Consider the following 115,110-nt stretch of genomic DNA (forward strand, 5'->3'; position numbering starts at 1 on the left):
CTTCCAGGCCAGCAACGCCATTCAAGGCAGAGGCGTAAATTACCGGGAAGTCCAGCTGTTCTTCGGTGGCACCCAGGCGGTCAAACAGGTCGAATACCTGGTCCAACACCCAGTCCGGGCGAGCGCCGGGGCGATCTACCTTGTTAATCACCACAATGGGGTTAAGGCCTTTTTCAAACGCCTTGGAGGTCACAAAACGAGTTTGCGGCATGGGGCCATCCACCGCGTCCACCAGCAGCAGCACACAATCCACCATGGACAGCACCCGCTCCACCTCACCGCCAAAGTCGGCGTGCCCCGGTGTGTCCACAATATTGATGTGGTAGCCGTTCCACTCAATGGCGGTGTTCTTCGCCAGAATGGTGATACCACGCTCTTTCTCCTGATCGTTGGAGTCCATAATGCGCTCGGCGCCCTGATCTTTGCGATCCAGGGTGCCGGACTGCTGCAGCAGCTTATCTACCAAGGTCGTTTTGCCGTGGTCAACGTGGGCGATGATGGCGATATTGCGCAGCTGTTCAATACTGGCGTGGCTCATGGGTGCTCCGGGGCAGAGTATGCAAAAGGCGCGGATTATACAGGGGAGTGAGAGACAGCGTTAGACTTGTTTGTCGATGAAGTGCGGTTACTTAGAGCACCCTGAGGTACCGTTTTCACACAACCATGATACGTTCAGAACCAATTGCTTTTTCAGCATAGGCGGTTAGTATGATTGAACATTGCATGAACATGGACGGTAGGCAGTATGAAAACCATAAAAAGGCATGAAGGATTTACGCTAACCGAGCTCATCGTTGTTATTGTGTTGCTGGGTATCCTTGCGGCAGTAGCTGTGCCACGTTTTATCAATTTGAGTTCTAGCGCCAATGCAGCGGTCATAGAAAACCTGGCCGGCACGTTACGCTCAGCAACCACGCTTCAGCACTCTCTAGCCCTCGTAAATGCCAGTAATGGCGGCCTGCAAAATGGATTCGTTTCAGCGGATGGGATTTTTTTTGACCAAGGCTATCCTATTGGCGTGTCTTTTGGTGATTCAGACAACATTCCTGAAATCCTTGAAGCGCTGGATAGCGATTTATCAGGGCTGACTTTTAGTACAGTTTTTGCAGGCACCAGTAGTACAGGAGGCCTGACCCGCGAGCTGTATGTTACTTCCACAGACGTATTGGCAAGTGGTGCAAATGCCGCACAAATCATTGCCACCAATTGCTATGTATCTTTTGAGTCATACGTCGTAGAAGCCACTCCTCCAGAAATCGCTACGGTTACCTCGGGCTGCTAATTTGTCCTGTCGATAACACAAGAAGGCGCTTCGTTTATGGACAGTAGACTTATCTACTCGTCCAATACAGCACGCAGTGCTTTTTCGACAATATACCTGGCCTGGTTCGTATAAGAATAAACACAGGCATGAACCGCTGCCTGTTTCCAGTTTTCAGCACCACAGGTTTGGCTGTATTCCTCGAACGCATTGAGCCGGCGAATTAAATCAACCAGGTGCGAGGGGCAGTCACAATTCAACTTGTTGGCCAATGCTTCGGCTTCCACCAGTGCGGCTTCATCAAATTGTCGCGGCTGGCTCCCGGGTAGGGAGATATCAAACTTTTGACCACTTTGATCCAAAGCCGAAAGATTCGAAGCGAGCCTGATCACTTTGTTGACCGCTTCATCGACACTGTCAGTGTCGATATTTCCTTTGATCAGAGTGATACCTTGGGCATTCAGCTGCTCAACAATGTCTTCGCGGGCGTACAGGTAGAACAAAATAATGTGCACTTTCTGCTCACTGACTCTTAGCAAGGCATCCAGATGCTTGTTGTTGAGTGACTGCTGCTGCAAGACCAACAGTTGTTGATCGCACCCTTGTGCACTATTCAGCCATACCTCCGCATCATAGTCAGAGAATTCAATAGACAGCCTCGGGTAGCGCTTGATATGGCGTTTAAAGTAACGGCCAAGTGCAGTGCCGACCACCAAAGCCGACACTGGCTCACCCTGTTGGCTCTGAACGGTTGGCTGCTCACCAGATTCAAGTAGCAGGCTGGTCAGGGTTTTTGTAGGTAGCTGAGCAATGTCTTTGATCCTCATGCCTTGATCAACTAACTTTTTAATCAAACGCAAATGATCAATATCGGTTGCGGTGTACGCCCTTTGCCCGCCAGCACTGCGCCTTTCTGGACCCAACTGATAACGACGTTCCCACATTCTCAGCGTATGGGGATTTATCCCTGTCATCCGCGCTGCAGCACCAATACTCATTGTTACCTGTTTCACAACAATACCTCCGCAACCTTTGTCTAATTATTGTAATGATTTATTTAGTCAAAAATCAACATAACTCAAAAAATGCATCTATATTTATCAACAAAACATATACATTATTGTTTTTGAACCTGTAGAAACCAATGAAAAGGAGCCTGAACGATGAGAAAGGTCATCTTGGGCGTCTGGGACGCCATTATGAATAGTCGCCGAAATCCGCTAAGACACCTGGATATGGCGTCACAACATTACTTTATGCATGTGCTGGGCTGGATGTGGAGCATGGTGTTTTCACTCTCCGCACTCTCGATACTTCAGTTCCACATGGTTTGGCTGGCTCATGTGCTGCTGATTGCCGGCGTATTTACCACCGTTATCGTTTTTAAACGAGCTGAGGAACACGCCTCTGCGCAGGCTGCCGAGCTGGAACTTGGCCATGGTTCCAGTTGTGTTTGGCAACTTGATCGCGAAGCATAAAACCCACAACAACCCATTGGAGTTTTCCACCATGAGCAAACCACTATTCATTGCTGCAGCCACGCTTGCCTCAGCATTAGCGCTGGCAGAAACGCCACCGCCAGCCAAAGAAGCCACGTGCAAAGCCTGCCATGGGCCTCAGGGTAACGCCCCCATAGTAGCGTCGTACCCAAAGCTGGGCGGCCAAAACAAGGAGTACTTGATCAGCGCTTTGAAAGCCTATCGGGCGGGTCAAAGAAAAGGTGGCCTGGCAGCAGCAATGACAGCACAGGCATCGCAGCTTAGCGACGCAGAAATAGATCAGCTCGCTGAATACTACTCGTTACAGAAACAGAAATAACAAAGGGCACTGCAAGGTGTCCTCATCGTCACAACAGCCTTTACTGTGATTTTTTACCCAGCACATTCAGCTTTTCAAGAAAGGCTATTTTTTCTTTGTTGTTGGTGTACTTGAATGAAAATTTATTGTGAAAGAATACAGTCAGGCTGACAAAATCATTTTGTATAGAAACTGTATAGCCATCAAAATCCGTATACGCAGTTAGCCCATTTAAATGGTACTTGTCATCGATCCGATCACCATCCGTGGTAATTTTATTAAACGCGCGAAGGGCGACTCTGATATCAATTTCACCGCTCATCTGAACACACCTGAACTGTTGAGAATATGTGGACTGGTACCATTTGGCTGTACTCCCGACTATATACTCAAAGGCCCACTGCCTGCGCGATCAAACTTGGACAACAATTAATTACAGGCAGGCTTGGGCTCTCTACTTAAACCGCCTCAGAATCGGCTTATTAATCCCATTGGACCAAATATAACGAAGTACACGTACAAACCAAGGTTTGCGCAAGCTGCGAATTTCATTATCAGTCAGGGGTTCGCCAGCGAGATCCGGCTTCATTTTCAACAAGCTCGCACGGTCGGTGCGTTGCAGATAATTCACCAACCAGGTTTTGACGAACAACAACCATTTTAAGGATTGGGGCTTACGTATCGCCGACGCAAAATCAAAGAAACGCATTTCACCGCCAGGCTGAACCAAAATATTAGCGCGGCGGAAGTCGTTGTGCGCGTAACCAGCCTCGTGAAACAACGCCAAAAACTGTTGAGTCTGTGAATAGGCTTGAGGCCAACGGCCGCGATTCTCCTTGCCGGGGTGCTCACCATCCAAAAACTCCATGGCGAACATATCGCGACCGATGGGTCCGTAGTACTGAGGCACAAAATCACTGTCGGCAAAACTGGCCAGCACACTCACTTCGCGTTTAATCAAACCTCGGCATACCAACACCCGGCTCCACCAGGGGCGCTGACTGAAATCCTTAACCACCGCCAGCTGGTCATCCACATTCACCAAATACACGTCTGCCTGGAACACCCCCCGACTGGGGCGCAATTCCTTGTAGAAGTTCTGTTGCAGCGCACTGGCGATGGCGCTTTGCAGATTGTTGTCCGTCATAGGCGTTTCGGTCGAAAAAACTGGCGCCATTGTAACGGAATCGTTACCAGATTGATTCCTCCGGGCCGCGCACCTAGACTGAACTGGTTATAGAAAACACACCGAAATCTATGGATCACTTCGACACCCTTGCGCGGCAGCTTGCCCCTCACTACTCAGCCTTCAAAGTCGACGAACGGCTACTGTTTACCGGCCATTCCCATCAAGCCTGGCCCGATGTGGCCGCCCAGGGGCAGCTCGAAGCCTTTGAATCCGCCGCACATTCAGTGGATGAAAAGTGGCACACCGCCTTTGCCAAAGCCGATATTCTGCGCAACTACCTGCGGCAGTGGTACGACGACCCAAATGGTCTCTACTGCTTGGCCGAAAACACCCATATCCTACTGGTCAGCTGGCTGTCGTCGCTGAACCTGAAGCGCAAAGCCAAAATCATCACCACCGACGGTGAGTTTCACTCCATGTATCGGCAGCTCAAGCGCCTTGGTGAAGAAGGCATAGAGGTGGTCATGCTGCCCACAGCACCGCTGCACAACTTTGCTGAGCGCCTGGCGGAAGTGGCGGATAGAGGCACTGCTGCAATTATGTTGTCGCGGGTATTTTTTGAGAGTGCCCTGATTCATCCCCAGCTCCGGGAGGTGGCTGACATTGGCCGACAACAAGGCATCCCTGTACTTATCGACGATTACCACGGCACCAACAACGCGCCTCTCTCAATCCGCGATGAAGACCTGGAGGACTGCTACCTGGTGACCGGTGGCTACAAGTACCTGCAATGGGGAGAGGGCAACTGCTTTTTGCGCTTCCCCGAAAGCTGTGAACTGCGTCCGATGATTACCGGCTGGTACGCGTCATTCTCGACTTTGGACAAGCCTCGCAACAATGGGGCCACCGTATTCGACGTTGGTGAACAGCGCTTTTCCACCGCCACTTACGACCCAACTTCTCAGTTTCGGGCCGCCAAAGTGGTGGAGTTTTTTCAGCAACAGCAGCTCACCAAAAGTGTGATCCGCCAGCAGTACCTGGGGCAATTGCAGTACATGCGCCAACTGTTTGAGGACGCTAATTTCAATAGCGATCGGATTCGCCTTGCCCATCAGCAGCCTATAGAAAGCAACGGGGGCTTTCTTGCCCTGAAAAGCCCCCACGCGGAACAGTTGCGTCAGCACTTATTGGACAACGGCGTGCTCACCGACTCCCGTGGAGACACACTGCGCTTTGGGGTAGCTCCCTACATCAACGCACAACAAATAGAACAGGCGGTTCACAAGCTGGCAGAAGCTGTGGCACAGTTGTAGCCATGCGCGCCATCCAACTTCTGTTACTGCTCTGTTCCACCACTCTGTTTGCTGAACAACTACCACTGGCGGACTCTGTTTTAGTGGACAAGTCCGAGCGCAAAATGTGGTTGATCCACAATGGCGAGCGCTATCGAGAGTACGAAATCTCACTGGGAGATAGCCCTGAAGGGCACAAGCAGCAAGAAGGAGACGAACGTACTCCGGAAGGCAATTATTTACTGGACTACCGCAACCCCAAAAGTCGCTACCACCTGTCTATTCATATCAGTTACCCCAACGCGGACGACGAGGCAAAAGCCAAGACCAAAGGCGTTAGCCCCGGCGGCGATATTTTTATTCACGGCACACCCAATGGTATGGACTGGGCAGCGAAATACTATTCAGGCATTGACTGGACCGATGGCTGCATCGCCGTCAGCAACAAGGAAATCGAAGAAATCTGGGCATTGGTAAAAAACGGCACACCCATTGAAATACGCCCATAGCGAAAAAGCACAGAAGACTGCGGCTCAATTTACCACCGGCCTTTAGCCTCTATTGTCTGGACTTGCAGCACCTGCTTTACCTCATCAAAAAATTCCTGCTGCTTGGAGGCCACCGGGTCATCACAAGCAATCACCTGCTCAACCAATTCAATGGCTGACCGCCTCTGTTCATCGGAAAACCTGGCCACACTGGGCTCAAGAAATTTGCTGAGCTGATCTTTCACTTTGTCTTCGTCGGGAATCAAAAAGCTGCAAGACGCCAATAACTCCGTAGATTCACGCTCCGACAGGTGAAATTCCTGCTGAAACAAAGTAAGCATGCAGGACTTCTGCTCCCTGGAAATATCTCCAGAGCACTTGGCTGCCACATACATCAGGCCGGCGGTGGCCTCCATAGGGCTTTCTATGCAAAACCCGGGATCGGCGTTGTATTGCTGCTGCCACTTGCGACGCCGGAAATACCAGAACGGATTGAGGCTATTCAAGCTAATTCCAGCGTCGTCCAAGCGGCGCACTAAAATCAGAATGGTGACAATCGCCCCCAGAATCGTCAGTACGATATGCATGCCATGCTCCCTGCTGTTTTTTATTAATACCCTATCTTAAAAGTCGCCAACACAAGTGGCAACTGACGCCTGCGATCTATAAAATCCGCGCCATGACAGCCCCCCTACCAGACAACTTACCCGACAGCTATCTGCAGCGCTTTGGTGGCATTGCGCGCCTCTATGGCATGGAGGGCCTACGGGCATTACACAGCGCCCATTTTGTAGTTGTCGGTGTCGGTGGCGTTGGCTCTTGGGCCGCCGAAGCATTGGTGCGCACGGGGGCTGGCACCATCACTCTGGTGGATCTGGACGATATGTGTATTACCAACAGCAACCGCCAGCTTCACACCACCGCCGATACTATTGGCCAACCGAAAACCGCGGTATTGGCACAACGGCTGGCTGCCATCAACCCGGACGCGACGGTGCATGTTGTCGATGATTTTGCCGAACCGGAAAATCTGGCCGAGGTTATTCCTGAAGATGCTCAGGTAGTGATCGATGCCATCGACTCTTCCTACGCCAAATCGGCCTTAATTGCCCATTGCCGCCGCCACAAACAAGAGATCATTACCGTGGGCTCCGCTGGTGGCCGCTGCGACCCCACTCGCATCGAAACAGCAGACTTGCGCCACAGCACCGGCGATGCCCTGTTATCGCGGGTGCGGCAGCGATTAAGAAATCATTATCACTTCCCCAAAAACCCAAAACGGAACATGCGGGTACAGGCTGTTTTTTCTGCGGAGCAGATGAAGTACCCCGCAGCCGATGGCCAGGTGTGCCAGAGCAAATCTCAAATGCAGGGCGGGGTTAAACTGGACTGCAGCGGTGGCTTTGGGTCTGTGACCATGGTGACTGCCAGCTTTGGCATGGCAGCCGCAGCAAAAGCCGTAGAGCGCTACTTAAAGAACGACTGAATTATGAAAAATCTCATTATCAAATTAGGCCGCCTCAACACAACGGCCATTTTTACCGTAGCCTGTATCGCCGTATCCGTATTGATTACCGCGATCATCATGGCGATGTTTGCCGGCGGCCTCAATAAAATTGGCCTGGCTATCGCCATTATTGCGCCGGCGATTATTGCCCCACTGGCCACATGGCAATCCACCGGGCTAATTATCAAAATCGCTCAACTGGAAACAGAAGCTCGCAAGCTGGCCACTTACGACCCGCTAACCGAACTGATGACACGAAGAGCGTTCATGGAAAGTGCGCTCAGTGTGATGAAAGTCAATCAGCGCAATCACGCGCCATTGTCACTGGCTTACATCGACATTGATAACTTCAAAAAAATCAACGACAGCCATGGTCATCAGGTAGGTGACAGCGTACTCGAGCAACTGGGTAGGCTGATTCGCAATCAAGTACGAGGCTGTGACCTGGTCGGCCGAATTGGTGGTGAAGAGTTTGCACTGGCGATGGCAGATACCAATTTGCTGGGGGCCATGCACCTGGCTGAAAAGCTGCGTTACAGTATTGCCGAATACCAAGTGCAACATCAGGATTTGCAACTGCAATGCACCGTCAGCATCGGCATTTCAACCATGGATTGGAACAACCCGATATCGTTTGAGCAGTTATGTAATCAGGCGGACAGCGCACTGTACCGGGCGAAAAAATCCGGCAAGAACCGGATCACCCATGCGGTAATGGGCACCCAAATGGCTGGGCCCGCTGCATTATTTTAACTTACACCGTAAGCTCTGCCTTACCGTTGGCCATTCGCTGTCGATGATCGAAAAAACCACAGTATCCCGATAACTGCCATCCGCAGAGCGCTGGTGATTGCGCAATACGCCATCCTGCTTTGCCCCCAGGCGAGCAATGGCGTTTCGCGATGCATGATTGTGCCAGTGGGTGCGAAACTCCACCGCAATTACCCCTAACGTGTCGAACGCGTGCCCCAACAACAACAGCTTGCACTCAGTATTCACTGCCGTACGCTGAAAAGATTTCGCATACCAGGTGTAGCCAATTTCAAGGCGGCGATGGGTCGTATCAATGTTACAATACCGGGTAGAGCCAATCACCTGGCCACTGGCTTTGTGACGCACGACAAAGGGCAACATGGCTCCAACCGCCTGATTATCCAGCGCACTTTTCACATACTTTTCTGTGGTTTCAGGCGTGGGAACACTGGTGTACCAGAGCTTCCATAGCTCACCGTCTGCGCAAGCCTGCTGCAATCCTGAAACATGATCGCTGCACATGGGCTCCAGAACCACATGCTCTCCGCTCAAGGTAATGGGGTTAATCCAATTTTCCATAGTAACCACCCTAGGTTTTATAACGCTGCCGGACACCATCATGGCATACGGGCGGAGTCAGCGATGCCTACCCTAAAAGGGAACCAGATAATTGCAGCACCCTCTCCACCAACGCCCGAAAACCATTGCTGCGGGAAAGGCTAAGGTGCTTTTCCAGGCCCAGTTCTGCAAACAGCCTATCCATATCCACAGCAGCGATTTCAGCCGCGGTTTTGTTGTTCACTAACAGTAACAGCAACGCAGCCAGCCCCTTCACGACCCGCGCATCACTGTCGATCAAAAACTGGTATCGACCTTCCACCACCCGGCAACTCACCCAGGTAGACGCTTCGCAGCCGTTTACCCGGTTGTTGTCAGTACGAATATCGGGCTTGGCGACAATGGCATCCGCCCACTTCAGCAACTGCCGATAGCGTTGTTGCCAACCGGGCTGTTGCCTCAACCGGTCAATAGAAAGCCCTTCAAGGCGATCACTCTCTGCAGCTGGCATCTGCACGGCACCATTCGGCTGGCTGGCCAGACAGCGGGCCAGCGCCTCGATCATCCGATCAATATCGTCACGACAGTTATAGGCGGCGATGGAGGCGCGTACGCTGGTGTCGTGGCCAGAACGCAACGCCATTAACGGCATGGCACAGTGACGACCGGTGCGCACTGCAATATCCTCACCGTCCAGCCAGTGAGCCATATCCATGGCCTGCAAGCCACTGCCAAACACTGGAGCAAAGGTAGCAATACCGACGTTGCTGTCGACACTGGACAGCAGTTCGATACCCGGCAATTGCTGTAGCTGTTGATGCAAGTAATCCGTAAGTTGTTGCTCGTGGGCCGCCATGGCATCTCGATCCAACTGCCGCCAAAACCGCAGACAAGCACCCAGCCCGGCAATGGCCGCCAGTGAGGAAGTACCGGTTTCAAAACGGTGTGGCGGTACCCCATAGGTGCTGCCCTGTAACTGCACCTGCTCAATCATCTCCCCACCGCCCTGCCAAGGGGGGAGCGCTGCCAGGCATTGCTGACGACCATAGAGCAAACCCATTCCAGTAGGGCCATAAAATTTGTGGGCCGAGCACACCAGAAAATCGCAACCGATAGCCTGCACATCGATTATCTGATGAGCAGCCAGTTGCGCCGCGTCGACTACCCAATGGATGTTGCGATCTGCCAATGTCTGCTTCAGCGGCGTTAAATCCGCCCTAAAACCCAACGCATTGGAGGCCGCAGTCACTGACACAACTCTGGTGCGCTCCGACAACACCTCACCAACCCGATGCAACTGCGGCAGGCCGTTGCTGTGGGGCACAAATTTCAGCACAAGGCCGTGGCGCTGCGCCGCCATCTGCCAGGGCACCAAATTGGCGTGGTGTTCTGCCGTGGTCAGCACAATTTCATCGCCGGGGCACAGACCTTCTGTCAGGCTATTGGCCAATAGGTTAAGTCCTTCAGTAGCGCCACGAGTAAATATCACCTCGGCAGGCTCTACAGCATTGAGAAACTGCCCTGCTGCAACGCGGGCCGCCTCCACCATTTCCGTGGCACGGCGCGCCAGGCGATGGCTGGAGCGATGAGTATTGGCATTGCTGGCGCGATAAAAATCCGCGACCGCATCGATCACAACTTGCGGGCGCTGAGTTGTAGCGGCGTTATCCAGATACACCAACTCGCGATTTTCCGGATGGGAGAAAAGTGGGAATTGCTGTTTGAATTGTTGGGGGCTAAACGGCATAGCAGGCGTCTGTGAAAGATAAATACATCAAATACCGAATAGCCGTTGGCTGTTTCGGGTTGTCTGGGCTGCAATCTCTTCTACACATTGCCCACGCAATTGCGCCAGGCAGCTGGCAATTTCCGGCAAATAGAGCGGGCTGTTGGACTGCCCCTGGTGACCCCAAAGTGGCATGTCGGGCGCATCAGTTTCCAACAGCAATGACTCCAGTGGCAACTTCGCCACCGCTTCACGGGTTTTACGGGCACGCTCGTAGGTAATGGTGCCGCCAATGCCCAGATAAAATCCCAGCTTCCAATAGCTGCGACCCAGTTCTGCACTTCCGGTAAAGGCATGGATCACTCCACCACGAGGCAGGTGGTACTTTTTCAGCAGCTCAATAACTCTGTTGTGGGCTTTGAGCACATGGATAATCACTGGCAGGTTGGCGTCACAGGCAAGTTGCAGCTGCTCTTCAAACCAGGGCAATTGCTGTTCGATGGGAATATCCAGATAGCTATCCAAACCACACTCACCCACAGCTACGCACCGTGGGTGCTGAAGGTATGCTTCCAGTACTGCGCCCAACTGCCGCGGGTTTTGCTGCTCGCTCCAACTGGCCACCCACCAGGGGTGCAAACCGACAGCGGCATAAACCCCGGGCAGAGATTCGGCACAGTCAAAAGGCACATCCAATTCAGCGGGATTGACGCCGGGAATGACCAGTTGCTCTACCCCCGCCTGTCGACAGTCGTGCCAACATTGTTCGCGATTGTCGTCAAACGCGCCAAAATCGAAATGGCAATGGCTGTCAATCAGTTTCATGGGCAACCGCAGTTAAAACGAGTGTTTTTTACGCATATCCACCAGCGAACGCGTCACCAGTTCCCGCAATACAGCAACATCCACATCGCTGAGCTTTTTGATGTACAAGCAGGATTTACCGGTTTTGTGCTTGCCAAGCTTGGCCATCAAATCCGGGTAGCGGGAAAACCCATTCATAATGTAGACGGTGAGATTTTGTTTGCGCGGCGAAAAACCAGTGAGCATCCACTCGCCGCCGCCCTGAGTATTGTCGTAGCGATAGCGGCCAAAGCCGACAATGCTAGCTCCCCACATTACCGGTGGTTCACCACTAACATCTTTGAGCAGGTTAAGGAGGCGGTCGCAATCGGTGCGGCGCTCACCGCTGGCAGCCGTATCGAGGAATGCTTTTACACTGGCCTTGCGGGGCTGAGTTTTTAACGTAGCCATGGCAACCTCCTTGGTTCAGAAGATTGCCACGTAGCTGCGCGACTCGCAATGACAAACAACCATTACTACGGGTAACGATAGCCCGGGTGGAGCAACGCGCAACCCGGGAAGGGATAATGATTTAAAAGAATATCGCCCAGAGAATCAGGCCAAACAGTGCCCACTTCACCAAATAGTAAAGCGGCTTGTTAAACGCCTTGAGCTTTTTACCGATAATACGAATCTGATACACACCGCCGAAAATGCGATTGAGCACCCCCACCTTGTCGCTGTCGGTATTTTTGGTGGCGGAAGCGGTCACCACAAAGCGGCCAAAGATTTTGTTAAACCATTTGGCGATGGGGTTGTTCATAGGGCGCTCGATATCGCAGAACAGAATCAGGCGGTCGGTATCGCTGTTATTGGCGGCGTAGTGAATGTAGGTTTCGTCGAACATCACCTCCTCGCCGTCGCGCCAGGAGTACTTTTCACCATCTACAGCGATATAACAGTCATCACTGTTGGGAGTTATCAGACCCAAGTGATAACGCAGAGATCCGGCATAAGGGTCGCGGTGACGCACCAAGGTACCTCCAGGAGGCAGCATGGTGAACATAGCCGCTTTTACCGACGGGCACTGACGCAATAATTCCAGGGTTTGTGGGCACAGCGCTTTGGCAGAGGGCAGGTAATCCTGATACCACTTCAGGTAAAAACGAGTCCAGCCGGTTTTGAAGAACGAGTTAAAGCCCAAGTCGTCCAGCTTTTCACTTTTCTTAATGTGACCACCACCAGAGAGCTGCTTGGCCTCCTCGCGGATGGTTTCCCAGTTGTCCTGCAACAGTTGCAATTCAGGAAATTGCTTTACGTCCAGGTAGGGTGTGTTGGGCACCTTGGAGAACAAGTACATCAAACAATTCACTGGCGCCATAATGGTGGAGTGATCGCTGAGCTGGCGGAAAAATTTATGACGCACCTTGCCGCGGTAGTGGACATAAATACCACAGCCAATAAAGGTGTAGAGGATCAGTAGTTTGGGGGCAAAGATTTGCGCTAGCATGTTGGCTTCCACTTAGATAGTTGTCATTGCGAAGAACGCAGTGGCGATGGTTAAAAATCCCGCGTCACTTTGGCCGAACTATTTAGGTCTATAAACGGCCACATTGCCATGACCTTGCTCAAATAAAATCTCCGCGTGCAGGCGGCTCATGATTCCCTTGGCGCAGTAGAGCATATAACGGGTATTTCCATCCAGTTGTGCAAACTTCTTGGCCAGCTGGTAAAAGGGAATCTTTTTCACCGCAACGCCATTAACCTGCAAAGGACTCAACTCTTCTTCATCCGGATGGCGAATATCCAGAATCACCGATTCCGCCAGTGGTACCGACAACACCTCCACATCAATGTCGGCATCTACAGCCTCCATCACCTCGTGGATCAGCTCTTCGCGACGATCGGTCACCGCCGCGTCAAGAATCGAAAAATCAAAGCGGGACTCTTCCCGCTCGATGCGCTCCATACGAGCCCGTGTAGTGGGTTTGACCGAAATCACACCGCAATACTCCGGCATACTGGCAGAAAATTCTTCAGTGCCAATCTCCCGGGCGGTTTTGATGATGTCGGACTTGTCGGTGGTAATCAGTGGCCGCAACACCAGTGTATCGGTGACTTTATCGATCACCGACAAATTGACCAATGTCTGACTGGAAACCTGTGCCACTGCTTCGCCAGTGACAACCGCGTCCACATTCAGGGCACTTGCGACCTGGCTGGCGGCGCGCAACATCATACGCTTGAGAGTCACCCCCATCTGGGAGTTATCTACCTTCTCCAGAATTTCAGCCACCACTCCCTCAAAGGGCACAGTAATAAATTTCACGGTGTGGGAAGCGCCGTATTTGCTCCACAAAAAGTGAGCCACTTCCTTTACACCCAGTTCGTGGGCACGGCCACCCAGGTTAAAAAACAAGAAGTGAGTACGCAAACCACGCTTCATACACAGATAACTGGCCACGTTGGAATCAAAGCCACCGGATATCAGTGAAATCACTGAATCCTGGGTACCCATGGGAAAGCCCCCCAGGCCCGGCTGGGTATTTTCAATAACGTAGAGGTTGTCTTCTTTAATTTCCAGGCGAACTGTTACATCGGGGTTCTTCAGTTTCACCCCAGCGGCTTCGGTATTCTGATTCAGGCCACCTCCCACATACTGCTCCACTTCATTGGAGGTAAACGGGTGTGTCCCATTACGCTTCACACGAACACAAAATGTTTTCCCCGCCAATGGCTCGCGCCAATGAGTCAGGGTTTGCTCATACATTTGCTGCATATCACCCAGGCTGTAACGATGCACGAGAGAAAAGTTGGCAATACCTGGGGTGTTCCCAAGAATCTCGCAGACCCGCTGCTGCAAAACTTCATTGCCTTGTGGGCCAACCACTTCGATTTTGTCCCAGTCGCGCACCACACGTAGCTCTTCAGAATGCGGCTTGAGCAGCTTGGCCAAATTATTGGTCAATTGCTTAATCATGCGCTTACGCACTGGCGGCGTCTTGACAATGATTTCGGGGAACAGCTTGACAATAAAGTGCATGAACACAACCGGTACGAGCAAAATTCAGGGGGCGAGATTATAGCGGTTGATACAGCTGCGGGCTACGAGCGACGCGCTGCGAGCAGCCTGTAGGTCGGCTTTTCTTGAAACAAAGAGTAGCCTGCCAAGGTTATACGCATATTGGTTTTCACAAAACATATACAAAAACCTCGCTCGATCTGCTCGCAGCCCGAAGCTAGTAGCCCGCAGCCGAACTGCACCAAAATAGAGCGCACGCCCTTATTTGGTGCAATATCTGTCACCTATTTGCCCCTGCACTTTGCTAAAATGCCGCCTTCTCGCCGCCAGCGCCGTAATTTTGAGTTGGCACATCAATTGCTAATGGCAAACCATCTATTTTGTTGAGCCGAACATTTTTACGGAGACCATCATGTCCAAGACCCTCGAACTCATCAACGAAAGCGGCGCCCGCTGGGTAGACCTGCGCTTTACCGACACCAAAGGCAAGGAGCAGCATGTCTCCATACCCACTTCCGAAGTGGACGAAGATTTTTTCGAAGACGGCAAGATGTTCGATGGCTCCTCCATCGCTGGCTGGAAAGGTATTAACGAGTCAGACATGATCTTGCTGCCACAAGACGACACCGCTCTGCTGGACCCATTCACCGACGAACCCACGGTGATCGTACGCTGTAACATCGTTGAGCCCACCACTGGCCAGGGTTACGAGCGCGACCCTCGCTCTGTAGCCGCTCGCGCCGAAGCTTACCTGAAGTCTACCGGCATCGGCGACACCGCCATCTTTGGCCCGGAGCCCGAGTTCTTCGTGTTCGACGACATCAAGTGGGGCGCAGACATGAGCGGCGCTTTCTACAAAATCAACTCTGAAGAAGCGGCCTGGGCCTCTTCCCACAGCTACGACGATGGCAACACCGGCCACCGCCCTGGCGTGAAGGGCGGCTACTTCCCCGTTCCTCCGGTTGACTCCCTGCACGACCTGCGCGCCGCCATGTGTGCCGCCATGGAGCAAATGGGCCTGGAAATTGAAGTTCACCACCACGAAGTGGGCACCGCTGGCCAGTGTGAAATCGGCGTTGGCGCCAACACCCTGACCAACAAAGCGGACGAAGTTCAGGTACTCAAGTACTGCGTTCACAACGTGGCTCACGCCTACGGCAAAACCGCCACCTTTATGCCCAAGCCTCTGGTGGGCGATAACGGCTCCGGCATGCACGTACACATGTCCATCTCCAAAGATGGCGTTAACCAATTTGCCGGCGACACCTACGCAGGTATGAGCGAAATGGCCCTGTACTACGTGGGCGGCATTATCAAGCACGCCCGCGCTCTGAACGCCTTTGCCAACGCGTCTACCAACTCCTACAAGCGTTTGGTTCCCGGCTTTGAAGCCCCGGTTATGCTGGCCTACTCTGCCCGCAACCGCTCCGCTTCTATTCGCATTCCTTACGTGACCAGCCCCAAAGGCAAGCGCATTGAAGTACGTTTCGGCGACCCCACCGCCAACCCGTACCTGATGTTCTCCGCCTACCTGATGGCGGGCCTGGACGGCATCATCAACAAGATTCACCCCGGCGATGCCGCCGATAAAGACTTGTACGACCTGCCACCGGAAGAAGCGGCGGAGATTCCTACCGTTTCCAGCAGCCTGGAACAGGCCTTGGAAGCGCTGGATCAAGACCGCGCCTTCCTCACCCAAGGCGGCGTATTTACTGACGACATGATCGACGCCTACATCGACCTCAAGCGTGAAGAGGTGGAGCGCGTTAACATGACTACCCACCCAGTGGAATTTGACCTGTACTACAGCTGCTAACAACAGCCGCCAAACAAGTACAGTAAGCACCAAAAAAGCAGCCCACCTGGGTTGCTTTTTTGCATTTTGGGGAATTGCGACCGGTGCAAGCAGTCCAATATGCGGTAGGATTAAGGCTCGCAATTGAGGTAAAAGCCATGAAACGCCCACTGGTTTATGTTTTTTCTCTGCTACTGACACTGCTCTGGAGCAGTGCATTCGCCCAGCAGCTTTACAAGGTGGTCGACGAAAACGGCAAAGTGACTTTTACGGACAAGAAGCCCAGCGACCATATCAAATACGAAACCATCACCGTCAACACCGCCGAACCCGACCCCCAGGCGGTAAAAAAATCCCGTGACAACAAAAAGCGTTGGCAAACCGATTCGGAAAACCCCGACCGCAAGAAGCGATTTCGTGGCTACAAGTCCGTCACCATTACCTCCCCAAGCAACGACGCTACTGTTCTCCACGACCAGTTCAGGGTCCCCGTAAAGCTGGCACTCACCCCTGGCTTACAACCTAAGCACAAGGCTCAGTTGATTTTTGATGGCAAAAAGCTGGACGAATCCGACAGCAATACCAACTTCGTACTCACCGACCTGGATCGCGGCAGCCATCGTATCCAAATAAAAATCATCAACGATGCAGGCAAAGTTGTCGCCAGTTCCAACACGGTGACCATTCACGTCAAACGCCCCCAAGTATTCAACGGCGGTCCTCTGGCAGCACCAAGGCTGTAAGAACCCCGGACGCACCAATTTGGTGCAAAAAGAACAATAAGCCGCTAGACTACCGGTTTTACACCGATGCCACCCTATGCCGAAAGCGGATTCACTCAGCCTTGACCATCTCAATACCGCGGTATTGCTGCTGAATGCGGACCTATCCATCGTTCAGGCCAACACCGCCACCGAAACCTTGTTGGGTATTGGCCGAAATCAACTTCAAGGGAAACTGTTCACCGACTTTCTGGCAAACCCGGACTTGCAACAAGAGCTGTTGCAAATACAACAGGGACAAGCGCCCTACACTTACCGGGCCGCAAAACTGACCATTCCCGGGAAAAGCGATATCAAGGCGGACATTACCGCATCACCCCAGCCTGCAGGACAATTACTGCTGGAGCTGCAATCCGTTGATCGCATCTTGCAAATCAATCGCGAAGACGCACTGCTTTCGATTCAAAGCGCCAGCCGCGAACTGGTGCTGGGCCTGGCTCACGAGGTAAAGAACCCCCTGGGAGGCATTAAGGGTGCTGCTCAGCTGCTGGCGTTAGAGCTACCCATTGAACAGCAAGAGTACACCGACCTGATTGTGGCCGAAGCCAACCGCCTCAGCCTTTTGGTAGACGAGCTTTTGGGGCCAGCTCGCCCCTTACAGCTATCGCCCACAAATATTCATGAACTCTGCGAGCACGTGGCCACCCTGATCACCGCAGAGCTCCACAGCGAGCACTCGAAGCCAGCCAATATTGCTATTGAAAGAGACTACGACCCCAGCCTCCCGGAGTTGGAACTGGACGGCCAGCAATTGATTCAGGCCCTGCTAAATATTGTTCGCAATGCCGTACAAGCCCTGCGACCTCAAGGCCGCGGCACCATCGTGATGCGCACCCGTATCCAGCGCCACTTTACTATTGGCAAAGCCTCCCATCGCACCATTTTGCGTGTGGATATTGAAGACAATGGCCCGGGTATTGCAGACGATATTGTCGAGCGCATTTTTTACCCGATGATCAGTGGGCGTGATGGCGGCTCAGGGCTGGGGTTGCACATAGCCCAGACAATTATCGGCCGCCACAACGGTTTGATCGAATGCAAAAGCCAGCCGGGCAATACACTGTTTTCACTGTTTCTGCCATTTCAACAAAGGTAATTTATGACTAACGAATCTGTATGGGTGGTAGACGATGACAATTCCATTCGCTGGGTGATGGAAAAAACCCTGGTTCGCAACCAGATCCCATGCCGCAGTTTCAACAGCGCAGAGAACTTGCTGACCGCTTTAGGGCAAGAAGCCCCCGACGTAATTATCAGCGATGTACACATGCCGGGCATGAGCGGTATGAAACTGTTGGAGAACATTCACCACAACCACCCCAAGGTGCCGGTGATCATCACCACCGCTCACTCCGACCTGGACAGTGCGGTTTCCGCTTACGAAGGCGGCGCCTTTGAGTACCTACCCAAGCCCTTTGACATCAACGAGTTGGTGGCAGTTACTCGGCGAGCCATAAACCACCATCACGAACAAATTGCCAACGAGCTACAAGCCAACCAAAACAACCCCGAGCAAACCACCAGCGGCTCAGAAATCATTGGCGAAGCACCCGCCATGCAAGAATTGTTTCGCGCTATTGGTCGGCTATCCAACTCCCACCTCACGGTACTTATTAATGGTGAATCCGGCACCGGCAAAGAGCTGGTAGCCCGAGCACTGCATCATCACAGTCCCAGGCGCGATCAATCTTTTGTTGCTATTAATATGGCCGCCATCCCCAGTGATTTGATTGAGTCGGAATTGTTTGGCCACGAAAAGGGAGCCTTTACCGGCGCCAACCAACGTCGCGTAGGCCGCTTTGAACAAGCGGATGGCGGCACTCTGTTTCTGGACGAAATCGGTGATATGCCCGCCGACGCTCAAACCCGTTTATTGCGGGTATTGGCGGACGGTAAATTTTACCGGGTTGGTGGCCATAGCCCGGTGAACGTAGACGTACGCATCATCACTGCCACCCACCAAAATCTGGAACAACGAGTGGCCAACAAGCAATTTCGAGAAGACCTGCTTCACCGCCTGAATGTGATTCGATTAAATCTACCAACTCTGGCTGAACGCCGTGAAGACATCATCAAACTGGCGGAACATTTTCTGCAAAAAACCGCCCGAGAACTGGAAATGGAAACCAAGGTGCTACTGCCGGAAAGCCAGCAGTTTTTGCAGCAGCATTCCTGGCCCGGCAACGTACGCCAATTGGAAAACTGCTGCCGCTGGTTAACCGTGATGGCGCCAGGCCGGGAAATCCACCTGGAAGACTTGCCAACAGAATTGTTGCAACAAGAAAATATCCACAACAAACCAACGCTCAACAACAGCGATTGGCAGGCAGCGCTTCAACATTGGTTTGAACAACAGCTGCAGAGCGGCAAAGATGCTGTCCTCTCCAGCACCCAACCGCACATTGAGCGTATCGCGATAGAAGCCGCGCTTACACACACCGGCGGCCGCAAAGAAGCGGCCGCCAAGCTATTGGGCTGGGGCAGGAATACCTTGACCCGAAAAATTAATGAACTTGAAATGGGTTAGCGCTTTACTTGGTTACCACCCAAAGTGCGTGAACCAGGCCGGGAATCCAAAACAAAAAACAGAGTACGATATTAATAATCAGGTCTTTGCCTGCGCCGTTTTTTAGAAAAACCGCCAAGGGCGGCAGCAGAATTGCGATAATAATTAGTACTAATTTATTGTCCATCATATATCCCCAGATTTTTTTGATGTTTATTAATAATATTGAAAGTCGCTTTGACCAATTAACACTCAACCAGCAACCGCATCCAGCGCCTGCTCTACGTCCGCAATAATATCATCGATATTTTCAATGCCGACAGATATGCGCACCAAATCAGCGCTGACACCAGCGGAAGCCAATTCCTCTTCATTCAATTGGCGGTGAGTGGTGGACGCCGGATGACAGGCCAAAGATTTGGCATCACCGATATTCACCAGTCGTAGGATCATCTGCAAAGCATCGATAAACTGGGCTCCCGCTTCCAGGCCACCTTTAATACCAAAGCTCAGAATGCCGGATGCACGGCCGCCAGAAATTTTTTGACAGCTCTCATAGTAGGGGCTGTCTTCCATGGCGCCATAGTTCACCCAGGACACTTTGTCGTGCTCTTTAAGGTATTGCGCCAACTTCAACGCATTTTCACAGTGGCGCTCCATACGCAGACCCAAAGTTTCCAACCCCTGCAGTATCTGGAAGGCATTCATGGGTGAGATGGCAGAACCGGTGTTACGCAGCGGCACTACCCGGCAGCGGCCGATAAAAGCGGCGGGCCCCAAGGCTTCGGTATACACCACACCGTGGTAAGACGGGTCGGGGGTGTTGAACACCGGGAAGCGCGCCTTATTGGCCACCCAGTCAAACTTGCCTGAATCGATAATAATGCCGCCAATGGAGGTGCCGTGGCCGCCGATGTATTTGGTGAGCGAGTGAATCACAATATCCGCCCCCAGCTCGATTGGCCGACACAGGTAAGGCGTGGCCACGGTATTATCAACAATCACCGGCACACCGTGGCGGTGGGCGATTTCTGCCAGCGCCTGAATATCGACAATATTGCCCGCCGGGTTACCGATGGATTCACAAAAAATTGCCTTGGTATTTTCGTCAATGGCGTTTTCAAAACCCTCCAAATCATCAAACGACACCATACGTACATCGATACCCTGATTGGGAAAAGTGTGGGCGAACAAATTGTAGGTGCCACCGTACAGTTGGCTGGTGCTGACAATATTAGAACCCACTTCACACAGGCACTGAATGGCGTAAGTAATGGCTGCCATACCAGAAGCCACCGCCAATCCGGCGATACCACCCTCCATAGCCGCCAGCCGCTGCTCCAGAACATCGGTGGTGGGGTTCATAATGCGGGTGTAAATATTCCCGGGCACTTTGAGATCAAACAGGTCTGCGCCGTGCTGGGTGTTATCAAAGGTATAAGACGTTGTCTGGTAAATGGGCACTGCCGCTGCTTTGGTGGTCTGTTCAGCAGTGTAGCCGTGGTGAAGTGCCAGGGATTCAAGCTTCATGGTGTTGTCTCTTAAAAATTTTTAAGGCAGAAAATAAGGTTACAGAGTACGTCTAAAAATCGTGCATTTTTAGACATGTCCTACAGCTGATCCATGGGTTTTGGCTGAGCCACCGCATACCCCTGCACATAATCCAGGCCGATTTCTCGCAACATAGCCAGCTGGTTTTCGTTTTCCACACACTCGGCCACGGTGCGAATGCCCATTATGTGGCCCAGGTGGTTGATGGTGCTGATCATGGAATAATCCACGTCGTTAAACTCCATATTGTGGATAAAGCTGCCATCAATTTTCAGGAAGTCCACCGGCAGCTGTTTAAGGTAAGCAAACGACGACAGACCACTGCCAAAATCATCCAGTGAAAAGTAACAGCCCTGTGCCTTCAGCGCGCGAATAAATTCCATGGCGCGATCGAAATTTCGCACCGCTGCGGTTTCGGTAATTTCAAACTGAATATGGCGCGGATCGACTTTGGTTTCGCGAAAACGACGCAGTACGTATTCGCGAAAATCTTCATCGCCGATGGTGCCGCCAGAAATATTGACAGAAAAACGCTGCTGATAGCCCTGATTACTGGCCAGCTGCCTTTGCAGATAGCTGATGGTACGTTCAAATGTCCAGCGATCCAGCTCATCAATAATGCCGTAATGTTCTGCGGCGGGAATAAATTCACCGGGAGACACCAGCTTGCCATCCCGCCCGACCATGCGCACCAGCACTTCGTAGTGACGTGCGGTGGGCTCCACTTTGCCCGTGGGCACAATGGGCTGCACATAAAGCACAAAACGATCCTCTTCCAAGGCTTCGGTAATGCGCGGAATCCACTCAGCCACACTTTGACGCCGGGTCACATCTTTGGCGAGGTAGTGAAAGTGAATGCGATTGCGGCCAGACTCTTTCGCGGCGGAGCAGGCGCTGCCCGCCTCAACCAGCACATCAATGGCGGAATGAATACTGCTGTCGATCACTTTGGCGCCGATGCTGGCGCCCACTTTCAGGCGTCGCTCACCCCAGGGGAAGCTGAAGGTTTTAATCTGCCACAACAACTGGTCAGCAATTTCCCGACACTCTTCCACAGATCGATTTTTCAACAACAACGCAAATTCATCGTTACCCAGGCGGGCCACGGTGTCGTCTTTGTCCCCCAGCCGAGTCAACAACCGGGCGAACTGGCGCAGCAGCTCATCACCCGCGTTGTGACCACAGGTGTCGTTAATCACAGAGAAGTTGTAGAGGTCGATGTACAGCAGGGTATGGGTGTCCATGCTGTTTTCGGTTTGTTCAATCAACTGAGCCAGATCCGCCACCAGCTGGCGTCGGTTGGCCAACTGAGTTAACGGGTCGTGCATGGATTGCCACGCCAGGCGGCTGGACATACGCCGGGATTCACTCACCGCCCGAAAAATCACCACCACACCCACCAGGTCGTTCTTGCGATTGCGCAGTGGCATTGCCGACGCCATAGCACTCACTGGCGGGTAATCTGCCACCTTCAACTGGGCACCTTCTGGCAGATTCACCAGAGTACCCCGGCGCAGTGCCTCGCTGGCCGGGCAAGCCAACGGTTCGCCACTGTCATCCACAAACGTCAGCCAGCGACTCACTTTGCCATGCAGAAGGTTGGTTTCACTACTGTGTAACAGTTCCAGACCCACTGGGTTAACGTGCTCCATCAGTCCTTGATCGTCTACCAGAATCAGGCCGTCTGCCACTTGTTCGTAGATAATGCTGATCAGCTCACGCTGTCGAAATAGGGTTTCCTGGGCGCTGCTCAAATTAGAAAGATCGCCACAACAGAGCACATAGTGCCCCGGCGTCTGTACCGCGCGAAACACTTGTATCTGCATTTGCATGGTACGACCATCCGCAGTAGCGGCCTCCAACAGGCCATCACTGCTTTGACGCATCTGCTTCTCAAAAAAACTCTTTAAGTCTGATTCCGGCAGCTCTTCAATCGCAGGAAACAAAATGCGTACTGGGGCGCCTTGCAGTTGCTCATCACGATAGCCAAACAACACCTGGGCAGCTTCGTTGGAGTCTTGGATAACACCATCGCCATCCAGAGTCAGCACCCCGAGCCAGTCGGTTTCCATATAGGCAGGCGCTTCCCCTTCCAGGGCACTGGGCTTTCGAGCTTTTACAAACAGGGGGTCGTAAGGGGCTTCGTCGATCTGCAACAAGCAAAGGCGTTGGCCATCTTGATTCAGGCAACTGATTTGCACCCGGTGCAGTGGCAGCTCTCGGTCACCACGGGTCATGGCCTGCTCAATGGCATCAAGACGTTCCGGATCAACCGTTTGCGTCCAGCATAGAGCACCGCCGCTGGCGAACACCGATTCCACAGCGGCGCACAACTCTCCGCCAGCCAGCGCCGGAAATAAATCATTTAAACCGTGGTGATGTATTTGCTCTGCTTCGATATTGCTCCACTGCTCCATCCAGCGGTTCCACAGTATCACCCGCTGGCGGCTGTCCAGCACAATCACACCCATCGGCTGAGCGGCCAGTACTTGCAGAGCCAACTCGCCAAGTTCGTTATCGCTTTCCAGTTGCACCTGATTCAGTCCGTCTTTAAGTGTGAACTAACCCTGATCCAGCAGGGCCCGCAAATCAATCAACGCCGCATTGGCACGGCTAATATAAGAGGCGACGACCAAAGAATGGTTTGCCATTAAACCGAAACCGTCGCCATTCAATACCATAGGGCTCCACAGGGTTTGCTGGGTTCCCTCCAGCTCGCGAATAATTTGCTGCAAGCTGATTCGGGCGTTTTTCTTTTCGAGAACATCGGCAAAGTCCACTTCCACCGCCCGCAAAAAATGGATCAGCGCCCAGCTAGCACCCCTAGCTTCGTAAAAGCGGTTATCTATTTCCAGCCAAGGTGTTTTATCTTCTACTTCGTCCGCAGTAGGTGTCGATTGGCGGGCAGCGGGATCGCCCGCCAAATCCGTATTCAATCGGGTTTGCCCGACACTGGCAGTGAGCCGCTGAGACAGATTACCCAGGCGAGTCTCCACCGTGCGCAACCAGTAATTGAGGTTGTCGGCACGAGCGTAAAACTGGGCATCGTATTGGTCTTCATCCCGGAGCCGTTTCAGGTAGTTTTCCACATAGTCCGCACCTTCGCGATAGCCGGTTTCGGCGGCAGGAAACATCCACTTGGCATGATCGTAATTAAAGCGTGGTTCCGCCAACGCCAGATCCGCATCTTCTGTGGATTGAGATTGAGGCCGACTGAACGCTTCCCTCATGGCTTTACTGAAGTCACGCAGTTGAATCACCACGCCGTATTCCCAGCTGGGAATGTTATCGAGCCAGATACCCGGTGGCGTTACATCATTGGAAAGGAAACCACCGGGCTTTTCCAACAGCGTGTCCACCACACGAATCATAGTAGTGGCAGTAACGGCCCCCACTGGCTGTTTGGGATAGTCGCTAATACCCGAGCGCACATCAAAAGGCTCGGGCTCCTGGCTCCAATACCAACCGACCAGCAGCAACACCACAAACAAAGCAAGAAGAAACCACAACAGATGCTTCACAAAAGAGCGCTCAACCAGATAGTCTTCGCGCCACTCATTTAAACGTTCTTTAAAACTCGCCATCATGCTTTTTACACCAGCCAACGGATTTACCTCCTGACAGAGCGCACCGCAGTGCCCACAGTCAATGGCTCACACTGCTCAAAATTCAAAGTGACCGACACCGGCTCACCGTCTTTTAACGGGCGCACCCCAAACAACATGACATGAAGACCACCGGGTTTGAACGACACTGTTTCACCCGCTGGCAAATCCACGCCTTTTACCCGACGCATTCTCATCACGCCGTCTTTGTGGATGTGGGTATGAAGCTCGCCACTGCGAGCAATATCCGCAGTGGCGCCCACCAAACGGCAATCGCGAGCCCCTTTATTGTGCAAATCGAAAAATGCCGCTGTCACCGTGCGTCCCGGCGGCATACCGCGCACATAGGCATTATCCACCGCAATAGCGGCCTGATCTGCCACAGTAAAGGGAGAAACCAAAAAACAGCCCAATAATATGAGCAACCGCATAGCCATTACATCCTGAGCAAATTTTCCCGACTATAACAGGAAAAACCCATCAAGCCCTACAGGCAAACCGCTGTTTACTGGGCAATTATTGAACGGCAGCAAGACAAAACAACCAAAAGCCGATTTTTTACAAATTTTACAACCCAAATAACCGATTTTAGGCACAAAATCCTACAACTTCAGCAAAAAAACCGACATCAGTGATGATCTGCAACAAAAATGACTTAAACGTGACAAATTCGGCTTGGCACAAAGTGACAAACAAAGAAATATGCGCAGATATACCCGGCATCTTGCAGCGATTGTCTGCGAAACAGAAACAAAGTGGCAAAAAATTGGACTTGGCGTTTATTTTGGTGCAGACTCCCCAACAGCTTGTTGGCAAACCCCCTTCCCACGCGAGCATTATCTATGGCAACCATTCTGGTACTTCACGGCCCAAACCTGAATTTGTTGGGCAGTCGCGAGCCGGAAGTCTATGGCGCCGACACTCTCGCCAGCATCAATCAACGACTCACCGAGTTGTGCCTCGACGGCGGCCACCACCTGCTCAGCCTGCAAAGCAATGCAGAGTACGAGCTGATTGAGCGCATTCACGACGCAGCCCACGAGGGCGTCAACTATATTTTGTTTAACCCCGCTGCTTTTACCCACACCAGTGTGGCATTGCGGGATGCGCTGTTGGGGGTCAGTATTCCATTTATTGAAGTGCATCTATCCAACGTGCACAGTCGGGAAGCGTTTCGCCAACACTCCTATTTTTCAGATATCGCCGATGGCGTTATCTGTGGCCTCGGCGCTCAGGGTTATGAGCTGGCGCTGCAGGCCGCATTGCAAAAACTAAGCAACAACACACCATAACAAGTTAACCGTTTAACAAGACCTGGGATCTATCATGGATATTCGCAAAATTAAAAAACTCATTGAGCTGCTTGAAGAATCCGATATTGGCGAGCTGGAAATTGTCGAGGGTGAAGAATCTGTTCGCATCAGCCGCGGTGGCCAGGTAGTTGCCGCTGCGCCAGTGGTTGCCGCTGCACCGGCTCCAGTCGCACCAGCGCCTGCCGCTGCCCCCGCACCCAGCGCTGCTCCGGCAGAGCCAGCGGCGGCCCAGCCAGAGGGTCACGTTATCGCCTCCCCTATGGTGGGCACCTTCTACCGCTCTCCGGCACCTGGGGCGCCCAGCTTCTGCGAAGTTGGCCAAAGCGTGAAGGCTGGCGATGTTCTCTGCATCGTTGAAGCCATGAAGATGATGAACCAGATCGAAGCCGACAAGTCCGGCACCGTTGGCGCCATTTTGGTAGACGACGGCGAGCCGGTGGAATTTGACCAGCCGATGATCACCATCGTCTGATAGCACGGGAGTCACACCATGCTGGAAAAAGTGCTGATCGCCAATCGTGGCGAAATTGCCCTGAGAATTTTGCGCGCTTGTAAAGAGCTGGGCATTAAAACTGTTGCGGTTCACTCCAAAGCAGATGCCGAACTCAAGCACGTGCGCCTTGCGGACGAATCTGTTTGTATCGGCCCTAACCCATCCACCGAAAGCTACCTCAATGTGCCGCGCATTATCAGCGCCATGGAAGTCACTGACGCCGTTGCGGTTCACCCTGGCTATGGCTTTTTGGCAGAAAACGCCGACTTTGCCGAGCAAGTGGAAAACAGTGGCTTTACCTTTATTGGCCCCAGTGCGGAGGTAATACGCATCATGGGCGATAAGGTGGCCGCCATTGACGCCATGAAAAAAGCGGGTGTGCCTACGGTGCCCGGCTCCGATGGCCCACTGAGTGAGGACAATGAGCGCAATCTGGAAATTGCCCGCGATATTGGCTACCCCGTGATTATTAAAGCCGCCGCCGGTGGTGGTGGCCGCGGTATGCGCACCGTACACACGGAAGCTCACCTGATTAACGCCATCCAGGTGACCAAGTCAGAAGCGCGTACCGCGTTTGGTGACGATACCGTATATATGGAGAAGTTTCTGACCACGCCACGGCACGTGGAAGTGCAGGTTCTGGCGGACGGCCAGGGCGGCGCCATCCACTTGGGTGACCGCGACTGCTCCCTGCAACGCCGTCACCAAAAAGTCTTGGAAGAAGCGCCGGCACCAGGAATTCCCGATGAAGTGCGCCAGGAAGTGTTTGATGCTTGCACCCAGGCTTGCATCGACATTGGCTACAAAGGCGCTGGCACCTTCGAATTCCTTTACGAAAACGAGCGCTTTTACTTTATCGAAATGAACACCCGTGTTCAGGTGGAACACCCGGTATCAGAAATGATTACCGGCGTAGACATCATTAAGGAACAATTGCGCATTGCCAGCGGGGAAAAGCTGAGCTTCACCCAGGATGAAGTGATCTTCCGAGGCCACGCGTTTGAGTGTCGCATCAACGCCGAAGACGCCAAAACCTTTATGCCCAGCCCAGGGAAAATCACCAACTTCCACGCACCGGGTGGCTTTGGTATTCGGGTGGATTCACACCTGTACAGTGGTTACAGCGTACCGCCTCATTACGACTCCATGATTGCCAAAGTCATTACCTACGGCAAGGATCGTGAAAATGCCCTCAAGCGTATGAACAACGCTCTGGATGAGCTGATCATTGAAGGCATCAAAACCAACATCGACCTGCAGAAAGATTTGGTCAATGACGGTGAGTTCATCAAAGGCTGTGTGAACATCCACTATCTGGAGAAAAAGCTGGGGCTTTCGTAACTCGCCCACTTTTTCAAAAACAAAAACCGGCTTTTCACAAGCCGGTTTTTTATTGTTGCGAGAAAAAAATTTCCCCGTAGTAGGCTCGCGCTGCGCCACCGGCGTTGTCGGAATCCGACATAATCGCCACTCCGTGGGCGGTATCAAAAGAGCGCCCAAAATAGCGCTCAAAATCCTCAGCCACATTGACCCGCTGGCTGTGCCACTGCCCCAACCCCTGTTCCCCACAATGCAGCGGCACCATCACCGCATTTTTGGTAAACGGGCTTTTCCACGAAGTTAACTCGGTTTTGCGATTGCACCACACGTAATTCAACGCCAGCGTATCCCAGGGAAACGGACTCAACTTGACCACCACGTAAAGTCGCGCCGGGTAATCGTCACCGGCTTTTTCCAAGGGGTTTTCAATATCGTGCACATTGTCCACCCGCCAGGACCAATTCAGGTAGGGGGTGCGCGTCAAATCAATATCCAGCTCCCGGTAAAGCGCCGAAGCCGTTGCCGACGTATCCGCCTGCAGTACCGCCCGCCCTTCTTGCTGAACAATTTGGTAGCGAGACTGCCCTTTAAAAGACTGGCGTTGCCACTGTTTGAGCGAGCCATTTGCAAACTCTGAAATAGCGACGCGACCATCGGTTACCACACCCGGCTGACGCACAGCGCAACTGGCCAACAACAGTAAAATAACCACAACCGAAAGTTGGCGGATGCGCGCCAGCGGCTTATCTTTCATAATGTCACTATTCCAACGAAAACCAATTGGCTTTCGACCCAAAACCCACCAGCGCAGTTCCCGCGAACAGCGCCGCGACTCACAGGAACACCATGAGCTGGCTACAATGCAAACTGGATACCACACGTGCGACCGTTGAGGCACTGGAAGACGCCATGCTGGCAGCGGGAGCTGTCTCCGTCACCTTTCAAGACCTTGAAGACGAGCCCATTCTGGAGCCCGGCGTCGGGGAAACCCCACTGTGGAACAACATTCGCCTGGTAGGGTTGTTCACTGCTGACACCGACACCACTTTGGCCACCGTACAGGCCACCGCTCATTACGGCGACCTGCCGCCCCATCGCTGGGAAATCCTGGAAGACAAAGACTGGGAGCGGGAGTGGATGGCCAATTACCACCCCATCCAATGCGGCGAACGGCTATGGGTTTGTCCCAGCTGGACAGAGCCACCTCAAGCGAATGCGGTCAACTTGATGCTCGACCCCGGCCTGGCTTTTGGTACTGGCACACACCCCACCACGTTCCTCTGCCTGAAATGGTTGGACAGCCTCGACCTGACGGGCAAAACGGTGGTGGATTACGGCTGTGGTTCCGGCATTCTCGGTATCGCCGCGTTGTTGCTGGGCGCAGAAAAAGTCGTCGCCATCGACAATGACCCACAGGCACTGATTGCCACAGTAGAGAACGGCAAACGCAACAATATCGATCCAAAACGCCTATCCACCTATTTACCGGACGAGGCACCGGCACTGCAAGCGGATATTACCGCGGCCAACATCCTTGCCGCCCCATTGATTGAACTGGCAGAAACCCTTTCAACGCTCACCCGCAGCGGCGGCCAACTGTGTATGGCAGGGCTAATCGCACCACAAACAGGCTCGGTAAAAGCCGCCTATGAGAACCAGTTCGACTTTGGCCCGGAACAAAGCCAGGATGAGTGGGTGCGCCTGAGTGCGACAAAACGCTAGAATAAAAGCCAAAATACAATAACAAGCACCACCGCCATGGACTACATCACTCGCTGCCCCGCCTGCACCATCGCCTTTCAGGTGAGTGATGAGCAGTTACAGCTCGCCGGCGGCAAAGTGCGTTGCGGCGCCTGCCTGAGTATTTTTGATGCTCGCAGTCATTTCGAATTACCACTGGCAGAGCAACCAGTAAGCACCCCAGATCTTGACGACGAAGTGCTGATCCATGACCAAATGGATGCCAGCCTTGTAGAGCAAATCGAACAACAGCCACCCAGTTACACCGAACCCGAACAACAGTTAGAGCCCGACACACCCAAAGCACCTCTGACATTGCCTCCAGCCGTGCAACACCCACGGTTGACCCACGAGCCATCGGAAGACCTGCCCGCTGAGGAAGCCGAATCCGTCATTGCTATGGGCTGCGACAGTGATGGCTCCATCATAGAACTGAGTTGCGATTCAGAAGACGATGAAGAGCTCGCAGACGGTGAACCGACGGAACCAGAAGCAGCTGAAGAAACTCTTTTTGAAGCGCCAGACCCCGCGGATGACTTCCCCTTTGGCACACGCCCTGCCAAACCCAAACGCAATCCGCTGTGGGCTATTGCCTGTGTCCTGCTCATCACGTTATTGCCACTGCAATATCTGCACTTTCACGCTGCGGAGCTGGGGCAACAATGGCTACAGTATCGACCCTGGATAGACAAGCTATGCGCAATTACTGGCTGCCAGATTCCTCCTCAGGTGGACCTGGCAAAAATAAAACCCAGCTACCTGATGGTCAGCAATCACCCCAGCTCTGCCAATGCCCTGCTGGTGGAAGCAGTGATCGAGAACCAAGCCGATTTTGCACAACCCATGCCCCGGCTATTGCTCAGCTTTAGCAACCTCAGCGGTGAAACTATCGCCCAACGCAGCTTCCACCCCAGCGAGTACCTGCAAGGGGAAATGAGTGGCAAAAACCAACTCCCTCCCAAGCGCCCTGTGCGGGTGCGCATTGAACTGGCAGACCCCGGACCAGACGCCACCAACTACGAAATGCTGGTGGTCAGAAATAATGAACAATAATTAACCAATTTCACTTTATTCCGGTTATCCATTGCGAGTATCATTACCGCCCTTCGCGAAAGGGCGTACTTGCAGCAACTGCCACTGGCGAATAAATCGTGTTCCAAATTGGCCCATACCACATTCAGCAACCCACTGTACTCGCGCCAATGGCGGGGGTCACCGACTTGCCATTTCGGCACTTATGTCGTGACCTGGGTGCTGGCCTGGTAGTGGCGGAAATGGTGACCTCGGACGTGCGTCTGTGGAGCAGCCGCAAGTCACAACAGCGCTTGATTCACCGCAGCGAACCAGAGCCCCGTGCCGTACAAATTGCCGGTGCAGACCCAGCCATGATGGCCGAAGCCGCTCGCGCCAATGTGGCCCTGGGCGCCCAGATTATTGATATCAATATGGGTTGCCCTGCCAAAAAGGTGTGCAAACGAGCCGCGGGCTCGGCACTGCTCCAGGACGAGCCTCTGGTAGCGGATATTCTGCAAACCGTGGTCGCCGCGGTAGACGTGCCAGTCACCCTGAAAATTCGCACCGGCACCACCCCAGAGCAGCGCAACGGGGTGGATATCGCCCGGTTGGCGGAACGGAGTGGCATCGCCGCACTGTCGGTACACGGCCGCACCCGCGCCTGCCGTTTTATGGGGCAGGCAGAGTACGACACCATCGCCGAAATTGTCAGCGCAGTGGGAATACCCGTGGTGGCAAACGGCGACATAGACTCGCCGAGCAAGGCCCGGCATGTACTGGAAAAAACTCAGGCTGCAGCGGTAATGATCGGCCGCAGCGCCCAGGGACGACCCTGGATATTTCGCGAAATAAACCACTACCTGACCACTGGCCAGGAATTGGCAGAACCCTCTTTGGCAGAGGTGAAAAACATATTGTTGCGCCACATCGATGGCCTGCATCGCCACTATGGCGACACTATGGGGCCGCGTATTGCGCGCAAACATCTGGGCTGGTACCTGGCAACACTGAACCTGGCACCGGATCAGCAAAAACAACAGCGAGCTGCGTTTAACAGCCTCACTGAAACTCAACAACAATTGGATTTTTTGGAACAGTTTTTTTCTGGAACCGCGATTCAGGAACAGGTTGCATGACACCCGACACATTCACCATCCAGGCCGACAGCGAAGCGGCCATCGACGATAATCAGCCTCACGAGCATGAGTCTCTGCGCTACTGCACGGAATATGCCCTGAAACACTTTTTTGAATGCCTGGACGGGCAAATGACCACTGGCCTGTACGACCTGGTGATCAGTGAAGTGGAGCAGCCGCTACTAGAGACCGTGATGGCCTACACACGCAACAACCAGAGCAAAGCCGCACAAATCCTTGGTTTGAACCGAGGCACATTGCGCAAAAAGCTCAAGCAGTACGACCTTTTATAACCGCCGTTATCGGCCCACTTTTTACCCCTGCACAAACTGGATACCCCTTCGATGACCGAACAACTGAACACTGTTCTCACACCCGTGAAACGCGCACTGATCAGCGTTTCCGACAAAACCGGTATTGTTGAATTTGCCCAGGCTCTGACTGCCCAGGGCGTTGAAATTCTTTCCACTGGCGGCACTTTCCGTCTGCTCACCGAAAACGGTGTGCCCGCGGTGGAAGTATCCGACTACACCGGCTTCCCGGAAATGATGGACGGCCGCGTGAAAACACTGCACCCCAAAGTACACGGCGGCATTCTCGGCCGTCGCGGCAAAGACGACGCAGTGATGGCCGAGCACGGCATTCAGCAAATCGACATGGTAGTGGTTAACCTGTATCCGTTTAAAGCGACCGTAGCTGACCCCAATTGCGACCTGCCTACCGCTATCGAAAACATCGATATCGGCGGCCCCACCATGGTGCGCTCCGCTGCCAAGAACCACAAAGACGTGGCGATTGTGGTTAACGCCAGCGATTACGATGCGGTACTGGCTGAAATGCAAGCCAACAACGGCGCACTGGGCTACGAAACCCGTTACGGCCTGATGGTTAAAGCCTTTGAGCACACCGCCATGTACGACGGCATGATTGCCAACCACTTTGGTGCTCGCAACACCAATAACGAGAAACGCGACTTCCCCGACACCTACAACGTGCAATACCTGAAAGCACAGGACATGCGCTACGGCGAGAACCCGCACCAAAAAGCCGCTTTCTTTAAAGAAGCCGAGCCTGCTGAAGCATCCGTATCCACTGCCACTCAATTACAAGGCAAAGAGCTGTCGTTCAATAACGTCGCCGATACCGATGCGGCTCTGGAAACCGTCAAACTGTTCGACGAGCCCGCCTGCGTGATCGTCAAGCACGCCAATCCCTGTGGCGTGGCGGTATCGAGCGACATTAAAACCGCCTACGAATTGGCCTTTGCCACCGACCCGGAATCCGCCTTTGGCGGCATTATCGCCTTTAACCGCGAACTGGATGCGGATACCGCAGCAGCCATTGTGGAAAAGCAATTTGTGGAAGTGATTATCGCGCCAGCGGTGTCTGACGCAGCGGTAGAAGTGGTCTCCGCCAAGAAAAATGTACGCCTGCTGGCCTGTGGCGAGTGGCAAGGTGAGCGTCCTGTTGCCTACGATTACAAACGCGTGAACGGCGGCCTACTGATTCAGGAAAAAGACAATGGTATGGTCAACAAAGAAGACCTCAAGGTGGTGACCAAAGTCGCCCCCAGCGACGAACAAATGGACGACCTGTTGTTCGCCTGGAAAGTGGCGAAGATGGTGAAATCCAACGCCATTATCTACGGCAAAGACGGCCAGACCATCGGCGTTGGCGCTGGCCAAATGAGTCGGGTTAACTCCGCCCGCATCGCCGCCATCAAAGCCGAACACGCGGGCCTGGAAGTAAAAGGGGCGGTAATGGCCTCTGACGCTTTCTTCCCGTTCCGCGACGGCATCGACAACGCCGCCAAAGTTGGCATCAGTGCTGTGATTCAACCCGGCGGCTCCATGCGCGATGAAGAAGTCATTGCCGCCGCAGACGAGCACGGCATGGCGATGGTGTTTACTGGCATGAGACATTTCAGACACTAAAATTCGCGCCAAGGAGTAGCCCGGGTGCAGCGCAGCGAAACCCGGGCTACGGAATCGTCAACAACAGGTAACACTGGAGGTACTGCATTTGGTTTTCGACGGCGGCACCAAATCAATATCACCCGCTTCATCCAACAACTGATTAATCTGGCTCTGTGTTTCTGTTCGCTCGCTGTAGCGTTCCGTCAGGTAATCTTTCTGACCACGCATCAGAAGCGTGACTCGAAATAGCTCCTCCAACACATCCATCACCCGATCTCGAAACGGCGACGGCTTTAAACGACCGTCGCTATCAAATTCCTGCCACGCTTTAGCAATAGACGACTGATTGGGGATCGTAAACATTCGCATCCAACGCCCCAAAATGCGCATATTATTAACTGCGTTAAACGACTGTGAACCCCCGGTAATCTGCATTAATGCCAGGGTTTTCCCCTGAGTGGGGCGCACTGCTCCTTCGCTAAGCGGTATCCAGTCAATTTGATTTTTAAATACGCCAGAAAAATTACCGTGAATTTCCGGGCTGATCCACACATGTCCATCCGCCCACAACGCCAATTCGCGCAATGCTTTTACTTTGGGGTCGCCAGCATTCTGGCCATCAAAAATTGGCAGCCCCTCAGGGTCGAATATTTTCACCTCAGCGCCAAAGCCCTCAAGCACTTGGCGAGCTTCAAGGGCCAACTTGCGGCTGTGGGAAGCTTCTCGCAGAGAGCCGTAAATGATTAAAAATCGCGGCGCGCGGTAGTCCTCTGCTTGGTTTTTTAGCAACCGATCAACAACTGACTTTACACTCAAATTAAGGGCCATTTGGCACCTCCTCTATTTATCACTCACAAAATATTTCCGAGCCCTTCACTTCAAAACTCTTTATTTCCGAACTCTTTATTTCCGAACTCTTTATTTCCGAACTCTTTATTTCTAAAAAATTCGAAATATAAACTCAAAAAATTTTAACTATCAGGCCCCACACAGCACTCCGCCATCAAATAAGCGATAACCTCCTGTACGACCACATAGTTGGCAGTACAGCGCAAAACTCGCCCTTCACGCTGTTGATGCACCAAGTTTACTTGCATTAAACGATGCAAATGATGCGACAAGGTAGAACCAGGAATCTTCAGCCTAGCTAACAATTCACTCACCGCCATACCATCGCTACCCGCCTTAATCAGCAAGCGATAAATACTAAGACGAGTATCGTGGCCTAACTCAGCCAAGCATTTGGTGGCATCTTGATGCTTCATGAACGCAACCTTAACTGATTGCATTAAATATTTCCATTATATTCGAAATATTTAATGCAATTGACAAGAATCACGCTAGAGCTGATACCTGCAAACAGGTACAATTCGCGCACTTTTTAACCCAGCAACTTTTCCAGTATTCCCATGAACGTACTCGTAATCGGCAGCGGCGGCCGTGAACACGCTTTGGCGTGGAAAGCCGCACAATCAGCAAACGTAGAAACCGTTTTTGTAGCACCCGGTAACGCCGGTACCGCACTGGAAGCAAAACTGGAGAACGTCGCCATCGATGTGGCGGATTTTGCGGCACTGGCAGAATTTGCCGAAAGCAATAACTGCGGTCTGACCATTGTTGGCCCGGAGGCGCCTCTGGTGGATGGGGTTGTCGACTTCTTTGCCGCAAAAGGCCTGCGCTGCTTTGGCCCGTCACAGGGCGCGGCCCAACTGGAAGGCTCCAAGGCGTTCACCAAAGACTTTCTCGCTCGCCACAACATTCCCACCGCCGGTTACGGCAACTTTACCGATGTGGATGACGCCATTGCCTACCTGCACAAAATGGGCGCGCCGATTGTGGTAAAAGCCGACGGCCTGGCTGCGGGTAAAGGCGTGATTGTCGCCGAAACTCTGGAGCAAGCGGAAGCAGCGGTACGGGACATGTTATCGGGCAACGCCTTTGGCGATGCCGGTTGCCGAGTGGTGATCGAAGAATTTCTGGAAGGGGAAGAAGCCAGTTTTATCGTGATGGTAGACGGCGAGAACATACTGCCCATGGCCACCAGCCAGGACCACAAACGCGCTTACAACGGCGACAAAGGCCCCAACACCGGTGGCATGGGTGCCTACTCACCAGCTCCCGTAGTGACCCCGGAAATCGACCAGCGCATTATGGAGCAGGTGATCCTGCCCACCGTGCGCGGCATGGCGGCAGAAGGCAACAGTTACACCGGCTTTCTGTACGCGGGCCTGATGATTAACCCCCAGGGCCAGCCCAAAGTGATCGAGTACAACTGCCGCTTTGGCGATCCGGAAACCCAGCCCATTATGATGCGCCTGCAGTCCGACCTGGTGGAACTGTGCCAGGCCGCTATCGACGGCCAGCTGAACAGTAAAACCACCCAGTGGGACAGCCGCGCCGCCGTGGGCGTGGTACTGGCTGCCGGTGGCTACCCCGGCAGTTACGCCAAAGGCGAAGTAATCTCCGGCCTTACCGCTCAAGTTGATAACGGCGCCAAAGTCTTCCACGCTGGCACCAAAATCGACGGCGATAACGTGGTCACCAGCGGCGGTCGGGTGCTCTGCGCCACCGCCCTTGGCGACAGCGTCTCTGAAGCCCAGACCAAAGCCTATCAGCTGGTTGAGCAAATCTCCTGGAACGGCGTGGAATACCGCACCGATATCGCTTATCGAGCCATCGCCCGGGAAAACTCGTAAAAAACGCCCTCAGCACCCCATACCCACAGGGTATGGGACTCCTTACGAAATTCAGTAAAGAAATGCAAAGAAAGCGCGCAAAATAGCGAGTATAGCGTTTGCAGTACCAACACCAATTATTTTTGGAGAAACGGGAGAGACAGCCATGTGCATTTTCGAGCTGACCGCCATTCTCGAGCAGTACAAAATTCCCCATCGCCTGGATAACGGCAAAGTGATGGCCAAGGGCAGAGATAACCATTGGCTGGATGTGACCGGCTGGAGCCGATTGCAAATGGCGAAGTGGTTGCAAACCTGACCTTAGCCAATTCTGAAAGACAAAAAAAACCGCGCCAAGTCAGCGCGGTTTTTTTCATTTAGCCAGCCTACTCAACTCTCTCAACGTCACTCCCGCGAAGGCCGGAATGACGAAGAGAAGATCACAAAACCTTCGCCACAGACTCCGCAAAGTAATCCATATTGGCATCATTCAGTCCGGCCACGTTAATGCGGCTGGAGCCCACCATGTAGATGCTGAATTCGTCTTTCAGGCGCGCCACTTGCTCCGGGGTAATTCCCAGGAACGAGAACATGCCAAACTCCTTTTCGATAAAGCCAAAGTCGGCACCATTGCAGGCAGCATTAAGCTTGGCCACGGCTTGGGCTCGCAGGCCGTTAATGCGGTTGCGCATTTCTGCCACTTCGCCCTGCCATTGCTCGGTCAGTTCTGCAGACTCCAAAATGGTGGCCACAATGGCAGCACCGTGTGCTGGGGGCATAGACCAGATACCACGAGCAATATTAATCAGCTGGCTGCCAGCGGCTTCTGCTTTGTTACTGTCTTCGGCAATCACCAACAACAGGCCTATACGCTCACGGTAGAGGCCAAAGTTTTTCGAGCAGGAAACTGACAAAAACATTTCCTTGACTCGCTCACCCATCAGGCGCAGGCCTGCGGCGTCTTCGTCCAAGCCCACACCAAAGCCCTGGTAGGCCATATCGACGAAGGGTATCAGCCCTTTTTCCACACACAGGTCGGCGACTTGCGCCCACTGTTCCAGGTTCAGGTCAGCGCCACAGGGGTTGTGGCAGCAGGCGTGCAAAAGCACCACATCACCGGACTGGGCATCGCGCTCCAAAGTGCCGATCATGTCGGCAAAGGCAACCGAGCAAGTGCTGCGGTCGTAGTAAGGGTATTCCTTGATGTTCAGCCCCGCTTCGCCAAACAACGGTACGTGGTTGGCCCAGGTAGGGTTACTCATCCAGATAGTGGCACCGGGCTTGGCGCGATTGATCAACTCACCACCGAGGCGCAATGCGCCGCAACCACCGGGCGCCTGAATAGAGGCAACTCGATTGGCCAGCAATGCCGGGTGGCCTTCACCCAGAGCCAGCTTGCGCATTTCGCTGTTGTACACGGGGTGGCCCGGGCCGCCGATATACGACTTGGTGGTCTCGGCATCTATCCAGCGTCCTTCAGCGGCTTTTACCGACGCCAAAATAGGGGTTTCGCCAGTAGGTGTCTTATATACACCTACCCCCAAATCCACTTTCTTGGGGTTGTCGTCTTTCAGATATTGGCCCATCAGGCCAAGAATGGGGTCTTGAGGCAATATTTGCAGTGATTCAAACATGGTCGTATCCCGGGGGAGCTGTGGGTCAAATAAACAGGCGTATTGTAGTCGGGATTAACTGGCAAGCAAGGCTGAAAATGACTTTTACAGTCCACCAAAGCGGGAAAAGTAATCCGCCTCTGCATCCGGCAAACAGCCATTGGCAGTTTCCATGGATGTGATAGCAAAAGCCATGGCGTTTTCCTGAATCTGGCGGTACAAATCAGCTGTCATATCGTGCACTTCTTTAGCTTCCCAATCCGCGGGCAGCAATTCCTGGGGTAGTTCGGCATCCTTAAGCAACAACCGCCGATATTCGTGGATCAACAGAGTGCGCAACTGAAAACTGGCTTCCTGATCCAAGCCATCGCCTTTATTGAAGCGCTTGTGTAATGGCGCAAATTGAACCAAAAACTCCCGGTACTGCTGTTGCAGCTGCTCCAAATTCCAACAGTCAAATACCCGCTGGCACAGCTGTTCTGCGGACAGGCCGTCGTCTGGCTGGCAGCGCATCACAACAACCTGTTCTTGCACCCCCAATTCAACCAGGGTTTCGTCCAAGGGCACGCGCTCCACACCGGGCTTTGCCATAACACCGGGAAACAAGTTGCCAAACCCCAACCAGCGCAACTCTTTGCGCAGCAGCTCCCGCTGTTTTTCCGCCAACTCGTTCAAGTACACAAATAACCAGTCGCCGCCATCCAGGCCGTGGTCTGCGGCGTAGATGCGCTGAGCGGCTTTTTGATAACGACGCAGTCCAGAGGCCGTTAAACTGTAATAGCTTTTGCGGCCTATTTGCTCCGAAAAGAGCCAATCATCCTGCATCAGGCGGTAAACTGCCGTTCGCACCAAGCGCTGATTAAGGCCCAGTGGCTCCAACACCCGAATCACACTGCCCAACCATACGCTGTTGCCATGTTGGGAGATGGTGTCGCCAAATAGCGTCACCACCAAAGAGCCGGCGCGCATGGGGCGGCGCTGGCGAAATTGTTGCAATAGTTTGTTCAGTTGGCTGGCAGCGGTGGGCACTGTGTCGGCTCTCGTCTATTGGGCTTGTTATCCAGTAATGGGCAGTTCGCCAGTGAGCTTGTTCTGGCGCATGGAAATCAAAGTACTCACCGAACGTACCCCGCGCAATACCAACAGCTGCGACGACAAAAATTGCTCGTAAGCCTCCATATCCCCGGACACGATTTTGAGCAGGTAATCACACTGCCCGGTGACCGAGTGGCATTCCAGAATTTCCTTATTCTGATGCACACGCTCAAGAAACTTCTCAATGGTTTCCGGGTGGTGGTTTTCCAGGGTTACTTCGGCGAAGGCGATTACCTGCAGGCCCACCTTTTTCTGATTGATGCGGGCGCTGTAACTCTCGATTACCCCCTCGTCCTGCAATCGCTTTACCCGCCGCCAACAAGGGGCAGGTGACAAAGAGATACGCTCTGCCAGGTCGCGATTAGAAAGTCGCCCGTCCAGCTGCAGCTCGTGAAGTATCTGGATATCGTACTTATCCAAGAAATAACCCTTCCCTAAAAAACACTTAAAAGAAAGAATATTGCTTAAATGCACTATTATCAAGCAACAACGAAAACAAATTTCCCACCTTACTATATAAAGTAGTTAGACCTTCGCCACAGCAATAGCCATTCAACAAGGTCGATTTATGTCTTCAGCGGAATTACAGGCTATGGACGCCACCACTGGTCCTCACCAACAAATTATCAGCGCCTACGACTGGCACCGGGTGGCTTACTTGATTCTCGCCTCACGGACGATGGACGATGTTGAAGAACAACAGCTGGTACCGCAAAAACTGGTATTTAATCAGTTTTCCGCTCGCGGCCACGATATGGCCCAGATAATGCTGGGATCATTGCTCACCCATCCCCACGACGGTGCCACCGGTTATTACCGCTCACGCCCTTTTGTGCTGGCCCTGGGGGAAGACTTTGAAGTTTCTCTGGCTGGCCCATTAGCCCGCAGTGGCGGCTACAGCGATGGCCGCGATATCGGCGTAGTGTGCAACTACCCCAACGAAAAGCGCACTGGTGCCATGCTGTTCCCCATGTGTGGTGGCGTCGGCTCCCAGTATTCGCCCATTTCCGGCTGGGCCCAGTCTCTGCTTTACCACCAACACTCCTTAAACGACCACAGCTATAAAGGCGCTATTGGGGTCTCCATGGGCGGGGACTCCTCCATGTCCACCAGCGGTTTTTGGGCGGCATTCAACATTTCCACCACCAACAACCTGCCTCACCTGTTTTATATCGAAGACAATGGCTACGGCATTTCCGTCCCCCAGGAAGTGCAGACCCCCGGTGGCGATCAGGTGGCCAATTTGGCGGCATACAAACAGCTGGAGATTGTCGACGGCGATGGCTCAGACCCGCTGGAAGCAGCCACCAAAATCAAACAGGCGGTGGATTACGTGCGCAGCGGCAAAGGCACTGCCCTGCTGCGCCTGAAAGTACCCCGCTTGTGCGGCCATACTTTCCAGGATACCCAAACCTACAAGCCCGCGGATTTTATCGCCCACGAACAGGCTAATGACCCGCTGCCCAAGCTAAAAAACTTTCTGTTGCAGCAAAGCTTGATTAGCGAAGAGCAATGGTCAGCACTGGAAGACCAGGCAACTCAAGAAGTCCAAGAGGCGGTGGGAAAGGCCCTGCAACGCCCAGAGCCCAACACCACAGAAGTCACTCGTTACCGATACGAAGAGAAAGACGCAAACGGCAATCCGGAGATCCAACTGCGTGGAGGCCTGGCAGCTGCTGGCCACCAGTTCCCCACCTCCAGCGAACAGACCCGACCTGAGGGCGCTCGCCTGAATATGCTTACCGCCATTCGCAAAACCCTGGATTACGAGCTGGACACCAACCCCAAGGTGCTGGTGTTCGGTGAAGACGTCGGCCCCAAGGGCGGTGTGCACGCTGCCACCCTGGGCCTGAGCGACAAATACGGCAACGACCGGGTATTTGATACCAGCCTCTCAGAAGAAGGCATTATCGGCCGCTCCGTGGGTATGGCTCTGGCGGGGTTAATGCCGGTGCCGGAAATCCAGTTTCGCAAATACGCCGAACCGGCCGCCGAACAGCTGACCGACACCGGCATTATGCGCTGGCGCACCGCCAACCAATTTGCCGCCCCCATGGTCGTACGGGTACCCGGCGGTTTTGCCCGCCGCGGCGATCCCTGGCACTCCATGTGCGACGAGGTGGAGTGGGCTCACAAAGTGGGCTGGCAGCTAGCCATGCCCTCCAACGCAGAAGATGCTGTGGGGCTTTTGCGTTCAGCGTTGAGAAGCAACAACCCCACCATATTCTTTGAGCACCGCTCCCTGCTGGATAACAGCTGGGCCCGCCGCCCCTACCCCGGCCACGAATTCGTTGTGCCCTTTGGCAAGGCCAAAACCCTGCTCAGCGGCAACAAACTCACAGTGGTGACCTGGGGCGCGATGGTGCAACGCTGTGAAGCGGCAGCGAGCCAATATCGCAACCAGGTTGAACTGATCGACCTGCGCACCATCCAGCCCTGGGACAAAGACGGCATTTTGGCCTCAGTGAAAAAAACCGGCCGCTGCCTGATTGTGCACGAAGACAATAAAACCGCCGGCTTTGGCGCCGAGATTGCCGCCACCCTCAGCGACGAACTGTTTTTTGACCTGGATGCTCCTATCCGTCGCCTGGCGATGCCCGACATTCCCAGCCCGCACAATATTCACCTGCTCAACGCCACTGTGCCCAGTGCGGAAAAAATCGCCGCGGAAATACAAGAACTGCTGGATATTTAAAAACACGGAATGCCCATGACCGATACCATCGACATCACCCTATCCGCCGAGCAACTGGAAGGCACCGAAGCCACTTTGAGTCAATGGCTGGTTGCGGTTGGCGACACCGTAGAGGAAAACCAGCCGGTGGCCGAGCTGGAAACGGATAAAGTGGCCATCGAAGTCGTGGCACCCAGCAGCGGTGTTATTGTGGAGCTGCTTGCCAAGGCAGGCACCGCCGTCGAGCCCGATCAGCTGCTGGGCAAACTCAACACCGATATCACGGCTGCGGTGCGCCATGTTGCCAACGGCGAGCCGTTTGCAGAGGCCGCACACACAGAATCACCACAAGCCGAGAACAATCCGGCAAATAACGACCACTCTGCCCGCCACCTGGTAGGCCCAGCGGTACGCAAGCTGATCGCCGAGCACGAGCTCAATATCGACCATATTCGCGGCACTGGCCGAGGTGGGCGAGTCACACGGGACGACGTAGTTGCCTACTTAAGCAGTGGCCTTGCCGAACAAGACAAGCGCAGCACCGCACCCAACAAATACCCCAGCTCAAAACCCGGCAGCCAGGGCATGGCCAGCCGCCTGGTGCCCCACAGCCAGATGCGCAAATCTATCGCCAGCCATATGGTGGAGAGCCTGCTGCACAAGTCCCCTCATGTGACTTCGGTATTCGAAATGGACATGAGCAACCTGATTGAACACCGCAAGTGGCACAAAAAAGAGTACCAGGCAAAAGGCGTAAAACTCACTTTCACCGCCTACTTTCTGGCCGCCTGCGTGGAAGCCATGAAGGCAGTGCCACAGATGAATGCCCAATTCCACCAGGACGCTCTGGAGATTTTTGACGACATCAATATCGGCGTTGGCACCGCCTTGGGGGGCGAAGGACTGGTGGTTCCCGTGGTTAGACAAGTGCAAAACCTGGAGCTGTTTGATATCGCCAAAGCCCTGAGCGAACAAACCAGTAAAGCTCGCAACGGCAAGCTGTCGCCAGCGGATATGCGCGGCGGCACCTTTACCCTCTCCAATCACGGGGTCAGCGGCAGTTTGCTGGCGGCACCCATTATTATCAACCAACCTCAAGTGGCGATACTGGGCATTGGCAAACTGGAAAAACGGGTGGAGGTGGCGGAAGTCAATGGAGCGGATGAAATCCGCATCCGCCCCAAGTGTTACGTGTCATTGAGCATTGATCACCGCGCCGTGGATGCGTTTCAGACCAACGCCTGGCTCAGTAAATTTGTGGAAGTGATCGAAAATTGGGGGCAGTAAATTGCGCTAGTGAATGCCGTCCATAGCAGGCACTTACCAAACCCTCTCCACCCCCACAAACAGCGAGCGGGGTTCTCCGGGGAAATAGCGAAAGCCGCTGAACGACGTAAAGTCAGCGCGCTCTGCGTAACGCCGGTCAGTGGCGTTGAGCAGCCGCGCCCGCACAGTCCAATCCGAAGACAATTGCCAGGACGCACGAATATTCAGCAGCCGATGGCCTGGGTATGTGCGCAAATTTTCCGGGTCCAGAAAGTAACTGCCAGCCACTACCCACTCCGCCTCCAGACGCATGTTTTCAGCATCCCCCCAGCCGAGACGTAAGCTGCCAAAACGCCGCGGCGCCGTATCCACATCATTGCCGTTGATATTGATGCCAGACAAAATCTGGTCAGAGTCGTAGCGATGGCGGGCAACGCTGGCATTAGCGGACACATCAAACCCCGCCCCCAGCTGAGCGCTGATTTCTGCCTCAATGCCGTGATGGCTGGTGCGGCTGTTATCCCGGTTAAAAAAATCCGAGTCCCGAAAAATCACGTTGTCTTTGCGCAAGCGGTACAGAGCCAACTCGTAGCGAAGGCGAGGGAAATCGCCACGCACCCCCAACTCCAAACTGTTTGCCTCTTCGGAGTCCAGCTCAGCCACCTGTTGAGCACGCTGCAAGCGATAGAGTTCAGCCGCCTGTGGGGCACGAAAGCCGTGAGTCCAATTGGCAAAAACCAATTGCCCTTCCGCCAGCTGATAGCTGGCACCCAACTTGGGAGAGAGATTGGTAAAAGTGTCGCTGCGATCCTCTGGGCGGCTGTAACGGCAGCCACCAAAGCCACACACAGAGCCGTCTTCACGGGTGCGCCCCGCGGGCAGAAAATTGTCGTAATCGTAACGCATGGACTCCAGGCGCAAGCCCGCTTGCAAAGCCACTTTGGCAGTCAAGTTCCAGTCTACAGACCCGAACACTGCCGCCATTTGTGCATTCACCTGGTAATCGTAGTGACGGCCCACCGGAATGGTTTCCTGCAAGAAAGCCGAACCTTGGGTCGGGGCATCCTGGGACTGACGCAGCCAGGCGTCGGTAAATTCCAGGTCGGCGCCCACGCCCAGCACCAAATCACTATCGCGGTTCCAATAACGCACACTCTGTACACCAATACTGGCCTGGCCGTTTTCCTCTAACGGGTCACCGGGCAAGAAATGTTGCAGAAAATCCATACGGGTGTAACGCAAATAAGGCGTAACCACCGTGCTGCCGCTCTCCAATTCCTGCTCAAAGCGCAGCCACAGCCTTGCAGAAGAGGCATCGCGAAACGCCTCGGGTGTTGGGTTGGTTCTCGACAAGGCTTCCGACAGATAAGCGCCTTCGCCGGTGATAAAGCCCGCGGTTTCCTGGCTGAGGTTGGTTAAAGACAGACCAGCGGTTGCCTGCCAATCGCCGAGCTCGGTACGCCGATGCAAGCTGAGTTTTTGTTGTTCATAACCCGCCTGATCCCGATAGCCGGAATCGTGGCTCAGGGTTAACTTGGCTCCCCAATCTTCGCCGGATTGCCGCCACTGAATACGGCCAAAATGATTGGCCCCAGCTTCCACACTAAATCGGCCACCGGGCTCGCCACCAAAGTCCTGAGTAATCACATTCACCACACCGTGCAGCGCGTTAGAACCGTGCACCGCAGTGCCTGGCCCGCGCTGTACCTCGACACGAAACGCCTGTTCAGTGTGCGACTCAAACAACTCGTTGACATTGCAAAAACCCGCCGCCCGCAGGGGGATGCCGTCTTCGGTAATCGAAAACGAACCACAGGCACCGGCACCGGTTAATACCGGTGAGCGAATCGCCGGCAAGTACTCCTGACCATTGCCACGGTGTAAATTCACCCCGGGCACCCTCAACAAAGCCTGCTGAATATGGCTTTGGGACACAAACGGGATATTGGTGAGAGTACTGATACTGTGTGGACTTTCGAGGCGCGAATCATCAATACGACGGGCCACAGACACCACCTCTTCAGCCGCCTTCTCAACCGTCTCTTGCGCCGCTTGTACACCTTGAGTGGAACAACAGACTGCCGAAACCAAAACAATGCCGAAAGCGGCTACGGGGGTGTTTTTGTGCACATCAAAACTACTGCTCATGGTACTGCCATTTAAACCACTGAGTCGGAAAGCATAACCTCAACTAAACTGAATGTGGCAACTGATTACTGCCCAACCCCAAAACAACACAAAATTTACTTGATTATTGATTTTTTTGTATCATTTTAAAGTAGAATAAATCGCAACACCCGCGAACCCGGATACCCGCAATGAATTACCAAAGTTATGTGTGTGGCCACTGGCACACGGGCACTGAGCCAGGGCAGCAAGTGTTCCATGCCATTACCGGTGAATTTCTGGGGCATATTTCCAGTGCCGGCATCGACTTTAAGGCGGTGGCGGAATACGCCCGCAGTGTGGGCGGCCCGGCTCTGCGGGCGATGACCACTCACGAGCGTGCCACGGCCCTGAAACAACTTGGCCTTCACCTGCTGAGCGTCAAACAGAAGTTTTACGAACTGTCTGCCGCCACCGGCGCCACCAAAGCCGATAGCTGGATCGACATTGAAGGCGGCATCGGTACCATGCTGAGCATCAGCTCCATGGTGCGCCGGGAATTACCCAACGAAACCTTTGCAGTGGAAGGCGACACCGAGCGCCTGTCGGCCAACGGCACCTTTGTGGGCCGTCATATTCTGGTGCCCAAAGAGGGCCTGTCGCTGCACATCAACGCGTTTAACTTCCCGATTTGGGGGATGTTGGAAAAAATCGCCCCATCCCTGGCAGCCGGGGTTCCAGTGATTGTGAAGCCTGCCACCGCTTCTGCCTACCTCACCGAGTTAATGGTGCGGGAGATCATCGACACCGGCTTTTTGCCCGAAGGCTCCATCCAATTAATTTGCGGCTCCACCGGCGATCTGCTGGATCACCTCATCGAGCAAGACAGCGTCACCTTTACCGGCTCCGCCAAAACCGGAAAGATGCTGAAAACCCACCCCAACATTATCGAAAATTCCATTCCCTTCAACATGGAAGCGGACTCGCTGAACTGCTGCATTCTCGGTGAAACCGTTAGCGAGGACAGCGACGAGTTCAGCCTGTTCATCAAAGAAGTGGGGCGGGAAATGACCACCAAAGCAGGGCAAAAATGCACCGCCATCCGCCGCATTCTGGTGCCGCGTAATAAAGTGGGGGTGGTTTCCGAAGCCCTGAAAAATCGCCTTGCCAAAACGGTGATTGGCAACCCGGCCACCGAAGGTGTGCGTATGGGTGCACTGGTGGGCTGCGACCAGGTAAGCGACACCTGGGACGCGGTAAAAACCTTGCAGCAATCCTGCGACACGCTGTTTGGCGGTGACCGCGATTTTGAGGTTGTTGGAACCGACAAAACCCAAGGGGCGTTTTTCCCACCCACCCTGCTGTACTGCGACCAGCCATTAACCACAGCCACGCCTCACGAAGTGGAAGCCTTTGGCCCAGTCAGTACCCTGATGCCCTACGACAATCTGAAACAGGCCATTCAGATTTCCAAACTGGGCAAGGGCTCGCTGGTCAGCTCCGTGTTTACCTACGACAACACAGAAGCCCGGGAAGCGGTGTTGGGCACCGCCGCCTACCACGGCCGCATGGTGATTATTAACCGCGACTGCGCTGGGGAATCTACCGGCCACGGTTCCCCACTGGCTCAGATGGTTCACGGCGGCCCCGGTCGCGCCGGTGGCGGTGAAGAGCTGGGCGGTATCCGCTCGGTAAAACATTATATGCAGCGCACCGCCCTGCAGGGCTCGCCAACTACCCTTGCGGCTATCACCAACGAATATATGCCGGGCGCGGCGATCAACCAGACCGAAGCCCACCCATTCACCAAATACTTTGAAGAAATTCAGCCCGGCGACAGCCTGATTACCCACCGTCGTACAGTGACCGAAGCGGATATCGTCAATTTTGGCTGTCTGTCCGGCGACCACTTCTACGCCCACTTCGACGAAACCGCCGCCGCCGAATCCCTGTTCGGCAAGCGCGTGGCTCACGGTTACTTTGTGCTGTCTGCCGCCGCCGGTTTGTTCGTTTACCCCGGCGTCGGCCCGGTATTGGCCAATTATGGCCTCAACAACCTGCGTTTTATTGAGCCGGTGGGTATTGGTGACACCATTCAGGCACGACTCACCTGCAAACAGAAGATCAAAAAGGACAAACGCCCGGATGATCTCAAAGCCACCGGTGTTGTAGAGTGGGATGTGGAAGTCACCAACCAGGAGGGGGTTGCAGTTGCTATTTACAGCATCCTGACGCTGGTAGAAAGAAAAGAACCGTGACTAAAAACCTGCTCTGCCAGAGCCTGAACACATCGAATAGGACAAAAACATGAGCTTCACCACCATTACCTACACCGTTGAAGACAACGTTGCGGTTCTGGCACTTAACCGCCCGGAGCGCCTGAACAGTTTTAACGCCGACATGCACACGGAATTGCGCGAAGCACTGAAATGCGTGGAAAACGACCCGTTGGTGCGCTGCCTGGTGCTCACCGGGGCCGGCCGGGGGTTTTGCGCCGGGCAGGATTTGAGCGACCGCAACGACACCGAAGTACCGGACCTGGGCGACTCCATCGACAAAAACTACAACCCGCTGATTCGCAAACTGCTTGGCCTGCCCAAACCGGTGGTGTGTGCAGTGAATGGCGTGGCCGCCGGTGCTGGTGCCAGCCTCGCCCTGGCGTGCGACATCGTAGTGGCCGCCGAGAGCGCCTATTTTGTGCAGGCGTTTTGCAATATCGGTCTGATCCCAGACTCTGGCAGCACCTGGCACCTGCCCCGCGCCGTCGGTTTGCCCCGCGCCAAAGGCCTGGCCCTGTTGGGAGAAAAGTTGCCAGCCAAAAAGGCTGAAGAGTGGGGCATGATCTGGAAGTGTGTAGAAGACGACAACCTGATGGAGGACGTGATGGCCATGGCCCGCAATCTGGCCAGCAAACCCACCAAAGCTCTGGGCATGATTAAAGCCGCTCTGCACGAATCCACCGCCAACAGCCACCACCTTCAGCTGGAAGTGGAAAAAGAGTACATGCGCAAAGCCGGCCGCACCAAAGATTTCCGCGAAGGCGTAGCGGCGTTTATGGAAAAGCGGAAGCCCCTGTTTAAGGGGGAATAGTTTAAGGGCGAATAGTCAAAGGGGAACAGTTAAGAAGAACGGCCACAGAGAAATAGCATGAGTGCACTTTCCACATCAGACAGCATTGCCGTTATCGGTGCAGGCACCATGGGTGCAGGCATTGCGCAAGTGGCCGCTGCGGCGGGCCATCGGGTGCTGTTATTCGACGCGGCAGAAGGCGCCGCGCAGTTGGGCATCAATAAAACCCGCAAAGGCCTCGATCGCCTGATCGCCAAAGGCAAAATGACGACCGAGCAGGCTGAGGAACTGGTAGGTCGCATTATAGCTTGCGGCTCGCTGCAAGAACTGTCATCCGCCAAGCTGGTGGTGGAAGCCATCGTCGAAAAACTGGAAATCAAGCAAAGCCTGTTTGCCCAGCTCGAAGAAGTTTGTGGCAACGATGTGATTCTGGCCACCAACACATCCTCCATTTCTGTCACCGCCATTGCTGCCGGACTCAAGCAACCGGAACGCCTGGTGGGCATGCACTTCTTTAATCCGGCGCCGGTGATGAAACTGGTGGAAGTCATTACGGGCCTGGCCTCTGACTGCAATGCCCTGCAAACGGTTTACGATACAGCAGCCAGCTGGGGCAAACACCCGGTTATGGCCAAATCCACACCCGGGTTTATTGTTAACCGGGTGGCACGCCCTTTTTACGCAGAAGCTCTGCGGGTACTACAAGAAGGCGGCAGCGATGTGGCGACCATCGACGCCGTTATGCGCGAAGCTGGCGGCTTTCGAATGGGGCCGTTCGAGCTTATGGATTTAATCGGCATGGACGTCAATTACGCCGTCACTAATTCCGTATACAACGCCTATTTTCAAGACCAGCGCTTCCTGCCATCACTGGTGCAACAAGAACTGGTACAGGCAGGTCGCCTAGGGCGCAAAACTGGCCACGGCTTTTACAACTACGCCGAGGGCACTGAGCAAACATTACCCCACACCGCCGCATCAGGCCCCAAACCCGAACGGGTAATTGTTGGCGGCACACTCGTTTATGGGAAAGGGGGTGTGGCCGAATCACTGATTGAGCAAATTCAAGATGCCGGTATTACTGTGGAACTCAGCGAAGAAGCCGATCACGACTTTTTGTGGGTGGATGGCGTCGAACTGCGCCTGACCAAGGGTGCCATGGCCACCGAACTGGCCGCCGAAGAAGAACTGAACGAACTGGTGCTGTTCGACCTGGCACTGGACTACAACAACGCCACTCGAATTGCCATTGCCAAAGCGGATCAAGCCTCTGAAGAAGCCCTGCAAAAAGCCGCCGGACTGTTCCAAGCTATCGGTAAACAGGTGTCGGTGATCGACGATATTCCCGGCATGATTGTGATGCGCACCGTTTGCATGCTGGCCAACGAAAGCGCCGATGCCGTCAACCAAGGCGTATGCAATGCCGAAGCGGTGGACATTGCAATGAAAGGCGGAGTCAACTACCCGCAAGGGCCACTGGCGTGGGCCGACCACTTGGGCATTCCACTGGTAGCCAGCGTATTGGAAAACCTGGCACTGCTGTACGGCGAAGACCGCTACCGGCTCTCGCCCCTGATTCAACGCAAGTGCTTTGCCGGGAACAATTTTTTCAGTGAATCGTAACCAGAGAACAACATGACCGAAGCCTATATCTGCGACGCAGTACGCACACCCATTGGCCGCTACGGTGGCAGCCTGTCATCCGTGCGCGCCGACGACCTGGGTGCGGCACCGATCAAAGCCCTTATGGAACGCAACGCCTGTGTGAATTGGGCTCAGGTGGACGATGTGTTTTACGGCTGCGCCAATCAGGCCGGGGAAGACAATCGTAATATTGCTCGCATGAGTTCGCTGCTGGCAGGCCTGCCCATTGATGTTCCGGGCACCACTCTCAACCGTTTGTGCGGCTCCGGCATGGATGCGGTGGGCATGGCCGCTCGATCCATTAAATCCGGCGAAGCGGATCTGATTATCGCCGGTGGCGTTGAACAAATGTCCCGCGCACCTTTTGTGTTGGGTAAGGCCAATAACGGATTTGACCGCAACCAGCAGATGTTCGACACCACCATGGGCTGGCGCTTTATTAACAAACTGATGAAAAACCAATACGGTGTGGACTCCATGCCAGAAACCGCCGAGAACGTGGCGGAGGATTACAACATCTCCCGGGAAGATCAGGACGCCTTTGCCCTGCGCAGCCAACAACGCACCGCCGCCGCCCAGGCCAACGGTATTTTTAACGACGAAATCGTCCCGGTAAAGGTGCCTCGACGCAAGCAAGACGATTTAATTGTCGATACCGACGAACACCCTCGAGCCAGTACCACCGCTGAAGGCTTGGCCAAATTACCAACTCCCTTTCGCGATGGCGGCACCGTAACCGCAGGCAATGCGTCTGGTATTAATGACGGCGCCTGCGCACTGTTGATCGCCTCAAAAGCTGCGGTGGAAAAATACGGCCTGACGCCAAAAGCCAAAATCGTCGCCATGGCCACCGCCGGAGTGGAGCCTCGGATTATGGGCATTGGCCCGGTACCCGCTACTCGTAAAGTGCTAGCCAAAGCGGGACTGCCCCTTGAGCAAATGGACGTGATCGAACTCAACGAAGCCTTTGCCGCCCAAGGGTTGGCCTGTATGCGCGAACTGGGATTGGCAGACGACGCCGAGCACGTCAACCGCAACGGCGGCGCTATTGCACTTGGCCACCCGCTCGGTATGAGCGGCGCTCGGCTAGTGACGACAGCGATGTATCAATTACAGGGAGATGGTGGACAGTATGCGCTGTGCACCATGTGTATTGGGGTTGGACAGGGAATTGCGATGATAATTGAGAGAGCATGAACCCCAAAATTCCCGTTAGTACCGAAATCAGCAGCACAGTTTGCTGCGACGCCCCCCCTCTCTTACCTATAGGATTGATTTGTGAAAAACACGATTCTCGTGACGCTCTCCCCCTAACTCAAAGTTAGTCACCCCGACTTCATAAAAGCCATGCTTTTTATAAAATTTGATAGCTGGCTCATTTTTAGAATTAACGGTTAACCACAATTTTTTAAAGCCCGAGTTCTTGCAACACGCCATTGACCCCAGCAACAGATCTGACCCATACCCCCGAAGTGCTCTTGGATATAAAGCCTATCCAGTTCAGGCAACTTCTCATGTGTGGCAGGGCACTCACTATCGAGGTTCAATAGTGAAACACCGACAATATGTTTGTTTTCTTCAGCGACGAAACATTGCTTTTTCGTATCGACTATATCGTTAACTAGCTTTTCTTCTGTAAACTCAGAAAAAACATAGCTTGATATAGCACCCCTAATGCCGTCCTTGGCGTATGTATGCAGCCACACTTGCACCATTAAAGCCGCAATATTTCCTGCATCTTCAACTTTCGCAATTCTTATCATGTTTTATAAACCATATAATGGATTTACCCTGCTTTAGAGGTTTTACCTGTACTATGGCTTACTTACACGTCTTCCCATACTGCACACGAGTCCAGGAATAAGTGCTTTTTAATTTTTAGGTTTTCCGAGCCCGAATTTAGCAAACTCACAGGGATATAGGTGGAAGATTCGTCATTCTTACCAGGCAAAGGTGAACCACAATTTGTACAGAAGCTAGTTTCCCAATCGTGGTTCGGCTTGTGCCAAGTTTTTATGTATTCTTGCCCTGCAGCCCAATTAAAGTTTTCATTCGGCACCACAGAAACGGCGATTCCACCGCTACCCGTCGACTTGCGACAAATCGAACAATGGCAAATATAAACATCTTTAAGATTTAGGCTTATTTCAAATTCAACACAGCCACAATTGCAAGAACCTTTCGCCAATTTATTCATGTTTGCCTCCGTACGCCAAATAGCACCTAACGCCCAGTTAAAGGGCGTTGGCAAATGCGAGATCATTTGGCCCGTTTTCTAGACTGACCAGCCTCACGCATAAAGTTATTTATAATCACCGGTGCCAACAAATCCCACCATACGGCATATTAGGTCGCCATCTTTTTCCAAAAAATACTGACCGAGTTGAACTTGTTCGACACCATCAGGACCCATTCCACTGAAGGCGACCGTGGCACGGGTGACGTTGCCGATGGTATCGCTTTTAACTACTTCAGCTGACCATCCAGGTGCACTTTCACTAAACATGCCTACGTAGTTACTTAATGCCTCAATACCATTTAGAGTGCTGGGTGTGCGAGGGTCGTCGTAGCGTATATTTTCAGTGACAGCACCGGTTATTTTGGTAAATCGAAGTTCAGCCTCCTCGATTCGCCAAGCATCAAAGAAGTTTTTAGTGGAATCAGACACGTTTTTCTCCTAATTCGGTTTCACAAAGATATACAATGCTCTAGCTTATTGGGTTTTTGCGACGCGCCGGCAGGGCAAAAGATCCGGCGAAACCGAGTGTGATGCATCTACTTACTGAATAAGCTCCATGGTTTCTGGGTCTACCCTTTCTGGATCAAAAGTGATCACGTTTCCATCTGTATCATATACAACTCCATCACGTTGTTTATTCCTCAGCCCTTCATCTATTAATAACTGTACTGCCGCAAAGTATTCTTTATTTGTACACTTGAGCACCCTGGTGACTTTATGGTGAACTCGTGGCTTCCAAGGTTGGTCAGGAAGCAATTCATTCACTTTGAGTGCAAAATTCAAATCTACAACTCGATCCTGTTTCCCTCTGGCAGATACTACCCTTGATTGATGTGCATGAAGTTCTTTTGCTCGCTCTACTCTTTCGGGATTAGATATAGAAAACTCAATAGCTGCTTCTTTACACAGCTCAACAAAGTAGCGTTTTCCTCTTACTCTTTTGTCCAAAACATCAGATGAGCGAGTAGTTTGTATAAACCTCCATGTCCTTTCAATTTCCGTAGGCGAGCATAGCGAAACGTCTAGGCTTGAAAGATCTTTCACAGAAAAATCATACTTTCCCAAAAGCCTTGAGACTGTAATAAGACTAGTAATTTGCCTCCAGCGCTTAAGGAATTTTTCTCCACCAACACCTCTTCTTGGGCGAAATGTTTCCAATACTTGATCAGTAAGCTTTAATACCTCTGCGATTACTGGATAAACAGCTAGTGGCACATGATCTGAAAATACTAAATTGTAAGAATCATCAGATCTCATAAATCTAGACTTAAGATTTGAAGCTTTTTGAGGTAACTTTAATACTAGGTTTACAAATCCCGAAGCAAGGTACAGTGGAGTAATAACTTTTGAAGCAGGGTTTCCTATATTGTGATGGTAGTTCTTTCTTCGTTCGTAGAAGAAGTCCGATCGATTAAAAACATCTTCTATGTCCCTCTGAATTTTGTCGGTTGCATGAAGTGATGCCAACTCAACATCAGTTTGATTGTTTGTTGCTCGAATTATCGAATCTCGAACGTCTTCTTCTTGAGAAACGATAACCTTAATTAGAACAGAACGATTAGCATTATCTACACCACCTGCTTCGAAATACCGAAATATTGATTCAGATGTTTGCAAACCATTGACAATTTGTATGTCTTCCATATTTATAGAATCACCTACTACACTTGCAGATGTAGCCAATATTGTCACACCGTTATTTAAGCACCAAAAATCAGTAGATCCTTCATCTTCTAGTGTTGATTTGATGTCTTCATTAACCCTATTTAACCCCATGTAATCACGCACATTGGAATCAAAAAGATATCTTCTCAAATTTCCGTTATCGGTTATAAACTGGTTATAATCACCTAGGTTTGCCAGAAGTACATACCTTTCTCCACTAGACAAAACTTCAGAAAATTTTAATTCAAGACTAAAATTAGGAATCTGCCTATGGAGCACCAATAGTTCTGTAGCCCCCAAAAAATCGAATTTAACCTTACAATTTCCAAATAAATCGTTCGTTATCGAAGATATCTGTTCCGATCGAGCTTGGACTGCTCTACCAATATCCTCAGTATTTCCTCGAGATGCGTATGCATACGAAATATTGAACTCACTTAACCTTGGTGATAATTTTCTATAAGCAAACTTTAGGTTCTCTCGACAATGTAGAACTTCATCGGAGTAGTTTCCTTTAAGGTCTTCGGATGGAGTAGCGAAATCAAATAACTCAGATAAGCTAGCAACCAAACTATCAAGTGGTGCCTGTTTAAATGTTTCATGATGCTTGCATGTGATTACGCGAACTTCTAATAATGACCCAAACCGGGGCCAAGAGAACCCCTCAACATCCATTAGAAGGTGGCCATTAATTAAAATATAGAATCCATCAATTCCACCATCATCTCTCCCGTCAACAGAACCAAAAAGAACTTCTTCTACTGATAGATCGAAAGGCTTTAGCCATTGTTCAAAAGCAAGATATTCAAACGCTTCATCCCGCCTATCAGACGGAATTTTATTCTCGACGCGCTCATCAATTATTCCATCCAGCAAAAAAGTATCATTCCTTGCCATTCGACTCCCCATTTAAATATTATTTATACATAAAACTTTGCTGAACGGTTACCGGAACGCAGGCTATCCGTGAAGAGCTCACTTTTTTGTGCCCGTAACGTAGTTGAGCAAACTGTTAGACAAGTTTTAATCTGAACAATCAATTGTTTCTGTCAACCCCTCGTGCACAGCAAGAATCGGCATACCGCGTGACCCGCAACTATAGGTAACTTTGAGTATTTTTCGCGTTCCTCTCCTGGGGTCTCCGCAATGAGTAAGATCAGAGACGATCGAGCAGGACAATTTCCCTTCGCAAAGCGACTTAATCGAAGAGGTCGCGTTGCAATATACAGTTGCGTCAGGAATTTGAAATACCGCACGATCAATACTGATTTCCTTTGACTCTTGTGAAGGAATGAGACAATTGCATTCAAGTTGAAGTCCGATGACAAGAAAAACAACACCCAATATAGAAGCAACAATTCTTAGGATTTTTGAAAGGATACGCGGGACTTTATACCCGACTATTTTAAAGCCACCTCCCAGTAACCCGGCGCAAAGAAGGATAACTCCACAGGCGATCAAGAATAATGAGGCACCTAGTTCCATTTTTTCTCCTTTTCTGCCTAACAGCTTGCTTAAGAAGCCTTTTGTTTTATAACAATAATTATCGGGATACTCGATTAATATATGATCGAGCCGTAATAACCCTTGCACTCAGCCGGTCGACGAAGGAAAAAATATACTGCTTGAATACAACGCACTGGAAAGGACTTTCAGACACCTCACCACTCCTTCGGTCAATCCGTGAGCAAACGCTTGCTCTACACTGATACCCATACCATAGATCTATACACCGGCAGCTTCAAGGCAACTTATCGTTAACTCCATTGCACTCAATATGGATTCCCAGCTCTGCGAATGTGTCAAAAAGTACGCGAGCCGAACTCTACCTAGGGTGAAGCAACTTTAGACCGCTCAAAAATGATACATATTTGCAATAGATTGTATATTTTTTGTATCATTAAGGAATGCCACGCCCCGGAGCCACCTATGCCTAACAGCGAAGCCAGCCTTGAACAACTGGAAGCAGAGCTGAACAAAGAGTTTCAGGCCCGTATCGATGCTGAAGAGAAGATCGAACCCAAAGACTGGATGCCAGAGAAGTATCGTAAAACCGTATTGCGGCAGATGTCTCAGCACGCCCATTCGGAGGTAATTGGCATGCAGCCGGAGGGTAACTGGATTACCCGCGCACCCAGTTTGCACCGCAAGATTGTTTTATTGGCCAAGGTGCAAGACGAGGCCGGTCATGGCTTGTACCTGTACAGCGCGGCCGAAACCCTGGGGGCCACCCGCGAGGAGTTGGTGCAGCTGATGCACGAGGGCAAAGCCAAATATTCCTCCATCTTTAATTACCCAACTCTCACCTGGGCAGATATCGGAGCTATTGGTTGGCTGGTGGACGGCGCCGCCATCGTTAACCAGGTGGCGTTGCAGCGCACTTCTTATGGTCCCTACTCCCGCTCCATGATTAGGATTTGTAAGGAAGAGAGTTTTCACCAACGCCAGGGTTACGAAATTATGTTGAAGCTGGCCCAGGGCTCGCCAGATCAGAAGGCCATGGCACAGGATGCGTTAAATCGGTTTTGGGAACCGTCGCTGATGATGTTCGGCCCTACTGATGCGGATTCACCCAACTCTGCTCAATCCATGACGTGGAAAATCAAACGCAAATCAAACGATGAATTGCGCCAGGCGTTTGTGGACCAGACCATCAAACAAATTGAAGTGTTGGGGTTGGAAATGCCCAGCAAAAACATTCAGTGGAACGAAGAACGAGGCCACTACGACTTTGGCGAGTTGAACTGGGACGAGTTTTTTGCAGTGATTAAAGGCAATGGCCCTTGTAATCGCCAGCGTTTAGCCCACCACAAAAAAGCCCACGACAACGGTGAGTGGGTGCGGGAAGCGGCCAAAGCTTACGACGCCAAGAAAAAAGCTCGTGCCGAAAAAGCAGCATAACTACCTACCACGTCATTGCGAGCGCAGCGAAGCAATCTGGTAAACGCATCACGAGATCGCCACAGTCGCTCCGCGACTTCGCAATGACGGACGAGAGAGTAAAGACTATGAGCAATATGCCCCTGTTTGAAGTTTTTGTGCGCTCCAAGCGCGGTTTGGATCACACTCACTGTGGAAGCCTGCACGCAGAGAACGCCGAGCAGGCACTGGAATACGCCCGCGACGTGTACACCCGCCGTTCTGAAGGGGTGAGCATTTGGGTGGTGAAAGCCAGCGATATTACCGCATCGCAAGAAAGCGACCGGGACAGTTTTTACGACCCGATGGACGATAAGCCTTATCGACATGCAACGCACTACCAGTTGCCCGATGAAGTTAACAATATGTAATCAGCTCGTCATTCCCGCGCAGGCGGGAATCCGCGGTTTCGAAGAAATGGATCCCCGCCTTCGCGGGGATGACAAGTAAGGCAAATAACATGACAAATACAAACAATCAAGCCATCGCCGACTACGCCATTCGCTTGGCAGACGATTCGCTCACCTTGGGCCATCGCCTTTCCGAATGGTGTTCCAATGGCCCGTTTCTGGAAGAGGATATCGCGCTGATTAACGTGGCGCTGGATTACGTGGGCCGAGCCAGAATGCTTTACGCCTACGCCGCAGAAACTGAAGGCAAAAGCCGAACAGAGGATGATATTTGTTACCTGCGCGACGCTCGCGACTACCGCAACCTGTTAATCAACGAGCTGCCCAAAGGCGATTTTGCATTCACCATGGTTCGCCAGTTTTTTGTGGATACCTTCAATTTGCTGTTTTACACCGAACTGCAAAACAGCAGTGACGATACGCTGGCCGCCACTGCTGGCAAAGCCATTAAGGAAACCACTTACCACTTGCGCCGCAGTAAAGACTGGGTCGTACGCTTGGGCGACGGCACAGAGGAAAGCCACCGCCGCTGCCAACAAGCCATCGACGAGCTTTGGGACTACGTTACCGAATTGTTTGATATGGACGAACTGGAAAATCAGCTTGTTGGCCAGGGTATCGCCGTAAACCGTGCAGCGCTGAGAAGCCAATGGCAACAGATCGTTGAAGATACTGTCAGTGAGGCAACCTTGACTCTACCAGACCATGATATCGCCATTCGCGGTGGCCGCACCGGCATTCACACTGAACACCTGGGCTATTTGCTGGCGGAGTTGCAGTACGTTCAAAGAGCTTATCCAGGTAATACCTGGTAAACCTGACCACCACTCCTCCCTGTGCGAGGAATGATGGGAGAAGAAATAATGACCACACTGATCCCAACCGTAAGCGCCGAACAACTTGAACGCGACCAATGCCGTGCCAACCCCGCGACGGCTGCCATTTGGAATTTGCTGGATAAAGTGCATGACCCGGAAGTGCCGGTATTGTCACTGTGGGATTTGGGTGTGTTGAGAAACGTGGAGAAACAGGGCAACAAAATTACCGTTACCCTCACCCCCACGTACAGTGGCTGCCCGGCTATCAACACCATGGCGGAGGACGTACAAACAGCACTGAGCAGTGCCGGCTATAACGAAGTAGACATTCGCAACCAGCTGGCTCCCGCCTGGACCACAGACTGGCTGAGCCCACAGGGCCGTCGCAAGTTAAGGGAATACGGCATTGCCCCACCTCAGCACGCCAGCAGCGATAAAGCCTCGCTGCTTACGGAAGAGCCCGTGGTACCCTGCCCTCAGTGCGACTCCACCAATACCGTAAAAATCAGCGAGTTTGGCTCAACCGCCTGTAAGGCGCTGTACAAATGCAAAAGCTGCCAAGAGCCGTTTGATTATTTTAAATGCCTGTAGTGACTATTCTGAAGAGATTGTAACCAGAGTAATGCCATGACTGATACCCAGTTCTATCCATTAAAAATCGCCGCGGTTGTGCCAGAAACCGATTCTGCGGTACAGCTGGTGTTTGATGTGCCTGCCAACCTGGAAGAAAAGTACCAGTTTATTCAAGGCCAATATCTAACTCTGAAAGCGGGCATTGATGGTAAAGAGGTACGCCGCTCTTACTCCATCTGTTCTGCCGTTGGCGACTCAGAATTGCGCGTAGGCATTAAAAAAATCAACGGCGGTGTTTTTTCCACCTTCGCCAATGAGAAATTAAAAGCCGGTGACACGCTGGACGTGATGCCCCCCCAAGGCAGCTTCCACACCGAGCTAAACCCAGCCAATGCCAAAAAATATATGTGCATTGCCGCTGGCTCGGGCATCACCCCCATGTTGTCGATTATCAAAACCACTCTGGCTACTGAACCCAATAGCCAGGTCACTCTGATTTACGGCAATCAGCGCACCAACACCATACTGTTCCGCGAAGAATTGTCGGACGTAAAAAATGCCTATATGGATCGCTTTCAGTGGATCAATATTCTCAGCCGCGAAGAACACGATGCAGAAGTGCTGCACGGGCGTATCAACAATCGTAAAGGTGGCGAGCTACAAGCCAAAAGACTCATAAAAATAAGCAGCTTTGACGACGTGTTTTTGTGTGGCCCGGAATCGATGATTTCGGAAGTGTCTCGGGGCCTGCGCAGCGAAGGCATTGCCGAGGCCAACATTCACTACGAACTGTTTGGTTCCTCTGCCGAAGCCGCGGCAGAAGCAGTACAAAAACATCACCAGCGCGCGGAGAAATACGGCGAGCTGGTGAGTAACGTGACATTAATGTCTGGCGGCCGCCGTATTCACTTCGACTTAAGTGCCGATGGCGAAAACTTGCTGGACGCGGGTATCGATAACGGCGTCGATTTACCGTTCTCCTGCAAAGGCGGTGTGTGCGCCACCTGCAAAGCCAAATTAGTTGAGGGAGAAGTGGAAATGGATTTGGCCCACGGCCTGGAACAAGAGGAAATCGACGATGGCTTTATTCTCACCTGCCAAGCCCACCCGGTCAGTAATAAAGTGGTAGTGGACTTCGATCAACACTGAACGGTAGTTATCTAAGACCGGCAACACGACCATCACATTTTTGTCACACAACTGTCACAGTGCAGTTCCATGATAATTTTCTGCACATAATAAAATAAGCAGGAGTGTGGGATGGGGGTCTCAGACAATACGCTGGTTGACAGCGCAGATATCGAACAACAGCTAACCAACATACTGGACAACGACTTACTCAGTATTTGGTTTCAGCCTATTATTGATTTTCCCAACCGCACCATACTCGGCTACGAAGCCTTAGCTCGAGGCCCCAAAGGCAGTCCGCTGCATCTCCCCATCCAATTGTTTGCCGCCGCCGAGCGCTGCAACCTGTTAAGGCAGCTGGAGCAGTGTTGCATCACCTCTGCCATTGACCGCTTTAGTAAATTGGCATTGCCGGGCAAGCTGTTTATCAATATTGCCGCTCCCGATCTTACCGAATTAGACGCAGCCAACAACCCCATTAGCCGCGCATTAATCGACAACAGCGATCGTCTGGATATTGTGTTGGAAATTTCCGAAAAGCACCCGCTGAATGACTATCAGCGCATTCGGGAAATTGCCGACTACTGCCGCCAACACCAGCTTCAGCTAGCTATTGATGACTTGGGCAGCGGTTATTCCGGGTTGCGCACTTGGGCGGAAATTCGCCCGGACTACGTCAAAGTGGATATGCATTTTGTTCACGACATTCATTCGGATTCGGTAAAGCGGGAGTTCGTTAATTCCATCTGTGAAATCTCCCGCGGCCTCAACTGCCAGGTGATTGCAGAGGGCATTGAACAGCCTCAAGAGCTGGAAGCACTGCGCAACCTGGGCATCAAGCTGGGCCAAGGCTATCTGCTGCAAAAGCCAGTGGAGAGCCCGGAAAAATCCGCCAGCGCCTTCCGTGAGCATTTGGACAACAGCGGCACCATGACTGTACGGCGGCTGAAAACACGGCCCAGAGATACCGTCATGGAACTGGTGCAAAATGCCCAAACCCTGAGCCCCAATGTGGCGGCCGAAGACATTAACGATGCTTTTATACGCCATCCAGAAATCAGTTCTATCCCCATTGTTGAGAACAACAAACCTCGGGGATTAATTTCTCGCGCTCAGATTCTGGAATTATTTTCCGGGCGTTTTTCTCATCAACTGTACGGCCGTAAGCCGGTGCAGGAGATTATGAATCGAACCCCGGTAGTGGTGGATTACGAAGCCCGCTTGGAGGAAGTGAGTAAGCGCGTTACCGGCCTCGAGCAGGCGGACTTAAACGACGACTTTATCGTTACCCGGGGTGGCGATTATATCGGCGTAGGTAAAGTCAGCGATCTGTTGCGCCGCATTACCGACTATCAAATGCGCTACGCCCGCTACAGCAACCCACTGACGCTATTGCCCGGCAACGTGCCCATCTACGAGTGGATTGACGAACTGCTGAATCAGAGCGAGCCATTTCGCCTTGCCTATATCGACCTCAATAATTTCAAACCCTTTAACGACACCTACGGTTACAGCCGAGGGGACGAAGTACTGGCGAGCTTGGGAGATATCCTCAACAGTGCAGTGGACACCGACAAGGACTTGGTGGGCCATGTGGGTGGCGACGATTTCGTGATTCTGTTTCGCAGTGACGACTGGCGCCAACAGTGCGAACACATTTTCGAGTTGTTTAATAAAGAGCGACAGCGTTTCTACAGCGAAGAGGCATTAAACGAGGGCGGCATCTGGAGCGAAGACCGCCAGGGCAACAGCGCTTTCTTTGGCCTGTTAACCATTGCCATTGGCGTGGTTTCCCCAGACCCGGCACGTTGCCATTCCCACCACGAAGTCGCTCGGCTGGCCTCCGACGCCAAGCACCAGGCCAAGGCCCGCGGCAACAATGAGCATTTTATTTTCCTGTCTCGCCGCCGCGGCCCTGCAGAAGACCACTTTGCTCGAAAATAATAACTACCAGGGAATTTCGGTACCGTCATAGTTAATAAAATGGCCGGACTGTTCCGGAGTCAGCTCATCCAACACCTTTTTCAAACCCGTTGCACTTTGTTCGGTGGTAATCAGCGCATTGGGGCCGCCCATGTCCGTTTGCACCCAACCGGGGTGTAATACCACAGCCTTGATGCCCAACTCAGCGGTATCAATAGACAGGCTTTTCATGGCTTGGTTGAGCGCAGTTTTGGAGGAGCGATACATGTAGGTGCTGCCCCTTTGATTGTCTTCAATGCTCCCTACCTTGCTGCTCACAGCCGCAATGGTTTTGCCTTTACTGGCGGCCACGTTATCCAGAAACGTCTGCGCCATCAGCAAGGGAGCGATGGTATTGATCCGCACCACTTGTAACCATTCATCCACATCCAGGCTGCCCAAACGGTTGCCGTCACCGCCGTACACACCCGCGTTATTCAACAGCAAGTCAATGGGTTCGCTGCCAATGGCTTCAGCCAACGCCGCAATGCTGCGCTCACTATCCACCTCCAGCGTGTGCACCACCAGCTGCTGGCTGTACTCCTCTTGCAACTGCTGCAAGTCTGGCGACGGCTTGCGGCAACAACCGTGAACCCGCCAGCCGCTCTGCACATACTGGCGAGTTAGCTCCAATCCAATACCTCGGTTGCAGCCGGTAATCAGCAAGGTTTTCATAGTAGGCTCCCGGTAATGTAAAAATCTGATCAGATGTTATCTGTGTGTCATGGTAGTTGCTATACAATGTGCGCTTTATTTCGTCGCCATCCCACTGCAGATACCGTCATGTATAAACGCACCAAGATTATAGCCACCCTGGGCCCAGCCAGCTCCGACGCCGATACCATCAGCCACCTTATCCAGGCCGGTGCCAACGTATTCCGTATCAACTTCTCTCACGGCAACGCCGAAGAGCATATGGAGCGGGCTCGCATTGTGCGTGAAGAAGCCGACAAGCTATCGGCCAACGTGGCCCTGTTAGGGGACTTGCAGGGCCCCAAAATTCGCGTTGCCGGGTTTCGTGATGGCGAAGCCGAGCTGGTAGAGGGTGCAGCCTTTGTACTCGACACCCAGCACCCAGAAAGTGACGGCGACCAACACATTGTCGGCTGCAGCTACCAGGCCCTGCCTCAGGACTGCAAACCCGGGCAAACACTGTTGCTGGACGACGGCCGCCTGCAGCTGGAAATTGAACGCATTGACGGCACTCAGGTTCACACCAAAGTGGTTGTGGGCGGCACTCTTTATCCCCGCAAAGGCATCAACCTGCTGGGTGGCGGGCTGTCTGCTCCGGCGTTGACCGAGAAAGACCTCAACGACCTGACAGTGGCCACGCAAATGAACATTGATTACCTGGCCATTTCTTTCCCGCGCACTGCCGAGGACATGAATTACGCTCGGGAATGCGCCGAAAAAGCCGGTTGCCATGCCCGCCTGGTGGCAAAAATTGAACGTGCGGAAACCGTCGCTAATGACAAAACCCTGGATGACATCATTTGCGCTTCCGACGCGGTGATGGTGGCTCGTGGCGACTTGGGCGTGGAAATTGGCGACGCTGGCCTGATTGGCGTACAGAAAAAAATCATCCTCCGCGCCCGCCAGCTAAACCGCGCCGTGATTACCGCTACTCAAATGATGGAAACCATGATCGACAACGCTATCCCCACGCGGGCCGAGGTGTTTGACGTAGCCAACGCGGTACTGGATGGCACCGATGCGGTGATGCTGTCGGCGGAAACCGCCACCGGCAAGCACCCGGTGACGGTGGTAGAGGCGATGAGCCGCATCGCCCTGGGTGCAGAAAAGCAACGCTGCACTCAGATTTCCGGCCACCGTATGGATCGGCAGTTCCGGGAGTCCGAAGACGCCATCGCCATGGCTGCCATGTACGCTGCCAACCACATGCCCGACGTCAAAGCGATTATCTGTTTGACCGAATCCGGCAACACCCCACTGTTAATGTCGCGGATCCGCTCCGGCATTCCAATTTTTGCTCTGTCCGAGCACCAAAGTACCCTTAACCGTATGGCGCTGTTTCGTGGTGTTATCCCCCGTTACTACGACATCTCCGGTAATAACCGCAACAACTTACTCTCAGATGCGGTGGAACAGCTGAAATCCAATGGCTTCCTGAATAAAGGCGATGTGGTACTGGGTACACGCGGCGACCAGGTTGGTGAAGGTGGGATGACCAATACCTTGAAGGTGTTTGAGGTTTAGCCCCAGATTACCCGCTGCCGGTATCTTCTGCGATCTGGCAGTGGCTTAGCCGCTTAAAACGCCACTTGGCAAACCCGCGATAGCTGATATCAGCCAACTGGCGAACCCCAGGCAGTGCCACCAGCGTCGCCAATATTCGCCAACGTTTCAACTGCGCCCACATCAAGATAAATGCATCGACGCCAATGTGCAGCCGGCCGTTGTTATCGACTGCGTGCAACAGCTTGAGCGCACCCGCCACACTCACCCCCAGCTGACGCAAAGCGTCTTCTGAACAGTTAGCATCCCGCCACGTGAAAATACCCTCGGGGGCAATACGTTGGTAGTGAGCAATCTCTTTGCTGCACAGGCCGCACTGGCCGTCGTAGAAAACCGTGATCATCACCGATCTCCAGAGTTACAAATTGTCCAAAAAGGTTTGGCTGTCGGTACGCACTTGTTCGGCTTTGGCCTCTCCCATCCGGTCGTAGGTTTTGTATATCATGCCCAAACGATGATTAGAACTGAGCCTATCCCGATGGCGAGCCAGAAAATCCCAATACAGGTAGTTAAATGGGCAGGCGTCCGGGCCGTTCTTTTGGCTCACCTTATAACTGCAGTTTTTGCAGTAGTCGGACATTTTATTGATGTAACTGCCACCCGCTGCGTAGGGTTTGCTGGCCAGAAAGCCGCCATCGGCAAACAGCACCATGCCGGACACATTGGGCAATTCCACCCACTCGTAGGCGTCGGCGTAAACCACCAAAAACCATTCATTCACTTGTTTCGGATCAATACCAGCCAATAGAGCAAAATTGCCCAGCACCATCAGCCGTTGAATGTGATGGGCGTAGGCATTGTCGCGAGTTTCCGATACGCATTGGCGCAAGCAGTTCATCGGCGTGTCTGCTGTCCAGTAGAAATCTGGCAAATCACGCTCTGCGTTAAAAAAGTTTTGTTCGCGGTAATCTGGCATCTTCAGCCAATAAATGCCGCGCACGTATTCCCGCCAGCCGATGATTTGCCGCACAAAGCCTTCAACCGCATTCAATGGCGCCTTACCTTGGTGAAAGGCCGCTTCCGCAGCCTGCACACATTCAGCGGGCAACAGCAAACCGCAGTTTAGATACAAGCTGATGTGAGAGTGATACATCCAGGGCTCACCTTCCAGCATGGCGTCCTGGTAATCGCCAAACTTCCCAAGGCGCAGCTCAATAAAGCTGGCCAATACGTGCAGAGCCTGTTTTCGGGTGACCGCGTAATGAAACGGTTCAAGGTTGCCAAAATGATCGGGAAACTGTTTGGCAACCAATGCCAGAACGTCTTTGCTGATGTCGTCGACATCGGTTTTGTAAGGCGGAGGAATGTCCAGTTTGCTGGTGGGTGGTTTGCGGTTGCTGGCATCGTAGTTCCATTTGCCACCGACCGGTTTATCGCCGTCCATTAAAATATTGTATTGCTTACGCATTTCTCGATAAAAATATTCCATGCGCAACTGCTTGCGATCAGCCGCCCAACGTGCAAATCCCGATAAAGAACACATAAAGCGGGTGTCTGGGCGAACCTCTACTGGAATGCTCAAATGTTGTTGCCAAGTTTTGATATTTTCCAGAACTCGGTACTCACCGGGGTAGGTAACAATCACGGAGGACATTTTTTTGTTATTGGAAAATCGGATAACTTCGCTTTGCAGAGAGCCGGTATTTTCGGTGTCATCCAGCTTTACATAGTGAACGGGATAACCTTTTTCAATGAGTTCAGCGGCAAAGTGCCGCATGGCAGAAAACAAAAATGCAATTTTCTTTTTGTGGTGTTTCACATACTGAGCTTCTTGAGCCACTTCGCACATCAGCACAATGTCTTCAGCAGGATTGCAGCCATACAGACTGGAGATGGTTTCAGACAGTTGATCGCCTAGAATAAGCCGAAGAACAGCCATCAATCATTCGCCAGTTGAGTCTGTTGATAAAGACTTAAACGCCTCCAGTGCCTCTACCCGAGACTGCTTTAAATCCACAACCGGCTTGGGGTAAGTCGTCCCCAGATTGATCTTCGCATCCAACAGAACCTGCTCTGGCGCTTCCCACGGGCTGAACAGATACTTATCAGGTAAAGAAGCAATTTCAGGGATGTAGCGCCTTACGTAACTGCCGTCCGGGTCAAATTTTTGCCCCTGAGTGACCGGGTTAAAAATTCGGAAGTACGGTGCGGCATCAGCACCACAGCCAGCGATCCATTGCCAGCTGGCGCTGTTGTTGGCCAGGTCGGCATCCAACAAGGTATCCCAAAACCAGCGCTCGCCGTGGTGCCAGTGCAGGCGCAAATTCTTCACCAGAAATGAACCAACGATCATACGCACCCGGTTGTGCATGTAACCGGTTTGCCACAGCTCGCGCATACCCGCGTCCACCATGGGAATTCCGGTAAGACCTACCTGCCAAGCGTTTAAACGGTCCGGCTGATCAGCCCAGGGAAAGCGATCAAATTTGCTCTGTAAATTTTGCTTGGGCAGCGTTGGGTTGTGGTAGAGCTGGCTGTAGGAAAATTCCCGCCAACCCAGTTCACTGCAAAAATGATCAATATTGGGGTTATCTCCCAAACGACGAACCGTATGCCAAAGTTGATTGGGGGATATTTCACCGAAATGCAGGTAGGGCGACAGTCTGGAAACACAATTTTTTTCCGGGAAGTTGCGCCCCTCTTTATAGTCGTGCAAACCGTTTTCAATAAACTGTTCAAAAACGATTTGAGCGTGATCTTCACCGATTCTCCATTGATCATAAAAAGCCGCATCCCAGGGAATATTGGGCAGCAGGTTTAAATCACCAATACCAGATACACCTTCAATATCCGATAAATAATGGACACCGCGCGGAGCTTTTAAAGGCGCTCGTGGCGGCTGTGCCTGCAGGCAGCCTTTGCGATAAAACGGCGTAAATACTTTGTAATGACCGCCATCATTTTTGTGCACTTGCCAAGGTTCCCACAACAAAGAACCGTTGCTGCTTTTTACCGCAACACCGCTATTGCTCAGCTGTTGTTTTATGTCCGCATCGCGAGTGGTGCGCCAGGGTTCGTAGCAGCGATTCCAGTACACCGCTGTTACGCCCAGGCGTTTGACCAGCTCACCAATAATGATTGCTGGGTCGCCACAGTAAACGGACAAATTGCCTTGCAGGGACTCATTCAGGGACGTCAATGAGTGGTGCAGCCACCAGCGGCTGGCACCTCCCATGGCGTATTCACCGGCGCTGCCCTCGTCCAATATATAAATGGGCAACACCCGTTTATGCTGAGCCGCCAGTGCCAGTGCGGGATTGTCAGACAGCCGTAAATCTTGCCGAAACCAGATAATGGCCAAGTCGTCTGTCATAAAAAATACGCCTCTATCGATTAAAGAACATCAGTCAATGCCTGAGCCAATGCATCGCCGCTGTTAAATGCGGCTTCAACCTTGCCTTCAATCAACCAGTCTCCACACACGCCAATCTGGTGCTCCGCATCAACCAGGCAGGGCTCGCCAGTTTGTTTGAGGGCGTTGGCATAACGCCAACCGTGCAAGGCTTTATGGCTGGCCTGACTGACATCAATACCCAAAATTTCTCCGAGTTGCTGGCTCAAGTGGCCCATCACTTGGTCGCGGTCATCGTCGGTATGCACACCGGCCCACTGGTTACTGGAATGGGCCATTACGCTAAAGGCCTGTGCCCTGTCTGGCTTGGTGTGGTTTAAGGCAATCCAGCTGATGTCTTCGCCGTGTACAGTTGCGCCATCAAAACCCAACTCCAGTGGCTCATCAAAACCCAGCATCAGTGAGAAGCAGGCCTGCATACGAATGGAGGCCACGGTTTGGTAACAACTGCTTTCTGCTGGCAGCAACTCTGCGGTCTGCTCAGCAGGAGCCGCAAAAATGACCCAGTCGTAAACCCCTAGTGATGCACCTTGATCATCCGTAAGTACCCATTTGCTGTGCTCCTTGGCAATAGAACCCACTCGTGTTTGCAACTGCACCGACAGCTGTTGGCGCAAATGCTTGGCCATCGCGCTCATTCCCGGCGCACACACATAGGGGGCAATATTTGATTCTGTTGATGAACACGGTGCCGCTTGCCGATTGTGGATATCCACAAAACGCCCTTCCCATGGCTGGACAACTCCTTGGTCGATCATCGGTGATAGAAACGCTTTAAATCGATCACCCCTGGCACGAAAAAATTGTGCTCCGTGATCAAACGCAAAAGGCTCTGCTCGCCGAGTGGACATACGCCCACCCACGCCGCGAGATTTTTCAAATACCGTCACACTGACTCGCTCACGCAACCCATGAGCAACGGTAAGCCCGGCAAGGCCAGCCCCAACAACTGCAATATCCACCAGTCAGGATCTCCTGTTAAGAACTACTAAAAATAAATGACACCACCAGTGCGGCTGACACAACAGCGGTGACGCCACATCGGATAGAAAAGTACGCTTTGCTAATATGACCCAGCTGAAGCTGCTTGCGATCCATCACCAATAGGCCAACAAACGCGACTACGAGAAGCCATAGAAACACTGACAACGGCAACAGCAGGTACCCCAGCCAGACACCAACGGTGATAATGTTTGTCAACAAACCAATGGATCGAGCCCACTGCTGGTCAGCCTGAAACTGTTGGCCCCAGAGACTGCCAGCCATAAACGAAGCGATCACCAGCCCATAGGTGGACAACACCACTTGAACATCGCCTACGTAAGGCAGGCTGTAGACACCGAGTAGTAAACAGAGGGCGCAGAGCACAAAAGGCAGTGCTCCCAGATAGGCGAGATACGCGTAGAGTTTTCTCATACCAGCAAGTTCGGGGTAATTTCACCCCATACTACGGATATGAGTTCAAGAAAATGTGAAACTGCAGAGTGGCGTTTTACCGGTGACTATTTCTCCAATGCCAACCTTAAGCGTTCAACCTGCCCAGCCTGTACCCGGTCAACAACAGCGGCCAGCTGCTCCAAGCCACCTTCCATAAAGCCGGTGACCTGATAACGGTGTACTACTTGTGTTTTTTGGTCATCCAGTTTTTTGAATTCCCAAGACATTCCACCGTGTATACCCATCATTTGCAGTGGCCCTAAGCCGCCAGTCATATGTACTGCATGGCCGGGCTTCACATAGGTCACTGTCATATGCAGAACTTCCATATCGGCGGTTTTTTCGTAGAAACGCCCACCTGCTTTTGGTTCCAGATACATATTGGCAGCATCGCCAGAGTAGGTGTGGCTGGAATCCCACCACTGGCCTATTTGTAAAAACTGTTGGTAAACCGCTTGCCGCGGCCCATTGACCTGAGTGGAAATTTCAATGGCAAAGCCATTTGCACTTTTAGCGGTTACTTCGGCCAGAGAGGTGGGCGCAAATACTAACGCCACAAGGCTTAAAAACACTTTAGCGACCATCAGGCTTCTCCTGTTCGAACAATGGTGTGATATTGCCAGCATCGATACGGCTTCGATCCGGCTCCACTTCCGTTAATGGCTCAACTCTTCGCAACGTTTGGTGGCAGCGAACAGCCAGCTGCTGATATTCCGCTGTACCCTGAGTTTTCCACTGAATCTGTTCATCACTTACTGGCTTAATCACTTTAGCGGGGCTGCCGACGACCATGCTGCGCGGTTCGCACTGAAACGCCGCTTTTACAAACGCACCAGCTGCGACGATGGATTCCTCGCCAATAACCGCTCCATCCATCACCACTGCGTTCATGCCCACCAGGGCGTTGCGACCAATACGACAACCATGCAGTACCGCGCCGTGGCCAATATGGCCATTTTGCTCCACAACAGCGTCTTTGCCGGGAAAGCTGTGCATCACACAGGTATCTTGAACATTAGCCCCCTGCTCCACAACGATGCGACCGAAGTCACCGCGCAAACAAGCGCAAGGGCCGATGTAACAATCTGGCCCAATAATGACATCGCCAATCAGCTCCGCAGACGGATGCACATAAGCAGTAGGGTGAACAACCGGAGTCAGGCCGTCAATCGCATAGCAAGGCATGGGATTCTCCGCCGATTTAAGAATATCGAGAATGCAGGGCCACAGGCGCGCCGTCAAGGCTGTGGCAGGTGAAGAAAACCGAAGCACAAAAAAGCCCGCAAGTTGCGGGCTTTTAAAGATGAAGAAAGCTGCTTTGCTTTAGTGAGCGGTTTCAGCAGCGCCTTCTTGTTGTTGCTCCGCCTGGGCTTTGGCTTGAGCCAGTGCTTGCATAAACAACGCATCAAAATTGATGGGGGGCAACATCAACGCCGGGAAAGAACCCTTGGTCACTACGTTATCGATAACTTCGCGAGCGTAAGGGAACAGCATGTTCGGGCAAGCGGTATTCAGCACCTGAGCCAACTGCTGGCCCTCCAGGCCTTTTACGGTAAACAGACCAGCCTGCTGTACTTCCACCAGGTAAAGGGCTTCTTCTTCGCTCTTTACGGTGATGGTCAGCTGCAGGGTGACTTCGTACAAACCATCTTCCACCTTTTTGGTTTTGGTGGTCATTTCCTGGTTAACGTTGGGTTTCCATTGCTTGCGAAACGCTTCAACACCTTGAGGAGTTTCGAAAGAGAGGTCTTTCAAGTACATACGCTGCATGGCGAATTGCACTTGTGGCTGATCTTGACCTTGGGCAGCAGCCTGCTCACCCTCTGCGGTGCCTTCGGTTTCAGTGGGTTGTTCAGCGTCAGTGGTTTCTTCAATGTTTTCGTTGGTGGTTTCGTCAGCCATGGAATTTGCCTTCTTTCTTGAGTATTCAAGTGTTAATGAGGAGCGCCTACCGCTCTTTTATATTGGTTGTGAAAGGTATATGGAGCCAGCCTGGCACATTTCAAGCACTGGCCAGTAATTTATCCAGATTACCTTGCTGGTCCATACGTTGCAGGTCGTCAAACCCGCCCACATGGGTGTCGCCCACCCATATTTGAGGCACGGTGCGCTGGCCACTGCGCTGCTTCACCTCTGCTCGAAGCTTGGGGTTGGCATCTACGGAAATGTCCTTAAAGTCGACCTTTTTGGACTTGAGCAAGCGCCGGGCAGCGATGCAGTAGGGGCAGAATTTGGTGCCATAAAGTACTACGTTGGCCATTACTGTTTACCTTTTTTCTTGGACTTGGTTTTTTCCTTACTCTTACTGTCTTTCCCTTTGACCAGTGGTAGGTTTTGATTCTGCCATTCAGAAATGCCACCACGAATACGACGCACATCAAAGCCCTGCTTGCGCAGCACCTTGCCAGCAGCACCGGCGTGCTGGCCCAGTTTATCGGCCACCACCAGGGTTTTGCCCTTGTGCTTGTCCAACTCTGTCAGGCGGTCCGCCAGCTTATCGTGAGGGATATTGATCGCGTCAGTAATATGACCAGCGTCGTATTCTTTGTGGTTGCGCACATCCAGCAGAACACCATCGCCAGAATTCAGCAAAACCACCACCTCGCTGGTAGACAACAGTTTGCCGCCTTTATTCCCTTCGGTAATCGCCAACAGGTAAACCAGTACCAGACCAATGCTGACCAGTAGCCACTGGTCGCTGATAAACACAAAAAAATCCACGACTTCAATTCCAGTCAGTTATTTCAAGAGGCGGGAGTATAAACGAGCTGTGGCCGGTGAGCCATGGGGTAGCAACCATGGAGTTGACCGCTAGAAACCGTTACCATTCACCGCTGTTTTCACCGTCTGACTTATGGATACCATGAACACGCCCAAGAAACCCCTGGTACTACTGATTCTCGATGGTTGGGGGCACAGCGATGCCACCGAACACAATGCCATTCACGCCGCCAACACACCGATTTGGGACAAGCTGTGGGCAGAGGCACCACGCACCCTGATTCAAACCTCAGGCATGGCGGTAGGTCTGCCCGAGGGCCAAATGGGCAACAGCGAAGTGGGCCATATGACATTGGGCGCTGGCCGGGTGGTGTATCAAAACTACACCCGCATCAATAAAGCCATTGAAGATGGCGACTTTTACAACAACCCGGCTTATGTAGACGCCATCGACAAAGCCGTGACGGCCGGCAAAGCGGTTCATATTCTGGGACTGTTGTCTCCAGGGGGTGTTCACAGCCATGAAAGCCACATCGCCGCCGCCTGCGAATTGGCCGCCCAGCGAGGGGCAAAACAACTGTATGTTCACGGCTTTTTAGATGGGCGTGACTGCCCGCCACGCAGTGCACAACCGTCTTTGGAACAACTGCAGGCCAAACTGGCGGATTTGGGCGTCGGTGAAATCGCCAGCCTCTGCGGCCGCTACTACGCCATGGATCGGGACTCACGCTGGGATCGCGTGCAGAGCGCTTACGACCTGCTGACCCTGGGGCGCGCCGAGTTTAATGCCGACGACGCCGTAGCTGGCCTGCAAACGGCCTACGATCGGGAAGAAAACGACGAGTTTGTTCAAGCCACCACCATCAACGGTGGCCGTGTCATTGAAGATGGCGATGCGGTGCTGTTTATGAACTTCCGCCCTGATCGCGCTCGCCAGATTACCCGCGCCTTTGTGGATTCGGATTTTGACGGCTTCGAGCGCCAAGCCACACCGGCACTGGCGGATTTTGTGATGACCACCGAGTACGCCGCTGATATCAACACCCCCTGCGCATTCCCGCCCCAGGCACTGGTCAATTCCATGGGTGAGTACCTGGCCAACCAGGGCAAAACCCAATTGCGCATCGCCGAGACGGAAAAGTACGCTCACGTTACCTTTTTCTACTCCGGTGGCCGTGAAGAACTTTACCCGGGTGAAGAACGCATTCTGGTGCCCTCCCCTCAGGTGGCCACTTACGATTTGCAGCCAGAAATGAGTGCCGGCGAAGTCACCGACAAGTTGGTAGACGCCATTGAAGGCGGCACCTTTGATGCGGTGATTTGCAACTACGCCAACGGCGATATGGTGGGACACACCGGCGTATTTGATGCCGCGGTAAAAGCCGCTGAGTATGTAGACCAATGTGTTGGCCGCATCATCGAAGCCGTCAACGGAGTGGGTGGCGACTGCTTGATCACTGCCGACCACGGCAACCTGGAAGAAATGTTTGACAGCGAATCTGGCCAAGTCAGCACCCAGCACAGCACACTGCCAGTACCTCTGGTGTATGTGGGTACTCAATCCTTGCAGTTGAGTGACGATGGCTCACTGGCAGACGTGGCCCCCACCATGCTGGCACTGATGAACTTGGCTCAGCCCCAGGAGATGGGCGGGCGCTCCCTGGCGGTTGTGAAAGGGTAAGCGTTTTTGTCGACGATCACTGCCAGCACCTGGCGAGCGGTCTGCCTGCTGGCAGGGTTGCTGGCGTGGCTGCCGCTGCATGCGGACAAAGCCAGTGAAGAGAAAAAGCTCAATACCTTAAAAGCACGCATTGCCGAGCTGCAAAAGGGCTTACAAGCCAGCGCCAAGAATCGCGACCAGCAAAGCCAGGCATTGCGGCAAACTGAAATCGCAGCGGGCAAATTACGCCAGCAAATAACTCGCACCGAGGCGGCTTTAAACCAGCTGCGTTCAGAGCTGGTTACCCTGAACAAACAGCGCCGCCAACTGCAAACCGCCAAAACCGAACAACAAGGCCTGATTGCCCAACACATTAACGCCGCCTACCGATTGGGTCGTGAAGAGCAAATAAAGCTGCTGTTGAACGAACAGGAACCCGCCCGCTTTAACCGCCTGCTGAAATACCACGACTACTTTTTGCGCGCCCGCAACGACAAAGTAGAACGCTACTTAACCACCATCCGCGAGTTGGACCAAGTGCAGATGGCTATTACCGAAAAGCAGCAATTGCAACTGAATCAACAACAGGCGCTGAAACAACAGCAAGCGCAACTCAACACACAAATCGACCAGCGCAAATCCGCCCTGGCAGCCATCGCCAAGGAAATTCGCAGCGATCAGCAACAGCTGAACAAACTGCAACAGGAACGAGCCGCTCTCGAGCAAGTCATCGCTTCATTGGAGCGAGCCATTGCCGAACTGGATCTGGCGGGCAATAGCGAACCCTTTGCCAATCGTCAGGGCAAACTCAACTGGCCAGTCAAAGGTCAGCTGCGCAAGCGTTTTGGCAATCGCCGTCAAGCGGATATACGTTGGAACGGTTGGCTGTTGAGCGCTCGTTCCGGTACCGCAGTAAACGCTATTCATCATGGCCGGGTGGTGTTTTCGGATTATCTGCGAGGCCACGGCCTGCTGATTATTATCGACCACGGCGATGGCTACATGAGTCTCTACGCTCACAACCAAGTGTTGTTGAAAGAAACCGGGGAGTGGGTTCAAAGTGGGGAGCTGATCTCCCAGGTTGGCAATTCCGGTGGCCTGGATGAGAGCGCTCTGTATTTTGAGATTCGCAAAAACGGCCAGCCCCGTAACCCGTCAAAGTGGCTGAAGCGGGGATAATTACGCCCTCTGAATATCCAATAATTGCCGACCGCAAGAAACTCTTTCCCTTTTAGAGCCTCCAAACTTACACTTCAGACGTTTGTTTATGGATAAGGCATTACTATGCACTCTCGCAACTCTCTGCGCCGATTGACCGCTGCCCTGCCCCTGGCTTTATTGCTGGGGGGGCCATTACAGGCAGCAGAAAACCCCGAACAACAGAGTGACGAGGCACCCAAAGCCCAACTGCCTCTGGAAGAGCTGCGGGCATTTACCCAGATCTTCGATCACATCCGCAAATCCTATGTGGAGGAAGTGGACGATCGAACCCTGCTGCAAAATGCCATTAATGGCCTGCTCAACAACCTCGACCCCCACTCGACCTACCTGGATCAAGACGCATTCTCGCAACTGCAAAAAAGCAGCAACGGCGAAGAGTTCAGTGGTATTGGTATTGAAGTCGACATGGAAGACAGTGCGGTGAGAGTGGTTGCTCCCATCGATGACTCCCCCGCCACCAAAGCGGGCATCTTGGCCGGCGACCGGATCGTTAAAATCGATGACAAAGTGGTCAAAGGCCTGAGCCAGGACGAAGCCATTGGCCTGATGCGCGGCCCCAGAGGCTCAAGTGTAGAACTGACCATTTTGCGCAAGGGCGCCAGTGGGCCACTGACGCTGGAAATTGTCCGCGATACCATCAAATCCCTCAGCGTACGCAGCCGAATTCTGGAGCCGGGATACGGCTACATTCGCATCTCCCAGTTCCAGGTGGAAACCGGCGAGCAATTTCGCAACAGCCTGCTCAAACTGATGGGCTCTGAAGATCCGTTCAAAGGCCTGGTGCTGGATTTGCGCAACAACCCCGGCGGGGTTTTGCCAGCAGCGATTGAAGTTGCAGACACCCTGTTGGACGGCGGCATGGTGACCTACACCAAAGGCCGTTTGCCCAGCTCCAACACCGAATACGAAGCCGGCTCTGACGACATCACCGGCAACACACCCGTGGTAGTGCTGATTGACGGCGGCTCTGCATCGGCTTCAGAAATTGTCGCCGGTGCCCTTCAAGATCATCGCCGGGCCATCGTGGTGGGCACCCGCAGTTTTGGTAAAGGCTCTGTGCAAAGCGTGGTGCAAATTTCTGAAACCGAAGGCCTGAAGCTCACCACCGCCCGCTACTTCACCCCCAGTGGCCGCTCTATTCAGGCCAAGGGTATACAGCCAGATATCATCATTAAGCGCGCAGATTTGGTGCCGCTAAAAGGCCAGGATTACGTCATCAGTGAGTCCAGCCTTAATGGGCATTTATCCAACCCGGATAAAGATTCGGATCAAAGTGCCGAAAAAGAGATAACAGCGGATATTATGGACAATCAGTTGGCGGAAGGTTTGAACGTATTGAAGGGCGTTTACATTCTGAGCCGCAAAGAAGCAACATTTGACCGCTTGTAACAATTAAGTCACAATCCATCTGGATTCCGACGCAGAAAACCGTCAAATTGGTGGTCGGATTCTATATTAAAGGGAAGGACTTCTAATGGTCTTGCACCGTGGTGTTATAAAATCCATGGCAAGAACCTGCGAAAAGAGCTTTTAAAAGCCAGGATTGCAGTATTTATAGCAAAGCAGTATCCAACAGCATACACCCGTGGGAGGGTACAGAAGTGGTACCGGAATATAGAGAAGGCGACATCCAAGAGCAGCTTCCTGTTCGTAGTGAGCGGTTTTTTAACCTCCACAACTTCTGGTTTTTTGCAACCAGAGAAGGCGCCGCCGTTGGCCCTTACGATTCAAAGCATCAGGCTCAGGCCGGAGTCAGTGACTACATTGAATTTGTCACCCGTGCCGATCCGTCGTCCTTGCAGTTCTTTACCACAGGCACCAAATTCGGCACTTAAGTCGTATCGGTTCCGTTGATGTAAAAAGCCCGGCTAGTGCCGGGCTTTTTGCTTTTTCTCAAACAGTTACGTTATTACATCAAGGCTAAAAGCTAATCAAACAAGTGCCCAAGCTTTCCCGCCTTAGTAGCCAGATATTTGGCATTGTGGGGATTGGAACCCGATTGCAAAGGCACCCGCTCCACCACCTCAACACCCTGGCCTTTAATCGCCTGCACTTTGCGCGGGTTATTAGTCATTAGGCGTACTTTTTTAACCCCCAGGTGTTCAAGCATCGGCTGGCAAATGCTGTAATCACGCATATCGGCACCAAAGCCCAGTTTTTCGTTGGCCTCCACCGTATCGTGGCCCGCATCCTGGAGATGGTAGGCCTTGATCTTATTGAGCAAGCCAATGCCTCTGCCCTCCTGACGCAGGTATAAAATCACACCCCGCCCTTGTTCGGCGATGCGCTTCATGGCCGCTTGCAGCTGCGCCCCGCAATCGCAGCGCTGGGAAAACAACGCGTCCCCTGTCAGGCATTCCGAGTGCACCCGCATCAGCACGGGCTGCTCGCCCGATAAATCTCCCATTGAAATCGCAATGTGTTCTTTGTTGTTGACGGAATCGTCAAAACCGTGGATGGCAAACACACCAAACTCGGTGGGAAGCTGCGAAGATTCTACAAATTTCAAGGACACTAAACGCTCCGGGGGTGAGTAGGGCGACTATTGTAACGGCAAGGGGTTGGCTGTAAAGGCAGTTCACTACTGCAGTAAGCTATAGATCGTAAACAGAATCGCCCAGCTGTAAGCGCCGGCCAAAATGTCATCCAGCATAATGCCCGCGCCACCATGAATACGCCGGTCGCACCAGCTGATCGGCCAGGGTTTGAAAATATCAAACACCCGAAAAACCACAAAGCCCGCAATAATCCAGGGCCAGCTAGCGGGCAGTGCCGCCATGGTCAGCCAGTAGCCCACGAACTCATCCCAGACAATGCCCGGGTGGTCGTGTACGCCAAGGTCTTTGGCGGTTTTTCCACACAGATAAACGCCCACTAAACCAGCAATAACCACCACGGCCAAATATTCCAGCAGTGGCAGTGTGGACAGCGGCAGATACAGCAGCACTGCCATCAACGTACCTGCGGTACCCGGTGCTTTCGGGGACAGTCCGGAGCCAAAGCCAAAGGCCAGTAGGTGGATCGGATTTTTCAATAATTGGGTCATGGTTGCCGCTCAAAAGTGTTGGAAGCCCCGGGGGGCCATAACGGTTTTAACACCATCAGTATCGCGGGCAACGATATCACCGCCTGCCACGCACTCGCCAATTTCGGTTATTTCGCAGTCACTATCGAGCTCAGCAAGTGAAGCCAGTTTTTCCACCGGTACCGCAAAACAGAGCTCGTAGTCATCACCTCCGTGCAGCGCCCAGTCAAACAGGCGTTGACGGTAATTTCCAGATGCCGGCCAAGGCATCTGCTCTAAAGCCGCTATATCCAGCTCGGCACCTACGCCGCTGCGCTGGCAAATATGGTTGAGGTCCGCCAATAAGCCATCGGACACATCGATCGCGGCGCTGGCAATGCCACGCAGCTGTTCACCCAGCGCCAACCGTGGCTGAGGATTGGTAAAACGGGCAACCGCACAATCTCGCAATGGACCAGACCCGGGCGTAAACCGGTTTTGAAGACACGCCAAACCCGCTGCCGCCAAACCGGGAAGGCCACTGACGAACAGTTTATCCCCCGGGCGCGCACCACTGGGGGTCAGCGCCTGCCCCTTGGGGGCAACCCCATGAACCGTGATAGTAACCACCAATGGCCCTCGGGTGGTGTCGCCGCCGACCAGAGAACAATGGTAACGGCGGGCCATGGCCGCCAGGCCATCACTGAAACTGGCCAGCCAATTCGCGTCTTCTTCGGGAAGGGTAAGCGCCAGGGTGAACCAGCGGGGCTCCGCTCCCATGGCCGCTAAATCGCTGAGGTTGCTGCCCAAGGCCCGGCTGGCAATATACTCGGGAGTCAGGCCTTGGGGAAAGTGAACACCTTCAACCAGAGTATCGGTGGCCACCACCAGCTGCTCATCCGGCCGATGCTCAACCACTGCGCCGTCATCACCAATACCCAGCGCGACCCCTTCACTGAGGGTTTGCAAATTGCTGAAATAGCGCCGAATCAGGCTGAATTCGCTCATTAAGGTTAGAGAATCAGGAACGCGCTGCACTGACTTCCACAGCGCGCTTGTCAGCCGCCACTTTGTCCATCACACCGTTGATGTATTTGTACGAGTCGGTAGCGCCGAATTTTTTCGCCAGTGACACCGCTTCGTTAATCACCACTTTGTAGGGCACATCAATGCGATACAGCATCTCGTAGCAGCTCAGCTCCAGTACCGCCCGGGCAACGGGGTCGAGTTCGTCAATAGCGCGATCCAGGTGCGGCAGGTAAGCCGCTTCAATGGTATCGATGTGCTTGGGAACCCCATGCAATATTTCGCGAAAATAGTCGCCATCGAGGCGCTTCATGTCGTTATCGGTATGGAATTCAGCATCGATGTCTACCAGCGAGGCACCGCTCATATGCCACTGGTAAAGTGCCTGCACCAGCAGGTGGCGGGCTTTTTTGCGCTGTGATGGTGTGCTCACGTTTTCAATATCTCTCGTTTATCGTGCCAGCCACTGAGTGCACACAGTAGCAACGGCTGAATTGGGTATGGGTTATAGATTGCGGAAAAGGGTCAGCATTTCCAGGGCCGTCAGCGCCGCTTCTTCACCTTTGTTTTCTTCATTATCCGCCGAGCGCAGCTGCGCTTGCTCCAAAGTGTCTGTGGTCAGCAAACCAAAGGCCACGACTTTGCCTTGATCCAGTGCCACTTGGCCGAGCCCGCGAGTGGTTTCGCTGCACACATAGTCAAAGTGCGGGGTATCACCGCGAATCACGCAGCCCAGGGAGAGCACCGCATCGAAACGATTGGTTTGCAACACTTTCTGGGTGGCCAGGGGCAGCTCAAAAGCCCCGGGCACCCGACACACCGACAAGTTGCTCTCGTCGAAACCGTGGCGAGCCAGTGCCCGACGGGCACCATTGAGCAAGCCTTCTGTAATCTCTCCGTTCCAGCGCGCAACCACCACTGCGATACGGGCTTCGCCCACCTCAAAACTGCCTTCGTCAGGACGATATTCGCTCATCGTTACTTTCCTATGGCTCTATGGCTTATGGACAATCAATCATTTCCACCACTTCCAGGTCGAAGCCGGACAGCGCTGGGAATTTAAACGGTGCACTCAACAGGCGCATTTGGCTGACACCCAATTCGCGCAAAATCTGCGAGCCAGTGCCTACTTGCTGATACACCATGGGCGCCTTGGTGGTGTTGGCGGGCGCCTCATCAAAAACATGTTGCAGCTGGCTCTCGATATCGTCTGCGGTTTCTTCGTGGCACAGCAATACCACCACACCACGACCCTCGCTGGCAACGGTCTGCATGGCTTTGGGGAAAGTCCAGCTGGAGTGAGGGCTATTGGGCTTGCGCAGGGTAAATACATCTTTCAGTGCACTGCCCACATGCACCCGAACCAGTGGCGGCTCGCCGGCCAGCTCTCCCATCACAAAGGCAAAATGTTTTTCACCACGGGCCACATCCAAAAAGGTGTGCAGCTGAAACCCGCCGTAGTCGGTATCCACAGAACGTGAGGCAATGCATTCGACGGTTTTTTCGGTGGCAATGCGGTGGTGAATCAGGTCGGCAATAGTGCCTATTTTCAGGTTGTGCTTTTTGGCAAACACTTCCAGATCCGGGCGCCGTGCCATGGTGCCGTCTTCGTTCATAATCTCGACAATCACCGCCGCCGATTCGTAACCCGCCAGGCGCGCCAAGTCACAGCTGGCTTCAGTGTGGCCGGCACGGCTCAACACGCCACCAGGCTGCGCCATAATCGGGAAGATATGCCCCGGCTGCACGATGTCTACCGAGGAGGCACTGGGCGCTACCGCCGCCTGTACGGTGCGGGCGCGATCCGCCGCAGAGATACCAGTGGTGACCCCTTCTGCCGCCTCAATGGAAAGCGTAAAGTTGGTGCCAAAGCGGCCACCGGCATTACCCACCATCAACGGCAGGTTGAGCTGCTGACAGCGCTCACGGCTCATGGGCATACACACCAAACCGCGGCCTTCGGTGGCCATAAAGTTGATGTCTTCCGGGCGCACCTGGGAAGCGGCCATCACCAGATCACCTTCGTTCTCGCGATCTTCATCATCCATCAGGATCACCATTTTGCCCTGGCGAATATCGTCGATCAGTTCTTCAGTGGTATTCAGTGCCATGTGGCAAGCCCCTTAACGGATTTTCTCTGCGGCCTGGTCGCCCAGCAACAGGCGCTCCAGATAACGGGCAATCAGATCCACCTCCAGATTAACCCGGGTGCCTGGCTGGTAACTGTCCATAACGGTTTTTTCCAGCGTATGCGGGACGATGTTGAGCTCGAAGTCACAGCCATTGACCGCATTAACCGTGAGGCTGGTGCCGTCCACCGTCACCGAGCCTTTGTGGGCGATGTACTTGGCCAGCTCTGTGGGCGCACGCAGCACAAAGCGCTCGGAGCGGGCGTCTGGATGACGGCTCACCACCTCTCCCAAACCGTCCACGTGACCGCTGACCATATGGCCGCCCAATCGCGTTTGCGGGGTTAAGGCTTTTTCCAAATTCACCGGGCTGCCGGGCTGCCACTCACCCACAGTAGTGAGATTCAAGGTCTCCACAGACACGTCGGCCACATAGCCATCCCCAGGCAGCTCAATCACCGTCAGGCACACACCATTGGTGGCAATGCTGTCACCCAGTGACACATCGCCCAAATCCAGTTGGTTGGTATTCACCCGCAGGCGCACGTCGCCGCCGCGCTGTTCCACAGAAACAATTTCACCAACCGCTTCGATAATTCCAGTAAACATTGATCGCTAAAACCCTATGTATGGCTATTAACGGCGAAGAAGCGCGGTAATGCGCATATCTTCGCCAATCATACGAACATCCTGAATATCCAGCTTGTGCTGTTGATCCATCTTTTCAATCGGCAAACTCAGTAACGGCCGAGCACCACTGCCCAGCAAACAAGGGGCTTGATAAACCACCAACTGGTCCACCAAACCTGCCGCCACAAATGCCCCTGCCAGCTCGGCACCGGCTTCGACCAGCACCTCATTGCATTGCCGTTTGGCCAGCTCCTGCAATAATGCCAACAAATCCACCTGGCCATTGGCACCGAGCATTACCCGTGTTTCTACACCATCGACCTGAGGGCCCGCGGTGACTGCCAATAATTCACCCGGTTGTTGGCGAATATTCGCAGCACCAGGAAGCTGCCCCTGGCTATCGACCACAACTTTTAGTGGCTGGCGAATCAGCGGCTGGCCATGGCATTGTGCACCCAGTTCCACTGCCCTTACGGTCATTTGCGGATCATCATGCAGCACGGTGCCGATACCGGTCACAACAGCACAGCTGCGGGCACGCAGCTTTTGCACGTCCGCCCTGGCTGCTGCACCGGTAATCCACTGGCTCTCACCACTGGCCATGGCGGTACGGCCATCGAGACTGGACGCCATTTTCACGGTGACCCATGGCAACTGCTGACTCATGCGTTTGCAAAAACCCGGGTTGAGTTGCTGCGCCTGCTGCTCCAAAAGCGGCCCGACAACATCAATCCCCGCGTCCCGCAACCGCTGCAACCCTCGCCCAGCCACACTGGGGTTAGGGTCTTCCATGCCGTAAACCACCCTGGCCACCTGGGCATCAATCAGCGCGTCGGCACAGGGGGCTGTGCGCCCACTGTGACTGCAGGGCTCCAAGGTGACATACACGGTCGCGCCGTTGACGGCAGCGCTATTGCCAGCGGCATCTGCCAGCGCATTCACTTCGGCGTGACCTTGCCCCGCCCATTGGTGCCAGCCCTCCCCAATCAGCTCACCGTCCTGTTCGATCAGGCAGCCGACACGAGGATTAGGGGACGTGGTGTAAAGACCTCGCCGCGCCAATTGTATGGCCTGGGCCATACGGCGACGATCGTGGCTTGAAGCTTGATTGGGTTGGCTGGCCATAAATCAGGAGCGGTCACTACCTTCCAGCTTGTCCAGCTCGGCGCGAAACTCGTTGAGGTCCTGAAAGCTGCGGTACACCGAGGCAAAGCGCACATAGGCGACTTCATCCAGCTGACGCAATTGCTCCATCACGTGTTCGCCCACCACACGGCTGGGTACCTCCCGTTCGCCAGCGGCCTGCAATGCGTGCTTGATGTGGGAAATGGCGGCTTCGATTTGCTCCATGCTCACCGGCCGTTTTTCCAGTGCGCGCAACAGGCCAGCCCTGAGCTTGTCATCATTAAAGGGCTCCCGGCTGTTGTCACTTTTAATCACCCGGGGCATCAGCAATTCCGCCAGCTCGTAGGTGGTAAAGCGCTCTTTGCAGGAGAGACATTCACGGCGACGACGCACCTGGCCGCCTTCAGCCACCAGGCGTGAATCAATCACCTTGGTTTCGTCTTTGCCGCAAAAAGGACAGTGCATAGGCGCTCCTGTGGGGATGGGTTCAGAGAAGCCACCCCACGCTGGAAAGGTTGCTGGTTATTTACCGTATACCGGGAAGTCCGCGCACAACGCCAATACTTGCTGCTTCACCTGGGGAACCACCTGCTCGGAGGTGCCGTTTTCCAGGGACTCGAGAATGTCGCAGATCCAGTTGGTCATTTTCTCGGTTTCCGCTTCGCCAAAACCGCGAGTGGTAATTGCCGGAGTGCCAACACGCAGGCCAGAGGTAATAAAAGGAGAACGGGGGTCATTGGGAACCGCATTTTTGTTCACGGTGATAAAGGCGGCACCCAGTGCTTCCTCTGCGTCCTTACCGGTGTACTCTTTGCCGATCAGGCTCACCAACAGCAGGTGGTTGTCGGTACCACCGGAGATAATGTCGATACCGCGAGCCAAGAATACCTTGGCCATCACCCGAGCGTTATCCACCACTTGTTGCTGATAAACCTTAAAGTCGTCAGACAGTGCTTCTTTAAAGGCCACCGCTTTTGCAGCAATCACATGACACAACGGGCCACCCTGGCCGCCGGGGAATACCGCTGAATTGATTTTCTTGGCTACGTCTTCGCTGTTGCTGAGGATAATGCCACCGCGAGGCCCACGCAGGGTTTTGTGAGTGGTGGAGGTGACCACATCCGCGTAAGGCATGGGGCTGGGGTAAACACCCGCCGCAACCAGACCAGCAACATGAGCCATGTCTACCAACAGGTAAGCGCCCACTTTGTTGGCGATTTCCCGGAAACGCGCCCAATCCACGACACGGGAGTAAGCGGAAAAGCCCGCCACAATCATCTTGGGTTTGTGCTCCAGCGCCAAGGCTTCTACCTGGTCGTAGTCCAGCTCACCGGTTTCCGCTACCAGACCATACTGTACCGCGTTGTACATTTTGCCGGAGAAATTGGGCTTGGCACCGTGGGTCAAGTGGCCGCCTTCTGCCAGGCTCATACCCAGAACGGTATCACCGGGTACACACAGTGCCTGGTAAACCGCTGAGTTGGCCTGGGAGCCGGAGTGCGGTTGTACGTTGGCAAATTCCGCACCGTAGAGTTCTTTCACCCGCTGAATGGCCAGATCTTCGGTGATATCCACGTAATCGCAGCCACCGTAATAGCGCTTGTGAGGGTAACCCTCAGCGTATTTGTTGGTCAGCTTGGTGCCCTGAGCAGCCATAACCGCCGGGCTGGTGTAGTTTTCCGAGGCAATCAACTCGATGTGTTCTTCCTGGCGCACCTCTTCTTTTTCGATGGCAGCGAACACTTCTGGGTCAAATTGGGCGAGGGTCAAATCATTGTCGAACATTGCAGCTCCACAGGGTAACTATATGCAGATAGGAGGACGGGAAAAAATGAGCGCAGATTGTACACGAGACAACCAGTTGGGGCTATGGCAATTGATCACCCCCCGCAATTGCAAAACCATGTAAAGGTGCGCGCTTTTACAGTACAGCGGTCATCGCCTATGGCACCATAACCCACCTGTTCACGAATACTGACCACCACCATGAAAGTCATTGTTTTTGCGGCGGCGTTGTGGGCCGCCACATCCACCTGGGCACAGCAAGCACCCCCACCCAACCCCAACCAGCAGCTGCCGACCATCCTTACCGATACCTTCCAGTACGACTTTGGCACTCCCAGTATTATTGATATTCGTGAGCTGGTGGCCGGCTGCCCCAAGCGCGACTGCCTGCCCTCCATCGACACCCCCAAGTTCGACAACACCCTGAACACCGATTACCTGGATGACGATGACCTGCTGCTGGTAGTCACCCACAACCGAATGACTCACGCCTACCCCCATAAAATTCTTGAAGGACGCCAGGTGGTCAATGACCGCTTTGGGCGCACCCCCATCGTTGCCAGTTACTGCCCACTGTGCGCATCCGGGGTGGCATTTATTGCAGAAGTGGGTGGACTGGTGAGCGAGTTTGGCGTATCCGGTTTGCTTCACAACAGCGATCTGGTGCTTTACGACCGGCGCACCAGGCACCTGTGGGGGCAAATTACCGGGGAAGCCATCACCGGCCCCAAATCCGGTGAGCGCTTGCAGCGGGTACCCACCCAAACCCTGCGCTGGCAAGATGTGAAAGCACGCTACCCCCGAGCCCGTGTGTTGCAGCCAGACAGCCGCGACCGTACCCATTTGCAGCGCAGTAATGGTCGCTCCCATTACGACAATTACGCCAACACCAATCTACTCTATTTTCCCGTCAGCCTGAAAGACGCTCGCCGTAACCCCAAACAACTGGTTTACGGGGTGGAAATTGACGGTAAGTCCTTCGCCGTTACTGATCGCTACCTGCAGCACAAACCCAATTTCGATCGCGCAGTCGGTGGCTATGTAGTGCGCTTCAAGCGGGACGATGACGGTTTTGTCAGCGCCATCAACCAGGATACCCAGCAGCCAGTCGCCATTACCCGACTCTACTGGTTCGCGTGGTACGCATTTCACCCGCGTACAGAATTGCTGGAATAGTGGCAATCGAGGATTCTGTGCAGCGGTTGTGAACGGTATACTTTTGCGTTCTTCAATTGACAAGAACACCGCATTCGATGGCCATATCCCACGCTATTGCCCACCGCCTTGAGCGCACCCCGGGTAGCAACGCGCGCTGCCAACAGCGCAGCGATGAGCTGCCACTGGACGGTAAACTGGAAGAGTTGCTGCGAGAGTTAAAGCGCACCTACTGCAATCGTGCGGGAAAAACCTGGGGCCTGTTCAGCGCAGATATCGGCAATTTTCCCTTCTCCGGCCTGTTAAAAAACTATTGTGAAGGTGGCCTGGGTTTTGCCAGTTTCTCCCACCAAGCGGCAAAACAGTTTGCCAGCCAGCTGGACAGCTGCGACGCCGGCGTCGACGCCCATTTGCTGATGTGCCATGAAAATCTGGCGGATGCAGACTACCTGTACCTGTTTATGGTCGATCACGACGAAGTGCTGTATATCGACAATGAGCTATCCATACAGAGCACCTGGAACATTGGCAGCTTGATGTTAGGGGCGCGCGTTAATCTGGAAGAGTGGCAAAACGGCGGCAGCAATTACCTGTCGCTGCTGAGGTTGCGTGGCGACAAGCCGCTGACCGATGCGTTTTTCAACACCCTCGGTTTTGACGACCCACAGATCGACCTCTACGCGGATACCGGGCAATTCCTCGATGCGGTGGACAGCTACAGCAAAACCCTGCCCGACGAACAGGCTCAGGAAACCCGCCACAAGGTTGTGGATTACTGCATTGAGCAAGACCGCAACGCCGAGCCCGTGGTGTTTGACAAACTGTCCCGCGAGCTCAATGAAGACAAGCCAAGGGAGTTCGCCGACTACCTGGAAAAGCGCTATGAAGAACAAAAAGGTTTCGAAGAGCGAGCCAAAGAGCAAGCACCCAAAAAAGAACTGATCCCCCACCGGGGCCGTTTAAAACAGTACATCCGCCTCAGCGGCCGCGACCCGGAAATGAGCATCAGCTTTAACGCCGACTGCATTGGCAACAGCGTAGAATACGACCACGAAAACGACGTACTGACCCTGAAGAAGCTCCCTAAAGCACTGCGCTCAAAGTTGCTGGAGCACTTGCGCAGCGAGGGCCGCCCATCGCCGTAAGCACTGGAGAAAATGCCGTGACCCAAAGCAATGAACTGACCGTGGCACTGGGGCAAATTGCCCCTGTATGGCTCGATCGCGATAGGACCATCGACAAGATTCTGGCTGCCATCAGCGAAGCCGCTGACAAAGGTGCTCAGCTCATTGCCTTTGGCGAAGCGTTGCTACCTGGTTACCCATTTTGGCTGGAGCGAACCGGCGGGGCGGAGTTCAATTCAGCCAGACAAAAGCACATTCACGCCCACTACCTGCGTCAGGCGGTGGATATCGACGCAGGGCACCTTGAACCAGTTTGCACACTGGCCCAACAAAAAAGCATCGCCGTAGTGCTGGGGGTGGCCGAACGCCCAAGGGATCGTGGTAGCCACAGCCTTTATTGCTCACTGGTATACATCGATTCGAATGGAACGGTAAAGAATGTTCACCGCAAACTGATGCCTACCTACGAGGAACGCCTGACATGGTCGCCCGGAGATGGGCACGGCCTGCAAACCTATCCACTGGGGCCATTTACTCTGGGTGCGCTGAATTGCTGGGAAAACTGGATGCCACTGCCGCGGGCGTCGCTCTACGCGCAGGGCGAAAATCTGCATGTGGCCATATGGCCCGGCGGGGATCACAACACCCGAGACATCACCCGGTTTATTGCCCAGGAGGGGCGTTCATTTGTACTCTCTGCCTCCAGCTTGATGCGGCTTCAGGATTTACCGGAAGAAACACCCTACCGTGACGAGATTGCCGGTAGCGACACCCAGTTACTAGCCAATGGCGGATCCTGCCTCGCAGCTCCGGATGGCAGCTGGGTGATCGAACCACAAGTGGGCGGCGAAGGGGTATACCTGGCGACTATCGATCACAACCGGGTACTGGAAGAACGGCAGAACTTTGATCCAGCGGGACACTACTCACGGCCCGACGTTACTCAGCTAACGGTGAATCGCCAGCGACAGGGCACAGTTACTTTTGAAGATACTTAGCAGCTGTTAGCACTCAATAATATTTACCGGCACTTCAATCACATTCACCGCCAGACCACCGCGGGCGGTTTCTTTGTATTTATCCTGCATATCACGGCCGGTGTCGCGCATAGTTTTGATCACTTTATCCAAAGACACAAAGTGCTTGCCATCACCGCGCAGGGCCATACGCGACGCACTAATGGCCTTAATGGCAGCCATGGCATTGCGTTCAATACAGGGCACTTGAACCAAACCACCAATGGGGTCGCAGGTGAGGCCGAGGTTGTGCTCCATGGCAATTTCAGCGGCGTTTTCCACTTGCTCTGGTGTGCCGCCCAATACTTCGGTGAGCGCACCGGCAGCCATGGAACAGGCTGAACCCACCTCACCCTGGCAGCCGACTTCGGCACCACTGATGGAAGCATTTTCCTTGTAGAGAATACCGATAGCCGCTGCGGTCAGCAGGAACTTAACCACCATATCGTCATTGCCAGTGCCACAAAATTGCAGGAAGTAGCGCAATACCGCCGGAATAATGCCCGCAGCACCGTTGGTGGGAGCCGTTACTACCCGACCGCCACCGGCATTTTCTTCATTCACCGCCAGCGCAAACAGACTGACCCAGTCCATGGTGACCATGGCATCGGTATTCATAGTGCTGCTTTGGCCAGTAAGTTGGCGGTGTAACAGGGGCGCTCGACGTTTTACTTTCAAGCCACCAGGCAGAATCCCTTCGGTGCGGAAGCCACGCTCAATACAGCCATCCATCACCTGCCATATTTGCATCAGCTCAGCGTGTATTTGTGTTTCACTGCGCCAGGATTGCTCATTTTCCAACATCAATTTACTGATGGAGAAGCCAGTATCCGAAGTCAGTTGCAGCAGTTCTGCCGCAGTAGTGAAGGGGTAAGGCAGCGCAGTGTTATCTTCAATAATGCGACCTTCGCCCGCCGCCGTTTCATCCACCACAAAGCCGCCACCAACGGAGTAATAAATCCGCGTCTCCAGCACTTGCTGGTGGTTATCATAGGCCGTAAACGACATGCCATTGGCGTGGTAGGGAAGGGATTTGCGGCGGTGGAGTATCAGGTCAGTGTCTTCTGTGAAAGGCACCGATTTTTGGCCCAACAGGTTAATACACTGTTGCTCCTTTACTTCAGCAACACGGTTGGCAATGGCATCCACATTTACGGATTCAGGGCTCTCGCCCTGTAAACCGAGAATCACCGCTTTGTGGGAACCGTGCCCTTTGCCAGTGGCACCAAGCGACCCATAGAGCTCTGCTTGTACCCGACTCACCTGATCCAGCAAACCCTTTTTCGCCAAACCCGAGGCGAAAATGGCAGCCGCCCTCATCGGGCCCACGGTATGAGAGCTGGAGGGGCCGATGCCAATTTTGAAAATATCAAATACGCTGGTCGCCATAAAACAAAACTGGGGTTATCCGCAGATAACCCCAGTATGTGGCGGTTTAATAGAGGTTGTCTAGCGCTGTTGCAGGCGCCGCTCCATATCCGCCAAATCCGGCATGATTACCGCTTGATCGTCCAGGGTCGCATACATCAGCACACCGCTTTCATCCGACTGATTCCCCTGAGCGCGAAAGTCACTGGTGGGGGTTACCCGGGCACTGCGCGGGTAACCCTGGGTCACCAGGCCATAAAACTCGAATGGGCTATTCTCGTCTGCCGCTTTCAGCACCGCCAGGCGGCTTTGCTCGCCAATGGCAGGTTTTTCAGCGCCAACCAGAGCTTCATAGCAGATCACCGGCAGCTGATGTTCCCGCCAAACGGCGGTTCCGTAAAGCCAGCCCGGCAGGTTGTCTTCGGTTTGCAGTTGAATATCGTCCAGCACTTCCGACACCGCAGACACAGGCAACAGCAAGGTGGTGCCGACAATGGGAATCAGCAGGCTGTCCACAAACGAAGCCAGTTGCTGAGGGGCATTTACCAATTGATTCATACTCATATCTCTGTACCGGTGTTACGACTCTTCTGCTGTGACTGCCAGCAGTTCATCAATGGCATCCCTGAGGTCTTCCTCCCGATAGGGTTTGCCAAGGTAATGGTTCACCCCGAGTGAGAGTGCCCGCTCCCGGTGTTTATCACCGGTGCGCGAGGTAATCATAATGATCGGCAAGTCGGCAAAGCGGCCCATGGAGCGCACCCGGCTGGCCACTTCAAAGCCGTCCATGCGCGGCATTTCAATATCCAGCAACATCACATCCGGGTCGTGTTCACGCAGCAGCAGCATGGCATCGGCACCGTCTTTGGCGGTGAGCACATTGAACCCTTCCCGCTCCAGGAAGCGGCTGGTGACTTTGCGCACGGTTACCGAATCGTCCACTACCATGACCATCGGCACATTGGACTTGGCGGCGGCGGCATCCGCGTCTTCTACCCACTGCACTTTGGCAATAGCCGACGACTTTTGGGTGCGCAGCAGTGCCAGCAGATCGAGGATCACCACCACTCGGCCATCCCCCAATACAGTGGCACCAGACAGGCCCGGCACGGTACTGAATTGAGGGCCCAGGGTTTTCACCACAATCTCGCTGCTGCCCACCAGGCGGTCTACCTGCACCGCGTAGGATTGCTGCTCAGAACGCACCAGCACCAACGGGATGGAGGGCTCATCGGAGCTGATTCGCGGTGGTGTACCTTCTTGCAACAGCGAACCCAGGTGGCGAATGCTGTATTCAGAGCCGCCGTATTCATAACGCAGCTGAGGATTGTTGTAGTAGTTTTCCAGCTGTTGAGGTGACAGCCTGACCACACCATCGATGGAAGTCAGTGGCAGCGCGTAGCTGTCTTCGCCAATTTCAATCATCAAAGCGCGGTTGATGGACACCGTAAACGGCAGTCGCACCTGAAACTCCGTGCCCTGCCCTTCCTGAGAGCGAATCGCCACAGCGCCGCCCAGCTGGCGCACTTCTGCATTCACCACATCCAGGCCGACACCGCGGCCAGAGATATGAGAAACGGTTTCCGAAGTGGAAAAACCGGGCTCAAGAATAAACTGCACCACTTCATGGTCGCTGAGATTGGACTCGTGGGCCATCATGCCCTGCTTGATCGCCTGGGCACGAATCTTGTCGATGTTGAGACCGCGACCATCGTCCGCCAGCTTGATCAGGATATCGCCACCCTCGCGAGACAGGTCGATGCTGATGGAACCCTGCTCCGACTTGCCCGAGGCAGTCCGCTGGTCGCCACTCTCAATGCCGTGGTCAATGGCGTTGCGCAGCATATGGTCAAGTGCGGGCAGCATTTTTTCCAGCACCGAGCGGTCCATTTCGCCTTCCACGTTGAGCAGTTGCAACTCGACGCGCTTATCCAGTTCGGCGCTCACTTGGCGCACAATGCGGCGCAGGCGCGGTACCAGGCGACTGAACGGTACCATCCGCGAGCGCATCAGGCCTTCCTGCAAGTCGGTATTGATACGCCCTTGTTGCACCAGCAGGTTTTCGGTTTCTTTGGCGTTGTGACCCAAGGTGGTTTTCAAATCCAAAAGGTCTGACGCCGACTCCATGAGTGAGCGCGACAATTGCTGGAGCTTGGAGTAACGGTCCATTTCCAGTGGGTCAAATTCTTCCTCACTGCCCGCCGATTCGATCTGCTCGCGGCGGAAGATAACTTGGGCTTCGGTTTCAATACCAAGGCGCCTCACCTGATCCTGCAAGCGGCGAATGGTGGTATTCATTTCGTCCAGGGCAAAACCAAAAGAGCTGATTTGCTGTTCAACACGACCTCGGGAAATACTGGTTTCACCGGCCAGATTCACCAGGTTATCCAGCAACCCGGCGCTCACCTTGACCATTTCTTCCGGCGCCTGAATATCAGCATTCGCCAGCAGTTGTGGCAACACACTGTTGCCGAGATCAGCAGCTACTGCTGGTTTGCTATCGCTGTCTTTGGTTTCCTCAGCAACCACTTCAGGTTGGCCGCCAATGGAGCTGGCCAGCTGGCGAACCGATTGATGCAGTTGATCCAGATGCTGTTGCACTTCACCGAAGAAAGCATCGTCTTTACCAGCCCGGTGTTGGGATTCAATCAACCAGCTTTCAAAGTTATGGCTCAGGTCGCCCAGCTCATCCTGGGCCGCCATACGAGCGCCGCCTTTGAAGGTGTGCAGTGCCCGCTTGATTTCGTCTGGCCAGGTGTTGACCTGGGGCTCTTCCCGCCAGCTGTACACCGAGTTGTCGATGGTCTCCAGCAACTCGCCAGTTTCTTCCATAAAGATAACCAGTACTTCCAGATCGAACTGGTCATCATCGCTGTCAGTAGCAGCAACCGGCGGAATAAAGGGTACCGGAGTTTCCGGCAGCGCCTGTGGCTCAGGTTCCGGCTGAGGCTCTTCTTCCGGTTGAGACTCTTCTTCCAGCTGTGGCTCTTCCTCCGCCACAGGCTGTTCAATGTCTTCGGGCTCGGCTTCATCCTGAGCCGGCTCTTCAATCCGCTGTTCAAGCTGCTCTGCAACGGGCTCTTCAGCGGCCAGCTCAGGCTCTGACAAGTCCTCGTTATCCAGGCTATCGGTCAAAGCAGCTTCTTCAACGTCCTGCCCGTCTTCCTCAACAGTGGGCTCCAGCAGTTCAGACACCACTTGAGGTTCTGGCTCCGGCTCCGCCGTTTGTTGATGCCATTGGTTGGCAAGAGCGTCGAGCGCCTCGACATGGGCTTCTGCATCAGGCATCTGCTGTCCAGCAGCCAGTGCATCAATCATGGCAAACAAATTTTCGTGCGCGGCTATCAGCACCTCGGTAGCCGGCTGGGGCTTGTCAACCGCAGACAGTTCAGCAACCTGAAGGGTATCTGCCAGTTTTGCGGACAACTGGGTCAGTGGCTGCTCTCCCGCCTTGTCAGCGGCACGACCCAACTCATCGTATTCAGCAACCAACTGTTCCAACGGCGGTTGTTCACCGCTGTCACGCCACTCGGCAAAAGTATCCTCCGCCTCCATAAGTTGATGGAGTCCATCGGTCATCAGCGCAATCAGTGGGCGCAGGTGCTCAGCAAACTCTTGCTGTGCCTGCTCACTGGCTGTCTCGTCATCAGTGGCGGCATCAAAGCTATCTTCGTCCAGCTCCATAGCCGCCGCAAACTCACTTTCTATGGACTCTTCCGCGTCATCAGCGGCAGTCTCGTCCTCAGTTTGCAGCATCGGCAACAGGCGCTGACGGGATTCTTCGATGCGTTGTAACAGCTCCGCTGAGCCTTCTATCGGGCTGTCCTGATCGCCCGCTTCCAGAGCGGGCAAGCTGTTTTCAAGCGCCGCAGTACTGTCGGTAAGCAATTGAACCAGTGGCCAATCTACCGCTTTCTGGAAGTTGTAAAGGTCTTTCACCAGGCTTTCCAGGGGTTCAACCAATCGCGAAACCGTTGCCACTTCCGCCATAAATGCACTGCCTTTGAGGGTGTGCAGGGCGCGCAGCAAGCCCGGTGTCGGCAAACCGTAGTGCGGTGCCAACTGTTGAATCTCGGTGAGAAACAGGGATACGTCTTCCAGGTGTTTGCGAGTCTCGCTGACAAAGATAGACAACAGCTCGTTGCCCGCTTGATGGCCCGGCTCCTCTTCCACCAGCTCGACATCACCTTCCACATCATCCAGCTGAAAGTCGCCTGGCTCATCAAGCTCAAGCGCCTCTTCCTCGATTGCGTCTTGGGGAGCTTTATCCGCTTCTGCGGCAGGCGCTTGCAAGGCCGACAAGTCCGCTTCCTGGCAGTGAGCAACCGCACTGGCGTTGGCAATCAGCAAATCGATTTCAGCAGTATTTTCTTCATCCTGGCGATGCTGGAAGTTGGCCACCATAGTGGGCAGCAACTTCACCGCGTGGTTAACCAACACGGGAATGTCAGAGCTCAGTGGTATCAGATTATCCATGACCCGATTGAGCATGTACTCAATGGACCAGGCCAATTCACCGATGCGCATGGCCTCCACCATACGACCACTGCCTTTGAGGGTGTGAAAACCTCGGCGAATATCGCCCAATTCATCACCCGTAGAGGGGTTGGCACTCCACTGAGGCAGTTGTTCGCGCAAGGCGTCCAGCACCTCGCCCGCTTCTTCCACAAAGATGTCGATAATTTCTTCGTCGATATCGCTGTCGCTTTCCTCAGCCGCTTGTTCCGCAGCCTGAGCGATCAGCACCTCATTGACATCACCGGCCGCCGATTCTGGCTCCTCAATCAACAGCTGGTTGCTGTCGTTTAAAGTCAGCTCTTGAAGTTTTTCCTCAGCGGGCTCTTCACCGTGCAGCAGGGCAGCACTGTTCTCCGCCATCACCAATATGGATTCAGATTCACCGCTGTCTTCCCCAGACACATCCACACAACCATCCAGGTAGTACTCAATGCTGGTAATGGCATCGGCGAGGCTATCCAGGGTGCGCCAATCGGGAATCGCGGTATCGGAAAGCAGGTTGTTTTGAATGTAGTGACAAGACTTTTCCAGCACTTTGGCTGGCCGTGCCAGGGACATCATTTCCAGCGCCCCGCGTACCTCGGTCAATAATTGCGGAGCGTGTTCCAGAAAGTGCTTGTCCCACTGGGAGGAAATGTATTCGACGATGCTGTCTTTGACCTTTTCCAAGCCATTGCGGGTTTCGCGAAGCAGGGCTTCGCGGGCGCGATACAGCTCGGTATTGGCCTGCTCAGCGGGGTCGTGCAATACACCACCGGAGCTGCCCCAGGCCACCAGCGCCGACTCAACATCCACCAAGTGATTGGCCAGTTTTTCCAGCAGCTCGGCCTCCATTTTTTCGCCATTCTCGCGAACCGTTTCCATCTGCTGCTTGAGTTCATCCAGCGGCTCGGATAACTGGGTCTGGCCCACAAACGCCAAGGAATCGGACATCCGCGAGAAACAACCACAAAGCTGGCCAATCATGGCGTTGTCCAGCCCGCCTTCCAACTGATAACGGGTCACCAATTCTTTGGCGTTGTTGACCTCTTCCAATAACGCGGTGGCAATGGCGCGAACCGCATCCGGGTCAAACGACGGCGCCAGGGAACCACCATCGCCAAATGAACCGGCCGGCAGGGCATCACGAAGGCGAAAAGCCTCGGTCACTTCGGCAATACGCACTGTATCGGCATTGCTGAAAGCCACGTAGTAGAGCAGGTTTTTCAGCAGGCCGTGGGGCACTTCCCTCTGTAGGGAGGCGACACCGTGCTGCTGCAACTGACGAATTTCCCGATCCAGGGCGCGCAACAGTGAAGTCACCGCCGACGAGGTGGAAATACTGTGGTGGCTCAGGCCCTCCTGCACCGCCAGCGCAACTCGCCACAACTGGTATTGGGCCGTGCCCTTGCTAAGCTCGCTGAGGCGGGTGAACACCCGGTTGATATAGCCCAGATTTTTGTCTCTGTCGGCATCGCGAATCAAACCCAGTAACGCCACTTGGTACATCTGGCGCAGTTTTTTCACCAGTTCCACAAAAGCGTCGTTGTCTGGCAGGCTGCTGCTGCGAACCCCAGAGTTGATGCCACTGAGATCGATGTGGGGGGAAAACAGTGAACCTTCAGACAGCAGTGGCTTGCCACGCACCGCGCGCAGATCGTTGATCAATGAAATCAGAGTGGCGGGTTGGTCGCTGCCACTACTACTTACCTGACGGATGTATTGGGGCAACTTCAGAGAGGCCTGAACCAATACCTCGCTGGCTTCATTAACATTGCTGATACGGTTTTCCAGCAAACCGCCGACCAGCTCTTCCATTTCTTCTGCCAACAGTATGGCACCGTGACATTCGGCAATCTTCAATGTGCCGTGCACCTGGTGGATACTGCTCTGGCAAAAACGGATTTGAGGCTCGTCGCTGGGATCCTTAAGGTAAGCATCCAGGGACTCGTAAGCCTGCTTTAACGACGCCTCAATTTCGTCTACCAGCCATTCCAGGTTGTGCAGACTGCCGTTTTCTCTATTCACTCAAAGCTCCTCACTGACGCCCAGCTCTGAGGCCGGGTCGCCGCGCCGATAAATTTGTACTGCCCGCGCAGGTACGCGTTGCATATGCGGTGGCTGCCAACTGGCCAACTCACCAGGGCCAACAATCAGGTGGCCTCCCGGCTTTAAACAGGCAACCAGATTTGCCACCAACTGGTGCCGCTGCCAGCGGCGAAAATAGGGCAACAAGTTCTGACAGTAAATCAGGTCTGCCCCTTTAAGCTGTGGGCTATCGGCCAACTGCAGAACGTTACCGCGCACAAAGCAGGTATGGCGCCGCAATTGCTCACCCACGATCCAATCGCCACTGGGCCGACTGTCAAAATAGTGGTCTCTCTGACGCTGGCTCAAGCCCATCAACTGCGTTGAAGTGTAGATACCGCCCCGCGCTCGGGCAACCGCCTGAGCACTGATATCCAAACCGATTACACCGTAGCTGTTACGGGAATCGAAGCAGTTGTCGGCCAGAACCAACGCCAGGGAGTAGGTTTCTTCACCGCTGGAACAACCCACACTCCAGGCGGTAAAGCTGCTGCTGGCACCGGGCTTGGCAATACCCGATTGACCGCAGCGGTTAGTCTGAAAATCACGCCATATTGTCGCCACCGCATCCATGGATTCACAGTGGCGAAAAAAGCGCGTATCTCGTACCAGTATGGTATCGAGAAAGCGCGTCCATTCCGGGTCGCTATCTGGCCGGTTGGCCAGCTGCTGGTAGTACTGCATAGGCTCTGCAATACCCAGCTCGCACACCAGAGTGACAATGCGTTTTACCAGCCAGTCACTGTCCAGGGTGTCTGCACGAACACCGGTACGGCGCTCCAACAGCTGTTGCCACAGCACCAGCTGGCGGTCATCAACACCGCCACAGCTGGATTGCACACTGTTGGATAACATCATCGCAAGCAACCGTCAGAAGTGATTAGTAGCGACGCTCTTTGTCGTCGCCCAGGTCACCGTCCAGTTCTACAATAAAGTCTTGATCCTGATCATCGTCTGACGACTGTTCGCCATCCAGATCAATCACCACCTCGCCATTGCCCAGATAATCGCTATCAGTGGCAATGTCCAAGCTGTCATCATTATCAGCAGAGGCCGCTACATCGTATTCATTACCAGCATCATCGTCGGCCAGGGTGTCGGCGATGTCTTCGGCCATAGCCACCAGCTCATCGGTCGGCTGATCATCTTGCGCATCAAAGCTGCCATTGAAATCGGCAAACTCTTCCGGGTGACGATCAAAATCGGCGTTGTCGGATAGCTCTTCTTCGGCATAGCTGTCTGCCTGTACCGTTTCCTCTACCGCCTGTTGCTGATCGGCGTCGGCCATGGTATCGGCACCAATGGCATCGAGGTCAGTTTCAGCAGTAGGCGTTACTGGAGCAACGGACGCCAGGTCACCGGGCAACTTAAAGCCACTCACGGACTCACGCATATCCACGGCCATCTCGGCCAGCTCACCAACCGACGATGCTGTGGTAGTGGTACCGGACAGGGTTTGCGAGGAAATTTCCTGAATCACGTTCATGGTGCCGGATACGTGACTGGCAGTTTTCGCCTGCTGGCGCGCCGCCGAGGAGATGTCCTGAATCAGTTCTGCCAAGTCGGCGGATACGTTTTCGATTTCTTCCAGGGCGACACCGGCGTTGTGGGCCAGGTCGGCACCCTTCACCACTTCGGTGGTGGTGGACTCCATGGAGCTCACCGCTTCGTTGGTATCGGTCTGAATGGTTTTCACCAGCGAGGCAATCTGCTTGGTGGCTGCTGCAGAGCGTTCCGCCAGGCCCTGTACCTCGTCCGCAACCACCGCAAAACCGCGGCCAGCTTCACCGGCCATGGACGCCTGAATGGCGGCGTTCAAGGCGAGGATGTTGGTCTGGTCGGCAATTTCGTTAATCAGGCTCACGATATCGCCAATTTCCTGGGAGGATTCACCCAGGCGTTTAATACGCTTCGAAGTATCCTGAATCTGCTCGCGAATGGTGTCCATGCCATCGATGGTATCCCGTACCACCTCACCACCTTTCTTGGCGATGGATACCGAGCGCTCTGCCACCACGGCGGACTCGGAAGCGTTGGTGGATACCTGGTCAATGGTCACCGCCATTTCGTTAATGGCCGCAGAGGCGCCGATAATTTCCTGGGCCTGGTGTTCGGAGGCTTCCGATAACTGCAGTGCCGTGGCGCGGGTTTCACTGGCGGAGGCATTTACGTTTTCCGCCGAATCCTGAATGCGCGCCACCAGTGTGCGCAGCTGGTCAATGGCGTAGTTGATGGAGTCGGCGATGGCGCCAGTAAAGTCTTCAGTTACCGTAGCCTGAGAAGTCAAATCACCTTCACCCAAGTCGCCAATTTCATCCAGCAGGCGAATCAGAGCGTTCTGGTTGCGATCATTCTCTTCGGCAGATTCCACAGAGCGACGGCGAGTGGCTACCAGCGACTGCACAATCATCAGAATCACCAACACAATGGCCGCAGCACCACCGAGCAGTGCGGTTTGCTGGTTGAGTTGGCGACCGTCCTGCAAACCGTCGATGGTTTCACCCAGGGAGATGATTTCATTCACCAGGCTGTTGGATTCGTTCAGTACCGCATCACTGGCTTTACGAGCGGCAAACAGTTTTGGCGTGGCGTTGTAGATTTCTTCCACCTGGCCGCTGACAAATTCAAATTGTTTGCTGACTTCGTCGAGGCTGGCGCGGGCATTGCGATTGGCCACCCGGCTAATGCCCATGGCGGTGTCGCCTTTGAGCAGGCCGTTAAGCACCACACCGAATACTCGGGCATCCTGGTTAAATTGCTCAGCGGCCGCTTCTGAAGCGGCTCCACCGGCAAGCATTTTGTCGATGTTACGACCGATACGTTCCGCCAGCCAGGCTTGCTCTTGGGCTTTGGCAATCTGGTCCCGTGGAGAGCCACCGCTGATCAGCAGGTCCACGACTTCTACGTGCTTAGCTTGTAACGCCGGCAGGGTGGAGTTGAGGTTGGAGGCCACCTCGTTGAGCAGCAGGATGGTCTCTTTGTCGTTGAGAATGGTTTCGGCATTGCTCTTTACCACACCCCAACTGCGATCCATGTTGCTGAGAGCAGTGCCCGCCATTTGCGCTTCACTGGAAAGCTCAGATTTCAGGCTACTCCAGGTACTGTCAATGCTTTGCACCTGGCTTGCCAGCGTCTCAAAATCGTCGCGGCTGCCACTGGTGGCACCCCGCAGCGGTGTCGGCAGTGCCGAAGAGAGAGATCGCAATTCGCCCACTTTATCGCGGTTTTCACTGTCGCGGGCAGAATCCTGAATCACCACCCAAACGTTGTAGCCCACAAAGCCGAGTACTGCCACCAACAGGATGGCTAATAACACTTGCAAGCCGCTGAATTTTGCCTTTTTGGCACCGCTAATCATGGTATTAACTCCGTCAAAATGATCTTGTTTTTATCTTATTGTTATTGCGGTTTGATGTTATGAAACCGACATCAAGCCGTTACGCTTAAAAAACGCACGTCACTGGCCAAGCGCAACGGGCGAAATACACCCCAGACGTTATCGCCGTCACGATAACCGCCTTCGAGGTAACCGGAGATGGGGCCAGAATCCTCGACCTCATCAATAAAGGTATCCACCGGGAAGTGGCGCATACCCAGCACTTCATCCACCTGCAAACCGGCAAACACGCCGTGCATGTCCATCACCAGCACCCGCTGCTGTTTCGGTGCAGTGGTCAGTTGAGTACCAACAAATTCCGCCAGATCGATAATCGGCAGCAGGCGACCGCGCACATTGGCCACGCCGCGCACCCAGCTTTGGACTCGCGGCAGGCGGGTGCAATGGGGCACTTCCAAAAGCTCGACGATATCGCTGAATGGCACGGCAAACTGCTGGCCCTGCAAAGCAAAGCACACCACCGATACGGTGGGCACCACTTGCTCTTCACTGGGTAGGCGTCGATCGCTCTGGCGACAATAGGTGTCCAGAGCAACCAGGGTCTGAAAGGCGGATGACGCGCGCAAACTCACGGTCAGGCCACCACTTCATTGATGGCTTGAATCAGGCTCTTCTCACTCACCGGTTTCGCCAAATAGGCGCGGGCGCCCTGGCGAGCTCCCCAAACCCGGTCGGTCTGCTGGTCTTTGGTGGTGACAATAATCACTGGAATATGACTGGTATCTTCGCCGCGGGTGAGCTGGCGGGTGGCCTGAAAGCCATTGAGGCCCGGCATCACAATATCCATCAACACCACATCTGGCTGCTCCTGGCGAGCGATTTCAATCCCCAGTTCGCCAGACTCCGCTGACAACACACTGTGCCCACCCTTGGATAACATGGAGGACAGCTTATGCGTTTCCGTGGGAGAGTCATCTACGATAAGTACTTTTGCCATAACAAACGTTAATCCTGTTGTGTATTGTTATTATATTTTTACGCGCCTGAACACAGAGCGCAGCCAGCCCTATCAAGCAGTTTGGGGCTGAGCGTAGCGATCCAGTGCTTCAAATAACTCGTTTTTGCTAAACGGTTTGGTCAAATAATCATCGGCCCCGACAATGCGTCCCTTGGCCTTGTCAAATAAGCCATCTTTACTGGACAACATAATCACCGGGGTATGGCGAAATTGACTGTTGTTCTTGATAAGGGCACAGGTTTGGTAACCATCCAGGCGGGGCATCATGATGTCTACAAAGATCACATCCGGCTGGGTATCGGCAATTTTTGACAGGGAATCAAAGCCATCCACTGCAGTAATCACTTCACAACCGGTTTTAGACAGCAGGGTTTCCGCGGTTCTGCGGATGGTGTTACTGTCGTCAATCACCATTACCTTGAGGTCTTTGCGACTCTCTTCCATAACTACAACACCACTGTTTTATAGGACTTATTTAATTATTTTGGTAAGGCCGGGCATTCCCAGCCAACGGAGCGTTTGTAACACACTTTATCGGCACTTACTATCGCTCACTTAACCGCTAAAAACCCCTTTCGGTTCAGGGTCACAAAAACACCAATTTCAGTTGCCACAACGCTGCTGACACCTTAACTTGTGCACCTGTGAGCACAGCGCCAACACAGGGTAAAAGCAGAACCATAAGCAGGTGACGACAATTACCGGCACTTTGTCACAGCAACAACGACGGACAAACACCGTTATCATACGAACTTCCTACTGCCAAAACGTGATACAGGTATCAGTATGACTATACAGCTCGGCGTCATCATGGACCCGATTGACAGCATCAACTACAAGAAAGACACCACACTGGCCATGATGCTGGCCGCCAGCCGCAAAGGCTGGGAATTGTGGTACATGGAGCAAGGCGACTTGGCACTGGACAATGGCACCGCAGCGGCGCGTATGCGCCCATTGAAAGTGTTTGCCGACCCGGATCATTTCTACGAACTGGGTGAACCCCAAATTCGACCATTGGCAGAGCTGAATACGGTGCTGATGCGCAAAGACCCACCGTTTAACAGCGAGTACATCTACTCCAGCTACATTCTGGAAGCTGCTGAGCGCGATGGCGTACTGGTGGCCAACAAACCCCAGAGTCTGCGCGACTGCAACGAAAAAGTATTTGCGACCTTGTTCCCCCAGTGCACCCCACCACTGTTGGTCAGCAGTGACGAACAACAACTAAAAGCGTTTCACAAAGAGCATGGAGACACCATCTACAAACCGCTGGATGGCATGGGTGGCTCAGCGATCTTTCGCGTTAAGGGTGACGACTCCAACCTCAGCGTCATCATTGAAACCCTGACCAATTACGGTCAGCAAACCATCATGGCACAGCGCTATATCCCGGAGATCAAGGCCGGTGACAAACGCATTTTGATGGTGGATGGCGAACCCATGCCCCACTGCCTGGCACGCATCCCCAGCCAGGGCGAACTGCGCGGCAACCTGGCCGCCGGTGGTAGCGGCGTGGTACAACCACTGAGTGATCGCGATCGCTGGATTGCAGAGCAGGTGGGGCCAGAGCTGAAAAAACGTGGTTTGCTGTTTGTGGGCCTGGATGTGATTGGCGACTACCTCACCGAGATCAACGTCACCAGCCCAACTTGCATTCAGGAGATTGACCGCGACAGCGGTTCGGACATTGCCGGCAAGCTGATGGACGTTATTGAGAAGAAACTGTAGAGCAGACGCCTTGAGCCAGTCTTTATCGCAAAAAAACAGTTTTCACAATGTGGAGCAGGCCCAGATACCGGTCGACAGTGGCGGCGACCAACTGGGCTTTGCCCTGTTCCTGGCTATTGCGGTCCATGCGCTGATTATCTTTGGTATTGGCTTTACCATCGCCCTGTCGCAACCGCCAGCCACCAGCCTTGAAGTGACTCTGGCACAGCACAATGCCCAGAAAGAACCGGATCGCGCTGACTTTCTGGCACAGCACAACCAACAGGGCAGTGGCGACCAGGCAGAAAAGTCGCAAATGACCACCGACCGCCTCGCCGACCTGCCTGCACCCAGCGTGCAAGATACTCAGCCAGTATCCACCACGCCGCAGCAACAGCGCCACACAGAGGCCACTGCATTGTTGACCACCACAGGCTTTAGCGAGCGCAGCGTCAGCGACGCAGAGCGCGCCGAACAAGACAGTGGCGAGCAACAGGAAAATCTCAATCAATCCACCCTGACCGAACTGGCCAGCCTGCAAGCCCGGCTGGATCAGCAGCGCCAGGAATACAGCCGCATGCCACGCATCAACCGGCTGACTGCCGCCAGCACCCGCTCTGCGGAAGAAGCTGCTTATATGCACTACTGGGTACAGCGCATTGAGCAGACCGGCAACAGCCATTATCCGGAAGAAGCGCGGCGCCGGGGCATATTCGGCGATTTGCGCCTGGCGGTCACCCTGTTACCCGGCGGCAACGTGGAAAGCATTGAAATCCTGCAAAGCTCTGGCCAGGCCATTCTCGACCAGGCGGCGATTCGAATTGTGCGTCAGGCGGCACCGTTCCAAGCCTTCCCGGATGAGCTCAAAGACTGGGACAAATTTGAGATTATCCGCACCTGGCAATTTATCGCGGGAAATCAACTGAAGACCGGCAGTTAAAAAAGCACTGTCATTGCGAGGAGCAAAGGGACGGATTCGACTATTGAAATCCCGCCATCACAACCCAATACTTACCACCATGAAAGCCAAACGCACTTCCAACCTGATACCGCCCAACGAAGAAGTTCGCAGCGGTAGCCTGCGGGATCACTTTTTGCTCGCCATGCCGTCTTTGGCGGATGGCAATTTTTCGGAAGCGCTGATATACATTTGCGACCACAGCAAAGAGGGGGCGATGGGCCTGGTGATCAACCGCCCTATGGATGTTCCACTCAGCACCGTGTTTGAGCAAATGCAGCTTCAAGGCAACACTCAACTCGATAGCCAGCCGCTGCTCTCCGGCGGCCCAGTCAGCACCGAACGTGGCTTTGTGCTGCACCGGGGCACCGGCCAGCGCTGGGAGTCCACCATGGAAGTCTCTCCACAGGTATGCCTTACTGCATCAAGGGACATCATTGCTGATATGGCTGCTGGCAATGGCCCCAGCGATGCATTAGTGGTTTTGGGCTACGCCGGCTGGGGGCCGGATCAGCTGGAAAAAGAAATTGCCGAAAATGCCTGGCTAACGGTACCGGCGGACTCCGACATTATCTTTAGCATCCCTTTCGCTGAGCGCAATCAGGCCGCAGCCGCAAGCATTGGCGTGAACCTGCAACATCTTAGCCACAGCTTTGGCCGTGCTTAAAAAATGCTTTTGATTAGATGTTAGCCTCCGTTAAAACCCTGCTCGCCTTCGACTACGGCACCCGCTCCATCGGCGTTGCCGTCGGCCAAACGATCACTTGCAGCGCACGACCACTGACCGAGCTGCGTGCCAAAGATGGCACCCCCAACTGGGACGAGTTAAAAAAGCTATTGGATGAATGGCAACCGGAGTTGGTGCTGGTGGGGCTGCCGCTGAATATGGACGGCAGTGAAAGTGACTTTGCCACCCGAGCCCGGAAATTTGCCCGCAGACTCCACGGGCGCTTTGGTTCGCGGGTATTAATGGTGGATGAGCGACTAACTACACAAGAAGCCAAATCTATGGCCGGCCACCAGCAAAGCTATCGGGATAATCCCGTGGATGCCATTGCTGCGCAGTTGATTTTGGAGAGCTGGCTATCAGAGCCGGATTGCGGGCGGGAGCCTTAACAGCCACGAGCGGCGGGCTACGGGCTACGAGTAGGTTGAGCGCGCCCAAAAGACTACGCAGGAACAATGTAGGTCGCCCTTTAGGGCGTCAAGCAAAGCATAAGGCCTGAAATTTTTGACGGGCTAAAGCCCGACCTACACTCTGCTCGCAGCCCGAAGCCCGCCGCTTTTTCAAAAATTCCTAAACGGATCCATTTCCTGCTCCTCTTCCACCTGCAAATCATCGGCGGCATTGGACAGGTAGTTGGCATCGGTTTCCGACTGCAGTTTGATCATCAAGCGCAGGTCGTTTTTCGAATCGGCGTGAGACAGAGCATCTTCGTAAGAAATAATGCCCTGGTCATACAGGCGGTAGAGTGCCTGGTCGAAAGTCTGCATGCCCTGCTCGGTTGAGTTGGTCATCACTTCCTTGATTTTATGTACGTCGCCTTTGCGAATCAGGTCGCTCACCAGCGGCGTGTTGATTAATATTTCAATAGCGGCGCGGCGACCACTGCCGTCGGCGGTGGGGATCAGCTGCTGGGCCACCATGGCCTTCATGTTCAGTGACAAGTCCATCCACAATTGCTGGTGACGGTCTTCCGGGAAGAAGTGCAGAATACGATCCAGCGCCTGGTTGGCGTTATTGGCGTGCAGTGTAGCCATCACCAAGTGGCCGGTTTCGGCAAAAGTAACCGCATGCTCCATGGTTTCCCGGGAGCGAATCTCACCGATCAGAATCACATCCGGCGCCTGCCGCAAGGTGTTTTTCAGGGCCACCTCAAAGGATTCTGTATCCACCCCCACTTCCCGCTGGGTGATGATGCAACCCCGGTGTTGGTGCACAAATTCGATGGGGTCTTCAATGGTGATGATATGGCCTTTGGAATTGTTGTTGCGGTAGCCAATCATCGAGGCCAGCGATGTGGATTTACCGGTACCGGTGGCCCCCACAAAAATAATAATGCCGCGCTTGGTACCGGACAGATCCGCCAAAATTGGAGGCAGGTGCAAATCTTCAAAGCTGGGAATTTTGGTTTCGATGCGACGCAACACCATACCTACGTGGTTGCGCTGGTAAAACGCGCTGACCCGGAAGCGGCCGAGGCCGGTGGAGCTGATGGCAAAGTTGAGCTCTTTGCTGCGCATAAACTCCTTGCGCTGGTCGTTGTCCATCACCGACAGCACCGCCTCGCGGGCTTTCTCCGGGCTCATGGGGCCGGAGTTCACCGGCATCAGCTGGCCATTCACTTTCACACAGGGAGGCACACCCGCAGTAATAAAAAGGTCTGAGGCCTTTTTTTCCACCATCAGTTTTAGCAGTTTGTCGAAATCCATGATTGTTACCTCGCCCTGTTGTTATTAATTATTCGCTGTATGTCATGCTGAGCATCGAGAGCAATGACCACCTGACAAGCTTAGAAATCATCCGGGATCTTGGCTTTCTCACGGGCCTGCTCGCGGGTAATCACTTTTTGCCCAACCAGCTTGTGCAGGCACTGATCCATGGTTTGCATACCCAGCTGGCCGCCGGTCTGGATGGCCGAGTACATCTGCGCCACTTTGTCTTCGCGAATCAGGTTACGAATAGCCGGGGTGCCCACCATGATTTCGTGAGCGGCCACCCGGCCACCGCCGATTTTCTTCATCAACGTCTGGGCGATTACCGCCTGCAGGGATTCCGACAACATGGCCCGCACCATGGATTTTTCCGCCGCCGGGAACACGTCGATAATCCGGTCGATGGTTTTTGCCGCTGAGTTGGTGTGCAGGGTGCCAAACACCAAGTGACCGGTTTCGGCAGCGGTCAGGGCCAGGCGAATGGTTTCCAGGTCGCGGAGCTCGCCCACCAGAATCACGTCCGGGTCTTCCCGCAACGCGGAGCGCAGAGCTTCGTTAAAGCCGTGGGTGTCTTTGTGCACTTCTCGCTGGTTAACCAGGCACTTCTTACTTTCGTGGACGAATTCGATGGGGTCTTCCACCGTGAGGATGTGCTGGTAGCGGTTTTCGTTGACGTAATCCACCATCGCCGCCAGGGTGGTACTTTTACCGGAGCCGGTGGGGCCGGTGACCAGCACCAGACCTCGTGGCAACATGGACAGGTCGCGGAAGATCTGGCCAAAGCCCAGGTCTTCCATGGTCAGCACCCGTGACGGAATAGTACGGAATACGGCACCGGCACCGCGATTCTGGTTAAAGGCGTTTACCCGGAAACGGGCGACACCGGGTACCTCAAACGAAAAGTCGGTTTCCAGAAATTCTTCAAAGTCACGGCGCTGTTTGTCGTTCATGATTTCATAAACCAGCGCGTGAACCTGACGGTGATCCATGGGAGGCAGGTTAATGCGGCGTATATCGCCATCAATACGAATCATCGGCGGCAAGCCTGCAGAAATATGCAAGTCGGAAGCGCCCTGCTTAACGCTAAACGCCAACAGCTCGGTAATATCCATCCGTACGTCCTAGTTAGTTATTTTTGATTAGAATTATTTCTTTAAAATTAGGTGCTTTAAAATAGCCACTTTTATCGAGCCCTAGTATATGCCTCCTAATACCGCCAATGTAACCTCCATTCGTGACGATCTGGCCGCTGTTCAAGGGCGTATTGTCGACTCCGCAGTGGCTGCCGGTCGCAGCCCCTCCGACGTCGCCTTACTCGCAGTCAGTAAAACCAAACCGGTATCCGCTATCTTGGCTGCCTGGCAGGCAGGCCAACGCCGTTTTGGCGAAAACTACTTGCAAGAAGCCCTGGAAAAGATCGAACAGCTACAGGGTAAAGGCATTGAATGGCATTTTATCGGCCCCCTGCAGAGCAATAAAACCCGCCAGGCAGCAGAAAACTTTGATTGGGTTCACACTATCGACCGAATCAAGATTGCCCGGCGACTGAATGAACAACGCCCGGCCTCAATGGCACCGTTGAACATCTGCTTGCAGGTGAATATCGACGCCGAAGCGAGCAAATCCGGTATCCGCCCCGATGATGTGTTTGAACTGGCCGGGGAAATTGTAGCTTTGGATCGCCTGCGCCTACGTGGCCTGATGGCCATTCCCAGCCCTTGCAGCGACCCGCAAAAACAGCGCCTGCCCTTTGCCAGACTGGCACAACTGCTGGATAATCTGCGCCGCCGACACCCGGATTACCCGGGGCTGGATACCCTCTCCATGGGCATGTCCGGCGACATGGGCACCGCCATCAGGGAAGGCGCCACCATGGTGCGAATCGGCACCGACATTTTTGGCAAAAGGTCACCACAGGGTGGCACAAACCGAGGTAACAATGACTGAAGCAAACCGCTCAACGCGCATCGCTTTTATCGGCGCTGGCAATATGGCAGGCAGCCTGATTGGTGGTTTGCTGGCCAATGGCCACCCCAAAGAGGCGCTGCGCGCTTGCACTCGCACCCCAGAGAGCGCGACGCGAGTTGCTGAGCAGTTTGATATCCACTGTGATACCGACAACGCTGCCGCCGCCCGCTGGGCAGACATCGTGGTACTGGCCGTCAAGCCTCAGAGTATGCGCGATTTGTGCTTGCAATTGACCAGCAGCCTGGATCATCAACCACTGTTGATTTCGGTAGCTGCCGGTATCACTACAGAGCTGATGGATCAATGGCTTGGCGGCAAACGCGCCATTGTACGGGCCATGCCCAATACACCCTCACTGCTGCACAGCGGTGCTGCGGGCCTGTTTGCCAATGCGGGGGTTTCTGACCAACAGCGCAGCCAGGCGCAACAACTATTGGAAGCCGTGGGTATTGCCGAATGGGTGGAGCAGGAAGAGCTGATGGATGCGGTCACCGCTGTCGCGGGCAGTGGCCCCGCTTACTATTTCCTGCTGATGGAGTTGATGGAAAAAGTGGCCAAAGAACTGGGCCTGCCGGCGGACAGCGCCCGCCGCCTTACTCTGCAAACCGCACTGGGAGCCGCTCGCATGGCTACGGAAGGAGAACACAGCCCTGCGGAGCTGCGCCAGCGAGTAACTTCCAAGAAAGGTACCACTGACCGTGCCATTACCACCTTCCTAAATGAAGGCCTTGAGGATACCATTCGCAACGGAATTACCGGCGCTCGGGATCGAGGCCGGGAAATGGCGGCCGAAAACCAATAAGTACCCAAACAGACACAAAAATACGCACCCACATAATAGAGACGGAACAGGCTCTGCAACGGATATAGACCCATGGCATTTATCAACGACATCATCAGTTTTGTCGGCGGCTTCTACTGTTACCTGTTGATGGCGCGGCTGCTACTGCAGATCGCTCAGGCAGACTTTTACAACCCCATTTCGCAGATGATCGTGCGTTTTACTGCACCTATTGTCCATCCGCTGCAAAAAATACTGCCACCCATTGGCCGCTTTAACAGCGCCACCTTCGTGGTGATATTGCTGATACAAGCAGTGATTGCCGGGCTGACCTTCGGCTTTGGCGGCCCCCTGGGGTTGCTGGTATACGCCGGTTACCTGACCGTACAAACTGCCCTGCATGTTTACCTGTTCAGTTTTTTTGTGATTTTTATTGCCAGCTGGGTAGCACCCATGTCCAATCACCCGGGGTTACAGCTGGTGCACCAGATCGCCGAACCCCTGATTCGCCCTATTCGCAATCTGATTCCACCGGTAGGCGGCTTGGATTTCAGCCTGATGATTACCATGTTCGCTCTGTGGATGGTGGACAAACACTTACTCAACCCCCTGTTTGGGGCGTTACTGGCCGCGGTGCAATAAACCATGGCAGAACAAATTCCAGAAGACTGGCCCAACGAATCCATCGGCGTTGTCGAACCTCAGCTGTTTGAATTTGACGAACCTCTGGAGCTGGCCTGTGGCCGTACCCTGACGAAATACGAGCTGGTGGTGGAAACCTACGGGGAGCTCAATAGCGACTGCAGCAATGGCGTGCTGATTTGCCACGCCCTGTCTGGCCACCATCACGCCGCCGGCTACCACCACAAGGGCGACAACAAGCCGGGTTGGTGGAACCACTACATTGGCCCCGGCAAACCCATCGATACGGATAAGTTCTTTGTCGTATCACTGAATAATATTGGCGGCTGCCACGGCAGCACAGGCCCCAGCACCACCAACCCCGCCACCGACAAACCCTGGGGGCCCAGTTTTCCACCGTTGCGGGTCAGGGATTGGGTGAACAGCCAGGCGCGCCTGGCGGATCGCCTGGGCATTGACAAGTGGGCCGCGGTGATTGGCGGCAGCCTCGGCGGCATGCAAGCCATGCGCTGGGCACTGCTGTATCCAGAGCGGCTGCGCCACTGTGTGGTCATCGCTTCGTCGATGAAACTCAGCGCCCAGAATATCGCCTTTAACGAAACCGCACGGCGAGCCATCACTTCAGACCGCGACTACCACGACGGCGACTACCTGGGCCACCAGACCACCCCCAAGCGGGGCCTCGCTCTGGCGCGGATGATCGGCCATATCACTTACCTGTCTGATGAGCTCATGGGCAGTCGTTTTGGTCGGGAGTTGCGCAGCGGCAATCTGCAAAATGGCGGCAACGGCGACGCCCCTATTGAGTTTCAGGTGGAAAGCTACCTGCGCCACCAAGGGGACAAGTTCTCCGGTTTGTTCGACGCCAACACCTACCTGCTGATGACCAAAGCGCTGGATTACTTTGATCTGGCCAGGGATTACGAGCAAGACCCGGTAACCGCTTTTAAGAGCGCCCAGTGCGATTTTCTGGTGGTGTCATTCAGCAGTGACTGGCGCTTTGCCCCAGAGCGCTCCAAAGAGTTAGTCGATGCGCTGATCGCAGCGGGTCGCAACGTCAGTTACGCGGACATCAAATCTCCCCACGGCCACGACGCTTTCCTGCTCCCTGATGAACGCTATGGGGCGGTGCTGGGCAATTACATGCAGGGTATTGCCGAGCAACTAGCCGCTGTGTCACCAACCCCCGAGCAATCAACCACTGCAGAAGGGAGCGAATAAGTGCGCGTCGACTTTCATATTCTGCAGCAGTGGGTGGCCCCCAACAGCCGGGTTCTCGACCTGGGTTGTGGCGACGGCAGCTTGTTGAGGGCCCTCAAGGAAAACCATCGGGTAGAAGGCTATGGCCTGGAAATTGACCCCGGGCAGATTACCGCCTGTATTCGCAACGGCGTTAATGTGATCGAGAAAAACCTCGACAATGGCCTGGAAAATTTTGCCGACAACAGCTTTGATACCGTGATCATGACCCAGGCCCTGCAAGTGATGCGCGCCCCCCACCTGGTGCTGGAAGAGATGCTGCGAGTGGGCAAAGCCTGCATCGTCACCTTCCCCAATTTTGGTAATTGGCGCGCCCGTTGCCACCTGATGTTTCGCGGCGGCATGCCGGTCACTAAGCAACTCACTTACCAGTGGTACGATACGCCCAACATTCACTTCTGCACCGTGAGTGACTTTGAGTCCTTGTGCCAGCAAATGGGTATTCGTATTCTGGATCGACAAATGGCCGCGTCCCAAGCACCGGATCGGCAGCTCAGAGGCGTATGGCCCAACCTGTTTGCCGAAACGGCTATTTATCACCTCAGTCGCTAAGGTGCTTATACCTTTTGGCCACCATCAGGCAAAACGGAGGTTTACATGAAACACTTCTACACAGTCATCGCCGCTGCACTGCTGGCATTCAGCGCTCAGGCCGCTGAGCGAAACTACAAGATTAACGACGGCAACAAAATCTTCTACAGCGCCTTTAACAGCAGTTTTATCCTGCCGGAAATCGCCGCTGCCAACGACATCGTTCGCAGCAAGAACCGCGGGCTGGTGAATATCGCTGTAGTCCCCGTAGATAAAGCAAGCGGCGGCATACAGGCGTTGGTGAAAGGCACCGTATCCAACCTGTTGCAACAATCCCAAAAACTCGAATTTTTCGAAGTGCGCGAAGGCGACGTGGTGTACTACCTGGCATCGTTCAAATTCGATAACAAAGACGCTCTGACCTTCAAAATTGACGTCACCGCGAACCCCAACAAGCCCAGCTATCGGGTACAGTTTCAGCAAACTTTCTACCAGGACTGATTCCCATGTCTGAAAAAATCGTATTGGCCAGTGGCAATGCCGGAAAACTCAATGAATTCCAACAACTGCTGGCCGACTGCGATATCGACGTGGTGCCACAGTCCGATTTTTCCGTGCCCGAAGTGGAAGAAACCGGGCGCACCTTTGTGGAAAACGCTATCCTCAAAGCCCGTTGTGCCTCCCACTATGCCGGGCTGCCCGCCATCGCCGATGACTCCGGCCTGGAAGTGGATCATCTGAAAGGGGCTCCGGGCATTTACTCCGCTCGCTTCTCCGGAGAAGGTGCCACCGACGCCCGCAACAACCAGAAACTGTTGGAACTGATGCAGGATGTACCGGAAGAGCAGCGCACCGCCCGCTTCCAGTGTCTGCTGGTGTACCTGCGCCACCCGGATGACCCCACCCCATTGATCTGCCAAGGCACCTGGGAAGGCCGTATTCTGTTTGAGCCCAAAGGGGAAAGTGGCTTCGGCTACGACCCGTTGTTTTTGGTGCCAGAACACAATTGCGCCAGCGCGGAGTTACCCAAGATCGTAAAAAATCAGATTAGCCATAGAGGTAAGGCAATGACCAATTTACTGCAAAGATTAAAAATCTGATAGTTTCTAGAGCGGACAAGCAACAGTCCACACCTATTTTTGAGCCAAGCTACTATAGTTAAATAATCGTTATCTCTTCCCAAGGATGCATCCAATGCAAAAAAACGATGAAGAGCGGTTAGATATTTTGGAAACTCGCCTTATAGAGCAAGATCACAGGTTGCTCCACGTATTAAATAACTTTTTTATTCAAAGACGAAACTGGCCAAAAGGTGACCCAAGGCGCATAGCTGCTTTCAAAGCCCTTTTGCATCGATTTTTTTTTGCACCGTCAACTGTAGCAACAGCTGGAAGTTTAATTGCAGTCGCCTCTCTCATAGTTTTATTTCAGCAAAATACAATACTTCTCGATCAGAATCAGTTAATCAGTGATCAAAACCATTTCTTCCAAGAACAAATCTCCAAACAAAGCGCACAATTAGAAATTCAAAAACAGCAAATAGAGGAGCAAAACGAGCAGTGGATTAGCCAACGTCGCTCTCAACTATTAGAGATACTCTATGAAGAGGAACGAGATGGAAACTTGGCAAAAAACATCAGGGCCAAAAGCGAAGCCGTTAATGCGTTTATTAAATTAGAACGCAGGAATAGCCCAGATAAGAGAGTCGACTTAAGCCAAATTAACTTAAATGGGGCAAACCTAACTGAAATGGACCTAAGTAATGTAGACTTCTCTCATGCAAAGTTACAAAACGCCAACTTAAGAAGCACAAACTTTTCAAACTCAACGCTTGAAAATGCATCTCTTGAAGGAAGCAGCCTATGGTCGAGTAATTTCAACGACGCATCTCTTCGAGGCGCAGACTTGTCTAATACTAAGCATATAGGCCTAACAAACCGTTGGAAAAACACCAATATTTACGGCGTTACTGGTCTTTCGAAAAAAAATTTGACGTGGGTTAAACGGCGTGGTGCTGTAGAAACCGGCTATAGGCCAATGCCACCTGGCATGTTTGAAATTCGCTAGATACGCCATGTTAATACTGCCCCCTCTATCACTATACATCCATATTCCCTGGTGCGTACGCAAATGCCCTTACTGCGACTTCAATTCCCACGCTGCTGACAGTGAGCTTCCGGAAGACGAGTATGTGGCCGCATTGCTAGCGGATATCGGCAACGACCTGGAGTACGTACAGGGGCGCCCCATTCATTCGATATTTTTTGGTGGCGGCACCCCGAGCCTGTTCTCCGCCAATGCCATCGCGACCATTCTGCAAGGGGTGGAACAAAAGGTCGGCTTTGACGGTGATATCGAAATCACTCTGGAAGCCAACCCCGGCACGTTTGAACAAGAAAAATTTGCCGGCTTTCGCGCTGCCGGTGTTAATCGGCTGTCCATCGGCATCCAGAGTTTTGACGATTTACACCTGCAACAGCTCGGCCGCATCCACAGTGCACGGGAAGCGCACACCGTGGCCAGTATGGCCCGCGCCGCCGGGTTCGATAATTTTAATCTGGATCTGATACACGGCTTGCCGGGGCAAACGGAAGAAGACGCCCTTAACGACTTGCGCCGGGCCATTGCCATTGAGCCCAATCACCTGTCCTGGTACCAGCTCACCATTGAGCCCAACACCGCGTTTTATCGCCAACCACCGCAACTGCCAAAAGATTCTGTACTGGAAACCATCTTTGACAGCGGCCAGCAATTACTGGCCGACAGTGGCTTTCAACAATACGAAGTCTCCGCCTACGCCAGAGATGGGCAGGCATCCAGCCACAACCTCAACTATTGGCAATTTGGCGACTACCTGGGCATTGGCGCCGGTGCTCACGGCAAAATTACTCGGTTGGATACAAAAGAAATCGTTCGCACCCGGAAAACCCGCACGCCGAAAGATTATCTATCCAGAAGCGACCATTACTGTGCCTCCGTCGAGACCATTGAAACTGAGCAACTACCGGTGGAATTCTTGATGAACGCACTGCGTTTGAACAACGGTGTGGAAGCCAAGCTATTCGAAAGCCACACTGGGATGCCGCTTGCCACTATCCAACCGGCCTGGCGACAATTGCAACAACGCGGGTTAACGACCAACGACCAACACCGCCTCCAGCCCACCGCCACAGGCCATCGTTTTTTGAACACTCTGCTTGAGGCGTTTTTGTGAAACGACACTTGCTGATGTCTTGCGGCTGGTTAGCACTGCTGCTCGGCGCCATTGGCGTGGTGTTGCCGTTGCTGCCCACCACGCCCTTTGTGCTGTTGGCCGCTGCCTGCTTTGCCCGTTCATCTCCGCGCTTTCATCGCTGGCTGCTGTCCCACAAAACCATGGGACCTATTATCAATCGCTACCAACAGGGCCAAGGTATCTCCAAAACCGTGCGCAATCGCGCGATATTGGTTCTGTGGCTGGGCATGGGGATATCCATTTGGGTAACCGGCCAGTGGTGGAGTTTTGTGCTGCTGGGGATAATTGGGCTGTGTACCAGTCTGTATTTATGGCGATTGGCCAAATGTTAATTGGGTTTTTGGTCTACGCTTTAGGGAACATCGAACGAACCACAAGAATAATCAGCCAAGGATATAAAAAAATGAGACTTTCATGGATTTTCAGAAAGCGGTCACATCATGTTTACGTCACCTCGTTTTTGCTTGCCACTCTCTTATCCGGCTGTAACGAGTCAGCAAATCCAGCGGCTGATAATTCAGCATCCACACCAATAACAAATAGCGGAAGTGCTGAGGATACAGACTTCAACAACTCAGATTTTAACAACCATGCTATTAGCCGCACCCAGTACCCAATAAATCCCGGTTTTATCAGCGAGGGGAAATTAAATATCGGTGATGGCGTAGATATGTCAGACCCCGGTGCGCCACTGCGCCGGGTGGGCCAACAACCACTGAAACTGAATACCCAACTGAAATCCGTGCCCATCGAAGATTACACACTGACTGAAAACTTTCGCCTGGAAGAAACCAACTCCGTTCGCGACGAAGCCAACATTCTGTCGGCCTACTTTCAGGGCTCATACAATTTTGCTTCAGCGGATGCCGCTTACGAACAGGCGCGCCAGGAACGTCAATCGTCGCACTCCATCTACGCGGTGATCGACGCCAAAGGTATCGTCCACGATATTGTGGAGTCTGCCCCCAACGGCGAAGTCAAGTGGAATACAGATGTTGTGCCTAGCTTTGAAAACGGCGGCGCAGACAACACCGAGTTTCGCCAACAGTTCCTGGCGGACTACGGTTCCCACTATATTTCCGCCATCACCTATGGCTACCGAATTGCGGTGCGCGGCAAGATTACCGAAACCGACACCACTAAATCCAGCAAAATCAAAGCCGCGTTTAAAGCCGCGTTTGTGTCCGGCAGTGCGGAAGGCGGCATCTCTAACGACAACCGGCAAACACTCACTAACAGCAAAGTGGAGCTGATGTTCGCCGCTCGCTCCGGCGGCTTGTACGTGGACGGGGAACGCCGCCCAGGTGTACTGACCAACCTGGACGATATTCTCGCTATGCTCAAGGATATGCGCGAAGGAAACATAAAAATTCACAGCGCGCCTATCGCGGCCACGGCGCGCAGCTACTGGAGCCACTTGCCGTTGGAATACAAACGCTCACGAGCGTTGTTGAGAGATTACGGAACGCCACCACTGCCGGAAAGCACATACGGTGTACCCAAAGGCACCGTGATTGCCTGGCAGCCCAGAGAAACCAACCTGAAGGAAGGCGAGGACGGCAATACCTATTTACAACCACCGCTGGGTTGGGCCATTTGCAATGGGGAGGATGGCACACCTGACCTTCGAAACCGCTTTATCCGTGGCACTAACGTGTTCGATAGCGTTGGCAAAAGCGGCGGTCAAAGCAGCCATACACACACCGCCAGCAGCGCTAAAACAAGTTCAACAGTCGATATTAAAAGTGGTGCGTTTGGGGCAAAAAATGCAGCCAGTGGCGGTCATAAACACGACATTACGATTGAGAACAGCACCAACCTGCCGCCGTTTTTAAGTTTGGTTTATATCGTTAAGCTTTAGAAGTTAAAGCAATAAATTACTGAAAAGTCGGTGCAACAAACCAGCAACTCACGTTACATCTTTAATTGGTATAACTTTTTTGACGCCTAGCCAAATGAATAAACTTAAAGCACAACCTAAAAAAATCGGAATATGAATACTTAAATAAAGATATGGGTCGAGCAGGTAATCCCACTGGTTCACGCCTATTAATCTGAGTGTTATTAGCGCAACCAACAGGCCCATCGAACACAAAGAAAGCCAGAACTGTTTTTTTGATGAAAGAAGAGCAGATATAAAAACTCCGGAAATCAGCCCTTTCAACCCAAAACTCAGCATATCCATTGTCAAACAACCAAGATATACCGACTCACAAGGATGGTGAAAAATCATATGGCTAGAGCCATAAAAATAATCACCCGCAAAAAATGCAAACCAAGGGCCAAAAACCGCAAGA

The 115,110-nt window shown here is 53.5% G+C and carries 118 protein-coding genes (2 of these 118 cut by a window edge); 56 read left to right on the forward strand and 62 right to left on the reverse strand.

Features of this window, described 5'->3' with window-relative positions:
• Positions 1–538 carry the 5' end (the start) of a translational GTPase TypA gene (typA, locus tag KFE80_07655; protein ID UTW44278.1) on the reverse strand. The gene continues 1,286 nt to the left of window position 1, outside the view, so only the first 538 of its 1,824 coding nucleotides appear in the window; the start codon lies at positions 536–538; its stop codon lies off the left edge, out of view.
• A 207-nt stretch (positions 539–745) separates the two neighbouring features.
• Between typA and KFE80_07660 the strand changes: the two genes are divergently transcribed.
• Positions 746–1,282 carry a type II secretion system protein gene (locus tag KFE80_07660; protein UTW44279.1) on the forward strand — a complete coding sequence of 179 codons (537 nt, stop codon included), beginning with the start codon at positions 746–748 and terminating at the stop codon, positions 1,280–1,282.
• 53 nt (positions 1,283–1,335) lie between these two features.
• Here KFE80_07660 and KFE80_07665 read toward each other — a convergent pair whose 3' ends face one another.
• The gene (locus tag KFE80_07665) at positions 1,336–2,274 is read right to left on the reverse strand and encodes a MerR family transcriptional regulator (protein ID UTW44280.1); all 939 of its coding nucleotides are present in this window, start codon (positions 2,272–2,274) and stop codon (positions 1,336–1,338) included.
• 150 nt (positions 2,275–2,424) lie between these two features.
• On the opposite strand from KFE80_07665, the gene KFE80_07670 reads away from it, so the two are divergent.
• Both KFE80_07670 and KFE80_07675 read left to right on the forward strand, forming a co-directional pair.
• Positions 2,425–2,739: a hypothetical protein gene (locus KFE80_07670; protein UTW44281.1), complete on the forward strand. Its 315-nt coding sequence runs from the start codon at positions 2,425–2,427 to the stop codon at positions 2,737–2,739.
• 31 nt (positions 2,740–2,770) lie between these two features.
• Complete coding sequence (locus KFE80_07675) at positions 2,771–3,079, forward strand: c-type cytochrome (GenBank protein UTW44282.1); 309 nt, start codon at positions 2,771–2,773, stop codon at positions 3,077–3,079.
• Between the two features lie 40 nt (positions 3,080–3,119).
• Here KFE80_07675 and KFE80_07680 read toward each other — a convergent pair whose 3' ends face one another.
• Complete coding sequence (locus tag KFE80_07680) at positions 3,120–3,380, reverse strand: DUF3081 family protein (GenBank protein ID UTW44283.1); 261 nt, start codon at positions 3,378–3,380, stop codon at positions 3,120–3,122.
• Between the two features lie 132 nt (positions 3,381–3,512).
• Positions 3,513–4,205: a hypothetical protein gene (locus KFE80_07685; protein UTW44284.1), complete on the reverse strand. Its 693-nt coding sequence runs from the start codon at positions 4,203–4,205 to the stop codon at positions 3,513–3,515.
• A gap of 110 nt (positions 4,206–4,315) precedes the next feature.
• Here KFE80_07685 and KFE80_07690 point away from each other — a divergent pair, with 110 nt between their 5' ends.
• Both KFE80_07690 and KFE80_07695 read left to right on the forward strand, forming a co-directional pair.
• The gene (locus KFE80_07690) at positions 4,316–5,500 is read left to right on the forward strand and encodes a hypothetical protein (protein ID UTW44285.1); all 1,185 of its coding nucleotides are present in this window, start codon (positions 4,316–4,318) and stop codon (positions 5,498–5,500) included.
• Between the two features lie 2 nt (positions 5,501–5,502).
• The gene (locus KFE80_07695) at positions 5,503–5,988 is read left to right on the forward strand and encodes a L,D-transpeptidase family protein (protein ID UTW44286.1); all 486 of its coding nucleotides are present in this window, start codon (positions 5,503–5,505) and stop codon (positions 5,986–5,988) included.
• A gap of 29 nt (positions 5,989–6,017) precedes the next feature.
• Here KFE80_07695 and KFE80_07700 read toward each other — a convergent pair whose 3' ends face one another.
• Positions 6,018–6,554: a TerB family tellurite resistance protein gene (locus KFE80_07700; GenBank protein UTW44287.1), complete on the reverse strand. Its 537-nt coding sequence runs from the start codon at positions 6,552–6,554 to the stop codon at positions 6,018–6,020.
• A gap of 92 nt (positions 6,555–6,646) precedes the next feature.
• Here KFE80_07700 and tcdA point away from each other — a divergent pair, with 92 nt between their 5' ends.
• The gene (gene tcdA / locus KFE80_07705) at positions 6,647–7,453 is read left to right on the forward strand and encodes a tRNA cyclic N6-threonylcarbamoyladenosine(37) synthase TcdA (GenBank protein ID UTW44288.1); all 807 of its coding nucleotides are present in this window, start codon (positions 6,647–6,649) and stop codon (positions 7,451–7,453) included.
• A 3-nt stretch (positions 7,454–7,456) separates the two neighbouring features.
• Positions 7,457–8,227 (forward strand): GGDEF domain-containing protein, encoded by a 771-nt coding sequence (locus KFE80_07710; protein UTW44289.1) that lies wholly within the window; start codon positions 7,457–7,459, stop codon positions 8,225–8,227.
• Here KFE80_07710 and KFE80_07715 read toward each other — a convergent pair.
• The 7 genes from KFE80_07715 to KFE80_07745 all read right to left on the reverse strand — a co-directional run bounded on the left by KFE80_07715 (position 8,219) and on the right by KFE80_07745 (position 14,600).
• Positions 8,219–8,806: a GNAT family N-acetyltransferase gene (locus KFE80_07715; protein UTW44290.1), complete on the reverse strand. Its 588-nt coding sequence runs from the start codon at positions 8,804–8,806 to the stop codon at positions 8,219–8,221. The two genes, KFE80_07710 and KFE80_07715, sit on opposite strands and share 9 nt — an antisense overlap.
• A 67-nt stretch (positions 8,807–8,873) precedes the next feature.
• The gene (locus tag KFE80_07720; protein UTW44291.1) at positions 8,874–10,532 is read right to left on the reverse strand and encodes an aminotransferase class V-fold PLP-dependent enzyme; all 1,659 of its coding nucleotides are present in this window, start codon (positions 10,530–10,532) and stop codon (positions 8,874–8,876) included.
• Positions 10,533–10,559: 27 nt separating this feature from the next.
• Positions 10,560–11,336: a TatD family hydrolase gene (locus KFE80_07725; protein ID UTW44292.1), complete on the reverse strand. Its 777-nt coding sequence runs from the start codon at positions 11,334–11,336 to the stop codon at positions 10,560–10,562.
• 12 nt (positions 11,337–11,348) lie between these two features.
• Positions 11,349–11,765 (reverse strand): DUF1801 domain-containing protein, encoded by a 417-nt coding sequence (locus tag KFE80_07730; protein UTW44293.1) that lies wholly within the window; start codon positions 11,763–11,765, stop codon positions 11,349–11,351.
• Between the two features lie 121 nt (positions 11,766–11,886).
• Positions 11,887–12,804 carry an aspartyl/asparaginyl beta-hydroxylase domain-containing protein gene (locus KFE80_07735; GenBank protein UTW44294.1) on the reverse strand — a complete coding sequence of 306 codons (918 nt, stop codon included), beginning with the start codon at positions 12,802–12,804 and terminating at the stop codon, positions 11,887–11,889.
• A gap of 78 nt (positions 12,805–12,882) precedes the next feature.
• Entirely contained in the window at positions 12,883–14,337 is a 1,455-nt protein-coding gene (gene thiI, locus KFE80_07740; protein ID UTW44295.1) for a tRNA 4-thiouridine(8) synthase ThiI, read from the reverse strand.
• 62 nt (positions 14,338–14,399) lie between these two features.
• Positions 14,400–14,600 carry a hypothetical protein gene (locus tag KFE80_07745; protein ID UTW44296.1) on the reverse strand — a complete coding sequence of 67 codons (201 nt, stop codon included), beginning with the start codon at positions 14,598–14,600 and terminating at the stop codon, positions 14,400–14,402.
• Between the two features lie 128 nt (positions 14,601–14,728).
• Between KFE80_07745 and glnA the strand changes: the two genes are divergently transcribed.
• The 4 genes from glnA (at position 14,729) to ntrC (ending at position 19,420) form a co-directional block, all read left to right on the forward strand.
• Entirely contained in the window at positions 14,729–16,132 is a 1,404-nt protein-coding gene (gene glnA, locus KFE80_07750) for a glutamate--ammonia ligase (protein ID UTW44297.1), read from the forward strand.
• A gap of 137 nt (positions 16,133–16,269) precedes the next feature.
• On the forward strand, positions 16,270–16,854 hold the full coding sequence (locus tag KFE80_07755) for a DUF4124 domain-containing protein (protein ID UTW44298.1): 585 nt from the start codon (positions 16,270–16,272) through the stop codon (positions 16,852–16,854).
• Positions 16,855–16,930: 76 nt separating this feature from the next.
• Positions 16,931–17,989 carry a PAS domain-containing protein gene (locus KFE80_07760; protein ID UTW44299.1) on the forward strand — a complete coding sequence of 353 codons (1,059 nt, stop codon included), beginning with the start codon at positions 16,931–16,933 and terminating at the stop codon, positions 17,987–17,989.
• 3 nt (positions 17,990–17,992) lie between these two features.
• Positions 17,993–19,420 (forward strand): nitrogen regulation protein NR(I), encoded by a 1,428-nt coding sequence (ntrC, locus tag KFE80_07765; protein UTW44300.1) that lies wholly within the window; start codon positions 17,993–17,995, stop codon positions 19,418–19,420.
• Between the two features lie 4 nt (positions 19,421–19,424).
• Here the strand turns inward: ntrC and KFE80_07770 are convergent, their stop codons facing one another.
• From KFE80_07770 to KFE80_07790, 5 genes are all read right to left on the reverse strand, one after another.
• Positions 19,425–19,589, reverse strand: a complete 165-nt coding sequence (locus KFE80_07770; GenBank protein UTW44301.1) for a YqaE/Pmp3 family membrane protein — start codon at positions 19,587–19,589, stop codon at positions 19,425–19,427.
• A gap of 62 nt (positions 19,590–19,651) precedes the next feature.
• The gene (locus KFE80_07775; GenBank protein UTW44302.1) at positions 19,652–20,929 is read right to left on the reverse strand and encodes an aminotransferase class I/II-fold pyridoxal phosphate-dependent enzyme; all 1,278 of its coding nucleotides are present in this window, start codon (positions 20,927–20,929) and stop codon (positions 19,652–19,654) included.
• Positions 20,930–21,009: 80 nt separating this feature from the next.
• A complete protein-coding gene (locus KFE80_07780; protein UTW44303.1) occupies positions 21,010–23,484 on the reverse strand; it encodes an EAL domain-containing protein in 2,475 nt (824 codons plus the stop codon).
• Positions 23,485–23,511: 27 nt separating this feature from the next.
• On the reverse strand, positions 23,512–24,534 hold the full coding sequence (locus tag KFE80_07785) for a DUF2333 family protein (GenBank protein UTW46670.1): 1,023 nt from the start codon (positions 24,532–24,534) through the stop codon (positions 23,512–23,514).
• A 26-nt stretch (positions 24,535–24,560) separates the two neighbouring features.
• Complete coding sequence (locus KFE80_07790) at positions 24,561–24,986, reverse strand: copper chaperone PCu(A)C (protein UTW44304.1); 426 nt, start codon at positions 24,984–24,986, stop codon at positions 24,561–24,563.
• A 411-nt stretch (positions 24,987–25,397) separates the two neighbouring features.
• Between KFE80_07790 and aroQ the strand changes: the two genes are divergently transcribed.
• Genes aroQ through accC form a run of 3 tightly spaced genes read left to right on the forward strand, consistent with a single transcriptional unit; the run spans position 25,398 to position 27,702 of the window.
• On the forward strand, positions 25,398–25,847 hold the full coding sequence (gene aroQ / locus KFE80_07795) for a type II 3-dehydroquinate dehydratase (GenBank protein UTW44305.1): 450 nt from the start codon (positions 25,398–25,400) through the stop codon (positions 25,845–25,847).
• Between the two features lie 34 nt (positions 25,848–25,881).
• Complete coding sequence (locus KFE80_07800; protein ID UTW44306.1) at positions 25,882–26,340, forward strand: acetyl-CoA carboxylase biotin carboxyl carrier protein; 459 nt, start codon at positions 25,882–25,884, stop codon at positions 26,338–26,340.
• 18 nt (positions 26,341–26,358) lie between these two features.
• On the forward strand, positions 26,359–27,702 hold the full coding sequence (accC, locus tag KFE80_07805) for an acetyl-CoA carboxylase biotin carboxylase subunit (protein UTW44307.1): 1,344 nt from the start codon (positions 26,359–26,361) through the stop codon (positions 27,700–27,702).
• A gap of 49 nt (positions 27,703–27,751) precedes the next feature.
• Here accC and KFE80_07810 read toward each other — a convergent pair whose 3' ends face one another.
• Positions 27,752–28,435, reverse strand: coding sequence for a DUF3047 domain-containing protein (locus KFE80_07810; GenBank protein UTW44308.1), 684 nt, complete (start codon positions 28,433–28,435; stop codon positions 27,752–27,754).
• Positions 28,436–28,527: 92 nt separating this feature from the next.
• Between KFE80_07810 and prmA the strand changes: the two genes are divergently transcribed.
• From prmA to purH, 5 genes are all read left to right on the forward strand, one after another.
• Positions 28,528–29,403 carry a 50S ribosomal protein L11 methyltransferase gene (gene prmA, locus KFE80_07815; GenBank protein UTW44309.1) on the forward strand — a complete coding sequence of 292 codons (876 nt, stop codon included), beginning with the start codon at positions 28,528–28,530 and terminating at the stop codon, positions 29,401–29,403.
• A 36-nt stretch (positions 29,404–29,439) separates the two neighbouring features.
• Entirely contained in the window at positions 29,440–30,474 is a 1,035-nt protein-coding gene (locus KFE80_07820; protein UTW44310.1) for a DUF3426 domain-containing protein, read from the forward strand.
• A 98-nt stretch (positions 30,475–30,572) separates the two neighbouring features.
• Positions 30,573–31,571, forward strand: a complete 999-nt coding sequence (dusB, locus tag KFE80_07825; GenBank protein ID UTW44311.1) for a tRNA dihydrouridine synthase DusB — start codon at positions 30,573–30,575, stop codon at positions 31,569–31,571.
• The gene (gene fis, locus KFE80_07830; GenBank protein ID UTW44312.1) at positions 31,568–31,864 is read left to right on the forward strand and encodes a DNA-binding transcriptional regulator Fis; all 297 of its coding nucleotides are present in this window, start codon (positions 31,568–31,570) and stop codon (positions 31,862–31,864) included. Before dusB ends, fis begins: the two co-directional genes overlap by 4 nt.
• Before the next feature lie 51 nt (positions 31,865–31,915).
• Positions 31,916–33,505, forward strand: coding sequence for a bifunctional phosphoribosylaminoimidazolecarboxamide formyltransferase/IMP cyclohydrolase (purH, locus tag KFE80_07835; protein UTW44313.1), 1,590 nt, complete (start codon positions 31,916–31,918; stop codon positions 33,503–33,505).
• 57 nt (positions 33,506–33,562) lie between these two features.
• Here the strand turns inward: purH and arsH are convergent, their stop codons facing one another.
• The gene (gene arsH, locus KFE80_07840; GenBank protein UTW44314.1) at positions 33,563–34,315 is read right to left on the reverse strand and encodes an arsenical resistance protein ArsH; all 753 of its coding nucleotides are present in this window, start codon (positions 34,313–34,315) and stop codon (positions 33,563–33,565) included.
• Positions 34,316–34,458: 143 nt separating this feature from the next.
• The gene (locus tag KFE80_07845) at positions 34,459–34,752 is read right to left on the reverse strand and encodes a helix-turn-helix transcriptional regulator (protein ID UTW44315.1); all 294 of its coding nucleotides are present in this window, start codon (positions 34,750–34,752) and stop codon (positions 34,459–34,461) included.
• Positions 34,753–34,896: 144 nt separating this feature from the next.
• On the opposite strand from KFE80_07845, the gene purD reads away from it, so the two are divergent.
• A complete protein-coding gene (purD, locus tag KFE80_07850) occupies positions 34,897–36,183 on the forward strand; it encodes a phosphoribosylamine--glycine ligase (protein UTW44316.1) in 1,287 nt (428 codons plus the stop codon).
• A gap of 145 nt (positions 36,184–36,328) precedes the next feature.
• Complete coding sequence (locus KFE80_07855; protein ID UTW44317.1) at positions 36,329–36,481, forward strand: hypothetical protein; 153 nt, start codon at positions 36,329–36,331, stop codon at positions 36,479–36,481.
• A 121-nt stretch (positions 36,482–36,602) separates the two neighbouring features.
• Here KFE80_07855 and KFE80_07860 read toward each other — a convergent pair whose 3' ends face one another.
• From KFE80_07860 to KFE80_07870, 3 genes are all read right to left on the reverse strand, one after another.
• A complete protein-coding gene (locus KFE80_07860; GenBank protein ID UTW44318.1) occupies positions 36,603–37,796 on the reverse strand; it encodes an aspartate/tyrosine/aromatic aminotransferase in 1,194 nt (397 codons plus the stop codon).
• An 84-nt stretch (positions 37,797–37,880) separates the two neighbouring features.
• A complete protein-coding gene (paaX, locus tag KFE80_07865) occupies positions 37,881–38,744 on the reverse strand; it encodes a phenylacetic acid degradation operon negative regulatory protein PaaX (protein UTW46671.1) in 864 nt (287 codons plus the stop codon).
• A gap of 87 nt (positions 38,745–38,831) precedes the next feature.
• Positions 38,832–39,290 carry an Lrp/AsnC family transcriptional regulator gene (locus KFE80_07870; GenBank protein ID UTW44319.1) on the reverse strand — a complete coding sequence of 153 codons (459 nt, stop codon included), beginning with the start codon at positions 39,288–39,290 and terminating at the stop codon, positions 38,832–38,834.
• A 172-nt stretch (positions 39,291–39,462) separates the two neighbouring features.
• Here KFE80_07870 and KFE80_07875 point away from each other — a divergent pair, with 172 nt between their 5' ends.
• Both KFE80_07875 and KFE80_07880 read left to right on the forward strand, forming a co-directional pair.
• Positions 39,463–41,565, forward strand: coding sequence for a pyruvate dehydrogenase (locus KFE80_07875; GenBank protein UTW46672.1), 2,103 nt, complete (start codon positions 39,463–39,465; stop codon positions 41,563–41,565).
• A 15-nt stretch (positions 41,566–41,580) separates the two neighbouring features.
• Positions 41,581–42,831, forward strand: coding sequence for a 2-oxo acid dehydrogenase subunit E2 (locus KFE80_07880; protein UTW44320.1), 1,251 nt, complete (start codon positions 41,581–41,583; stop codon positions 42,829–42,831).
• A 33-nt stretch (positions 42,832–42,864) separates the two neighbouring features.
• On the opposite strand, the gene KFE80_07885 is transcribed toward KFE80_07880, so the two are convergent.
• On the reverse strand, positions 42,865–44,958 hold the full coding sequence (locus KFE80_07885; GenBank protein UTW44321.1) for a TonB-dependent receptor: 2,094 nt from the start codon (positions 44,956–44,958) through the stop codon (positions 42,865–42,867).
• A 170-nt stretch (positions 44,959–45,128) separates the two neighbouring features.
• On the opposite strand from KFE80_07885, the gene paaZ reads away from it, so the two are divergent.
• The 4 genes from paaZ to pcaF are packed head-to-tail and all read left to right on the forward strand — an operon-like array spanning position 45,129 to position 50,826.
• A complete protein-coding gene (gene paaZ, locus KFE80_07890; protein UTW44322.1) occupies positions 45,129–47,174 on the forward strand; it encodes a phenylacetic acid degradation bifunctional protein PaaZ in 2,046 nt (681 codons plus the stop codon).
• A 49-nt stretch (positions 47,175–47,223) separates the two neighbouring features.
• Positions 47,224–48,006, forward strand: coding sequence for a 2-(1,2-epoxy-1,2-dihydrophenyl)acetyl-CoA isomerase (locus tag KFE80_07895; protein UTW44323.1), 783 nt, complete (start codon positions 47,224–47,226; stop codon positions 48,004–48,006).
• 57 nt (positions 48,007–48,063) lie between these two features.
• Positions 48,064–49,608, forward strand: a complete 1,545-nt coding sequence (gene paaC / locus KFE80_07900) for a 3-hydroxyacyl-CoA dehydrogenase PaaC (GenBank protein UTW44324.1) — start codon at positions 48,064–48,066, stop codon at positions 49,606–49,608.
• 12 nt (positions 49,609–49,620) lie between these two features.
• The gene (gene pcaF, locus KFE80_07905) at positions 49,621–50,826 is read left to right on the forward strand and encodes a 3-oxoadipyl-CoA thiolase (protein UTW44325.1); all 1,206 of its coding nucleotides are present in this window, start codon (positions 49,621–49,623) and stop codon (positions 50,824–50,826) included.
• A gap of 66 nt (positions 50,827–50,892) precedes the next feature.
• On the opposite strand, the gene KFE80_07910 is transcribed toward pcaF, so the two are convergent.
• From KFE80_07910 to KFE80_07935, 6 genes are all read right to left on the reverse strand, one after another.
• A complete protein-coding gene (locus KFE80_07910) occupies positions 50,893–51,066 on the reverse strand; it encodes a GNAT family N-acetyltransferase (GenBank protein ID UTW44326.1) in 174 nt (57 codons plus the stop codon).
• A complete protein-coding gene (locus KFE80_07915; protein UTW46747.1) occupies positions 51,024–51,392 on the reverse strand; it encodes a hypothetical protein in 369 nt (122 codons plus the stop codon). Before KFE80_07915 ends, KFE80_07910 begins: the two co-directional genes overlap by 43 nt.
• Before the next feature lie 62 nt (positions 51,393–51,454).
• Complete coding sequence (locus tag KFE80_07920) at positions 51,455–51,826, reverse strand: GFA family protein (protein ID UTW44327.1); 372 nt, start codon at positions 51,824–51,826, stop codon at positions 51,455–51,457.
• 105 nt (positions 51,827–51,931) lie between these two features.
• The gene (locus KFE80_07925; GenBank protein UTW44328.1) at positions 51,932–52,297 is read right to left on the reverse strand and encodes a hypothetical protein; all 366 of its coding nucleotides are present in this window, start codon (positions 52,295–52,297) and stop codon (positions 51,932–51,934) included.
• Between the two features lie 111 nt (positions 52,298–52,408).
• Positions 52,409–54,430 (reverse strand): AIPR family protein, encoded by a 2,022-nt coding sequence (locus tag KFE80_07930; protein ID UTW44329.1) that lies wholly within the window; start codon positions 54,428–54,430, stop codon positions 52,409–52,411.
• A 126-nt stretch (positions 54,431–54,556) separates the two neighbouring features.
• The gene (locus KFE80_07935) at positions 54,557–55,018 is read right to left on the reverse strand and encodes a hypothetical protein (GenBank protein ID UTW44330.1); all 462 of its coding nucleotides are present in this window, start codon (positions 55,016–55,018) and stop codon (positions 54,557–54,559) included.
• A gap of 444 nt (positions 55,019–55,462) precedes the next feature.
• On the opposite strand from KFE80_07935, the gene paaA reads away from it, so the two are divergent.
• From paaA to KFE80_07965, 6 genes are all read left to right on the forward strand, one after another.
• Entirely contained in the window at positions 55,463–56,434 is a 972-nt protein-coding gene (gene paaA, locus KFE80_07940; GenBank protein ID UTW44331.1) for a 1,2-phenylacetyl-CoA epoxidase subunit A, read from the forward strand.
• A 107-nt stretch (positions 56,435–56,541) separates the two neighbouring features.
• Entirely contained in the window at positions 56,542–56,823 is a 282-nt protein-coding gene (gene paaB / locus KFE80_07945) for a 1,2-phenylacetyl-CoA epoxidase subunit B (GenBank protein UTW44332.1), read from the forward strand.
• A 68-nt stretch (positions 56,824–56,891) separates the two neighbouring features.
• Positions 56,892–57,677: a phenylacetate-CoA oxygenase subunit PaaC gene (gene paaC / locus KFE80_07950; protein UTW44333.1), complete on the forward strand. Its 786-nt coding sequence runs from the start codon at positions 56,892–56,894 to the stop codon at positions 57,675–57,677.
• A 48-nt stretch (positions 57,678–57,725) separates the two neighbouring features.
• Complete coding sequence (gene paaJ / locus KFE80_07955) at positions 57,726–58,271, forward strand: phenylacetate-CoA oxygenase subunit PaaJ (GenBank protein UTW44334.1); 546 nt, start codon at positions 57,726–57,728, stop codon at positions 58,269–58,271.
• 36 nt (positions 58,272–58,307) lie between these two features.
• Positions 58,308–59,402, forward strand: a complete 1,095-nt coding sequence (paaK, locus tag KFE80_07960) for a phenylacetate-CoA oxygenase/reductase subunit PaaK (protein UTW44335.1) — start codon at positions 58,308–58,310, stop codon at positions 59,400–59,402.
• A gap of 111 nt (positions 59,403–59,513) precedes the next feature.
• Complete coding sequence (locus KFE80_07965) at positions 59,514–61,325, forward strand: GGDEF domain-containing protein (GenBank protein UTW44336.1); 1,812 nt, start codon at positions 59,514–59,516, stop codon at positions 61,323–61,325.
• Positions 61,326–61,328: 3 nt separating this feature from the next.
• On the opposite strand, the gene KFE80_07970 is transcribed toward KFE80_07965, so the two are convergent.
• A complete protein-coding gene (locus KFE80_07970) occupies positions 61,329–62,018 on the reverse strand; it encodes an SDR family oxidoreductase (protein UTW44337.1) in 690 nt (229 codons plus the stop codon).
• Positions 62,019–62,126: 108 nt separating this feature from the next.
• On the opposite strand from KFE80_07970, the gene pyk reads away from it, so the two are divergent.
• Positions 62,127–63,560, forward strand: a complete 1,434-nt coding sequence (gene pyk, locus KFE80_07975) for a pyruvate kinase (protein ID UTW44338.1) — start codon at positions 62,127–62,129, stop codon at positions 63,558–63,560.
• A gap of 7 nt (positions 63,561–63,567) precedes the next feature.
• Here pyk and KFE80_07980 read toward each other — a convergent pair whose 3' ends face one another.
• The 10 genes from KFE80_07980 to KFE80_08025 form a co-directional block, all read right to left on the reverse strand.
• A complete protein-coding gene (locus tag KFE80_07980; protein ID UTW44339.1) occupies positions 63,568–63,942 on the reverse strand; it encodes a DUF393 domain-containing protein in 375 nt (124 codons plus the stop codon).
• 15 nt (positions 63,943–63,957) lie between these two features.
• Entirely contained in the window at positions 63,958–65,478 is a 1,521-nt protein-coding gene (locus KFE80_07985) for a cryptochrome/photolyase family protein (GenBank protein ID UTW44340.1), read from the reverse strand.
• A gap of 3 nt (positions 65,479–65,481) precedes the next feature.
• Entirely contained in the window at positions 65,482–66,912 is a 1,431-nt protein-coding gene (locus KFE80_07990) for a deoxyribodipyrimidine photo-lyase (GenBank protein ID UTW44341.1), read from the reverse strand.
• Between the two features lie 20 nt (positions 66,913–66,932).
• Complete coding sequence (locus KFE80_07995; GenBank protein UTW46673.1) at positions 66,933–67,916, reverse strand: FAD-dependent oxidoreductase; 984 nt, start codon at positions 67,914–67,916, stop codon at positions 66,933–66,935.
• A 13-nt stretch (positions 67,917–67,929) separates the two neighbouring features.
• A complete protein-coding gene (locus KFE80_08000; protein ID UTW44342.1) occupies positions 67,930–68,367 on the reverse strand; it encodes a DUF3429 domain-containing protein in 438 nt (145 codons plus the stop codon).
• An 86-nt stretch (positions 68,368–68,453) separates the two neighbouring features.
• Positions 68,454–68,972 carry an SRPBCC domain-containing protein gene (locus KFE80_08005; protein ID UTW44343.1) on the reverse strand — a complete coding sequence of 173 codons (519 nt, stop codon included), beginning with the start codon at positions 68,970–68,972 and terminating at the stop codon, positions 68,454–68,456.
• Positions 68,962–69,573, reverse strand: coding sequence for a phenylacetic acid degradation protein PaaY (paaY, locus tag KFE80_08010; protein ID UTW44344.1), 612 nt, complete (start codon positions 69,571–69,573; stop codon positions 68,962–68,964). The genes KFE80_08005 and paaY overlap by 11 nt, the downstream gene beginning before the upstream one ends.
• A 138-nt stretch (positions 69,574–69,711) precedes the next feature.
• On the reverse strand, positions 69,712–70,290 hold the full coding sequence (gene secB / locus KFE80_08015; protein ID UTW44345.1) for a protein-export chaperone SecB: 579 nt from the start codon (positions 70,288–70,290) through the stop codon (positions 69,712–69,714).
• Between the two features lie 100 nt (positions 70,291–70,390).
• The gene (gene grxC, locus KFE80_08020; protein UTW44346.1) at positions 70,391–70,648 is read right to left on the reverse strand and encodes a glutaredoxin 3; all 258 of its coding nucleotides are present in this window, start codon (positions 70,646–70,648) and stop codon (positions 70,391–70,393) included.
• Positions 70,648–71,109: a rhodanese-like domain-containing protein gene (locus tag KFE80_08025; GenBank protein ID UTW44347.1), complete on the reverse strand. Its 462-nt coding sequence runs from the start codon at positions 71,107–71,109 to the stop codon at positions 70,648–70,650. The genes grxC and KFE80_08025 overlap by 1 nt, the downstream gene beginning before the upstream one ends.
• A gap of 142 nt (positions 71,110–71,251) precedes the next feature.
• Between KFE80_08025 and gpmI the strand changes: the two genes are divergently transcribed.
• From gpmI to KFE80_08045, 4 genes are all read left to right on the forward strand, one after another.
• Complete coding sequence (gene gpmI / locus KFE80_08030; GenBank protein UTW44348.1) at positions 71,252–72,790, forward strand: 2,3-bisphosphoglycerate-independent phosphoglycerate mutase; 1,539 nt, start codon at positions 71,252–71,254, stop codon at positions 72,788–72,790.
• 6 nt (positions 72,791–72,796) lie between these two features.
• Positions 72,797–73,948: a peptidoglycan DD-metalloendopeptidase family protein gene (locus KFE80_08035; GenBank protein ID UTW44349.1), complete on the forward strand. Its 1,152-nt coding sequence runs from the start codon at positions 72,797–72,799 to the stop codon at positions 73,946–73,948.
• 105 nt (positions 73,949–74,053) lie between these two features.
• Positions 74,054–75,379: a S41 family peptidase gene (locus KFE80_08040; GenBank protein UTW44350.1), complete on the forward strand. Its 1,326-nt coding sequence runs from the start codon at positions 74,054–74,056 to the stop codon at positions 75,377–75,379.
• A gap of 212 nt (positions 75,380–75,591) precedes the next feature.
• On the forward strand, positions 75,592–75,825 hold the full coding sequence (locus KFE80_08045; protein ID UTW44351.1) for a hypothetical protein: 234 nt from the start codon (positions 75,592–75,594) through the stop codon (positions 75,823–75,825).
• A 92-nt stretch (positions 75,826–75,917) separates the two neighbouring features.
• Here KFE80_08045 and ribA read toward each other — a convergent pair whose 3' ends face one another.
• The 10 genes from ribA to KFE80_08095 form a co-directional block, all read right to left on the reverse strand.
• The gene (ribA, locus tag KFE80_08050; protein UTW44352.1) at positions 75,918–76,505 is read right to left on the reverse strand and encodes a GTP cyclohydrolase II; all 588 of its coding nucleotides are present in this window, start codon (positions 76,503–76,505) and stop codon (positions 75,918–75,920) included.
• Positions 76,506–76,571: 66 nt separating this feature from the next.
• Positions 76,572–77,036: a phosphatidylglycerophosphatase A gene (locus KFE80_08055; protein UTW44353.1), complete on the reverse strand. Its 465-nt coding sequence runs from the start codon at positions 77,034–77,036 to the stop codon at positions 76,572–76,574.
• Between the two features lie 9 nt (positions 77,037–77,045).
• Positions 77,046–78,002, reverse strand: coding sequence for a thiamine-phosphate kinase (gene thiL, locus KFE80_08060; GenBank protein ID UTW44354.1), 957 nt, complete (start codon positions 78,000–78,002; stop codon positions 77,046–77,048).
• A gap of 13 nt (positions 78,003–78,015) precedes the next feature.
• Positions 78,016–78,453 (reverse strand): transcription antitermination factor NusB, encoded by a 438-nt coding sequence (nusB, locus tag KFE80_08065; protein ID UTW44355.1) that lies wholly within the window; start codon positions 78,451–78,453, stop codon positions 78,016–78,018.
• 72 nt (positions 78,454–78,525) lie between these two features.
• Positions 78,526–78,996: a 6,7-dimethyl-8-ribityllumazine synthase gene (locus KFE80_08070; protein ID UTW44356.1), complete on the reverse strand. Its 471-nt coding sequence runs from the start codon at positions 78,994–78,996 to the stop codon at positions 78,526–78,528.
• 25 nt (positions 78,997–79,021) lie between these two features.
• Positions 79,022–80,131: a 3,4-dihydroxy-2-butanone-4-phosphate synthase gene (ribB, locus tag KFE80_08075; protein ID UTW44357.1), complete on the reverse strand. Its 1,110-nt coding sequence runs from the start codon at positions 80,129–80,131 to the stop codon at positions 79,022–79,024.
• A 12-nt stretch (positions 80,132–80,143) separates the two neighbouring features.
• Positions 80,144–80,758, reverse strand: a complete 615-nt coding sequence (locus tag KFE80_08080; GenBank protein ID UTW44358.1) for a riboflavin synthase — start codon at positions 80,756–80,758, stop codon at positions 80,144–80,146.
• Positions 80,759–80,785: 27 nt separating this feature from the next.
• Positions 80,786–81,859 (reverse strand): bifunctional diaminohydroxyphosphoribosylaminopyrimidine deaminase/5-amino-6-(5-phosphoribosylamino)uracil reductase RibD, encoded by a 1,074-nt coding sequence (ribD, locus tag KFE80_08085; GenBank protein UTW46674.1) that lies wholly within the window; start codon positions 81,857–81,859, stop codon positions 80,786–80,788.
• A gap of 48 nt (positions 81,860–81,907) precedes the next feature.
• Positions 81,908–82,369, reverse strand: coding sequence for a transcriptional regulator NrdR (nrdR, locus tag KFE80_08090; protein UTW44359.1), 462 nt, complete (start codon positions 82,367–82,369; stop codon positions 81,908–81,910).
• A 57-nt stretch (positions 82,370–82,426) separates the two neighbouring features.
• The gene (locus KFE80_08095) at positions 82,427–83,689 is read right to left on the reverse strand and encodes a serine hydroxymethyltransferase (GenBank protein ID UTW44360.1); all 1,263 of its coding nucleotides are present in this window, start codon (positions 83,687–83,689) and stop codon (positions 82,427–82,429) included.
• Between the two features lie 201 nt (positions 83,690–83,890).
• On the opposite strand from KFE80_08095, the gene KFE80_08100 reads away from it, so the two are divergent.
• The 3 genes from KFE80_08100 (at position 83,891) to KFE80_08110 (ending at position 86,966) form a co-directional block, all read left to right on the forward strand.
• Positions 83,891–84,865 carry a DUF3179 domain-containing protein gene (locus tag KFE80_08100; protein UTW44361.1) on the forward strand — a complete coding sequence of 325 codons (975 nt, stop codon included), beginning with the start codon at positions 83,891–83,893 and terminating at the stop codon, positions 84,863–84,865.
• A 77-nt stretch (positions 84,866–84,942) separates the two neighbouring features.
• Positions 84,943–85,989 carry a nucleoid-associated protein gene (locus tag KFE80_08105; GenBank protein ID UTW44362.1) on the forward strand — a complete coding sequence of 349 codons (1,047 nt, stop codon included), beginning with the start codon at positions 84,943–84,945 and terminating at the stop codon, positions 85,987–85,989.
• Between the two features lie 17 nt (positions 85,990–86,006).
• Positions 86,007–86,966 carry a carbon-nitrogen hydrolase family protein gene (locus tag KFE80_08110; GenBank protein UTW44363.1) on the forward strand — a complete coding sequence of 320 codons (960 nt, stop codon included), beginning with the start codon at positions 86,007–86,009 and terminating at the stop codon, positions 86,964–86,966.
• 6 nt (positions 86,967–86,972) lie between these two features.
• On the opposite strand, the gene KFE80_08115 is transcribed toward KFE80_08110, so the two are convergent.
• From KFE80_08115 to pilG, 8 genes are all read right to left on the reverse strand, one after another.
• On the reverse strand, positions 86,973–88,373 hold the full coding sequence (locus KFE80_08115; protein UTW44364.1) for an L-serine ammonia-lyase: 1,401 nt from the start codon (positions 88,371–88,373) through the stop codon (positions 86,973–86,975).
• A gap of 60 nt (positions 88,374–88,433) precedes the next feature.
• Positions 88,434–88,910: a chemotaxis protein CheW gene (locus KFE80_08120; GenBank protein ID UTW44365.1), complete on the reverse strand. Its 477-nt coding sequence runs from the start codon at positions 88,908–88,910 to the stop codon at positions 88,434–88,436.
• A gap of 21 nt (positions 88,911–88,931) precedes the next feature.
• On the reverse strand, positions 88,932–94,877 hold the full coding sequence (locus KFE80_08125; protein ID UTW44366.1) for an Hpt domain-containing protein: 5,946 nt from the start codon (positions 94,875–94,877) through the stop codon (positions 88,932–88,934).
• Positions 94,878–95,795: a protein-glutamate O-methyltransferase CheR gene (locus KFE80_08130; protein ID UTW44367.1), complete on the reverse strand. Its 918-nt coding sequence runs from the start codon at positions 95,793–95,795 to the stop codon at positions 94,878–94,880. It lies immediately after the preceding gene.
• Between the two features lie 22 nt (positions 95,796–95,817).
• Positions 95,818–98,295, reverse strand: a complete 2,478-nt coding sequence (locus KFE80_08135) for a chemotaxis protein (GenBank protein ID UTW44368.1) — start codon at positions 98,293–98,295, stop codon at positions 95,818–95,820.
• A 71-nt stretch (positions 98,296–98,366) separates the two neighbouring features.
• Positions 98,367–98,906 (reverse strand): purine-binding chemotaxis protein CheW, encoded by a 540-nt coding sequence (locus KFE80_08140; protein ID UTW44369.1) that lies wholly within the window; start codon positions 98,904–98,906, stop codon positions 98,367–98,369.
• 2 nt (positions 98,907–98,908) lie between these two features.
• Positions 98,909–99,271: a twitching motility response regulator PilH gene (gene pilH, locus KFE80_08145; GenBank protein UTW44370.1), complete on the reverse strand. Its 363-nt coding sequence runs from the start codon at positions 99,269–99,271 to the stop codon at positions 98,909–98,911.
• 72 nt (positions 99,272–99,343) lie between these two features.
• Positions 99,344–99,736: a twitching motility response regulator PilG gene (pilG, locus tag KFE80_08150; protein ID UTW44371.1), complete on the reverse strand. Its 393-nt coding sequence runs from the start codon at positions 99,734–99,736 to the stop codon at positions 99,344–99,346.
• 342 nt (positions 99,737–100,078) lie between these two features.
• On the opposite strand from pilG, the gene gshB reads away from it, so the two are divergent.
• The 4 genes from gshB (at position 100,079) to ruvX (ending at position 103,076) form a co-directional block, all read left to right on the forward strand.
• Positions 100,079–101,023 carry a glutathione synthase gene (gshB, locus tag KFE80_08155; protein UTW44372.1) on the forward strand — a complete coding sequence of 315 codons (945 nt, stop codon included), beginning with the start codon at positions 100,079–100,081 and terminating at the stop codon, positions 101,021–101,023.
• Between the two features lie 10 nt (positions 101,024–101,033).
• On the forward strand, positions 101,034–101,942 hold the full coding sequence (locus tag KFE80_08160) for an energy transducer TonB (GenBank protein UTW44373.1): 909 nt from the start codon (positions 101,034–101,036) through the stop codon (positions 101,940–101,942).
• 79 nt (positions 101,943–102,021) lie between these two features.
• Positions 102,022–102,627 carry a YqgE/AlgH family protein gene (locus KFE80_08165; GenBank protein UTW46675.1) on the forward strand — a complete coding sequence of 202 codons (606 nt, stop codon included), beginning with the start codon at positions 102,022–102,024 and terminating at the stop codon, positions 102,625–102,627.
• A gap of 17 nt (positions 102,628–102,644) precedes the next feature.
• Positions 102,645–103,076: a Holliday junction resolvase RuvX gene (gene ruvX, locus KFE80_08170; protein UTW44374.1), complete on the forward strand. Its 432-nt coding sequence runs from the start codon at positions 102,645–102,647 to the stop codon at positions 103,074–103,076.
• Between the two features lie 171 nt (positions 103,077–103,247).
• On the opposite strand, the gene KFE80_08175 is transcribed toward ruvX, so the two are convergent.
• Positions 103,248–104,393, reverse strand: coding sequence for a PilT/PilU family type 4a pilus ATPase (locus tag KFE80_08175; GenBank protein UTW44375.1), 1,146 nt, complete (start codon positions 104,391–104,393; stop codon positions 103,248–103,250).
• 80 nt (positions 104,394–104,473) lie between these two features.
• Positions 104,474–105,508 carry a type IV pilus twitching motility protein PilT gene (locus tag KFE80_08180; GenBank protein ID UTW44376.1) on the reverse strand — a complete coding sequence of 345 codons (1,035 nt, stop codon included), beginning with the start codon at positions 105,506–105,508 and terminating at the stop codon, positions 104,474–104,476.
• An 88-nt stretch (positions 105,509–105,596) separates the two neighbouring features.
• On the opposite strand from KFE80_08180, the gene KFE80_08185 reads away from it, so the two are divergent.
• The 11 genes from KFE80_08185 to KFE80_08235 all read left to right on the forward strand — a co-directional run bounded on the left by KFE80_08185 (position 105,597) and on the right by KFE80_08235 (position 114,674).
• Entirely contained in the window at positions 105,597–106,343 is a 747-nt protein-coding gene (locus KFE80_08185; GenBank protein UTW44377.1) for a YggS family pyridoxal phosphate-dependent enzyme, read from the forward strand.
• A complete protein-coding gene (locus tag KFE80_08190; protein UTW44378.1) occupies positions 106,336–107,166 on the forward strand; it encodes a pyrroline-5-carboxylate reductase in 831 nt (276 codons plus the stop codon). The genes KFE80_08185 and KFE80_08190 overlap by 8 nt, the downstream gene beginning before the upstream one ends.
• Positions 107,167–107,238: 72 nt before the next feature.
• On the forward strand, positions 107,239–107,787 hold the full coding sequence (locus tag KFE80_08195; GenBank protein ID UTW44379.1) for a YggT family protein: 549 nt from the start codon (positions 107,239–107,241) through the stop codon (positions 107,785–107,787).
• A 15-nt stretch (positions 107,788–107,802) separates the two neighbouring features.
• Complete coding sequence (locus KFE80_08200; GenBank protein ID UTW46676.1) at positions 107,803–109,008, forward strand: homoserine O-acetyltransferase; 1,206 nt, start codon at positions 107,803–107,805, stop codon at positions 109,006–109,008.
• Positions 109,009–109,599, forward strand: coding sequence for a methionine biosynthesis protein MetW (gene metW / locus KFE80_08205; protein UTW44380.1), 591 nt, complete (start codon positions 109,009–109,011; stop codon positions 109,597–109,599).
• Between the two features lie 45 nt (positions 109,600–109,644).
• Positions 109,645–110,079: a DUF4426 domain-containing protein gene (locus KFE80_08210; protein ID UTW44381.1), complete on the forward strand. Its 435-nt coding sequence runs from the start codon at positions 109,645–109,647 to the stop codon at positions 110,077–110,079.
• Between the two features lie 5 nt (positions 110,080–110,084).
• Positions 110,085–110,678 (forward strand): XTP/dITP diphosphatase, encoded by a 594-nt coding sequence (locus KFE80_08215; protein ID UTW44382.1) that lies wholly within the window; start codon positions 110,085–110,087, stop codon positions 110,676–110,678.
• Between the two features lie 94 nt (positions 110,679–110,772).
• Positions 110,773–111,645: a pentapeptide repeat-containing protein gene (locus tag KFE80_08220; GenBank protein UTW44383.1), complete on the forward strand. Its 873-nt coding sequence runs from the start codon at positions 110,773–110,775 to the stop codon at positions 111,643–111,645.
• Positions 111,646–111,652: 7 nt separating this feature from the next.
• Positions 111,653–112,792 (forward strand): radical SAM family heme chaperone HemW, encoded by a 1,140-nt coding sequence (gene hemW / locus KFE80_08225; protein ID UTW44384.1) that lies wholly within the window; start codon positions 111,653–111,655, stop codon positions 112,790–112,792.
• A gap of 14 nt (positions 112,793–112,806) precedes the next feature.
• Positions 112,807–113,145, forward strand: a complete 339-nt coding sequence (locus KFE80_08230) for a YbaN family protein (protein ID UTW46677.1) — start codon at positions 112,807–112,809, stop codon at positions 113,143–113,145.
• Positions 113,146–113,483: 338 nt separating this feature from the next.
• Positions 113,484–114,674 carry a hypothetical protein gene (locus tag KFE80_08235; protein UTW44385.1) on the forward strand — a complete coding sequence of 397 codons (1,191 nt, stop codon included), beginning with the start codon at positions 113,484–113,486 and terminating at the stop codon, positions 114,672–114,674.
• A gap of 48 nt (positions 114,675–114,722) precedes the next feature.
• Here KFE80_08235 and KFE80_08240 read toward each other — a convergent pair whose 3' ends face one another.
• Positions 114,723–115,110, reverse strand: partial view of a hypothetical protein gene (locus KFE80_08240; protein ID UTW44386.1) — the 3' portion only. Its footprint extends 11 nt past the window's final position; the window shows 388 of its 399 coding nt (coding positions 12–399); the start codon falls outside the window, past its right edge; the stop codon is at positions 114,723–114,725.

It is taken from the genome of bacterium SCSIO 12696, from assembly GCA_024397955.1.
Lineage (GTDB): Bacteria > Pseudomonadota > Gammaproteobacteria > Pseudomonadales > Porticoccaceae > SCSIO-12696.

Excerpts from the sequence above, each read along its gene's own strand:
- KFE80_07660 (UTW44279.1), top strand. The coding sequence starts at position 746 with ATGAAAACCATAAAAAGGCATGAAGGATTTACGCTAACCGAGCTCATC.
- KFE80_08195 (UTW44379.1), top strand. The coding sequence starts at position 107,239 with ATGGCATTTATCAACGACATCATCAGTTTTGTCGGCGGCTTCTACTGT.
- paaB (UTW44332.1), top strand. The coding sequence starts at position 56,542 with ATGAGCAATATGCCCCTGTTTGAAGTTTTTGTGCGCTCCAAGCGCGGT.
- KFE80_07790 (UTW44304.1), bottom strand. The coding sequence starts at position 24,986 with ATGCGGTTGCTCATATTATTGGGCTGTTTTTTGGTTTCTCCCTTTACT.
- KFE80_08120 (UTW44365.1), bottom strand. The coding sequence starts at position 88,910 with ATGAATCAATTGGTAAATGCCCCTCAGCAACTGGCTTCGTTTGTGGAC.
- KFE80_07920 (UTW44327.1), bottom strand. The coding sequence starts at position 51,826 with ATGAATAAATTGGCGAAAGGTTCTTGCAATTGTGGCTGTGTTGAATTT.
- KFE80_07770 (UTW44301.1), bottom strand. The coding sequence starts at position 19,589 with ATGATGGACAATAAATTAGTACTAATTATTATCGCAATTCTGCTGCCG.
- KFE80_07720 (UTW44291.1), bottom strand. The coding sequence starts at position 10,532 with ATGCCGTTTAGCCCCCAACAATTCAAACAGCAATTCCCACTTTTCTCC.
- thiI (UTW44295.1), bottom strand. The coding sequence starts at position 14,337 with ATGCACTTTATTGTCAAGCTGTTCCCCGAAATCATTGTCAAGACGCCG.
- KFE80_08210 (UTW44381.1), top strand. The coding sequence starts at position 109,645 with ATGAAACACTTCTACACAGTCATCGCCGCTGCACTGCTGGCATTCAGC.
- KFE80_07725 (UTW44292.1), bottom strand. The coding sequence starts at position 11,336 with ATGAAACTGATTGACAGCCATTGCCATTTCGATTTTGGCGCGTTTGAC.
- KFE80_08190 (UTW44378.1), top strand. The coding sequence starts at position 106,336 with ATGACTGAAGCAAACCGCTCAACGCGCATCGCTTTTATCGGCGCTGGC.
- ribB (UTW44357.1), bottom strand. The coding sequence starts at position 80,131 with ATGGCACTGAATACCACTGAAGAACTGATCGACGATATTCGCCAGGGC.
- KFE80_07880 (UTW44320.1), top strand. The coding sequence starts at position 41,581 with ATGACCGATACCATCGACATCACCCTATCCGCCGAGCAACTGGAAGGC.
- KFE80_07670 (UTW44281.1), top strand. The coding sequence starts at position 2,425 with ATGAGAAAGGTCATCTTGGGCGTCTGGGACGCCATTATGAATAGTCGC.
- tcdA (UTW44288.1), top strand. The coding sequence starts at position 6,647 with ATGACAGCCCCCCTACCAGACAACTTACCCGACAGCTATCTGCAGCGC.
- thiL (UTW44354.1), bottom strand. The coding sequence starts at position 78,002 with ATGAGCGAATTCAGCCTGATTCGGCGCTATTTCAGCAATTTGCAAACC.
- nrdR (UTW44359.1), bottom strand. The coding sequence starts at position 82,369 with ATGCACTGTCCTTTTTGCGGCAAAGACGAAACCAAGGTGATTGATTCA.
- paaX (UTW46671.1), bottom strand. The coding sequence starts at position 38,744 with ATGCGCGCCGGCTCTTTGGTGGTGACGCTATTTGGCGACACCATCTCC.
- KFE80_07985 (UTW44340.1), bottom strand. The coding sequence starts at position 65,478 with ATGGCTGTTCTTCGGCTTATTCTAGGCGATCAACTGTCTGAAACCATC.
- KFE80_08105 (UTW44362.1), top strand. The coding sequence starts at position 84,943 with ATGGCCATATCCCACGCTATTGCCCACCGCCTTGAGCGCACCCCGGGT.
- paaY (UTW44344.1), bottom strand. The coding sequence starts at position 69,573 with ATGCCTTGCTATGCGATTGACGGCCTGACTCCGGTTGTTCACCCTACT.
- KFE80_08230 (UTW46677.1), top strand. The coding sequence starts at position 112,807 with ATGTCTTGCGGCTGGTTAGCACTGCTGCTCGGCGCCATTGGCGTGGTG.
- aroQ (UTW44305.1), top strand. The coding sequence starts at position 25,398 with ATGGCAACCATTCTGGTACTTCACGGCCCAAACCTGAATTTGTTGGGC.
- paaZ (UTW44322.1), top strand. The coding sequence starts at position 45,129 with ATGAATTACCAAAGTTATGTGTGTGGCCACTGGCACACGGGCACTGAG.
- KFE80_07715 (UTW44290.1), bottom strand. The coding sequence starts at position 8,806 with ATGGAAAATTGGATTAACCCCATTACCTTGAGCGGAGAGCATGTGGTT.
- KFE80_07855 (UTW44317.1), top strand. The coding sequence starts at position 36,329 with ATGTGCATTTTCGAGCTGACCGCCATTCTCGAGCAGTACAAAATTCCC.
- KFE80_08095 (UTW44360.1), bottom strand. The coding sequence starts at position 83,689 with ATGTTCGACAATGATTTGACCCTCGCCCAATTTGACCCAGAAGTGTTC.
- KFE80_07810 (UTW44308.1), bottom strand. The coding sequence starts at position 28,435 with ATGAAAGATAAGCCGCTGGCGCGCATCCGCCAACTTTCGGTTGTGGTT.
- KFE80_08000 (UTW44342.1), bottom strand. The coding sequence starts at position 68,367 with ATGAGAAAACTCTACGCGTATCTCGCCTATCTGGGAGCACTGCCTTTT.
- KFE80_08220 (UTW44383.1), top strand. The coding sequence starts at position 110,773 with ATGCAAAAAAACGATGAAGAGCGGTTAGATATTTTGGAAACTCGCCTT.
- KFE80_08175 (UTW44375.1), bottom strand. The coding sequence starts at position 104,393 with ATGGATTTCGACAAACTGCTAAAACTGATGGTGGAAAAAAAGGCCTCA.
- KFE80_08115 (UTW44364.1), bottom strand. The coding sequence starts at position 88,373 with ATGGCGACCAGCGTATTTGATATTTTCAAAATTGGCATCGGCCCCTCC.
- fis (UTW44312.1), top strand. The coding sequence starts at position 31,568 with ATGACACCCGACACATTCACCATCCAGGCCGACAGCGAAGCGGCCATC.
- KFE80_07735 (UTW44294.1), bottom strand. The coding sequence starts at position 12,804 with ATGCTAGCGCAAATCTTTGCCCCCAAACTACTGATCCTCTACACCTTT.
- KFE80_08040 (UTW44350.1), top strand. The coding sequence starts at position 74,054 with ATGCACTCTCGCAACTCTCTGCGCCGATTGACCGCTGCCCTGCCCCTG.
- KFE80_08055 (UTW44353.1), bottom strand. The coding sequence starts at position 77,036 with ATGACCCAATTATTGAAAAATCCGATCCACCTACTGGCCTTTGGCTTT.
- prmA (UTW44309.1), top strand. The coding sequence starts at position 28,528 with ATGAGCTGGCTACAATGCAAACTGGATACCACACGTGCGACCGTTGAG.
- KFE80_07935 (UTW44330.1), bottom strand. The coding sequence starts at position 55,018 with ATGGAACTAGGTGCCTCATTATTCTTGATCGCCTGTGGAGTTATCCTT.
- KFE80_08005 (UTW44343.1), bottom strand. The coding sequence starts at position 68,972 with ATGGTCGCTAAAGTGTTTTTAAGCCTTGTGGCGTTAGTATTTGCGCCC.
- KFE80_07690 (UTW44285.1), top strand. The coding sequence starts at position 4,316 with ATGGATCACTTCGACACCCTTGCGCGGCAGCTTGCCCCTCACTACTCA.
- KFE80_08080 (UTW44358.1), bottom strand. The coding sequence starts at position 80,758 with ATGTTTACTGGAATTATCGAAGCGGTTGGTGAAATTGTTTCTGTGGAA.
- KFE80_07710 (UTW44289.1), top strand. The coding sequence starts at position 7,457 with ATGAAAAATCTCATTATCAAATTAGGCCGCCTCAACACAACGGCCATT.
- grxC (UTW44346.1), bottom strand. The coding sequence starts at position 70,648 with ATGGCCAACGTAGTACTTTATGGCACCAAATTCTGCCCCTACTGCATC.
- KFE80_07675 (UTW44282.1), top strand. The coding sequence starts at position 2,771 with ATGAGCAAACCACTATTCATTGCTGCAGCCACGCTTGCCTCAGCATTA.
- KFE80_07775 (UTW44302.1), bottom strand. The coding sequence starts at position 20,929 with ATGAAGCTTGAATCCCTGGCACTTCACCACGGCTACACTGCTGAACAG.
- KFE80_07965 (UTW44336.1), top strand. The coding sequence starts at position 59,514 with ATGGGGGTCTCAGACAATACGCTGGTTGACAGCGCAGATATCGAACAA.
- purH (UTW44313.1), top strand. The coding sequence starts at position 31,916 with ATGACCGAACAACTGAACACTGTTCTCACACCCGTGAAACGCGCACTG.
- purD (UTW44316.1), top strand. The coding sequence starts at position 34,897 with ATGAACGTACTCGTAATCGGCAGCGGCGGCCGTGAACACGCTTTGGCG.
- KFE80_08215 (UTW44382.1), top strand. The coding sequence starts at position 110,085 with ATGTCTGAAAAAATCGTATTGGCCAGTGGCAATGCCGGAAAACTCAAT.
- KFE80_07685 (UTW44284.1), bottom strand. The coding sequence starts at position 4,205 with ATGACGGACAACAATCTGCAAAGCGCCATCGCCAGTGCGCTGCAACAG.
- gpmI (UTW44348.1), top strand. The coding sequence starts at position 71,252 with ATGAACACGCCCAAGAAACCCCTGGTACTACTGATTCTCGATGGTTGG.
- KFE80_08180 (UTW44376.1), bottom strand. The coding sequence starts at position 105,508 with ATGGATATTACCGAGCTGTTGGCGTTTAGCGTTAAGCAGGGCGCTTCC.
- KFE80_07695 (UTW44286.1), top strand. The coding sequence starts at position 5,503 with ATGCGCGCCATCCAACTTCTGTTACTGCTCTGTTCCACCACTCTGTTT.
- KFE80_07970 (UTW44337.1), bottom strand. The coding sequence starts at position 62,018 with ATGAAAACCTTGCTGATTACCGGCTGCAACCGAGGTATTGGATTGGAG.
- secB (UTW44345.1), bottom strand. The coding sequence starts at position 70,290 with ATGGCTGACGAAACCACCAACGAAAACATTGAAGAAACCACTGACGCT.
- pilH (UTW44370.1), bottom strand. The coding sequence starts at position 99,271 with ATGGCAAAAGTACTTATCGTAGATGACTCTCCCACGGAAACGCATAAG.
- KFE80_07820 (UTW44310.1), top strand. The coding sequence starts at position 29,440 with ATGGACTACATCACTCGCTGCCCCGCCTGCACCATCGCCTTTCAGGTG.
- paaK (UTW44335.1), top strand. The coding sequence starts at position 58,308 with ATGACTGATACCCAGTTCTATCCATTAAAAATCGCCGCGGTTGTGCCA.
- gshB (UTW44372.1), top strand. The coding sequence starts at position 100,079 with ATGACTATACAGCTCGGCGTCATCATGGACCCGATTGACAGCATCAAC.
- KFE80_07760 (UTW44299.1), top strand. The coding sequence starts at position 16,931 with ATGCCGAAAGCGGATTCACTCAGCCTTGACCATCTCAATACCGCGGTA.
- KFE80_08135 (UTW44368.1), bottom strand. The coding sequence starts at position 98,295 with ATGATTAGCGGTGCCAAAAAGGCAAAATTCAGCGGCTTGCAAGTGTTA.
- KFE80_07990 (UTW44341.1), bottom strand. The coding sequence starts at position 66,912 with ATGACAGACGACTTGGCCATTATCTGGTTTCGGCAAGATTTACGGCTG.
- paaJ (UTW44334.1), top strand. The coding sequence starts at position 57,726 with ATGACCACACTGATCCCAACCGTAAGCGCCGAACAACTTGAACGCGAC.
- hemW (UTW44384.1), top strand. The coding sequence starts at position 111,653 with ATGTTAATACTGCCCCCTCTATCACTATACATCCATATTCCCTGGTGC.
- KFE80_08185 (UTW44377.1), top strand. The coding sequence starts at position 105,597 with ATGCCTCCTAATACCGCCAATGTAACCTCCATTCGTGACGATCTGGCC.
- KFE80_08130 (UTW44367.1), bottom strand. The coding sequence starts at position 95,795 with ATGATGTTATCCAACAGTGTGCAATCCAGCTGTGGCGGTGTTGATGAC.
- KFE80_08165 (UTW46675.1), top strand. The coding sequence starts at position 102,022 with ATGAAAGCCAAACGCACTTCCAACCTGATACCGCCCAACGAAGAAGTT.
- KFE80_07915 (UTW46747.1), bottom strand. The coding sequence starts at position 51,392 with ATGATAAGAATTGCGAAAGTTGAAGATGCAGGAAATATTGCGGCTTTA.
- paaC (UTW44324.1), top strand. The coding sequence starts at position 48,064 with ATGAGTGCACTTTCCACATCAGACAGCATTGCCGTTATCGGTGCAGGC.
- KFE80_07700 (UTW44287.1), bottom strand. The coding sequence starts at position 6,554 with ATGCATATCGTACTGACGATTCTGGGGGCGATTGTCACCATTCTGATT.
- paaC (UTW44333.1), top strand. The coding sequence starts at position 56,892 with ATGACAAGTAAGGCAAATAACATGACAAATACAAACAATCAAGCCATC.
- KFE80_07860 (UTW44318.1), bottom strand. The coding sequence starts at position 37,796 with ATGTTTGAATCACTGCAAATATTGCCTCAAGACCCCATTCTTGGCCTG.
- glnA (UTW44297.1), top strand. The coding sequence starts at position 14,729 with ATGTCCAAGACCCTCGAACTCATCAACGAAAGCGGCGCCCGCTGGGTA.
- paaA (UTW44331.1), top strand. The coding sequence starts at position 55,463 with ATGCCTAACAGCGAAGCCAGCCTTGAACAACTGGAAGCAGAGCTGAAC.
- KFE80_07785 (UTW46670.1), bottom strand. The coding sequence starts at position 24,534 with ATGGCGAGTTTTAAAGAACGTTTAAATGAGTGGCGCGAAGACTATCTG.
- KFE80_07845 (UTW44315.1), bottom strand. The coding sequence starts at position 34,752 with ATGAAGCATCAAGATGCCACCAAATGCTTGGCTGAGTTAGGCCACGAT.
- arsH (UTW44314.1), bottom strand. The coding sequence starts at position 34,315 with ATGGCCCTTAATTTGAGTGTAAAGTCAGTTGTTGATCGGTTGCTAAAA.
- KFE80_08070 (UTW44356.1), bottom strand. The coding sequence starts at position 78,996 with ATGAGCGAATATCGTCCTGACGAAGGCAGTTTTGAGGTGGGCGAAGCC.
- KFE80_08235 (UTW44385.1), top strand. The coding sequence starts at position 113,484 with ATGTCAGACCCCGGTGCGCCACTGCGCCGGGTGGGCCAACAACCACTG.
- KFE80_07910 (UTW44326.1), bottom strand. The coding sequence starts at position 51,066 with ATGGCGTGTTGCAAGAACTCGGGCTTTAAAAAATTGTGGTTAACCGTT.
- KFE80_07680 (UTW44283.1), bottom strand. The coding sequence starts at position 3,380 with ATGAGCGGTGAAATTGATATCAGAGTCGCCCTTCGCGCGTTTAATAAA.
- KFE80_07730 (UTW44293.1), bottom strand. The coding sequence starts at position 11,765 with ATGGCTACGTTAAAAACTCAGCCCCGCAAGGCCAGTGTAAAAGCATTC.
- ntrC (UTW44300.1), top strand. The coding sequence starts at position 17,993 with ATGACTAACGAATCTGTATGGGTGGTAGACGATGACAATTCCATTCGC.
- pyk (UTW44338.1), top strand. The coding sequence starts at position 62,127 with ATGTATAAACGCACCAAGATTATAGCCACCCTGGGCCCAGCCAGCTCC.
- KFE80_07800 (UTW44306.1), top strand. The coding sequence starts at position 25,882 with ATGGATATTCGCAAAATTAAAAAACTCATTGAGCTGCTTGAAGAATCC.
- KFE80_07875 (UTW46672.1), top strand. The coding sequence starts at position 39,463 with ATGGACGCCACCACTGGTCCTCACCAACAAATTATCAGCGCCTACGAC.
- pilG (UTW44371.1), bottom strand. The coding sequence starts at position 99,736 with ATGGAAGAGAGTCGCAAAGACCTCAAGGTAATGGTGATTGACGACAGT.
- ruvX (UTW44374.1), top strand. The coding sequence starts at position 102,645 with ATGTTAGCCTCCGTTAAAACCCTGCTCGCCTTCGACTACGGCACCCGC.
- KFE80_08100 (UTW44361.1), top strand. The coding sequence starts at position 83,891 with ATGAAAGTCATTGTTTTTGCGGCGGCGTTGTGGGCCGCCACATCCACC.
- KFE80_07980 (UTW44339.1), bottom strand. The coding sequence starts at position 63,942 with ATGATCACGGTTTTCTACGACGGCCAGTGCGGCCTGTGCAGCAAAGAG.
- ribD (UTW46674.1), bottom strand. The coding sequence starts at position 81,859 with ATGGCCCAGGCCATACAATTGGCGCGGCGAGGTCTTTACACCACGTCC.
- accC (UTW44307.1), top strand. The coding sequence starts at position 26,359 with ATGCTGGAAAAAGTGCTGATCGCCAATCGTGGCGAAATTGCCCTGAGA.
- KFE80_07930 (UTW44329.1), bottom strand. The coding sequence starts at position 54,430 with ATGGCAAGGAATGATACTTTTTTGCTGGATGGAATAATTGATGAGCGC.
- KFE80_07755 (UTW44298.1), top strand. The coding sequence starts at position 16,270 with ATGAAACGCCCACTGGTTTATGTTTTTTCTCTGCTACTGACACTGCTC.
- KFE80_07885 (UTW44321.1), bottom strand. The coding sequence starts at position 44,958 with ATGAGCAGTAGTTTTGATGTGCACAAAAACACCCCCGTAGCCGCTTTC.
- pcaF (UTW44325.1), top strand. The coding sequence starts at position 49,621 with ATGACCGAAGCCTATATCTGCGACGCAGTACGCACACCCATTGGCCGC.
- KFE80_07895 (UTW44323.1), top strand. The coding sequence starts at position 47,224 with ATGAGCTTCACCACCATTACCTACACCGTTGAAGACAACGTTGCGGTT.